At 59.4% G+C, this 115,343-nt stretch carries 96 protein-coding genes, 1 tRNA gene and 2 pseudogenes (2 of these 99 cut by a window edge); 45 read left to right on the top strand and 54 right to left on the bottom strand.

Features of this window, described 5'->3' with window-relative positions:
• A protein-coding gene (locus AB4O11_RS05955; RefSeq protein ID WP_099757364.1) for a DUF2780 domain-containing protein crosses the window boundary here: on the top strand, positions 1 to 507 show its 3' portion. The gene continues 51 nt to the left of window position 1, outside the view; only the last 507 of its 558 coding nucleotides appear in the window; its start codon lies off the left edge, out of view; it ends in the stop codon at positions 505 to 507.
• Position 508: 1 nt separating this feature from the next.
• On the opposite strand, the gene AB4O11_RS05950 is transcribed toward AB4O11_RS05955, so the two are convergent.
• Entirely contained in the window at positions 509 to 1,396 is an 888-nt protein-coding gene (locus AB4O11_RS05950; protein WP_099757363.1) for an acyltransferase, read from the bottom strand.
• A 257-nt stretch (positions 1,397 to 1,653) separates the two neighbouring features.
• On the opposite strand from AB4O11_RS05950, the gene rloA2 reads away from it, so the two are divergent.
• The 4 genes from rloA2 (at position 1,654) to creD (ending at position 5,885) form a co-directional block, all read left to right on the top strand.
• Positions 1,654 to 2,157: a retropepsin-like aspartic peptidase RloA2 gene (gene rloA2, locus AB4O11_RS05945; RefSeq protein ID WP_007909997.1), complete on the top strand. Its 504-nt coding sequence runs from the start codon at positions 1,654 to 1,656 to the stop codon at positions 2,155 to 2,157.
• Between the two features lie 73 nt (positions 2,158 to 2,230).
• Positions 2,231 to 2,911 (top strand): two-component system response regulator CreB, encoded by a 681-nt coding sequence (creB, locus tag AB4O11_RS05940; protein ID WP_414927150.1) that lies wholly within the window; start codon positions 2,231 to 2,233, stop codon positions 2,909 to 2,911.
• The gene (creC, locus tag AB4O11_RS05935; RefSeq protein WP_460130338.1) at positions 2,911 to 4,329 is read left to right on the top strand and encodes a two-component system sensor histidine kinase CreC; all 1,419 of its coding nucleotides are present in this window, start codon (positions 2,911 to 2,913) and stop codon (positions 4,327 to 4,329) included. The genes creB and creC overlap by 1 nt, the downstream gene beginning before the upstream one ends.
• Before the next feature lie 185 nt (positions 4,330 to 4,514).
• The gene (creD, locus tag AB4O11_RS05930; RefSeq protein ID WP_099757360.1) at positions 4,515 to 5,885 is read left to right on the top strand and encodes a cell envelope integrity protein CreD; all 1,371 of its coding nucleotides are present in this window, start codon (positions 4,515 to 4,517) and stop codon (positions 5,883 to 5,885) included.
• 208 nt (positions 5,886 to 6,093) lie between these two features.
• Here creD and AB4O11_RS05925 read toward each other — a convergent pair.
• The 8 genes and pseudogenes from AB4O11_RS05925 to AB4O11_RS05890 form a co-directional block, all read right to left on the bottom strand.
• Positions 6,094 to 6,724, bottom strand: a pseudogene (locus tag AB4O11_RS05925) (glutathione S-transferase).
• 176 nt (positions 6,725 to 6,900) lie between these two features.
• Complete coding sequence (locus tag AB4O11_RS05920) at positions 6,901 to 7,080, bottom strand: hypothetical protein (RefSeq protein WP_016772844.1); 180 nt, start codon at positions 7,078 to 7,080, stop codon at positions 6,901 to 6,903.
• Positions 7,077 to 8,207 carry a PepSY-associated TM helix domain-containing protein gene (locus tag AB4O11_RS05915; protein ID WP_116254363.1) on the bottom strand — a complete coding sequence of 377 codons (1,131 nt, stop codon included), beginning with the start codon at positions 8,205 to 8,207 and terminating at the stop codon, positions 7,077 to 7,079. The genes AB4O11_RS05920 and AB4O11_RS05915 overlap by 4 nt, the downstream gene beginning before the upstream one ends.
• Before the next feature lie 74 nt (positions 8,208 to 8,281).
• Complete coding sequence (locus tag AB4O11_RS05910) at positions 8,282 to 10,708, bottom strand: TonB-dependent siderophore receptor (RefSeq protein WP_257356431.1); 2,427 nt, start codon at positions 10,706 to 10,708, stop codon at positions 8,282 to 8,284.
• Between the two features lie 234 nt (positions 10,709 to 10,942).
• Positions 10,943 to 11,917 (bottom strand): FecR domain-containing protein, encoded by a 975-nt coding sequence (locus AB4O11_RS05905; RefSeq protein ID WP_460130337.1) that lies wholly within the window; start codon positions 11,915 to 11,917, stop codon positions 10,943 to 10,945.
• The gene (locus AB4O11_RS05900) at positions 11,914 to 12,390 is read right to left on the bottom strand and encodes an RNA polymerase sigma factor (protein ID WP_189661312.1); all 477 of its coding nucleotides are present in this window, start codon (positions 12,388 to 12,390) and stop codon (positions 11,914 to 11,916) included. The genes AB4O11_RS05905 and AB4O11_RS05900 overlap by 4 nt, the downstream gene beginning before the upstream one ends.
• A gap of 350 nt (positions 12,391 to 12,740) precedes the next feature.
• Positions 12,741 to 13,448, bottom strand: coding sequence for a 3'-5' exonuclease (locus tag AB4O11_RS05895; RefSeq protein WP_099757355.1), 708 nt, complete (start codon positions 13,446 to 13,448; stop codon positions 12,741 to 12,743).
• A complete protein-coding gene (locus tag AB4O11_RS05890) occupies positions 13,445 to 15,379 on the bottom strand; it encodes a DUF294 nucleotidyltransferase-like domain-containing protein (RefSeq protein WP_460130336.1) in 1,935 nt (644 codons plus the stop codon). Before AB4O11_RS05890 ends, AB4O11_RS05895 begins: the two co-directional genes overlap by 4 nt.
• 259 nt (positions 15,380 to 15,638) lie before the next feature.
• Between AB4O11_RS05890 and AB4O11_RS05885 the strand changes: the two genes are divergently transcribed.
• Positions 15,639 to 16,085 carry a response regulator gene (locus AB4O11_RS05885; RefSeq protein ID WP_093429933.1) on the top strand — a complete coding sequence of 149 codons (447 nt, stop codon included), beginning with the start codon at positions 15,639 to 15,641 and terminating at the stop codon, positions 16,083 to 16,085.
• Between the two features lie 333 nt (positions 16,086 to 16,418).
• Here AB4O11_RS05885 and AB4O11_RS05880 read toward each other — a convergent pair whose 3' ends face one another.
• Positions 16,419 to 18,596, bottom strand: a complete 2,178-nt coding sequence (locus AB4O11_RS05880; protein WP_460130335.1) for a malate synthase G — start codon at positions 18,594 to 18,596, stop codon at positions 16,419 to 16,421.
• Positions 18,597 to 19,100: 504 nt separating this feature from the next.
• Between AB4O11_RS05880 and AB4O11_RS05875 the strand changes: the two genes are divergently transcribed.
• The gene (locus AB4O11_RS05875) at positions 19,101 to 19,619 is read left to right on the top strand and encodes a glycine cleavage system transcriptional repressor (protein ID WP_093429935.1); all 519 of its coding nucleotides are present in this window, start codon (positions 19,101 to 19,103) and stop codon (positions 19,617 to 19,619) included.
• Between the two features lie 223 nt (positions 19,620 to 19,842).
• Here the strand turns inward: AB4O11_RS05875 and rarD are convergent, their stop codons facing one another.
• The 5 genes from rarD to AB4O11_RS05850 all read right to left on the bottom strand — a co-directional run bounded on the left by rarD (position 19,843) and on the right by AB4O11_RS05850 (position 25,738).
• Complete coding sequence (gene rarD / locus AB4O11_RS05870; protein WP_460130334.1) at positions 19,843 to 20,730, bottom strand: EamA family transporter RarD; 888 nt, start codon at positions 20,728 to 20,730, stop codon at positions 19,843 to 19,845.
• Between the two features lie 205 nt (positions 20,731 to 20,935).
• Positions 20,936 to 21,910 (bottom strand): serine/threonine protein kinase, encoded by a 975-nt coding sequence (locus tag AB4O11_RS05865; protein WP_460130333.1) that lies wholly within the window; start codon positions 21,908 to 21,910, stop codon positions 20,936 to 20,938.
• 169 nt (positions 21,911 to 22,079) lie between these two features.
• Positions 22,080 to 23,981, bottom strand: coding sequence for a PhoX family protein (locus AB4O11_RS05860; protein ID WP_460130332.1), 1,902 nt, complete (start codon positions 23,979 to 23,981; stop codon positions 22,080 to 22,082).
• A 70-nt stretch (positions 23,982 to 24,051) separates the two neighbouring features.
• Complete coding sequence (locus AB4O11_RS05855) at positions 24,052 to 24,816, bottom strand: TOBE domain-containing protein (RefSeq protein ID WP_099757351.1); 765 nt, start codon at positions 24,814 to 24,816, stop codon at positions 24,052 to 24,054.
• Between the two features lie 187 nt (positions 24,817 to 25,003).
• Positions 25,004 to 25,738, bottom strand: a complete 735-nt coding sequence (locus AB4O11_RS05850; protein ID WP_460130331.1) for a double zinc ribbon domain-containing protein — start codon at positions 25,736 to 25,738, stop codon at positions 25,004 to 25,006.
• 91 nt (positions 25,739 to 25,829) lie between these two features.
• Here AB4O11_RS05850 and bioB point away from each other — a divergent pair, with 91 nt between their 5' ends.
• From bioB to AB4O11_RS05795, 11 genes are all read left to right on the top strand, one after another.
• On the top strand, positions 25,830 to 26,885 hold the full coding sequence (bioB, locus tag AB4O11_RS05845; RefSeq protein WP_007910031.1) for a biotin synthase BioB: 1,056 nt from the start codon (positions 25,830 to 25,832) through the stop codon (positions 26,883 to 26,885).
• Between the two features lie 160 nt (positions 26,886 to 27,045).
• Positions 27,046 to 28,224, top strand: a complete 1,179-nt coding sequence (gene bioF, locus AB4O11_RS05840) for an 8-amino-7-oxononanoate synthase (protein WP_460130330.1) — start codon at positions 27,046 to 27,048, stop codon at positions 28,222 to 28,224.
• Positions 28,217 to 28,948 (top strand): alpha/beta fold hydrolase, encoded by a 732-nt coding sequence (locus tag AB4O11_RS05835; RefSeq protein WP_460089116.1) that lies wholly within the window; start codon positions 28,217 to 28,219, stop codon positions 28,946 to 28,948. The genes bioF and AB4O11_RS05835 overlap by 8 nt, the downstream gene beginning before the upstream one ends.
• On the top strand, positions 28,941 to 29,750 hold the full coding sequence (gene bioC / locus AB4O11_RS05830) for a malonyl-ACP O-methyltransferase BioC (RefSeq protein WP_460130329.1): 810 nt from the start codon (positions 28,941 to 28,943) through the stop codon (positions 29,748 to 29,750). Before AB4O11_RS05835 ends, bioC begins: the two co-directional genes overlap by 8 nt.
• Positions 29,747 to 30,427 (top strand): dethiobiotin synthase, encoded by a 681-nt coding sequence (bioD, locus tag AB4O11_RS05825; RefSeq protein ID WP_095050294.1) that lies wholly within the window; start codon positions 29,747 to 29,749, stop codon positions 30,425 to 30,427. The genes bioC and bioD overlap by 4 nt, the downstream gene beginning before the upstream one ends.
• Positions 30,428 to 30,534: 107 nt before the next feature.
• On the top strand, positions 30,535 to 30,831 hold the full coding sequence (locus AB4O11_RS05820) for a pyrroloquinoline quinone biosynthesis protein PqqE (protein WP_093429944.1): 297 nt from the start codon (positions 30,535 to 30,537) through the stop codon (positions 30,829 to 30,831).
• Positions 30,832 to 31,105: 274 nt separating this feature from the next.
• The gene (locus AB4O11_RS05815; protein WP_175555483.1) at positions 31,106 to 32,911 is read left to right on the top strand and encodes a phenylacyl-CoA dehydrogenase; all 1,806 of its coding nucleotides are present in this window, start codon (positions 31,106 to 31,108) and stop codon (positions 32,909 to 32,911) included.
• A gap of 273 nt (positions 32,912 to 33,184) precedes the next feature.
• Positions 33,185 to 35,287 carry a cytochrome-c peroxidase gene (locus tag AB4O11_RS05810; RefSeq protein WP_460130327.1) on the top strand — a complete coding sequence of 701 codons (2,103 nt, stop codon included), beginning with the start codon at positions 33,185 to 33,187 and terminating at the stop codon, positions 35,285 to 35,287.
• Between the two features lie 198 nt (positions 35,288 to 35,485).
• On the top strand, positions 35,486 to 36,775 hold the full coding sequence (locus AB4O11_RS05805) for a GGDEF domain-containing protein (protein ID WP_093429947.1): 1,290 nt from the start codon (positions 35,486 to 35,488) through the stop codon (positions 36,773 to 36,775).
• A gap of 90 nt (positions 36,776 to 36,865) precedes the next feature.
• The gene (locus AB4O11_RS05800; protein WP_460130326.1) at positions 36,866 to 38,662 is read left to right on the top strand and encodes an acyl-CoA dehydrogenase C-terminal domain-containing protein; all 1,797 of its coding nucleotides are present in this window, start codon (positions 36,866 to 36,868) and stop codon (positions 38,660 to 38,662) included.
• A 213-nt stretch (positions 38,663 to 38,875) separates the two neighbouring features.
• Positions 38,876 to 40,654 carry an acyl-CoA dehydrogenase C-terminal domain-containing protein gene (locus AB4O11_RS05795; protein ID WP_099757344.1) on the top strand — a complete coding sequence of 593 codons (1,779 nt, stop codon included), beginning with the start codon at positions 38,876 to 38,878 and terminating at the stop codon, positions 40,652 to 40,654.
• A gap of 227 nt (positions 40,655 to 40,881) precedes the next feature.
• Here AB4O11_RS05795 and AB4O11_RS05790 read toward each other — a convergent pair whose 3' ends face one another.
• The gene (locus AB4O11_RS05790) at positions 40,882 to 41,796 is read right to left on the bottom strand and encodes a LysR family transcriptional regulator (protein ID WP_093429950.1); all 915 of its coding nucleotides are present in this window, start codon (positions 41,794 to 41,796) and stop codon (positions 40,882 to 40,884) included.
• A 169-nt stretch (positions 41,797 to 41,965) separates the two neighbouring features.
• Between AB4O11_RS05790 and AB4O11_RS05785 the strand changes: the two genes are divergently transcribed.
• Complete coding sequence (locus AB4O11_RS05785; RefSeq protein ID WP_460130325.1) at positions 41,966 to 43,249, top strand: aspartate aminotransferase family protein; 1,284 nt, start codon at positions 41,966 to 41,968, stop codon at positions 43,247 to 43,249.
• A 194-nt stretch (positions 43,250 to 43,443) separates the two neighbouring features.
• Complete coding sequence (locus AB4O11_RS05780; RefSeq protein ID WP_003228885.1) at positions 43,444 to 43,602, top strand: YqaE/Pmp3 family membrane protein; 159 nt, start codon at positions 43,444 to 43,446, stop codon at positions 43,600 to 43,602.
• Positions 43,603 to 43,735: 133 nt separating this feature from the next.
• Here AB4O11_RS05780 and AB4O11_RS05775 read toward each other — a convergent pair whose 3' ends face one another.
• The 15 genes from AB4O11_RS05775 to rpsU all read right to left on the bottom strand — a co-directional run bounded on the left by AB4O11_RS05775 (position 43,736) and on the right by rpsU (position 63,835).
• Positions 43,736 to 45,547 (bottom strand): S9 family peptidase, encoded by a 1,812-nt coding sequence (locus tag AB4O11_RS05775; protein WP_460130324.1) that lies wholly within the window; start codon positions 45,545 to 45,547, stop codon positions 43,736 to 43,738.
• On the bottom strand, positions 45,513 to 46,652 hold the full coding sequence (gene pqqE, locus AB4O11_RS05770) for a pyrroloquinoline quinone biosynthesis protein PqqE (RefSeq protein ID WP_016983158.1): 1,140 nt from the start codon (positions 46,650 to 46,652) through the stop codon (positions 45,513 to 45,515). The genes AB4O11_RS05775 and pqqE overlap by 35 nt, the downstream gene beginning before the upstream one ends.
• Positions 46,645 to 46,920, bottom strand: coding sequence for a pyrroloquinoline quinone biosynthesis peptide chaperone PqqD (pqqD, locus tag AB4O11_RS05765; protein ID WP_460130323.1), 276 nt, complete (start codon positions 46,918 to 46,920; stop codon positions 46,645 to 46,647). Before pqqD ends, pqqE begins: the two co-directional genes overlap by 8 nt.
• Positions 46,917 to 47,669 (bottom strand): pyrroloquinoline-quinone synthase PqqC, encoded by a 753-nt coding sequence (gene pqqC, locus AB4O11_RS05760; protein WP_093429953.1) that lies wholly within the window; start codon positions 47,667 to 47,669, stop codon positions 46,917 to 46,919. Before pqqC ends, pqqD begins: the two co-directional genes overlap by 4 nt.
• A gap of 136 nt (positions 47,670 to 47,805) precedes the next feature.
• A complete protein-coding gene (gene pqqB, locus AB4O11_RS05755) occupies positions 47,806 to 48,717 on the bottom strand; it encodes a pyrroloquinoline quinone biosynthesis protein PqqB (protein ID WP_108225161.1) in 912 nt (303 codons plus the stop codon).
• Between the two features lie 81 nt (positions 48,718 to 48,798).
• On the bottom strand, positions 48,799 to 48,873 hold the full coding sequence (gene pqqA / locus AB4O11_RS05750) for a pyrroloquinoline quinone precursor peptide PqqA (RefSeq protein WP_003422658.1): 75 nt from the start codon (positions 48,871 to 48,873) through the stop codon (positions 48,799 to 48,801).
• A gap of 156 nt (positions 48,874 to 49,029) precedes the next feature.
• A complete protein-coding gene (gene pqqF / locus AB4O11_RS05745) occupies positions 49,030 to 51,444 on the bottom strand; it encodes a pyrroloquinoline quinone biosynthesis protein PqqF (RefSeq protein WP_460130322.1) in 2,415 nt (804 codons plus the stop codon).
• A gap of 38 nt (positions 51,445 to 51,482) precedes the next feature.
• Positions 51,483 to 52,277: a carbon-nitrogen hydrolase family protein gene (locus AB4O11_RS05740; RefSeq protein ID WP_093429956.1), complete on the bottom strand. Its 795-nt coding sequence runs from the start codon at positions 52,275 to 52,277 to the stop codon at positions 51,483 to 51,485.
• A 12-nt stretch (positions 52,278 to 52,289) separates the two neighbouring features.
• Positions 52,290 to 53,972: a flavin monoamine oxidase family protein gene (locus AB4O11_RS05735; protein WP_093429957.1), complete on the bottom strand. Its 1,683-nt coding sequence runs from the start codon at positions 53,970 to 53,972 to the stop codon at positions 52,290 to 52,292.
• A gap of 222 nt (positions 53,973 to 54,194) precedes the next feature.
• Positions 54,195 to 54,656 (bottom strand): Lrp/AsnC family transcriptional regulator, encoded by a 462-nt coding sequence (locus AB4O11_RS05730; protein ID WP_460130321.1) that lies wholly within the window; start codon positions 54,654 to 54,656, stop codon positions 54,195 to 54,197.
• Between the two features lie 636 nt (positions 54,657 to 55,292).
• Positions 55,293 to 55,369, bottom strand: a tRNA-Ile gene (locus tag AB4O11_RS05725).
• A 15-nt stretch (positions 55,370 to 55,384) separates the two neighbouring features.
• Positions 55,385 to 59,131: a bifunctional diguanylate cyclase/phosphodiesterase gene (locus AB4O11_RS05720; RefSeq protein ID WP_093441996.1), complete on the bottom strand. Its 3,747-nt coding sequence runs from the start codon at positions 59,129 to 59,131 to the stop codon at positions 55,385 to 55,387.
• A 126-nt stretch (positions 59,132 to 59,257) separates the two neighbouring features.
• On the bottom strand, positions 59,258 to 61,102 hold the full coding sequence (gene rpoD / locus AB4O11_RS05715) for an RNA polymerase sigma factor RpoD (RefSeq protein ID WP_093441990.1): 1,845 nt from the start codon (positions 61,100 to 61,102) through the stop codon (positions 59,258 to 59,260).
• Between the two features lie 67 nt (positions 61,103 to 61,169).
• The gene (dnaG, locus tag AB4O11_RS05710) at positions 61,170 to 63,134 is read right to left on the bottom strand and encodes a DNA primase (RefSeq protein WP_093441982.1); all 1,965 of its coding nucleotides are present in this window, start codon (positions 63,132 to 63,134) and stop codon (positions 61,170 to 61,172) included.
• A gap of 485 nt (positions 63,135 to 63,619) precedes the next feature.
• On the bottom strand, positions 63,620 to 63,835 hold the full coding sequence (gene rpsU, locus AB4O11_RS05705) for a 30S ribosomal protein S21 (protein ID WP_002551877.1): 216 nt from the start codon (positions 63,833 to 63,835) through the stop codon (positions 63,620 to 63,622).
• Positions 63,836 to 64,034: 199 nt separating this feature from the next.
• Here rpsU and tsaD point away from each other — a divergent pair, with 199 nt between their 5' ends.
• Positions 64,035 to 65,060 (top strand): tRNA (adenosine(37)-N6)-threonylcarbamoyltransferase complex transferase subunit TsaD, encoded by a 1,026-nt coding sequence (gene tsaD / locus AB4O11_RS05700; protein WP_093441977.1) that lies wholly within the window; start codon positions 64,035 to 64,037, stop codon positions 65,058 to 65,060.
• Positions 65,061 to 65,083: 23 nt separating this feature from the next.
• Here tsaD and plsY read toward each other — a convergent pair whose 3' ends face one another.
• On the bottom strand, positions 65,084 to 65,653 hold the full coding sequence (plsY, locus tag AB4O11_RS05695; protein ID WP_093441972.1) for a glycerol-3-phosphate 1-O-acyltransferase PlsY: 570 nt from the start codon (positions 65,651 to 65,653) through the stop codon (positions 65,084 to 65,086).
• A gap of 74 nt (positions 65,654 to 65,727) precedes the next feature.
• On the opposite strand from plsY, the gene folB reads away from it, so the two are divergent.
• Both folB and folK read left to right on the top strand, forming a co-directional pair.
• Positions 65,728 to 66,084, top strand: a complete 357-nt coding sequence (folB, locus tag AB4O11_RS05690) for a dihydroneopterin aldolase (protein ID WP_064390789.1) — start codon at positions 65,728 to 65,730, stop codon at positions 66,082 to 66,084.
• Complete coding sequence (folK, locus tag AB4O11_RS05685) at positions 66,075 to 66,590, top strand: 2-amino-4-hydroxy-6-hydroxymethyldihydropteridine diphosphokinase (RefSeq protein ID WP_460089089.1); 516 nt, start codon at positions 66,075 to 66,077, stop codon at positions 66,588 to 66,590. Before folB ends, folK begins: the two co-directional genes overlap by 10 nt.
• 91 nt (positions 66,591 to 66,681) lie before the next feature.
• On the opposite strand, the gene AB4O11_RS05680 is transcribed toward folK, so the two are convergent.
• The 11 genes from AB4O11_RS05680 to AB4O11_RS05630 form a co-directional block, all read right to left on the bottom strand.
• Positions 66,682 to 67,905 carry a multifunctional CCA addition/repair protein gene (locus AB4O11_RS05680; protein ID WP_460130320.1) on the bottom strand — a complete coding sequence of 408 codons (1,224 nt, stop codon included), beginning with the start codon at positions 67,903 to 67,905 and terminating at the stop codon, positions 66,682 to 66,684.
• A 63-nt stretch (positions 67,906 to 67,968) separates the two neighbouring features.
• Positions 67,969 to 69,531, bottom strand: coding sequence for a SpoVR family protein (locus tag AB4O11_RS05675; RefSeq protein WP_093441957.1), 1,563 nt, complete (start codon positions 69,529 to 69,531; stop codon positions 67,969 to 67,971).
• The gene (locus AB4O11_RS05670; RefSeq protein ID WP_007910114.1) at positions 69,528 to 70,799 is read right to left on the bottom strand and encodes a YeaH/YhbH family protein; all 1,272 of its coding nucleotides are present in this window, start codon (positions 70,797 to 70,799) and stop codon (positions 69,528 to 69,530) included. Before AB4O11_RS05670 ends, AB4O11_RS05675 begins: the two co-directional genes overlap by 4 nt.
• A 121-nt stretch (positions 70,800 to 70,920) precedes the next feature.
• Positions 70,921 to 72,843, bottom strand: a complete 1,923-nt coding sequence (locus tag AB4O11_RS05665) for a PrkA family serine protein kinase (protein ID WP_007910115.1) — start codon at positions 72,841 to 72,843, stop codon at positions 70,921 to 70,923.
• Positions 72,844 to 73,140: 297 nt separating this feature from the next.
• Positions 73,141 to 73,470 carry a thiosulfate sulfurtransferase GlpE gene (gene glpE / locus AB4O11_RS05660; RefSeq protein ID WP_108592089.1) on the bottom strand — a complete coding sequence of 110 codons (330 nt, stop codon included), beginning with the start codon at positions 73,468 to 73,470 and terminating at the stop codon, positions 73,141 to 73,143.
• A gap of 33 nt (positions 73,471 to 73,503) precedes the next feature.
• Positions 73,504 to 74,385 (bottom strand): symmetrical bis(5'-nucleosyl)-tetraphosphatase, encoded by an 882-nt coding sequence (locus AB4O11_RS05655; protein ID WP_460130318.1) that lies wholly within the window; start codon positions 74,383 to 74,385, stop codon positions 73,504 to 73,506.
• The gene (gene apaG / locus AB4O11_RS05650; protein WP_095050313.1) at positions 74,385 to 74,765 is read right to left on the bottom strand and encodes a Co2+/Mg2+ efflux protein ApaG; all 381 of its coding nucleotides are present in this window, start codon (positions 74,763 to 74,765) and stop codon (positions 74,385 to 74,387) included. The genes AB4O11_RS05655 and apaG overlap by 1 nt, the downstream gene beginning before the upstream one ends.
• Positions 74,766 to 74,878: 113 nt before the next feature.
• On the bottom strand, positions 74,879 to 75,697 hold the full coding sequence (rsmA, locus tag AB4O11_RS05645; protein WP_093441939.1) for a 16S rRNA (adenine(1518)-N(6)/adenine(1519)-N(6))-dimethyltransferase RsmA: 819 nt from the start codon (positions 75,695 to 75,697) through the stop codon (positions 74,879 to 74,881).
• Positions 75,694 to 76,683, bottom strand: a complete 990-nt coding sequence (pdxA, locus tag AB4O11_RS05640; RefSeq protein ID WP_460130317.1) for a 4-hydroxythreonine-4-phosphate dehydrogenase PdxA — start codon at positions 76,681 to 76,683, stop codon at positions 75,694 to 75,696. The genes rsmA and pdxA overlap by 4 nt, the downstream gene beginning before the upstream one ends.
• Complete coding sequence (surA, locus tag AB4O11_RS05635; RefSeq protein ID WP_147307367.1) at positions 76,680 to 77,996, bottom strand: peptidylprolyl isomerase SurA; 1,317 nt, start codon at positions 77,994 to 77,996, stop codon at positions 76,680 to 76,682. The genes pdxA and surA overlap by 4 nt, the downstream gene beginning before the upstream one ends.
• Positions 77,977 to 80,793 carry an LPS-assembly protein LptD gene (locus tag AB4O11_RS05630; RefSeq protein ID WP_093441930.1) on the bottom strand — a complete coding sequence of 939 codons (2,817 nt, stop codon included), beginning with the start codon at positions 80,791 to 80,793 and terminating at the stop codon, positions 77,977 to 77,979. Before AB4O11_RS05630 ends, surA begins: the two co-directional genes overlap by 20 nt.
• Before the next feature lie 130 nt (positions 80,794 to 80,923).
• Between AB4O11_RS05630 and AB4O11_RS05625 the strand changes: the two genes are divergently transcribed.
• From AB4O11_RS05625 to AB4O11_RS05615, 3 genes are read left to right on the top strand one after another with little or no spacing between them, the layout of a single operon-like run.
• Positions 80,924 to 81,943 (top strand): aminoglycoside phosphotransferase family protein, encoded by a 1,020-nt coding sequence (locus AB4O11_RS05625; RefSeq protein ID WP_460089087.1) that lies wholly within the window; start codon positions 80,924 to 80,926, stop codon positions 81,941 to 81,943.
• A complete protein-coding gene (gene murU, locus AB4O11_RS05620) occupies positions 81,940 to 82,611 on the top strand; it encodes an N-acetylmuramate alpha-1-phosphate uridylyltransferase MurU (protein ID WP_186619870.1) in 672 nt (223 codons plus the stop codon). The genes AB4O11_RS05625 and murU overlap by 4 nt, the downstream gene beginning before the upstream one ends.
• A gap of 1 nt (position 82,612) precedes the next feature.
• Complete coding sequence (locus AB4O11_RS05615) at positions 82,613 to 83,380, top strand: TerB family tellurite resistance protein (RefSeq protein ID WP_460130316.1); 768 nt, start codon at positions 82,613 to 82,615, stop codon at positions 83,378 to 83,380.
• A 126-nt stretch (positions 83,381 to 83,506) separates the two neighbouring features.
• On the opposite strand, the gene AB4O11_RS05610 is transcribed toward AB4O11_RS05615, so the two are convergent.
• Positions 83,507 to 84,490 (bottom strand): alpha/beta hydrolase family protein, encoded by a 984-nt coding sequence (locus AB4O11_RS05610; RefSeq protein WP_460130315.1) that lies wholly within the window; start codon positions 84,488 to 84,490, stop codon positions 83,507 to 83,509.
• 73 nt (positions 84,491 to 84,563) lie between these two features.
• Between AB4O11_RS05610 and AB4O11_RS05605 the strand changes: the two are divergent.
• The 10 genes and pseudogenes from AB4O11_RS05605 to trpE all read left to right on the top strand — a co-directional run bounded on the left by AB4O11_RS05605 (position 84,564) and on the right by trpE (position 97,312).
• Positions 84,564 to 86,959, top strand: a pseudogene (locus AB4O11_RS05605) (PAS domain-containing sensor histidine kinase).
• An 85-nt stretch (positions 86,960 to 87,044) separates the two neighbouring features.
• Positions 87,045 to 87,674 carry a response regulator gene (locus tag AB4O11_RS05600; protein WP_093441901.1) on the top strand — a complete coding sequence of 210 codons (630 nt, stop codon included), beginning with the start codon at positions 87,045 to 87,047 and terminating at the stop codon, positions 87,672 to 87,674.
• A 347-nt stretch (positions 87,675 to 88,021) separates the two neighbouring features.
• Positions 88,022 to 89,146 (top strand): ABC transporter ATP-binding protein, encoded by a 1,125-nt coding sequence (locus AB4O11_RS05595; RefSeq protein WP_194935294.1) that lies wholly within the window; start codon positions 88,022 to 88,024, stop codon positions 89,144 to 89,146.
• A gap of 48 nt (positions 89,147 to 89,194) precedes the next feature.
• Entirely contained in the window at positions 89,195 to 90,238 is a 1,044-nt protein-coding gene (locus tag AB4O11_RS05590) for an ABC transporter substrate-binding protein (RefSeq protein WP_016983607.1), read from the top strand.
• A 181-nt stretch (positions 90,239 to 90,419) separates the two neighbouring features.
• The gene (locus AB4O11_RS05585; protein WP_093441896.1) at positions 90,420 to 91,667 is read left to right on the top strand and encodes an ABC transporter permease; all 1,248 of its coding nucleotides are present in this window, start codon (positions 90,420 to 90,422) and stop codon (positions 91,665 to 91,667) included.
• Between the two features lie 12 nt (positions 91,668 to 91,679).
• Positions 91,680 to 92,504, top strand: coding sequence for an ABC transporter permease (locus AB4O11_RS05580; protein ID WP_460130313.1), 825 nt, complete (start codon positions 91,680 to 91,682; stop codon positions 92,502 to 92,504).
• A 502-nt stretch (positions 92,505 to 93,006) separates the two neighbouring features.
• Positions 93,007 to 94,155 (top strand): iron-containing alcohol dehydrogenase, encoded by a 1,149-nt coding sequence (locus AB4O11_RS05575; protein WP_093441891.1) that lies wholly within the window; start codon positions 93,007 to 93,009, stop codon positions 94,153 to 94,155.
• Between the two features lie 114 nt (positions 94,156 to 94,269).
• Complete coding sequence (gene rpe / locus AB4O11_RS05570) at positions 94,270 to 94,944, top strand: ribulose-phosphate 3-epimerase (RefSeq protein WP_007918813.1); 675 nt, start codon at positions 94,270 to 94,272, stop codon at positions 94,942 to 94,944.
• Positions 94,941 to 95,759 (top strand): phosphoglycolate phosphatase, encoded by an 819-nt coding sequence (locus AB4O11_RS05565; protein ID WP_034155098.1) that lies wholly within the window; start codon positions 94,941 to 94,943, stop codon positions 95,757 to 95,759. Before rpe ends, AB4O11_RS05565 begins: the two co-directional genes overlap by 4 nt.
• Before the next feature lie 71 nt (positions 95,760 to 95,830).
• Entirely contained in the window at positions 95,831 to 97,312 is a 1,482-nt protein-coding gene (trpE, locus tag AB4O11_RS05560; protein WP_223027412.1) for an anthranilate synthase component I, read from the top strand.
• 173 nt (positions 97,313 to 97,485) lie between these two features.
• Here trpE and estP read toward each other — a convergent pair whose 3' ends face one another.
• A complete protein-coding gene (estP, locus tag AB4O11_RS05555) occupies positions 97,486 to 99,393 on the bottom strand; it encodes an esterase EstP (RefSeq protein ID WP_460089082.1) in 1,908 nt (635 codons plus the stop codon).
• Positions 99,394 to 99,801: 408 nt separating this feature from the next.
• On the opposite strand from estP, the gene AB4O11_RS05550 reads away from it, so the two are divergent.
• From AB4O11_RS05550 to AB4O11_RS05535, 4 genes are all read left to right on the top strand, one after another.
• Entirely contained in the window at positions 99,802 to 100,395 is a 594-nt protein-coding gene (locus tag AB4O11_RS05550; protein WP_186619856.1) for an aminodeoxychorismate/anthranilate synthase component II, read from the top strand.
• Between the two features lie 9 nt (positions 100,396 to 100,404).
• Positions 100,405 to 101,454 (top strand): anthranilate phosphoribosyltransferase, encoded by a 1,050-nt coding sequence (trpD, locus tag AB4O11_RS05545; RefSeq protein ID WP_095050325.1) that lies wholly within the window; start codon positions 100,405 to 100,407, stop codon positions 101,452 to 101,454.
• Positions 101,451 to 102,287 carry an indole-3-glycerol phosphate synthase TrpC gene (gene trpC, locus AB4O11_RS05540; protein WP_093441870.1) on the top strand — a complete coding sequence of 279 codons (837 nt, stop codon included), beginning with the start codon at positions 101,451 to 101,453 and terminating at the stop codon, positions 102,285 to 102,287. Before trpD ends, trpC begins: the two co-directional genes overlap by 4 nt.
• A 135-nt stretch (positions 102,288 to 102,422) precedes the next feature.
• Entirely contained in the window at positions 102,423 to 103,124 is a 702-nt protein-coding gene (locus tag AB4O11_RS05535; protein WP_257356362.1) for a lipoate--protein ligase family protein, read from the top strand.
• 9 nt (positions 103,125 to 103,133) lie between these two features.
• On the opposite strand, the gene crp is transcribed toward AB4O11_RS05535, so the two are convergent.
• The gene (crp, locus tag AB4O11_RS05530; RefSeq protein WP_093441863.1) at positions 103,134 to 103,778 is read right to left on the bottom strand and encodes a cAMP-activated global transcriptional regulator CRP; all 645 of its coding nucleotides are present in this window, start codon (positions 103,776 to 103,778) and stop codon (positions 103,134 to 103,136) included.
• Positions 103,779 to 104,016: 238 nt separating this feature from the next.
• Here crp and AB4O11_RS05525 point away from each other — a divergent pair, with 238 nt between their 5' ends.
• Together AB4O11_RS05525 and speD are read left to right on the top strand one after the other, a co-directional pair.
• Positions 104,017 to 104,439 carry an OsmC family protein gene (locus tag AB4O11_RS05525; protein WP_016772921.1) on the top strand — a complete coding sequence of 141 codons (423 nt, stop codon included), beginning with the start codon at positions 104,017 to 104,019 and terminating at the stop codon, positions 104,437 to 104,439.
• 237 nt (positions 104,440 to 104,676) lie between these two features.
• A complete protein-coding gene (gene speD, locus AB4O11_RS05520) occupies positions 104,677 to 105,471 on the top strand; it encodes an adenosylmethionine decarboxylase (RefSeq protein WP_194935305.1) in 795 nt (264 codons plus the stop codon).
• A 111-nt stretch (positions 105,472 to 105,582) separates the two neighbouring features.
• Here speD and coq7 read toward each other — a convergent pair whose 3' ends face one another.
• The 6 genes from coq7 to hemJ form a co-directional block, all read right to left on the bottom strand.
• Positions 105,583 to 106,230, bottom strand: a complete 648-nt coding sequence (gene coq7 / locus AB4O11_RS05515) for a 2-polyprenyl-3-methyl-6-methoxy-1,4-benzoquinone monooxygenase (RefSeq protein ID WP_008077993.1) — start codon at positions 106,228 to 106,230, stop codon at positions 105,583 to 105,585.
• Between the two features lie 196 nt (positions 106,231 to 106,426).
• Positions 106,427 to 106,765 (bottom strand): histidine triad nucleotide-binding protein, encoded by a 339-nt coding sequence (locus AB4O11_RS05510; protein WP_003228789.1) that lies wholly within the window; start codon positions 106,763 to 106,765, stop codon positions 106,427 to 106,429.
• 57 nt (positions 106,766 to 106,822) lie between these two features.
• A complete protein-coding gene (locus tag AB4O11_RS05505; protein WP_093441854.1) occupies positions 106,823 to 107,611 on the bottom strand; it encodes an SDR family NAD(P)-dependent oxidoreductase in 789 nt (262 codons plus the stop codon).
• 61 nt (positions 107,612 to 107,672) lie between these two features.
• Positions 107,673 to 108,623, bottom strand: a complete 951-nt coding sequence (locus tag AB4O11_RS05500) for a DUF805 domain-containing protein (protein WP_460130309.1) — start codon at positions 108,621 to 108,623, stop codon at positions 107,673 to 107,675.
• A gap of 75 nt (positions 108,624 to 108,698) precedes the next feature.
• Complete coding sequence (locus AB4O11_RS05495; protein WP_099757314.1) at positions 108,699 to 109,670, bottom strand: NAD(P)H-dependent flavin oxidoreductase; 972 nt, start codon at positions 109,668 to 109,670, stop codon at positions 108,699 to 108,701.
• Positions 109,671 to 109,703: 33 nt separating this feature from the next.
• Positions 109,704 to 110,132 (bottom strand): protoporphyrinogen oxidase HemJ, encoded by a 429-nt coding sequence (hemJ, locus tag AB4O11_RS05490; RefSeq protein WP_034155111.1) that lies wholly within the window; start codon positions 110,130 to 110,132, stop codon positions 109,704 to 109,706.
• 133 nt (positions 110,133 to 110,265) lie between these two features.
• Here hemJ and argC point away from each other — a divergent pair, with 133 nt between their 5' ends.
• Positions 110,266 to 111,300 carry an N-acetyl-gamma-glutamyl-phosphate reductase gene (gene argC, locus AB4O11_RS05485; protein ID WP_034155112.1) on the top strand — a complete coding sequence of 345 codons (1,035 nt, stop codon included), beginning with the start codon at positions 110,266 to 110,268 and terminating at the stop codon, positions 111,298 to 111,300.
• Between the two features lie 168 nt (positions 111,301 to 111,468).
• The gene (gene erpA / locus AB4O11_RS05480) at positions 111,469 to 111,819 is read left to right on the top strand and encodes an iron-sulfur cluster insertion protein ErpA (RefSeq protein WP_008077999.1); all 351 of its coding nucleotides are present in this window, start codon (positions 111,469 to 111,471) and stop codon (positions 111,817 to 111,819) included.
• Between the two features lie 71 nt (positions 111,820 to 111,890).
• Here erpA and AB4O11_RS05475 read toward each other — a convergent pair whose 3' ends face one another.
• Together AB4O11_RS05475 and AB4O11_RS05470 are read right to left on the bottom strand one after the other, a co-directional pair.
• Positions 111,891 to 112,982, bottom strand: a complete 1,092-nt coding sequence (locus AB4O11_RS05475; protein WP_093441839.1) for an anhydro-N-acetylmuramic acid kinase — start codon at positions 112,980 to 112,982, stop codon at positions 111,891 to 111,893.
• Between the two features lie 3 nt (positions 112,983 to 112,985).
• Positions 112,986 to 114,404, bottom strand: a complete 1,419-nt coding sequence (locus tag AB4O11_RS05470; protein ID WP_093441835.1) for a peptidoglycan DD-metalloendopeptidase family protein — start codon at positions 114,402 to 114,404, stop codon at positions 112,986 to 112,988.
• Positions 114,405 to 114,616: 212 nt separating this feature from the next.
• On the opposite strand from AB4O11_RS05470, the gene tyrS reads away from it, so the two are divergent.
• On the top strand, positions 114,617 to 115,343 hold the 5' portion of the coding sequence (gene tyrS, locus AB4O11_RS05465) for a tyrosine--tRNA ligase (RefSeq protein ID WP_093441830.1). Its footprint extends 473 nt past the window's final position; the window shows 727 of its 1,200 coding nt (coding positions 1–727); it begins with the start codon at positions 114,617 to 114,619; its stop codon lies beyond the right edge, outside the window.

Here is a 115,343-nt window from a genome sequence, read left to right as displayed (position 1 = left end):
AGCCCGGTGTTCGCCGGTTTCAGTCTGGACGACGTGACCAAGGCGGCTTCGAGCATGCAGGGCGGCAATGCTGCCACCGCCGCGGCGCCGACCTCGGAAACCGCCGGTCTGCTGCAAGCCGTCACCGGTCTGGGGGTTACCCCTCAACAAGCCGTCGGCGGCACCAGCGCCATGCTTGGCCTGGCCAAGAACCAGTTGAGCAGCACTGATTATTCACAGTTGGCCAAAGAAGTACCGGGCATCGACAAGCTGTCGGGCGGTGGCGGTAACCTGGCGGCGCTGAGCGGCTTGTTGGGCTCGTCGGGCAAGTCAGCCGGGCTCGAAAACGCGCTGGGCAACGTCAAGGACACCAATGACCTGAACAATGCCTTCGGCGCGCTGGGCATGGACAGTGGCATGGTCGGCCAGTTTGCCCCGGTGCTGCTCAAGTACTTGGGTGATCAGGGCGTCGGCGGCCCGCTGCTGCAAAGCCTCGGCAGCATCTGGGGCGCCGGCACCGGTAGCTGATTCAGCCGCGTTCGCCGCGCAGTTCGGCGATGCGCTGATCCTTCTCGTTCCAGAGCTGGTTGACCCAGCTCTGGACCGTTTGACGAAACGCCGGATTATTCTCGTAATCACCCTGCCACAGCGCCGGGTCGAGTTCGCGGGTCTTGATATCGATGATCACGCGCGGCACGTTGCCGCTGATCAAATCCCAGAAACCCGGGATGTTCGCCTGTGGATAAACCACGGTGACGTCGAGAATCGCATCCAGTTGTTCACCCATCGCCGCCAACACAAATGCCACGCCGCCAGCCTTGGGCTTGAGCAAGTGCTTGAACGGTGATTGCTGCTGTGCGCTTTTCGCGGCGGTGTAGCGGGTGCCTTCCAGATAATTCACCACGGTCACTGGCTGACGCTTGAACAGCTCGCAGGCCTGTTTGGTGATTTCCAGATCCTTGCCGGCCAGCTCCGGATGTTTTGCCAGAAATGCCTTGGTGTAGCGTTTCATGAAGGGGTAATCCAGCGCCCACCACGCCAGTCCGAGAAACGGCACCCAGATCAGTTCTTTCTTGAGGAAGAATTTGAAGAACGGCGTGCGGCGGTTGAGGGTCTGGATCAGCGCCGGAATGTCGACCCACGACTGGTGGTTACTGACCACCAGATACGAAGTGTCACTGCGCAAGTCTTCGCCACCGCGAATGTCCCACTGAGTGGGGATGCACAGGCGGAAAATCAGCTTGTCGATCTCGGCCCAGGTCTCAGCGATCCACATCACCGCCCACGAGGCGTAATCGCGCCAGCGGCCTGGTGCGATCAGTTTGAGCAGAGCAAATACCAGCAACGGCCCGATCAGGATCAGGGTGTTGAGCAACAGCAGCAGGGTGACGAAACAGCCGGTGAGCAGGCGGCGCATAAGCAACTCTTTGCAAACGGATGGGCGCGCCATGATAAGCAGCTTCGCGCGGCAGGCCAAATCGGTGGTGACGAATGTTTCACTTTAGTCGCGTTAACCTGATCGTTCCCACGCTCTGCGTGGTAACGCCGCCCGGGACGCTCCGCGTCCCTGTGACGCAGAGCGTCACTGGATGCATGCCCACGCAGAGCGTGGGAACGATCAAGCGCGCAACGGTCTAAAATCCCGTTGCCCAACCTCTCAAGGAAGCCCCTTACGTGAAATCCCTCCTTGCACTGTTTGCCCTCGTCGCCCTGCCGGTCATGGCCGCCGAGCCGACCCTGTACGGGCGCTATGAATACATCGCGCTGCCGGAAATCGGCGGTGAAGTGCTCAAGGCCAAGATGGACACTGGCGCGCTGACCGCTTCGCTGTCGGCCAAGGACATCGAAACCTTTACCCGCGATGGCGATGAATGGGTGCGTTTCCGCCTCGGCACCAAGGACGCCAGCAACAAGGTCTACGAACACAAGGTCGCGCGCATCAGCAAGATCAAGAGCCGCTCGGATGAAGAGGATGAGGGCGAAAGCACCGAAGTCGCCAAACGTCCGGTGGTCGATCTGGAGCTGTGCCTGGGCAACGTCAAGCGTACCGTCGAGGTCAACCTGACCGATCGCAGCAACTTCAATTATCCGCTGCTGATCGGTGCCAAGGCCTTGCGCGAGTTCGGCGCGGCGGTTAACCCGGCGCGGCGCTTCACGGCGGATAAACCGGACTGCTGAGCCAAGTGGTCTCATTGACGTAACGTCAGGCTTGGGGCACCGTTCGCGCACCTAACCCACGGGCTCGGACGCCATGCCTCATATCCTGATTGTCGAAGACGAAGCGGCGATTGCCGATACGCTGATTTTTGCCCTGCAAGGCGAGGGGTTCGGCACCACGTGGCTGAGCCTCGGCGCGGCGGCGCTGGAGCATCAGCGGCAGACGCCTGCCGATCTGATCATCCTCGACATCGGCCTGCCGGACATCAGCGGCTTCGAGACCTGCAAACAGCTACGTCGCTTCAGCGACGTGCCGGTGCTGTTCCTCAGCGCCCGCGATGCCGAGATTGATCGCGTGGTCGGGCTGGAGATCGGCGCCGACGACTACGTGGTCAAGCCGTTCAGCCCGCGTGAAGTCGCGGCGCGAGTGAAGGCCATCCTTAAACGCATGGCGCCGCGTCCAGTGATTGAAGCCTCTTCGGCGCTGTTTCGCATCGATCCCGAGCGCGTACAAATCAGCTATCGCGGCCAGACGTTAAGCCTGACCCGCCACGAATTCCGCCTGTTGCAATGCCTGCTCGAACAACCCGAACGGGTATTCAGCCGTGAGCAATTGCTCGATGCGCTGGGCGTCGCTGCCGACGCCGGCTACGAGCGCAGCATCGACAGTCATATCAAAAGCGTGCGCGCCAAACTGCGTCTGGTGCGCGCCGACGCCGAGCCGATCCAGACCCATCGCGGCCTCGGTTACAGCTACAGCCCGGGGCACAGCTGATGTCGCTGGGGCTGCGGATCTTTCTGGTGTATGTGCTGTTTGTCGGCCTGACCGGTTATTTCGTGCTCAACACGGTGATGGAAGAAATCCGCCCCGGCGTGCGCCAGTCCACCGAAGAAACCCTGGTCGATACCGCCAACCTGATGGCAGAAATCCTCCGTGATGATTTCAAGGCCGGCACCCTTAGCGAGAACCGCTGGCCCGAGTTGCTGCGTGCCTATGGCGAGCGCCAGCCGCAAGCGACCATCTGGGGCTTGCCGAAAAATCAGGTCAACCACCGTATCTACGTCACCGACGCGAAAGGCATCGTCGTGCTCGATTCCAGTGGTGTCGCGGTCGGTCAGGATTACTCGCGCTGGAACGATGTCTACCTGACCCTGCGTGGCGAGTACGGTGCGCGTTCGAGCCGCAGTGATCCGGATGACGCCAGCTCGTCGGTGATGCACGTCGGCGCGCCAATTCGCGATAACGGCAAGATCATCGGCGTAGTCACCGTGGCCAAGCCCAACAGCTCATTGCAGCCCTATGTTGATCGCACCGAGCGGCGCTTGCTGTTTTACGGCGCCGGGTTGATCGGCCTCGGTCTGCTGTTTGGTGCTTTGTTGTCGTGGTGGCTGAGCCGTGCGCTGCACCGTCTGACCGGTTATGCCCAGGCGGTGAGCGAAGGCCGGCGGGTGGAAGTGCCGCATTACCGTGGCGGTGAACTGGAACAACTGGCTACCGCCGTGGAACAGATGCGCACGCAACTGGAAGGCAAGGCCTACGTCGAGCGTTATGTGCACACGCTGACCCATGAACTGAAAAGTCCGCTGGCGGCGATTCGCGGTGCGGCGGAGTTGCTGCAAGGCGACATGGCGCCGGTTCAGCGTTTGCGGTTTGTCGGCAACATCGACAGCGAAAGTGCGCGGATGCAGCAGTTGATCGAACGGTTGCTCAATCTGGCGCAGGTGGAACAACGTCAGGGCCTTGAAGAGCGGGTCGCCGTGCCGTTGGCCGTGTTGGTCGATGAGTTGCTGCAAGGGCAGGCAGCGCGAATTGAAGGCAAACAGTTGCGCATCGAACAGACGATTGCCGCGGATCTGCTGTTGATTGGCGAGCCGTTTCTGTTGGGTCAGGCGCTGGGCAACTTGCTGGAGAATGCGCTGGATTTCACCCCGGTTGAGGGGCTGCTGCGGTTCAGTGCCGAGCGGGTTGGCGAGCAAATCGAATGTCGATTGTTCAATGAGACGGCGCCGATTCCCGATTACGCTTTGCCGCGGTTGACCGAGCGTTTTTACTCATTGCCGCGCCCGGACAGTGGGCGCAAAAGCACGGGGTTGGGGCTTAACTTCGTTGAAGAAGTGATCAAGTTGCATGGTGGGGCGATGCAGATTCGCAATGTCGAGAGCGGTGTTGAGGTGACATTGCGCTTGCCTTGATACCGAGTCGTTGCCTTCGCGAGCAGGCTCGCTCCCACAGGGGATTTGTGAACGACACAGAACCAATGTGGGAGCGAGCCTGCTCGCGAAGGGGCCAGTGAAGTCTCCACACAATCTCCACATTCCCCCCACAAAACCCCCACACCCACTCAGCAGACTCTGCCCATCCAAACAGGGAGAGTCCCATGAACAAGAATCTGACGATAAAGCTCGGCGCCATCGCTCTGCTGATCCTGCTGTTATTGATCCCGCTGCTGATGATCGACGGCGTCATCGACGAGCGCCAACAGCTGCGTGACGGTGTGCTCGAAGACATTGCCCGCAGCTCCAGCTACAGCCAGCAACTGAGCGGCCCGGTGATGGTGGTGCCGTATCGCAAAGTGATTCACAACTGGAAAACCAACGATAAAACCAACCAGCGTTACGACGAACCGAGCGAAGAACGCGGTCGTTTGTACTTCCTGCCGGAGCGTTTCGAACTCGACGGCCAGGTGCAAACCGAACTGCGTGCACGAGGCATTTATGAAGCGCGGTTGTTCCACGCCGATAACCGTATCAACGGCCATTTCTCATTGCCGGCGCAATTGGGCATCAAGGAAGACTTCAGCGACTACCAGTTCGATGCACCTTTTCTCGCGGTCGGTATCAGCGATATTCGCGGTATCGAAAATGCGCTGAAACTCGAGCTCGATGGACAGCGCCTCAATTTCGTTCCAGGTACGCAAGTCGGTTGGCTCGGTGAAGGTGTGCGGGTCACGCTGCCGTTGCTCGACACCAGTAAAACCACGGAACTGAGCTTCGGCTTCGACCTGCGTCTGCAAGGCACCGGTTCATTGCAGGTGCTGCCGGTGGGCAAGAGCAGCAGCGTCAGCCTCACCGCCAACTGGCCGCATCCAAGCTTTGTCGGCAACTTCCTGCCGGGCAAACGTGAAATCAATGATCAAGGTTTCAGCGCCGATTGGCAGACCACGTTTTTCTCCACCAACCTGCAAGACGCCATGAGCCGTTGCGTGAGCAGCAATGATTGCGAGGCGTTCAACGGTCGCAGCTTCGGTGTGAGCTTTATCGATCCGGTGGATCAATATCTGAAGAGTGACCGGGCGATCAAATATGCGCTGCTGTTCATTGTCCTGACGTTCGCTGGTTTCTTCCTGTTCGAAGTGCTCAAGAGTCTGGCCGTGCACCCGGTGCAATACGCGTTGGTCGGTGTGGCGCTGGCGTTCTTTTATCTGTTGTTGCTGTCGTTGTCGGAACACATCGGCTTCGCCCTGGCGTATCTGTTGTCGGCCAGTGCTTGTGTGGTGTTGATCGGGTTTTATGTCTGCCATGTGCTACGCAGTGTGCGTCACGGTTTGAGCTTTTCGGCGGGGCTGGCGGCGTTGTATGGCCTGCTCTATGGCTTGCTGAGTGCCGAGGATTACGCGTTGTTGATGGGCTCGTTGTTGCTGTTCGGTCTGCTCGGTGTGTTCATGGTGCTAACGCGCAAACTGGATTGGTACGGGATTGGGCAGAAGCCGGGCAAGCCGTTGGAGTTTGATGTGGGGGCGATGCAATGAGCCGGGTGGGATTACGTGAAGATCAGCGAGAGGCGGAGGTTTTGGTGACGCTGATTTTTGCAGCGCTACCATCGGAACCGAGGTGGTTCATTCGCGAGCAAGCTCGCTCCCACATTGGATTTATGTCGTTGCATCCATGGCATGAACAACACAATACAACTGTGGGAGCGAGCCTGCTCGCGAAGAGGCCGGAACAAGCGCCGCCGATTTAAGGCTTGGGCATCGTGGCGATCATGGAAGGTCGCTGACTCACTTCAAAGAACCAGTTGGCCAATTGCGGGTTGGCATCACGCCAGCCCAGGTCCGGGAAGCGCAGGTCGAGGTAACCCAGCGCACACGCCACGCTGATCGCTGCCACATCGAAATGGCTGGTCAGCTCGGCAATCGCGTCGCGCTCCAACACAGCGAGGGCGCGGCGGATCTTGTCACGCTGAGCCTCGAGCCATTCGTCCCAATGCTTTTCCGGCGCGCGCAGGACCATTTCATAACGCACCATCACCGACGCATCCATGATCCCGTCGGCCATCGAGGCCAGGGTCAGACGCCGCCAGCGGGCCGCGCCTTCGCGCGGGATCAGCGGATTGCCGACGTGTTGTTGATCGAGGTATTCGAGGATCACACGGCTGTCATGGATGACGTTGCCATCGGCCAGTGCGCAGGGCGGGGATCTTGCCCAGCGGGTTGTCGACATTGAGCTCAGCGCTCGGGCTGACCGGGCTGAGCACGCAATCTTGCAAAGAGACGCGATCCTGCTGGCCGGTTTCGTGCAGCAACACCATCACTTTGCGCACGAACGGGGAGAGCGTGTTGTGGTACAGGGTCATGCTGGGGGCGGACATTGGCAGGGTCTCGATCAGAACGATGAGGGAGCAGCATAGCCTGTCAGTGCACGAGCTCAAGCCTTGCGCCGAACCAAATGTAGGAGTGAGCCTGCTCGCGATAGCGTAATAACATTCAATAACTATGTTGACTGACTCGCAGCCATCGCGAGCAGGCTCACTCCTACAAAGGTTTTTCAGCTTCGCGGCAGAAAACCTCGTATCGCCAGAAACGCCGGCACACCCAGCCCAACCCAGCTCAACGCATCCCAAATCCCATCCCCAAGCAGCGCCGCAAACAACCCCGCCGCACTGAGCAACGCAATCACGATCGGCGTGCTGAACACCTTCCAGAAACTCGACTGACGCGGCTTCATGCGGAGGCCTCCGCCGTTTCCAGCACAGGCCTGGCCGCTCTGCGCCGCACCACCCACAAATACACGCCACTGCCGAGCACAATGATCGTCAGCACATCCAGAGTGGCCCAGAGGATTTTCATCGGCATGCCGCCATAGTCACCAAAGTGCAGCGGCTGCGACATGCCCATGGCGTCCATGTACCACGGCCGTTCGGCCACGGCGGTGACCTGCAGCGTGGTCGCATCGATCAGCACCGGCGTCAGCAGATGCGAGGTCAGGTGCGTACCGCCCTTCATGAACACCGAGTAATGGTGTTCGCTGGAAAAGCGTGTGCCGGGGAAGGCAATGAAGTCCGGCTGCATGTCCGGCGCGACTTCGCCAGCGATATCGAGCAAACGTGTGGCCGGTGCCAGATGTGTCAGTGGCGGGGCATCGCGATAAGGTGCGATCAAGGTGTTCAGTGCATCGTTGCGCCAGGCCGCGATCAACAAGTCGGCGCACGCGCTGATCACGCCGGTCACGCCCACCACCAGCGCCCAGGTCAGGGTGACGACACCGATCAGGTTGTGCAGGTCGAGCCAGCGCAGGCGGGTGGATTTGTCCTGACGCACGGTGCCGAACTTCAAGCGGCGCATGAACGGCAGGTACAACACTGTCCCGGATACGATGGCCACGACAAACAGCAGCCCCATGAACGCCAGCAGCAACTTGCCCGGCAGCCCGGCGAACATGTCGACATGCAGGCGCAGGATGAACAGCATCAAGCCGCCATTGGCCGAAGGCGTTTCCAGCGCTTCCCCGGTGCGCGCATCGAGCATGAACGTGTGCGAGGAATTCGGTTCGGTGCCAGCGGTTTTCGCCATGATCGTCAGCACGGCGTTCGGCTCATCGTCATCGAAGCCGAAGTACTGCACGACGTCATCGGGGCGATGCTGTTCGGCGGCCACGACCAGTTGCGCCAGATTCAATCGAGGCGTGTCGGCCGGCATCTCGCGCACTTCGGGTGCGTCGCCGAGCAGGTGCTCGATCTCGTGATGAAAGATCAACGGCAAACCGGTCAGTGCCAGCATCAGCAAAAACACGGTGCAGACCAAGCTGGTCCAGGTGTGGATGAACGACCAGCGGCGAATTGTTTTACTTTTCATTTCATGACCTTCAAAAACACCAAAGCCGTCCACGGAGGACGGCCTGGTCACAGGGCCTGTTTCAGCTCAGACGCTTACCACTTGTAAGTGGCGCTGGCGACGACACTGCGCGTGTCGCCGTAGTAGCAGTAGAAGCTGTCGCAGGTGGAAATGTATTCCTTGTCGAACAGGTTGGTCGCGTTGAGTGCCAGCGACGCGCCTTTGAGGCTGTTGTCCAAGCGGCCGAGGTCGTAATGCACCGAAGCGTCGAACACGGTGTAGGCGTCCGCCTTGCCCAGCCAGGAATTGGCCTTGTCGCCGTAGGTGTTGCCGGTGTAACGCACGCCACCGCCAATGCCGAAGCCGTCGAGCACGCCGGCGTGCCAGGTGTAGTCAGTCCACAGCGACGCTTGCTGGTTCGGCATCAGTTGCAGGCGATTGCCCTTGTCGACGCCATTTTGTACTTCCGATTTGGCCAGGGTGTAGGCAGCGATGACTTTCAGGTTGTCGGTGACGTCGGAAACCGCTTCCAGCTCCAGGCCTTTGACTTTCACTTCGCCGGTCTGGCTGGTGATCGACACGTTGTTGACGAAGGTGTTGACCGAAACGTTCTTCTGAGTGAGGTCGTATACGGCAGCGGTCAGCAGGGTTTTGCTGCCCGGTGGCTGGTACTTGATGCCCAGTTCCCACTGCTTGCCTTCGGTCGGTTTGAGCGAACCGGTCGAGGTGGCGTCGGCGCCCGTGGTCGGCTGGAAGGATTCGGCGTACGACAGGTACGGCACGAAACCGTTGTCGAAGACGTAGCTGAGCGCAGCGTTGCCGCTGAACGCTTTGTCGCGCTGGGTGTTGGTGGCATCGCCCTTGTTGATGAACTGGGTGCTGGTGTGCACCCAGTCTTCACGGCCACCGAGGGTCAGGCGCCACTGGTCGAGGGCCATCTGATCCTGGATGTACAGGCCGGTCTGGTAGGTCTTCTGGTCGTAATCGTAAAACGCGGTGGAGCGCGCTGGACGCACGATCGGCTGACCATAGATCGGCGTGATCACGTTGGTGGTCAGGCCGTCACCGAAGATCGAGGTGTAGTTGGTGTTGCTGCGCTGATGGTCCAGACCCAACAACAGAGTGTGGCGGATATCGCCAGTGGCGAAGTCGGCCTGGAAGTTGTTGTCCACGGCGAACTGGCTGATGTCTTCTTCGACGCTGGTGCTGGTGCGCCCGACGTTGCCTTGATCATCCACTTCGGTGAACGGGTAGGAACCCGGCGTCAGCGACTGGAACGACAGGTCCGACTTGGTGTAGCGCAGGTTCTGCTTGAACTGCCAGACATCGTTCAGACGATGTTCGAAGGCATAGCCCAGCGCGTAGTAGGTGCGATCGTAATATTCCCAGTCCGGATCACCCAGATTCTTGTGGTGGGAAATATCACCGAACGGCGATTTGATCTTGGTGCCCTGCACCGGCAGGAACTGGCTGGTGATGCCGGTATCGTCGCGGGTGAACTGGCTCAGCAGGGTGAGCTTGGTGTCGTCGTCGATGTTCCAGGTCAGACTCGGCGCGATGTTGTAGCGCTTGTTGTCGACGTGATCGACCTGCGTGCCGCTGTCGCGCACCACACCGCTGAGGCCATAGAGAAACTGGCCAGCGTCGTCAATTTTGCCGGTGCTGGCGAAGTTGATCTGACGGTGGTTGTCGCTGCCGTATTGTAACTGGATTTCGCTGCTGGCTTCAGCACTTGGGCGACGGCTGACCATATCCAGCAGGCCGCCCGGTGGCGTCTGGCCGTAAACCGAGGAGGCCGGGCCGCGCAGCAGGGCGAGGCGGTCGAGGTTCCAGGTTTCCTGTTTCGGGTTGGCGTACACGCCTTTTGGCAGCGGCAGGCCGTCGAGGAACTGGGTCGGTTCGAAACCGCGCACACGCAACCAGTCGGCACGGGTGTCGCTGCCGTAGCTGCTGGCGGTGATACCCGGCATGTAGCGTACGGCGTCATCGAGGCTGTGCACGCTGCGGTCGTCCATTTGCTGGCGAGTCGCGACGGAGATCGAACGCGGCGCTTCGACCAGCGCGGTGTCGGTCTTGCTGCCAGCGGCGGTGCGGGTGGCGGTGTAGCCGTCGACCGGGCCCCAGGCGCTTTCGAAGTTTTCCACACCGATGACGGAAGTTTCCGGCAGGGCCAACGTCCCTTCAGGCACCGCCACAAGGGTGTAGGTGCCGGTGCTGCTTTGTTCCAGTTGCAGACCGGTGCCATGCAGGGCCGCGCGCAAGGCACCGGCCGCGTCGTACTGGCCGTTGACCGGCGCCGAGGTCTTGCCCGCCGCCAGCGACGGATTCAGCGACAGCGCAATGCCGCCCTGGCTGGCGATCTGGTTCAGGGTGGTCGACAGTGGCGCCGCCGGCAGGTTGTAGGCGCGCACGCTGGACGCTTGTTCAGCGGCGAGCAACGGACTGCTGATCAGCGGCGCGCTGAGCGCGATGGCGACGGCCAGCAGACCGGGGCGCAACAAGGTGTCTAGCGAACGGGACATACGGCGGCTCCTGAATGGAAATATTTCTCAATTGCCTGTGTGCCGGATGAAAAGCAGAAAGTGATAGGGCAGGATGAAAATAATTTCGATTAACTGGAAACAGCCACATTTCTGCGGGCTTGATCGTTCCCACGCTCCGCGTGGGAATGCCTCAATGGACGCTCTGCGTCCGCTTCGGCAGGGACGCAGAGCGTCCCGAGCTGCATTCCCACGCAGAGCGTGGGAACGATCAGGTCAAGGGGAGGAGGGCTCGGCCTTAGCGACTGTGACCCAATACGGCGTATGCCGCTCGATCTGCACCGGCAGGGTCGGCAGCAATGCGCTCAGGGCCTTATCGGTGTCATGCAGCGGGAAGCTACCGGTAATCCGCAGGTCAGCCACGTCCGACGCCACGCCCAGATACCCGCGACGATAACGCCCGAGTTCGTGCACCAGATCGCCCAACCGCGCGTTATCGACCACCAGCATGCCGCGCGTCCAGGCATCGGCGCCGGGATTGAGCGCGACAATCGAGCCCAGCCCGTCACCGCGCAGCAGCACTTGCTGGCCTTCATGGAGAATTTGCTCTTCAGGGTTGGATTGCGGGCGCGCCGCGACCGCCGATTGCAACACACTCAGGCGCGTGCCTTGGTCTTCACGCTTGACCAGGAACCGCGTACCCAGCGCGCGCATGCTGCCTTCGCGGGTTTCGACGATAAAAGGGCGCGCATCGCCATGCCCGGTTTCGACAAGAATTTCGCCTTCCTGCAAGACGATCAACCGGCGCTTGTCATCGAACCGCACGTCCACCGCACTGTGGGTGTTCAGATTCAACACAGTGCCGTCCGCTAGACGCACAGTGCGCTGCTCACCGGTCGCGGTGCGTTGATCGGCGAGCCAGTAATCCAGTGGCAGAAAGCGTTCGCTGGCGAACAGCCCCACACCGACCAGCAGCACAACGCTGGCCAGCCCACTGCCCAGTCTGCGCACCCGGCGGCGAATGCCTTCGCGTGACTGCAGCAAGGCACTGCGGGCCGGACCTTTGGCCACGCTGAAGCGCTGATCGAGCATGCCCAGTTGCCGCCACGCGCGGGCGTGTTCTTCATGGGCCGCATGCCATTTGGCGAATTCCTCGCGCTCCAGCGGGCTGCTCGAATCGAGGGTCAGTTGCCGTGCAATCGCCGCGTCCAGCACATGCGCCGGCACCGGTCTGGAACTGGCCGGGCTCACGTCGGCTCTCCGTACAGCGCGATGTAGCACTGACGAATCCCCTGGGCCAGATACTGGCGCACGCGCGGCACCGAGACGCCGAGCTTGTCGGCGATCTCGGCATGGCTGAGGCCATCGAGGCGGTTATAAAGGAAAGCGGCGCGGGCCTTGGTCGACAGTTTGCCGAGCAAGCGGTCGATGGCTTTGAGGTCTTCGAGGATCATTTGCTGTTCTTCCACCGACGGTTGTTCGCCTTCGGGGATCAGCATCAGTTCGGTGAGGTAGGCCTGTTCCAGCGCCGCGCGGCGGAAGTAGTCGAACAGCAAGCCTTTGGCGATCGCCACCAGAAAGGCGCGCGGCTCGCGCGGTGTCAGCATGTCGTCGCGACCGAGCAGGCGGACGAAGGTGTCCTGACTGAGGTCTTCGGCACGTTGCGGGCAGGCCACATTGCGCCGCAGCCACGCCAGCAGCCAACCGCGATGGTCACGATACATCGCACCGACGAGCTCACTGTTAGGGCTTGGGACTGACGACACCGGACATCACCGATTGGGAAATATTAACTAACGCGAATTGTTCGCGATTGTGGCAGAGGTGGGAATGGTTAGCAATTGGCCACTGGTCAGGTGGGCGTTAAAGGCTGGCCCTCACCCTAGCCCTCTCCCGGAGGGAGAGGGGACCGATTGGGGGATATTGTCGCAATACACCGACGTGAAAGATTTCTGCTGAATCCATAATCGACTCGGTTTCTCAGGTCGATGGAAAACCCGAGACACCTCGGTAGGCTCCCCTCTCCCTCGGGGAGAGGGCTGGGCGGGCGGCGTTCCGATGAGGGGCTTCTGATTTAAAACGAAGGCGTCTGCTGCCGCCGCTTCCACTGACTCAACCGCTGCTGCAAATTCAACGGACTATGAATCTGCTGACCCCGCGCCCGGCTGAACAGAATCAACGCCAACTCTGCAGTGGCCAGCGCATCGGCACTCGCGTTATGCCGCTCGAACACCTCAAGCTTGAACCAGTCGATCCACTCATCCAGCCCGGCCTCACGAATGTTCGCTTGCGGGCACACTAGCGGTGCAATGTCGGCGACATCCAGGAACACCTGCTGCAACTTGTGCCCCAGATGTTCCTTCAGCGCACGCCCGAGCATGTGCTGATCAAACGGCGCATGAAACGCCAGCACCGGGCTGTCGCCGATAAATTCCAGGAGTTCCAGCAACGCCTCGACCGGCTCACTGCCCGCCGCAATCGCATTCGGCCCCAACCCGTGAATCAACACGCTGGGACTGAGCTTCAGCTCGCGACATTGCAGCGTGCGTTCGAACTGCTGACTGAAATCGATCGCGCCGTCCTCGATCACCACCGCGCCAATCGACAACACACGGTCCTTGTTCAGATTCAGCCCGGTGGTCTCCAGATCCAGCACCACCCAGCGTTGTTCGCGCAGTGTGCATTCGCTCAGCTCGGTAATCGTCGGCAGCTGCGCCAGACGCTGCTGAAAATCCACCGGCACCACCGCACTCGCCGGGCGCAGCCACGAGAACAGGCTCATAGCTGATACCGCAACATCAGGCTACTTTGCAGACGCTGAGCCTGGCGCAGGGATTCACGCAGGATGCGCCGGTCGAGGTGATTGAGGCTGTCCGGGTCGACGCGGTTGGAATAGGGCAGGTTCTCCCGCGTCTGCAATTGATGCTGCTGCATGCGCGTCTGCTGTATGAAGTGATAGGCCTCTTCATACGCCGCGCCATCCAGTCGCTCGATGACTTCTTTCTCGACCAACTGACGGAAGCGCTCGAGGGTATTGTTGGCGTCGATACCGTTGGCCAGCGCGAGCAAGCGTGCGCCATCCACGAACGGCGTCAGCCCCTGCACCTTGAGGTCCAGCGTTGCTTTCTCGCCATTCTTGCGTGCCAGCACAAACTCACGGAAACGGCCCACCGGTGGACGATTGCGCAGGGCGTTCTCGGCCATCATGCGCTGGAACAAACGGTTGTCGCCGACCTGATCGAGAATGCCGCGGCGCAATTGTTCGCAGCCTTTTTCATCGCCCCAGACCACGCGCAGATCGAAGTAAATACTCGAACCGAGCAGATTCTCCGGCGTTGCCTCACGAATAAACGCCGCGAAGCGCCGCGCCCATTCTGCCCGCGACAGACACAGCTCGGGATTGCCGGCCATGATGTTGCCCTTGCACAGAGTGAAACCGCACTGCGCCAGACTCTGGTTGATCTGCTGCGCAATCGGCAGCAGCTTGCCGCGAATCTCTGCTGCATGCGCAGCATCGCGGGCGTCGAACAGAATGCCGTTGTCCTGATCGGTGTGCAGCGTCTGCTCGCGACGGCCTTCGCTGCCGAAGCACAACCAACTGAATGGCACGCCGGGGTCGCCTTTTTCCGCGAGGGTCAGCTCGATCACCCGGCACACGGTGTGATCGTTTAGCAAGGTGATGATGTGGGTGATCTGCGTCGACGACGCGCCATGAGCGAGCATGCGTTCGACCAGTTGGCCGATCTCGCCGCGCAGGCTCACCAGTTGTTCGACGCGCTGGGCGCTGCGAATCGTCCGGGCCAGGTGCACCAGGTCGACCCGTTGCAGGGAAAACAGATCACGTTCTGAGACCACGCCACACAAACGCTGATCCTTGACCAGACAGACGTGGGCGATATGCCGTTCGGTCATGGCAATCGCCGCATCGAACGCACTGTGATCCGGCGAAAGATAAAAGGGCGAAGGCGTCATGTGGCGCTCGATGGCCTCGCTGAAATCACCGACGCCCGCAGCCACGACATGACGCAGATCGCGCAGGGTGAAAATCCCCAGCGGGGCTTTGTGTTCATCTACCGCCACGATGCTGCCGACCTGTTGCTCATGCATCAGCTTCACCGCTTCACGCAATGGCGTGTCGGGGCTGCAGGTCACCGGGTGACGCATCGCCAGTTCGCCCAGTCGGGTGTTCAGCGAATACTGGGTGCCAAGGGTTTCCACGGCTTTCTGCTGCACTTGCTGATTGACTTGATCGAGCAGACTGCTTACCCCGCGCAAGGCGAAATCGCGAAAGGCGTTGGAGAGGGCGAACAGCTTGATGAACGCCAGTTTGTTCAGTTGCAGGCAGAAGGTGTCTTCGCCGGCCAAGTGTTCGGTGCGGGTTGCGCGTTCGCCGAGCAGCGCGGCCAGCGGAAAGCATTCGCCGGTGGTGATTTCAAACGTGGTCTCGGTGCCGGGCTTGGTGATGTGCTGACGTTCGCCGACCACCCGACCTTGCTTGACGATATAGAAGTGTTCAACCGGGCCGTCGGCAGGTTTGATGATGCTCTCGCCCTGGCCGTAGAAACGCAGCTGGCATTGTTCCACCAGATAAGCCAGGTGGGCGTGTTCCATCTGATTGAAGGGCGGGAAGCGCTGGAGGAATTGCAGGGTGCCCTGAATGTTCTGCAATACCGCGGTTTTCCCTGCCTGGGTGAAGGCGTCCGCTTTACTCATAACCATTACCGCAGTCTTTTTCGAATTGTTGTTGTCGGATCGTTCTGACCATGGTCGACCCCTGCGGGCGGGGTGCCCATTGGACGTAAGTCTAGGTTTGAGCTGCCGTTGGGCACATTTGGGAAGTGCCCTACAAAAACAGTCGGAAATTCGCCCGCCAGCCTCTTGGAAAAAAATCCGACGAAGTGCACATTGAAGCTCTGCTTAGCGATGTCTGACGACTGTGCCAGGTGATTGATTTGAAAACGTAGAGAACGCCATGTCCGACCACGATATTTTGAGCGACGCCGAGCGTGAAGCGCTCAGCGCTGTAATGCTCGAACCCGATTTGCCACCGCAGCGTGTACTGATCGTCGATGACGACAAGGACGCCCGGGAGCTGTTGTCGGAGATTCTCGCGTTGGATGGCATTCGGTGCATGACCGCAGCCAGTGGTGAGACGGCGCTGAAGATGCTCGAAGAAAAACCGTCGATCGGGCTGGTGATTACCGATCTGCGCATGGGCCATGTCGGTGGCCTTGAGCTGATTCGCCAGGTGCGCGAATCGGTGCGGGCGGCGCTGCCGATCATCATCGTGTCCGGCGATGCGGATGTGAAAGATGCGATTGCGGCGATGCATTTGAGCGTGGTGGATTTTTTGCTCAAGCCGATTGATACGGGTAAGTTGCTCGGTCTGGTCAAACACGAGTTGGGTATTGATCCTTAAAAGCCCCTCACCCTAGCCCTCTCCCAGGGGGAGAGGGGACTGACCGCGGTGAATGTTCGAGGTACACCGACCTGAAATTCCTCAGTCGAACTCAGGTTTTGAATAGCACCAATATCGGCTCCCTTTCCCCCTCTACCCTTGGCAATTCCTGAGCCGAGCTCAGATTTTGAAAAGCACATAGATCGGCCCCCTTTCCCCCTCTACCCCTTGGGGGAGAGGGCTGGGGTGAGGGGGATGGATCTCAAGCCCACCACAAAAATCCAATCCACAGCACAAACAAAAAAGCCCTGATCTTTCGATCAGGGCTTTTTCATGTCCGGCATTCAGAGCAAGTTACAGGCCGTTGGCCTTCTTGAACTCGCGACGACGACGGTGCAGCACCGGCTCGGTGTAGCCGTTCGGCTGTTTGGTGCCTTCGATCACCAGTTCGACCGCCGCCTGGAAGGCGATGTTGCTGTCGAAGTTCGGTGCCAGCGGACGGTACAGCGGGTCGTTGGCGTTCTGACGATCCACCACCGGCGCCATGCGCTTGAGGCTTTCCATCACTTGCGCTTCGGTGACGACACCGTGGCGCAGCCAGTTGGCGATGTGCTGGCTGGAGATACGCAGCGTGGCACGGTCTTCCATCAGGCCGACGTCATTGATGTCCGGCACTTTCGAGCAGCCCACACCCTGGTCGATCCAGCGCACCACATAACCAAGAATGCCCTGGGCATTGTTGTCCAGTTCGTTCTTGATCTGCTCCGGAGTCCAGTTCGGATTGACCGCCAGCGGAATGGTCAGGATGTCGTCCACCGAGGCGCGAGTACGTTTGGCCAGTTCGGCCTGACGGGCGAACACGTCGACCTTGTGGTAGTGCAGCGCGTGCAGCGCAGCAGCAGTCGGCGACGGCACCCAAGCGGTGTTGGCACCGGCCAACGGGTGCGCGATTTTCTGCTCAAGCATCGCGGCCATCAGGTCGGGCATCGCCCACATGCCTTTACCGATTTGCGCGCGACCTTGCAGGCCGGTGCTCAGACCGATATCGACGTTCCAGTTTTCGTAGGCGCCGATCCATTTCTCAGCCTTCATGTCAGCCTTGCGCACAACCGGGCCGGCTTCCATGGAGGTGTGGATTTCGTCGCCGGTACGGTCGAGGAAACCAGTGTTGATGAACACCACGCGCTCGCTGGCGGCCTTGATGCAGGCCTTGAGGTTGACCGTGGTGCGGCGCTCCTCGTCCATGATCCCGACTTTCAGGGTGTTGCGCGTAAGGCCCAACACGTCTTCGATGCGGCCGAACAGCTCGTTGGTGAACGCTGCTTCTTTCGGGCCGTGCATCTTCGGTTTAACGATGTAGACCGAGCCGGTGCGGGTGTTACGACGCGAGGTATTACCGTTGAGGTTGTGCATCGCCGCCAGGCAAGTGACCAGACCGTCAAGGATGCCTTCCGGCACTTCGTTGCCTTGACTGTCGAGGATCGCGTCGATGGTCATCAAGTGGCCAACGTTGCGCACGAACAACAGCGAACGACCGTGCAACGTCACTTCACCGCCATTTGGCGCGGTGTAGGTGCGATCCGGGTTCATGGTGCGGGTGAAGGTCTGGCCGCCCTTGGAAACGGATTCCGACAGATCGCCCTTCATCAGGCCGAGCCAGTTGCGGTAGATCACCACTTTGTCGTCGGCATCGACGGCAGCCACGGAGTCTTCGCAGTCCATGATGGTGGTCAGAGCCGCTTCCATCAGGATGTCTTTGACGCCGGCCGGGTCGGTCTGGCCAACCGGGGTGCTGGCGTCGACCTGGATTTCGAAGTGCAGACCGTTGTGTTTCAGCAGAATGGCGATTGGCGCGTTGGCGTCGCCCTGGAAACCGATCAGTTGTGCATCGTCGCGCAGGCCGGTGTTGCTGCCGCCCTTGAGGGTGACCAGCAGTTTGCCGTCAGCGATTTTGTAGGCGGTCGAATCGACGTGGGAGCCAGCAGCCAATGGTGCGGCTTCGTCGAGGAAGGCACGGGCGAAGGCGATGACTTTGTCGCCCCGCACCTTGTTGTAGCCTTTGCCTTTTTCCGCGCCACCGTCTTCGCTGATCGCGTCGGTGCCGTAGAGGGCGTCATACAGCGAACCCCAGCGGGCGTTCGAGGCATTGAGAGCGAAGCGGGCGTTCATCACCGGCACCACGAGTTGCGGGCCGGCGGTACGGGCGATTTCATCATCGACATTTTGCGTCGTTGCCTGGAAATCAGCCGCTTCTGGCAGCAGATAACCGATTTCTTGCAGGAAGGCTTTATAGGCCACGGCGTCGTGCGCCTGACCGTTGCGTTCCTGGTGCCAGGCATCAATGCGAGCCTGGAAGTCATCGCGTTTGGCGAGTAGGGCTTTGTTCTTCGGCGCCAGGTCATGAATGACCTTGTCGGCACCTTCCCAGAATTTTTCGGCGGTGAGGCCGGTACCGGGAATGGCTTCGTTGTTCACGAAGTCGAACAGGACTTTGGCGACCTGCAGGCCACCGACTTGAACGTGTTCAGTCATTGCTTGCCTCACTCTGCTCAGCTATTTCGCTTTTCAGCTCTTCAATTTGACAATGAAGCCTCTGGCCATTTAAACCACAAACCTGCCGACCAGTACATGCCATTGCTGGCGGCTGGGCTGGGACCAATCAACGGCTTGGGGCCTTGCTGACGGGGCTTTCAGGGTTGCGAACAGGCTTTGGGCAGACATCGATCCAGCGTTATGTAGTGCGCGCTGCGGCATACTACATGATGAGTTGCGCTTGTGAAAATCAGACTAATTACGTCGTTCTGCGACCTCATGTCGCATTGCGGTCACATCGCGGAACGGGATGTTCTCAAAAAACAGATGGATTGTTCCAGCTAAATATAAAAAGTTGTACACATAAATAGTAATTGGCTGCTATGGCACCGGTTTTTGTGGGAGCGAGCTTGCTCGCGAAAGCGTCGGTCGCCTCAACGCAAAATCGACCCTTGCCTATACTTCCCCCTTCTATAACAAAAGTCATGACAAGAGGGCTGCGCCATGGACCATCTCGTACTCACCGTATTCGCCCCGGACAAGCCCGGGCAGGTCGAGCGCATCGCCCAATGCATTGCCGAACACGGCGGTAACTGGCTGGAAAGCCGCATGTCGCGGATGGCCGGGCAGTTCGCCGGGATTCTTCGGGTGGGGGTGCCGGCAGAGGCTTACGACGAATTAGTCGATGCCTTACAAGCATTGTCGACGCACGGCATTCGCGTGCTGATCGCCGAGAGCGGTATCGAACAATCCTGTACCTGGAAACCGATCGCCATGGAACTGGTGGGCAATGACCGGCCCGGCATTGTTCGCGACATCACCCGGCTGTTGAGCGAGCAGGGCGTCAACCTTGAGCGGCTGGTGACTGAAGTGCGTCCGGCACCGATGAGCAGCGAACCGCTGTTCCACGCCGAAGCGATTCTCGCGGTACCGCTAACCCTGTCGCTGGATGTATTGCAGTCGCGGCTGGAAACCCTGGCCGATGATCTGATGGTCGAACTGGTGTTACGCACAGACAGTTAAGCGCTGACCGGGTTATCCAGTTTTAACGTGCACCTGCCTGTGGATAACCTGTAGAGACCGGGCGCAGCGCCAAGCCGGCCGGGGCTTGCGCGGAACTGATCAAAAAACCGCCAACATTCAGTGACTTGCACACAAACGGCGGGGATCACGTTGTGGATAACCTTGGGAAGAAACGATGCAGGCCACGAGAACCATGGCCTGTGAGGGTTTGTACGTTTTTTGATCAGTTGCGCCGGCGTAAACTGATCACCGCGTCGACGCTGTAAACGGCCAGGCCGGCCCAGATGAAGATAAACGCCACCAGTGTGCTGGACGATAGATGCTCACCGAACAGCAGCACGGCTTGCAGCAGCACCAAAGTCGGCGCCAGGTATTGCAGGAAGCCGATGGTGGTGTAGGGCAAGTGACGCGTGGCAGCGTTGAAACACACCAGCGGCACCAGTGTCACCGGGCCGGCCGCTACCAGCCACCAGGCTTGCGAGGTGGTCCAGAACTCCGGTTGGGCGCTGGTCGCGGTCTGATTGAACAGCAGCCAGGCAATCGCGATCGGTACCAGCATCCAGGTTTCCACCACCAGTCCCGGCAACGCCTTGACCGGCGCCTGTTTGCGGATCAGACCGTAGAAGCCGAACGTCAACGCCAGCACCAGCGATACCCACGGCAGACTGCCGACCTGCCATACCTGCTGCGCCACACCAACCGCCGCCAGGCCGACCGCGAGCCACTGCATCCGCCGCAAGCGTTCACCGAGAATCAACATCCCCAGCAGCACGTTTACCAATGGGTTGATGTAGTAGCCGAGGCTCGCTTCGAGCATGCGCCCGTTATTCACCGACCACACGTAGGTCAGCCAGTTGGCCGCGATCAACGTGCCGCTCAGGGCCAGAATCGCCAGGCGTTTAGGGTTGTCGAGCAGTTCGCGCAACCAGCCCGGGTGTTTCCACACCATCAGCAACAACGCACCAAACAGCGCCGACCACAACACTCGATGGATGATGATTTCAACGGCCGGCACTTCGGCGATGGCTTTGAAGTAGATCGGGAACAGGCCCCAGATGATGTAGGCGCTCAGGCCCAGAATGTACCCGCGACGCGGGTTGGCGGCTTGCATGCAGAATCCTTGCTTAGGCAGCTAACAAAGGAGGGATTGTAAGGAGATTTGTCTACGAATGCCGTAGCGCAATGGTCGGGAAATTGTGAACACCGGACAATTGTGGGAGTGAGCCTGCTCGCGAAGGCGTCGTTTCAGTCGACATCACTGTTGAATGTCAGTCCGTATTCGCGAGCAGGCTCGCTCCCACAAGGATATTGGTGGATCAGAAGAGTTTCAGTGGCTCTTCATTCAGCGCGGACAGTTGCTCACGCAACGCCAGCACCTGATCACCCCAATAACGCTCGGTGCCAAACCACGGAAAGCTGTGCGGGAACGCCGGGTCATCCCAGCGCCGCGCCAGCCAGGCGCTGTAGTGCATCAGGCGCAAGGCGCGCAGCGGTTCGATCAGCGCCAGTTCGCGCGGATCGAAGTCGTGAAACTCGTTATAGCCGTCCATCAATTCCGACAGTTGTCCGAGGCATTCCTGACGATCACCGGCGAGCATCATCCAGATGTCCTGCACCGCCGGGCCCATGCGGCAGTCGTCGAGGTCGACGATGTGGAACATCTCGTCGCGGCACATCATGTTGCCGGGGTGGCAGTCGCCGTGCATGCGGATGTTCTGGTGCGGCGTGTTGGCGTAGGCATCTTCCACGCGTTTGAGCAGGTCGCGGGCGACAGACTCGTAGGCTGGCAGCAGGCTTTTCGGAATGAAGTTGCCTTCGAGCAAGGTGCTCAGCGAAGCGTGGCCGAAGTTCTGCACGGCGAGGGCTTCACGGTGCTCGAACGGCTTGGTCGCGCCGACCGCGTGGATGCGCCCGAGCAACTGGCCGAGGCGATACAACTGATCAAGGTTGCCCGGCTCCGGCGCACGACCGCCGCGACGCGGGAACAGAGTGAAGCGAAAACCGGCATGTTCGTGCAGGGTTTCGCCGTTGTGGATCAGCGGCGCCACCACGGGGATTTCGACGTCGGCCAGTTCGAAGGTGAACTTGTGTTCTTCGAGAATGGCTTCGTTGGTCCAGCGCTGCGGGCGATAGAACTTGGCGATCAGCGGCTCGGAGTCTTCGATGCCGACCTGATAGACGCGGTTTTCGTAGCTGTTGAGCGCCAGAATGCGCGCATCACTGAGAAAGCCGATGCTTTCAACGGCATCGAGCACGAGGTCGGGGGTAAGGGTTTCAAACGGGTGGGCCATGCTGACTCCTGCGCGCAGCAGGCTGCCGCGTCCGGCCCAGCATGGTAGCGCAGATGGCAGCGGGGAGGTGGTTAGTGTCTTCGCTGAAGCCATCGCGAGCAGGCTCACTCCTACAGGGGAACGAACGCATTCCAAATGTAGGAGTGAGCCTGCTCGCGATGAGGGCCTGTCAGGCGCCGACGATTCCACCATCCTCGCGAGTGATCGCCATCACCGAAGACCGCGGCTTGCCATTCGGCAGATGCTCGGGGAAGGTCGAACCGCCGTTCTCCCCCGGATGCTGAATCCCGACAAACAACGTCTTCTGATCCGGCGAGAAGCTGATTCCCGTCACCTCACAACCAATCGGCCCGACCATGAATCGGCGAATCTCACCGGTCTTCGGATCGGCGCAAAGCATCTGGTTATTGCCCATCCCGGCAAAGTCGCCGGTGTTGCTCGAATCACCGTCGGTGAGAATCCACAAGCGTCCGGCCTTGTCGAAACCCAGGCCATCCGGGCTGTTGAACATGTTCTGCGGGGTGATGTTCTTCGAGCCACCCTTCGGCGTCCCGGCATGCACGCCCGGATTACCGGCGACTACAAACAGGTCCCAGGCAAACGTCTTCGAGGCGTGATCGTCACGGTCGGTGCGCCAGCGCAGAATCTGCCCGTAGACGTTTTTCTCGCGCGGGTTCGGCCCGCCCACCGGCTGCCCGTCTTCGCCGCGCTTGGCGTTGTTGGTCAGGGTGCAATAGACCTGACCGTCCTTCGGACTGACGACGATCCACTCCGGACGGTCCATGCGCGTCGCGCCAACCACGCTGGCGGCGAGGCGCGCGTGGATCAGCACTTCGGCCTGATCGGCGAAACCGCTGCTGGCGTCGATGCCGTTTTTGCCGTGGGTCAGCTCGATCCACTGGCCCTGGCCTTTCGGGTGGTCGGGGTTGCTGTCGCCATTATCGAACTTGGCCACGTACAGGGTGCCGTGATCGAGGATGTCGCGGTTGGCCTTGGCGTTGCGATGGTTGATGCGGTCGCGGCTGACGAATTTATAGATGAACTCGCCACGCTCGTCGTCGCCCATGTACACCACGGCGCGACCGTCGTCGGTCTCGGCCAGTGCGGCGTTTTCATGCTTGAAGCGGCCCAGTGCGGTGCGTTTGACCGGGGTCGATTGCGGATCGAACGGATCGATCTCGACCACCCAGCCGTGTCGGTTGAGTTCGTTGGGGTTCTTGGCCATGTCGAAGCGCGGGTCGTACGGGTGCCAGTTGATCTCGCGGCTGGCGACCGAGACACCGTAACGCTTCTGCGCCGGGTCGAACTGTTGCTGGGCATTGCTGCTGCCGAAACAGTCGGTGAAGTTTTCTTCGCAGGTCAGGTAAGTACCCCACGGCGTTTTGCCGTTGGCGCAGTTCTGGAAGGTGCCGAGGACTTTCTTGCCGTGTTTGTCGGCCGCCGTTTTCATCAAGTCGTGACCGGCAGCCGGGCCGCTGATGCGCAGCGGTGAGTTGCCGTGAATGCGGCGGTTGTAGCGCGAACCCTGAACGAACTGCCATTGACCGTTCTTGCGTTGCACTTCAATCACCGAGACGCCTTCGCAGGCCAGCGCCTTGCGCACGTCTTCGGCCGATTGCGGCATGCCGCCGTGCGGATAGAGGTAGCGGTAGTTGGTGTATTCGTTGTTGATCGCCATCAGCGCGCGATTGCGGTCGTCGGGGAAGGCGAACAGGCTCATGCCGTCGTTGTTGTCGCCGAATTGCACTTCCTGTGCGGCAGCGGTGCCGTTGCCACTCGGGTCGAAGGCCGGGCCGTTCTTTTGCAGGGGCTGGCCCCAACTGATCAGCACCGAAGACTTGTAGCCTTTGGGCAGTCTGATGACGTCGGTGGTTGCCGCCGGAATACTCTCGAAACCGAGCAGACGGCTGTTGCCGGCACTGACGCCAGTGGCCAGCGCGCTGCGGCTCAACAGGCTGCCGCCGAGGAACATCGCCGCGCCGCACAGCGCGCCGGCGCCGATGAAACCGCGACGGCTGAGGCCGACCATTTTTTCCAGGTCAGTGGATTGGTTTTCTTCTAATAGGCTCACATCAGGCTCCCTGCTTGGTTTTGGCAGCCACCTTAATGAGCGTCGATGACGCTTTCGTTGCAGCGCCTGATTACAGCGGCGTGCCGAGCAGCACGTTGGACGGCGAAAACTGCACCTGCACTGGTTGTGCGATGCCCAACCCGCGAGTGCGCAGGTCCAACGGTTCCGCCAGGGCACAGAGGATATGGCCGTTGGGCAGGGCAATGCGCACTTCGCTCGGGCCATCCTCGGCGTCGAGGATCGCTTCGATGGTGCCGTTGAGAAGATTGTGACCAAACGTTGCAGGCTGCTCATTGCTGAGCAATTCCAGCCAGCCGGCCTTGATCAGGGCCACCACTTCGGTGCCGGCTTGCAGCTCCAGGTGCACGGTGCTGTCGTGGGTGATCTGCGCGTCGAGGCACAGGCCTTCGGCCAGTTCGAGGCGGATCAGGTCATTGCGGCCCTGCGCTTCGATCGCCACGACCTTGCCGTGCAACTGATTGCGCGCGCTGGTTCTGAGCATCAAACGACCGAGCAGATCCAGATCACTGGCGTCTTCCGCTGCCTCCAGCACCTGGGCCTGCAAGGCCTGCAGTTTTTGGTACAGGCGCAAAACGCGCTCGCCTTCGCTGGAGAGTTTCGCACCGCCGCCACCCTTACCACCGACGGCGCGCTCGACCAGCGGTTTCTGCGCGAGGTTGTTCAGCTCATCGATGGCGTCCCATGCCGCTTTGTAGCTCAGGCCAGCACTTTTCGCCGCGCGGGTGATCGAGCCCTGTTCGGCGATATGTTGCAGCAGGGCGATGCGCTGCGGACGGCGGACGATGTGCTGGGAGAGCAGGGAAGGCATGGACATGAATGGGTGCTTTTTTGCTGTGGCGGTGGAGGAGGAAGTTGGCCGCTCGCAACGCGAGAGTCAAGCTTGACGCAGAACCCTGTGGGAGCGAGCTTGCTCGCGAAAGCGGCTTGTCAGTCAACATTGATTTTGAATGTGCTGGCCCCTTCGCGAGCAAGCTCGCTCCCACATGAACATTGCGTTGGCTTCAGTTTCCGGGTTTTGGCGTGCGGGCCAGGCAATAGACATCAACCCGCGCAGCGCCTGCGTTCATCAGCAACCGGGCGAGAGCCTGTGCGGTCGCGCCAGTGGTCAATACGTCGTCAACCAGCGCGAGATGTCGGTCTTTTATGCGCGCATCCGGCATGAGGCTGAAGGCATTGCGCAGATTATGTTTACGCGCCTTGGCGTCGAGATCCTGCTGGGCACCGGTATCCTTGATTCGCCGCAGAACCCGTTCTTCGCACGGCAGATCCAGTGACTGACTCAACCACCGCGCCAGCATCGCAGCCTGGTTGAACCCGCGTTGACGCAGACGTTTGTTCGCCAGCGGCACCGGCAACAACACATCAGGCCTCGGCAACCCCTCATCGAAGCGATGTTGCAGGTATTGCCCGAGAACGTCGGCGAGCAGGTGACCAAACGGCCATTTTGCGTTGTGTTTAAAACGCGTAATCAAACTGTCGACCGGGAAGCCGTAGCGCCACGGCACCACCACCTGTTCGAACGCCGGCGGCTCTAGCAGGCACTCGCCACAGGTCAGGCCGGCGGCGAAGAGTGGCAAGGCGCAGGTCTGGCAGTGGTCGCCGAGCCAGGGCAAATCCGTTTCGCAGGCCACGCAGATTGGCATTTCTGCTTCTGCCGGCTCATCGCAAAGTAAGCAGGTCTGTGCATTATTTAAACAGATGTAAACCTGTCCTTCGTATCGTGGTTGACAGCGCATGACTCTTCCTTAAATATGCCGAACATCCGTGTCGCGCCTGTGGGTATTCCGTTCCCGCAGCCGCCAGCCAAGCATAACCAAGGAACTACCCATGAGCGCGAGCACCACCGCCACCCTGCGTCACGACTGGTCTCTGGCCGAAGTCAAAGCACTCTTCGTACAGCCATTCAACGACTTGCTGTTCCAGGCGCAAACGGTGCACCGCGCACATTTCAACGCCAACCGCGTTCAGGTGTCGACACTGCTGTCGATCAAGACCGGCGCCTGCCCGGAAGACTGCAAGTACTGCCCGCAGTCCGGTCACTACAACACCGGCCTGGAAAAAGAAAAGCTGATGGAAGTGCAGAAGGTCCTCGAAGAGGCTGCACGCGCCAAGGCTATCGGTTCGACACGTTTCTGCATGGGCGCGGCGTGGAAACATCCGTCGGCGAAAGACATGCCGTACGTGCTGAAAATGGTCGAAGGCGTGAAGGCCATGGGCCTGGAAACCTGCATGACTCTTGGCCGTCTCGACCAGGATCAGACCGAAGCACTGGCCAAGGCCGGGCTCGATTACTACAACCACAACCTCGACACGTCGCCGGAGTTCTACGGCAGCATCATCACCACCCGTACTTACAGCGAACGTCTGCAAACGCTGGCCTATGTGCGTGAATCGGGGATGAAGATCTGCTCCGGCGGCATTCTCGGCATGGGCGAGTCGCTGGATGACCGCGCCAATCTGCTGATCCAGTTGGCCAACCTGCCGGAGCATCCGGAATCGGTGCCGATCAACATGTTGGTGAAGGTTGCCGGCACCCCGCTGGAAAACGCCGAAGACGTCGATCCGTTCGACTTCATCCGCATGCTCGCCGTGGCCCGCATCCTCATGCCGCAATCCCACGTGCGCCTGTCCGCCGGCCGCGAAGCGATGAACGAGCAGATGCAGGCCCTGGCCTTCTTCGCCGGCGCCAACTCGATTTTCTACGGCGACAAACTGCTGACCACCGCCAACCCGCAGGCGGACAAGGACATGCAGTTGTTCGCGCGTCTGGGCATTCAGCCGGAAGCTCGTGAAGAACATTCCGATGAGGTTCACCAGGCGGCAATCGAACAGGCGCTGGTGGAGCAGAAGAGCAGCGAGCAGTTCTACAACGCCGCGGTTTAAAGCTGCGCGGATTCCTCTGAAGGAATGCAAAACCCCTTGTGGGAGCGAGCCTGCTCGCGAAAGCGGTGCCTCAGTCGACATTGGTGTTGGATGTGAAGGCCTATTCGCGAGCAGGCTCGCTCCCACAAGGGATCTGTGTCACTTGAAAGTCGAGGCCTGCATGTCTTTCGATCTCGCCGCACGCCTTGCTGCCCGTCGTGCCGAAAATCTCTATCGCCAGCGACCGCTGCTTGAGTCCCCGCAGGGGCCTGAAGTGGTGGTCGACGGCAAACCGTTGCTCGCGTTCTGCAACAACGATTACCTGGGCTTGGCCAATCATCCGCAAGTGATCGAAGCCTGGCGCGCCGGTGCTGAACGCTGGGGCGTCGGTGGCGGTGCCTCGCATCTGGTGATTGGCCACAGCGGCCCGCACCACGCTCTGGAAGAAGCGCTGGCCGATCTCACCGGTCGACCGCGTGCGCTGCTGTTCACCACCGGCTACATGGCCAACCTTGGCGCCGTTACGGCGCTGGTCGGGCAGGGCGATACGGTGCTGGAAGATCGCCTCAATCACGCTTCGCTGCTGGACGCGGGTCTGTTGTCCGGCGCGCGTTTCAATCGTTATCTGCACAACGACGCGGTGAGCCTGGCCAAGCGTCTTGAGAAAGCCAGCGGCAATACGCTGGTGGTCACTGACGGTGTGTTCAGCATGGACGGCGACCTCGCTGACCTGCCGGCATTGGCTCGTGAAGCCAAGGCCAAAGGCGCGTGGCTGATGGTCGATGACGCTCACGGTTTTGGGCCGCTCGGTGCGAACGGTGGCGGCATCGTCGAGCATTTCGGTTTGAGTCAGGAGGACGTGCCGGTACTGGTCGGCACCCTCGGTAAAGCCTTCGGCACCGCTGGCGCCTTCGTCGCGGGCAGCGAAGAGCTGATCGAAAGCCTGATCCAGTTCGCCCGTCCGTACATCTACACCACCAGCCAGCCACCAGCGCTGGCCTGCGCGACCCTGAAAAGTCTGGAGCTGCTGCGCACTGAACACTGGCGCCGTGAGCATCTGCAGACTTTGATCCGCCAGTTCCGCCAGGGCGCCGAGCAGATCGGTCTGGAGCTGATGGACAGCTTCACGCCGATCCAGCCGATCATGATTGGCGATGCCGGGCGCGCGGTACGTCTTTCGCTGATGTTGCGCGAGCGTGGGCTGATGGTCACCGCCATCCGCCCTCCGACCGTGCCCGCCGGCAGCGCGCGGTTGCGCGTGACCCTGACCGCCGCCCACAGCGAAGCGCAGGTGCAGCTATTGTTAGAGGGACTGGCCGATTGCTTTGCCCAACTGTCGTCGGAGCCAAGCCATGCGTAATCGCCTGATTCTGTTGCCCGGCTGGGGCCTCGGTGTGTCGCCGATGGAGCCTCTGGCCGCCGCTTTGCAAGGGCTCGACGAGCATCTGAAAGTGGAAATCGAGCCGCTGCCGGAGCTGGATTCCAGTGACCTGCAAGACTGGCTCGATGAACTCGATGAACGCATTCCACAAGACGTCTGGCTCGGTGGCTGGTCGCTGGGCGGCATGCTCGCGACCGAACTGGCGGCGCGCCGTGGCGAGCGTTGCTGCGGATTGCTGACGCTGGCGAGCAATCCTTCCTTCGTTGCCCATGAACAGTGGCCGACCGCGATGCCGGGCGAGACCTTCGATGCATTTCTCGCCGGTTGCCAGGCCGATCCCCGGCTGACCCTCAAACGCTTTTCGCTGCTCTGTGCTCAAGGTGCACAAGATGCGCGCGGCTTGTCGCGGTTGATGCTCGGCGGCGCACCGCACACGGCGCCGTCGGCGTTGATGGCGGGCCTGGAATTGCTCGCGCAACTGGACACCCGCGAAGCACTGCAAGCATTTCGCGGCCCGCAATTTCATCTGTTCGCCGGACAGGACGCTCTCGTTCCGGCGGAAGCGGCGGGGGCGTTGTTCGTCCTGTTGCCGGATATCGAAATCGGTCTGATCGAACAGGCCAGCCATGCCTTTCTTCTGGAAGACCCCCACGGACTGGCGGGCGCTATCCAGGCTTTTCTACATGAGTGCGGTGATGACTGATTTGTCTCTTGTGCTGCCCGGCGGCTTGCCTGACAAACGTCAGGTCGCGGCCTCTTTTTCCCGCGCTGCGGCCAGTTACGACAGCGTCGCCGAGTTGCAACGTGATGTTGGTACACAATTGCTTCAACGCTTGCCGGCGGATTTTTCACCGTCGCGCTGGCTGGATCTGGGCTGTGGCACCGGTTATTTCACCCGGGCACTGGCCGCGCATTTTGCCGAGGGCCATGGTCTGGCGCTGGACATTGCCGAGGGCATGCTCGATCACGCGCGGCCGTTGGGCGGCGCTGATTACTTCATTGCTGGCGATGCGGAGCGTCTGCCGTTGCAGGACTCGACTTGCGACTTGATTTTTTCCAGCCTGGCGGTGCAATGGTGCGCGGATTTCGATGCGGTGCTCAGCGAAGCCTTTCGCGTACTGAAACCGGGTGGGATTTTTGCGTTTGCTAGTCTTTGTGTAGGGACGTTGTTCGAGTTGCGCGACAGCTGGCGGCAGGTCGACGGGATGGTGCACGTCAACCGCTTCCGCGAGTTCACCCGTTATGAGCAACTGTGTACGGCCAGTGGCTTGCGTACGTTGAGCCTGGATAATCAGCCTCACGTGCTGCATTACCCCGATGTGCGCAGCCTGACCCATGAATTGAAGGCCTTGGGTGCGCACAATCTGAATCCCGGACGGCCCGGTGGTTTGACCGGGCGGGCGCGAATTCTCGGGCTGGTGGAAGCTTACGAGCAGTTCCGTGAAACGTCGGGATTGCCGGCGACTTATCAGGTGGTCTACGCCGTGTTGGAGAAACCCGTATGAGCGCAGCCTATTTCATCACTGGAACGGACACTGACGTCGGCAAGACCACCGTGGCTGCCGGGTTGCTGCATGCGGCGCGATCAGCAGGCTTGAGTACCGCGGCGGGCAAACCGGTGGCCTCAGGGTGCGAAGTCACGCCGAAGGGGCTGCGCAATTCCGATGCATTGGCGCTGTTGGCCGAATGTTCGCTGCCGCTGACTTATCAACAGGTCAATCCCGTGGCGTTCGAGCCTGCGATCGCTCCACACCTGGCAGCGCGTGAGGCCGGAGTAGCGTTGACCGTGCAATCGTTGCTGGCGCCGATGCGCGAGATTCTGGCGATGAACGCCGATTTCACCTTGATCGAGGGCGCGGGTGGCTGGCGGGTGCCGTTGGCGGATCAGGACAATCTGTCAGATCTGGCGATTGCGTTGAAGCTGCCGGTGATTCTGGTGGTGGGTGTGCGGCTGGGGTGCATCAGTCATGCCTTGCTGACGGCCGAGGCGATTGCCCGTGATGGGCTGCAATTGGCCGGGTGGGTGGCGAATATCATCGATCCGAAGACTTCGCGGCTTGAGGAGAACCTCGCCACATTGGCCGAGCGAATTCCGGCGCCATGCCTTGGGCGCGTGCCGAAACTCAAGAGCTTGAGTGCCGAAGCGGTAGCGGATCATTTGCAACTGGATCTGCTCGACTAAGCTTTTCTCTATGGGCAGGCACTGTGCCATTAGTGTTTTTGACGGGTGTTTTTCTGGCGCCTCTGGTTCAATGGCGCCATTGATCCTTCCCAAGGATGAGAACTGTTATGGAAATCTCCGGTAACACAGCTTTTTATGCAGGTCTGAGCTCGATTCAGAGCGGGCAGAACCGCGTTGATCAGGCCGCCAGCCAGATTGCCAACAACACCATTGAGCGTTCGGTCACCAGCCAGTCTTCGGAAGCGCAGGTCGATCGTCTGCGTGGCGTTGATCGCAGCCAGCAAATGGACCTGGGCAGCGACATGGTGCAAATGGCCCAAGGCAAGTTTCAAGTGGAGCTGGGCGTAAAAGTCGCCAAAGCTTCCGACGAAATGCTCGGTACGATCATCGACACCTTTGCCTGATTTTTCGCCATCTACACCCTGAACGCCGCGCTTTGTCGCGGCGTTTTTCGTTGTAAGTCCTTCTCCCTCAACTAATCTTTTTTCAGCACCCGTGACTCGATCGAGCGCATGGCGGTTTGCTGTGTCCGGCGTTTGAAAGATGCGATGACGAACGGCAAAAGATCGACGCTTGACAAGATTTCGGCGTAAACGTATGTTTCAAACAACTGTTTGACCGTCACAACAAATCAACACGGTCGTTCATTCCCGGTTACATCAGCAGAGGTTTATCGCTATGCCTGACTACAAGGCCCCCTTGCGTGATATTCGCTTCGTTCGTGACGAACTGCTCGGCTACGAAGCGCACTATCAGAGCCTTCCGGCTTGCGCAGACGCAACTCCAGACATGGTTGACGCCATTCTCGAAGAAGGCGCCAAGTTTTGTGAGCAGGTACTGGCGCCGCTGAACCGCGTGGGCGACCTCGAAGGTTGCACCTGGAGCGAGTCCGGCGTGAAAACCCCGACCGGCTTCAAAGAGGCTTACAAGCAATTCGTCGAAGGCGGCTGGCCAAGCCTGGCGCACGACGTTGAGCACGGCGGCCAAGGCTTGCCGGAGTCGCTGGGTCTGGCAGTGAGCGAGATGGTTGGCGAAGCCAACTGGTCGTGGGGCATGTACCCAGGCCTGTCGCACGGTGCGATGAACACCATCTCCGAGCACGGCACCCCTGAGCAGCAAGAAGCCTATCTGACCAAACTGGTTTCCGGCGAATGGACCGGCACCATGTGCCTGACCGAACCACACTGCGGCACCGACCTGGGCATGCTGCGCACCAAGGCCGAACCTCAGGCTGATGGCTCCTATAAAGTCTCCGGCACCAAGATCTTCATCTCGGCCGGTGAACACGACATGGCCGACAACATCGTCCACATCGTACTGGCCCGCCTGCCGGATGCACCGGCCGGCACCAAAGGCATCTCGCTGTTCATCGTTCCAAAGTTCATGCCCAATGCTGATGGCACCGTCGGTGCACGCAACGCAGTGAGTTGCGGTTCGCTGGAACACAAGATGGGCATCCACGGCAATGCCACTTGCGTGATGAACTTCGACGGCGCCACCGGTTACCTGATCGGCCCGGCGAACAAAGGCCTGAACTGCATGTTCACCTTTATGAACACCGCACGTCTGGGTACCGCGCTGCAAGGTCTGGCCCACGCCGAAATCGGTTTCCAGGGCGGTCTGAAATACGCTCGCGACCGTCTGCAAATGCGCTCCCTGACTGGCCCGAAAGCGCCGGACAAAGCCGCTGACCCGATCATCGTGCACCCTGACGTACGCCGCATGCTGTTGACCATGAAGGCTTTCGCCGAAGGCAACCGTGCGATGGTGTACTTCACCGCCAAACAGGTCGACATCGTCAAATACGGCGTCGATGAAGAAGAGAAAAAGAAAGCCGACGCATTGCTGGCCTTCATGACCCCGATCGCCAAGGCGTTCATGACCGAAGTCGGTTTTGAGTCCGCCAACCACGGCGTACAGATCTACGGCGGCCACGGCTTCATCGCCGAGTGGGGCATGGAGCAGAACGTTCGCGACAGCCGCATTTCGATGCTGTACGAAGGCACCACCGGTATCCAGGCACTCGACCTGCTGGGCCGTAAAGTGCTGATGACGCAAGGCGAGGCTTTGAAGGGCTTCACCAAGATCGTCCACAAGTTCTGCCAGAACAACGAAGGCAACGAAGCCGTTGCAGAGTTCGTCGCACCGCTGGCCGCGATCAACAAGGAATGGGGCGAGCTGACCATGAAGGTCGGTATGGCTGCCATGAAAGATCGCGAAGAAGTCGGCGCGGCCTCCGTGGATTACCTGATGTACTCCGGTTATGCCTGCCTGGCTTACTTCTGGGCCGACATGGCGCGTGTAGCAGCCGAGAAGCTGGCAGAAGGCAGTGGCGACGCGGCGTTCTACACCGCCAAGCTGCAAACCGCGCGCTTCTACTTCCAGCGCATCCTGCCACGCACCCGTACCCACGTGGCCACCATGCTGTCGGGCGCCAACAACCTGATGGACATGAAAGAAGAAGACTTCGCACTGGGCTACTAAGCCTTAACGTGGTCTTTTGAAAAACCGCTGCTCCTTAGGGGGCGGCGGTTTTTTTTTGCGCTGGATTTACCCCCAACACTGGGGACGTTTCCCCAGCAGAAACGGTGAGCTGACAGCGCGCAGCCCCAGCGTTTATTGATTCAAAATGTTTCTCGGAAGGGGTGGCCAATTAATTGCACTGCGCAGATTAACCGGCGCTCACGAGAAATCCTGTCCTGTTTCACGACGCCTCTCGCCCGGCGAACTCATAACAACAACGTCAGGGTGAAGCATATGAACATCTGTCGACTTGTCGGGTTAACCCTCACGCTAAGTGCCTGCGGCGCCATGGCGGCTGATCCTTTGGAAGTGGATCCGCCGGTGCCGCAAGTGCCGAGCCTGCAATCACTGCGAGGCATGGTTCCGCCCGATCCTTCAGGAACCGAGGGTGGCCGTAAAGTCGACCTGATGACCGACTACGTGCTCAACCGGTCCGCCGCAATCCTGCTGGGCAAAGCGCTGTTCTGGGACATGGAAGTCGGCAGCGACAGCGCCACGGCGTGTGCGTCCTGCCATTACCACGCCGGCGTCGATCACCGCATCACCAACCAGCTCAACCCCGGCCAGGCGCACACCAATGCCAACGTCGCTTCGATCTTCAACAAACCCTTTGTAGCGTCGGATATTCCCGGCGATGTGGCGTCCTACGCGACGCTGTCCGGCGGCAAGGGCGGGCCGAACTACACACTGAAGAAAAACGACTTCCCGACCCATGTGCTGAGTAATCCACTGGAGCGCAACTCGCCGATTGTTTACTCGACGGACGACGTGATCGGCTCCCAAGGCGTGTTCGACGCCAATTTCGTCAAACCCAACCAGCCACGTTTCGACAAATGCACTCAGCAGCCTGATGGCATCTTCCAGGTCGGCGGCATCAACGTGCGCCGCAGCACCGGGCGCAACGCGCCGTCGGTGATCAACGCAGCGTTCAATGTGCGCAACTTTTGGGACGGAAGGGCGAATAACGTGTTTAACGGCTTCTCGCCGTTTGGCAATCGCGACCCTGATGCGGCGATTTACGTGACCAGCGAGCGCAGCACCGTGGCAAGCAAAGTCCGGCTGGCGCTCAACGATGCTTCTGCGGCGTCGCAAGCAGTAGGTCCGCCCGGGAGCGGGGTGGAAATGTCCTGCGGTGGCCGCACTTTCGCCGACATCGGCCGGCGCATGCTTGATCAGTTGATGCTCAAGCAACAGCGGATTTCTTCCAACGACTCCGTGCTCGCTTCGGTATCCGGCGCGCGGCGTCCGACTTATCGCGAATTGATCAAAAATGCCTTCCAGCCACGCCTGTGGAACGCCACACAAAATGTGCTGGTGGGCGGTGCACCGTATACACAGATGGAAGCCAACTTCCCGCTGTTCTTCGGGTTGGCGATTCAGATGTACGAATCCACCCTGATCTCTGACCAGGCGCCGATTGATGCCTATCTGCAAGGCGATTCAGCCGCGATGAACGCGCAGCAGGTTCAGGGCATGAATCTGTTCCTCGGCAAGGGCAAATGCGTCAATTGCCACGGCGGCGCGGAGCTGACCAACGCGGCCAGCCGCCTGCTGATGCACCCGCGTGAACGCATCGAACGCATGGTCATGGCCGATAACCTGATCACCCTTTACGACAACGGCTTCTACAACACCGGTGTACGTCCGACCTCTGAAGACCTCGCGCTCGGTGGCTCGGATGCCCGGGGTAACCCATGGTCGTTCAGCCGCCAGTACAACAAGCTGTTGCAAGGCGGCAGCATCCCCGATCCGCTGGACGTCGATGTCTGCACCTTCGAGGCGCCGCTGAGCGCAGCGATTCCGTGCGACGCCACGCTCAAGCCCAACGTCAACTTCCGTGATTCGGTCGACGGCGCCTTCAAGACGCCGACCTTGCGCAACATCGCGCTGACCGGGCCGTACTTCCACAACGGCAGCCGCGCCACGCTTAAACAGGTGATGGAGTTCTACAACCGTGGCGGCGACCGTCGTGGCGAAGACGCCAACAACACCAGCGGTTTCGAGCATCCTTCGGCGAATCAGCACAACACCTCAAATCTCGATCCGGACATGACCAATCTCAACCTGACGCCGGATGAGATCGACGCTCTGGTGAAATTCATGGAAGTCGGCCTGACCGATCCGCGCGTGGCCTGGGAGCGGGCGCCGTTCGATCATCCGTCGCTGGTCATCCCGCAGGGCCATATCGGTGATGAAAACGCCGTGACGCAACGTCCGGCCAGTCCGAAAGTCACCACCCGCCAGGCAGCGGACGCTTCACTCAATCTCAAGCCCTACGGCGCCGAGGGGCGCAGCACGGCGGAGGGGCCATTACTGCCGTTCTACAACGATCTGTGAGGGATATTTTCAAGCCTGGCCATCAGTGATGGTGGCCAGCATGGCAAATCGGGCAAAAAACTTGGCAAATCGCTCAGATAGTCAGGTTTTCTGCCGTTAAAGAGACTGCGTGTGATCTGGATCACATTGTGTGTGCTTAACTGCACGCATTGCAGGCACAATGCCATCTCTTTGCTATGACGGGTCGGAGCTTTACCCTTGCCGCGTTCTTCCGCTGTACGTTTCAGTCATTTCCTGCCATCACTGCTGTTGTTACTAGCGGGGTTGGCGGCTGCGTACGTCAAAGACCTCAGCGTGTTCTTCACTTCGCTGTTCAACGTGTTGCCGACGTTGGTGCTGTTGCTGGGCGGCGCGTATTGCGCGGTTTATCGCCGTCAGCGCGAGCTGTTTCTGATGCTCACGGTGTACATCGCCTACTTTCTGCTCGACACCCAGACCGACTATTACCGCGACAACGGCAAGGTCCGCGAAGACGCTGCGGTGGTCTTCCACCTCGTCTGCCTGCTGTTGCCGTTGTTGTTCGGCTTGTTCGCCGCATGGCAGGAACGTACACATCTGTTCCAGGACATGGTCGCGCGTTTCGCCGTGTTACTGGCCTTTGGCAGCGTGGCATTGGGGCTTGAGCAAAGTTATCCCCAGGCATTGCTGATGTGGCTCTCGGAAATTCGCTGGCCGGCGCTGCACGGCGCGTGGATGAGTCTGATCCAGCTCTCGTATCCAGTGTTCATCTCGGCGTTCCTGCTATTGGCCTGGCAATACTGGCGCAATCCACGTCCGCTGCATGCGGCGCAATTGGTTGGCCTGCTCGGCGTGTTCTGGATGCTGCCGAAAACCTTCATCCTGCCGTTCACCCTGAACATCATGTGCAGCCAGGTGATGTTGATGATTGCCGCTGCGGTTGCGCACGAGGCTTATCAGATGGCCTTCCGCGACGAACTCACCGGTCTGCCGGGCCGCCGCGCGCTCAACGAACGCATGCAGCGCTTGGGTCGCAACTATGTATTGGCGATGAGCGACGTCGATCACTTCAAGAAATTCAACGACACCCACGGTCACGATGTCGGTGACCAGGTACTGCGTCTGGTCGCCAGCAAGCTGTCGAAAATCAGCGGTGGCGGTAGGGCGTATCGCTATGGCGGTGAGGAATTCGCCCTGGTGTTCGCAGGCAAAACCCTTGAGGAATGCATGCCGCACCTTGAGGTGATCCGCGAGTCGATTGCGTCCTACAACATTCAACTACGCAATCAGGAAAACCGCCCGCAGGATGATCAGCAAGGTCGTCAGCGCCGCGCCGGCTCTGGTGCTTCCAGCGTTTCGGTGACGGTCAGCATCGGCGTTGCCGAACGAGTGGAGCAGCGCAACCCGGAACAAGTGCTGAAGTCCGCCGACGAGGCGCTCTATGCCGCAAAAGGCGCGGGGCGTAACTGCGTGATGGCATACGGACAAAACCGCCGTGGCGCGGTGCGCATGGACACGGCCGCAGGTTGAGTGATGACGGCGCATTCAGCGTCTGCACAGTGATTGTGGGGTGTGGTGGCCAGCAGTAGGTTGGAGCAATCTGCTGACGGAGAAGCCACCATGCCTGAGTACAAAGCCCCCCTGCGCGACATGCGCTTTCTGATCGATCACGTCTTCGACTTCCACAGCAATTACGCCGCCCTTGGCGCGCACGACGCCAGCCCGGACATGATCAACGCGATCCTCGAAGAGGGCGCGAAGTTCTGTGAGAACGTTCTGGCGCCGCTCAATCGCAGCGGTGATGAAGAGGGCTGCCATTTTGACAACGGCGTGGTGACAACGCCTGCAGGCTTCAAGCAAGCCTTCGCACAATACGTGGAAGGCGGCTGGCACGGTCTGGCGGCGGATCCGGCTTACGGCGGCCAAGGCCTGCCGAGCTCGCTTGGGCTGGTGATCAGCGAGATGGTCGGCTCCAGCAACACTTCCTGGGGCATGTACCCGGGCCTGACCCACGGCGCGATGTCGGCGATCCATGCCCACGGCAGCGCCGAGCAGAAAGACACCTACCTGAACAAACTCACCGCCGGGCAATGGACCGGCACCATGTGCCTGACCGAAGCCCATTGCGGCACCGATCTGGGCATCATCAAGACCCGCGCCGTGCCTCAGGCTGATGGTAGTTACGCGGTCACCGGCAGCAAGATTTTCATCTCTGCCGGCGAGCACGACATGAGCGACAACATCATCCATCTGGTGTTGGCCAAATTGCCCGACGCTCCAGCCGGGACCAAAGGGATTTCGCTGTTTATCGTGCCGAAATTCTTGCCGGATACGGCGGGTGAAGCGGGCGAGCGCAACGGTGTTTCCTGTGGTTCGATCGAACACAAGATGGGCATCAAGGCTTCGGCCACTTGTGTGCTGAACTTCGATAGCGCCAAGGGCTATCTGATCGGTGAGCCGAACAAGGGCCTGAACTGCATGTTCACCATGATGAACCACGCGCGGCTAGGCACCGGCATGCAGGGTTTGTGTCTGGGCGAAGCAAGCTTCCAGGGCGCGATCAAATACGCTAACGACCGCTTGCAGATGCGCGCGCTGACCGGCGCCAAAGCCCCGGATAAACCTGCCGACCCGATCATTGTCCACCCGGACGTGCGGCGCATGCTGCTGACCATGAAAGCCTTTAACGAAGGCAATCGGGCGCTGACCTACTTCACCGCGCAGTTGCTCGATGTCGCGCATCTGGGCAGCGATGCCGAGGCGCGTCAGGAGGCCGAAGACTTGTTGGCGTTTCTCACGCCAATCTGCAAGGCCTTCATGACCGACACTGGCCTGGAGGTGACCAACCACGGCATGCAGGTGTTCGGCGGCCACGGTTTCATTCGCGAATGGGGCATGGAGCAGTTGGTTCGCGACTGTCGGATTGCGCCGATCTACGAAGGCACCAATGGCATTCAGGCCTTGGATCTGCTTGGGCGCAAGGTGCTGGGCAGTCAGGGCAAGTTGTTGCGTGGCTTCACCAAAATCGTCCACAAGTTCTGCGCGGCCAACGTCGAACACCCGCAACTGGGCGGTTTCGTTGCGCAGCTCAATGAGCTGAACCAGCAGTGGGGCGACCTGACGATGAAGGTCGGCATGGCGGCGATGAAGAACCCGGATGAAGTGGGCGCGGCGTCGGTGGATTACCTGATGTACAGCGGTTACATCATCCTTGGCTATCTGTGGTTGCGCATGGGTCTGGTGGCGCAGGCGCAACTGGAGGCGGGCGAGGGCGAGAGGGATTACCTGCGCGGGAAATTGGCGACGTGCGAGTTTTACTTCAAGCGCTTGTTGCCGCGTACGGCGGCGCATCGTGCGGCGATCGAGGCGGGCAGTGATTGCTTGATGAAGTTGCCGGCTGAAATGTTTGCGCTTTAAGGCAGATCAAAAGATCGCAGCCTGCGGCAGCTCCTACATGGGATCGAGTTTTATCTGTAGGAGCTGCCGCAGGCTGCAATCATTTTTTGTGGTGACTAAAAATAACAAATCGGTCACCAGTTGACCCTATGTGTCGCAAAAGTTGTTGAGGTACACTCGGGCTCAGAAAACATCATTCCACGAATCACCTGTTTAGATCTTGCGAGGTTTGCCATGGCTGACTACAAAGCGCCGCTGCGCGATATGCGCTTCGTCCTCAATGAAGTGTTCGAAGTCGCCAAACTCTGGGCCGAACTGCCGGCTCTGGCCGAGACCGTCGACGCCGAAACCGTTGAAGCCATTCTCGAAGAGGCCGGCAAAGTCACCAGCAAAAGCATCGCACCTCTGAGCCGCGCTGCCGACGAAGAAGGCTGTCACTGGAAGGACGGTGCCGTCACCACGCCGGCCGGTTTCCCACAGGCTTATCAGACGTATGCTGAAGGCGGCTGGGTTGGCGTCGGTGGCGATCCGCAATACGGCGGCATGGGCATGCCCAAAGCCGTGTCGGCGCAAGTCGAAGAAATGGTCAACTCCGCCAGCCTGTCGTTCGGTCTGTACCCGATGCTGACCGCCGGCGCCTGCCTGTCGATCAACGCTCACGCCAGCGAAGAGCTGAAAGCCGCGTACCTGCCGAACATGTACGCTGGCGTCTGGGCCGGCTCGATGTGCCTGACCGAGCCGCACGCCGGCACCGACCTGGGGATTATTCGTACCAAGGCCGAGCCTCAGGCCGACGGGTCGTACAAAGTCAGCGGCACCAAGATCTTCATCACCGGTGGCGAACACGACCTCACCGAAAACATCATTCACTTGGTGCTGGCCAAGCTGCCGGACGCCCCGGCCGGTCCTAAGGGCATCTCGCTGTTCCTCGTGCCGAAGTTCATGGTCAACGCCGACGGCAGCCTCGGCGCGCGCAACCCGGCGAACTGCGGTTCGATCGAACACAAAATGGGCATCCAGGCGTCCGCGACCTGTGTGATGAACTTCGATGAAGCCGTGGGCTATCTGGTCGGTGAGCCGAACAAAGGCCTGGCCGCGATGTTCACCATGATGAACTACGAGCGTTTGGGCGTCGGCATCCAGGGTCTGGCCACCGGCGAGCGCTCCTATCAGAACGCCGTCGAATACGCCCGCGACCGTCTGCAAAGCCGTTCGCCAACCGGCGCGCAGAACAAAGACAAAGTCGCTGACCCGATCATCGTCCACCCGGACGTGCGGCGCATGTTGCTGACCATGAAAGCCTCGAACGAGGGCGGCCGTGCGTTCTCCACCTACGTAGCGATGCAGCTCGACACCGCCAAGTTCAGCGAAGACGCCACCACCCGCAAACGTGCGGAGGATCTGGTCGCGTTGCTGACGCCGGTGGCCAAGGCATTCCTCACCGACCTGGGTCTGGAAACCACCGTGCACGGCCAGCAGATTTTCGGCGGCCACGGCTACATCCGCGAGTGGGGTCAGGAGCAACTGGTACGTGACGTGCGCATCACCCAGATCTATGAAGGCACCAACGGCATTCAGGCGCTGGACCTGGTCGGGCGCAAGATCGTCGGCAGCGGTGGCGCTTTCTACAAGCTGTTCGCTGACGAGATCCGCCATTTCACCGCGACGGCCAGCGCCGATCTGGGTGAATTCACCAAGCCGCTGAACGATGCCGTCGACACTCTCGACGAGCTGACCTCGTGGCTGCTGGACCGGGCGAAAACCAATCCGAACGAAATCGGCGCGGCTTCGGTCGAATATTTGCAAGCATTCGGATACACAGCGTACGCCTACATGTGGGCACTGATGGCCAAAGCTTCGCTGGGCAAAGAAGCGCAAGACGATTTCTATGCCAGCAAACTGGGCACCGCGCGCTTCTACTTCGCCCGTTTGCTGCCGCGTATCCACTCGTTGAGTGCGTCGGTGAAGGCCGGTAGCGAGTCGCTATTCCTGCTGGATGCGGCGCAATTCTGACGCGATGACGTCATGTAAGCATTCTCTTACATGACGTGCTGCTGTTCTCCCATATGCGTAGATTGGATCCACGGCTAATCTACATTTCATGGACGTCGCGCAGGAAGCGCAAAGCAACAACACGGACACGTAGGATTCTGCCAGGGTGGCGGAGTGAAATGGATGTCAGGGAAACAGTCTGCAAAGCCCCGCTTCGGCGGGGTTTTCTTTTGCCTGAAGAAAAGTGCTCAGACCAGAGGATCTCTCTCTGGCCGCACTTCACGCTCCATCACTTCCTCCAGCAATGTCTGCAATAGCGCCAAAGGTGCCTGCTGGCGCTGCACATCGCGACAGACCAACCCAACTTTCAGCGGCACGCGCGGTTCGCTCAGCGGTTTCCAGAGCAGATCCTGATCGTCGTACTCCTTTTGCGAACGCCCCGGCAGCACCGTCGCCAGTTTGGTGTGCGGCAGACTGTCGAGTATCCCCACCATATTGTTCAGTTCGGCCTGCACCTGCGGGCGTCGTCCGAGGTTGGTCAGTTGCGCCTGCCAGATCTGGCGGATCTGAAACTCTTCGCCCAGCAGCAACATCGGCAGTTCAGCCGCCTGGCGCATCGAAACTTTCTTGAATTCACGCAGCGGATGATCCGCCGGGATGACCAGCGTCAGCTCATCTTCGTAGAGCATCACGCCGTGCAGGCCGGGTTGGCGCGGCGGCAGGTAACTGATGCCGATGTCCAAAGAGCCGTTGAGCAGCCGCCGCTCGATCTCAAGTCCGGTCAATTCATAGATCTGCACCACCAGATGTGGCTGTGCCTTGCGCACCCGCTCAAGCATTTGCGGAACGAGACTGGTGTGAACCGTTTGCAGCACGCCGATTGCCAGCGTGCGCAAGGCCTGGCCCTTGAAGTTGCCCAATGCCTCACGCGCCCGCTGCAATCCGTCGAGCAGCGGCAAGGCGTGGTTGTACAACGTGTGCGCGGCGAGGGTTGGCAGCAGACGCTTGCTGCTGCGCTCGAACAGGGTAACGTCGAGGTTCTGTTCGAGCTGGCGGATCTGCTGCGACAGTGCCGGTTGCGAGATCGACAGGCGTTCGGCGGCGCGACCGACATGGCCTTCTTCGTAGACCGCGACGAAATAACGCAGTTGTTTGAAATCCATAAGTAATGCTTATCGAAAATGCTGGTAAATCGAAATGGCCCGCAGGCCTCAGTGAGCCTAGTCTAACCGCATTCACAAGGCTTACAGGGCCAGAAAGCGCGATGAATAGCGTTCGCTTCGACAGTGTTTGCATAGGCAGTTCAAAACACCTTAAACGCGGTGTTTTTCAATGAATCTGTTCAGTTTGCGGCGCCAGACGCCGAGTCTTGATGACCTCGCCTTTGAGGCTGATCCTTCTGATATCAACGAAAATCTGAGCACCGAACGCCTGATGCCCAGCGTCGAACGGCCGCAACAGGTGTTCGTTCGTGGTCAGGGTTCCTGGTTGTGGGACAGCAACGATCGTGCGTACCTCGACTTTTCCCAGGCCGGTGGCGCCAACAGTCTTGGTCACAGTCCTTCGGCATTGGTCAAAGCCATCAGCAGTCAGGCGCAGGCACTGATCAATCCCGGCTTCAATCTGCACAATCGCGGCATGCTCAGCCTCGCTGAACGGCTGTGCGCCAGCACCTCCAGCGATCAGGCCTATCTGCTCAACAGCGGCAGCGAAGCCTGTGAAGCGGCGATCAAACTGGCGCGCAAATGGGGCCAACTGCATCGTGGCGGCGCTTCGCGAATTATTGTGGCGAAGCAAGGCTGTCATGGCCGCAGTCTGGCGACGATTTCTGCCTCCGACAGCTGCAACCTGCACAACCGTTTCGCGCCGTTGCTGCCGGGTTTCGATCTGGTGCCGTTCAACGACTTGCCGGCCCTGCACGCGGCGGTCGATGCGCAAACCGTGGCGATCATGCTTGAACCGATCCAGAGCGATGCGGGGGTGGTGCCGGCGACCGGGCATTATCTAAAAGGTGTTGAACGTCTGTGCCGAGAGCTGGGCATTCTGCTGATTCTCGATGAAGTGCAAACCGGCATCGGTCGCTGTGGCACCTTGCTTGCCGAACAGTCCTATGGCGTACGCGCCGATATCGTCGTGCTCGGCAAAGGCCTTGGCGGCGGTGTGCCCTTGGCGGCGCTGCTGGCGCGAGGCAAGGCGTGTTGTTTCGACGCGGGTGAACTGGGCGGCACGCATCACGGCAATGCGCTGATGACAGCGGCTGGTCTCGTGGTGCTCGACAGCGTGTACGACCGCAGCTTCCTGCAGCAGGTCAACGATAATGGCCAGCATCTGCGCGAAGGCCTGGCCCGATTGGCGCACCGCTACGACCACGGCAAATTGCGCGGCCAAGGCCTGTTCTATGGTCTGACCCTGTCGGACGATTCCGCCGATGCTGTGGTCCATGCAGCCCTGCACGAAGGCCTGCTGCTCAACGCCCCGCAAGCCAACTGTTTGCGCTTCACCCCGGCCCTTACCGTCAGCAAAACCAACATCGACGAAATGCTCCTGCGCCTGGGCCGCGCGTTCTCGCGAGTGCGCACCGCGCAACTGCAATGCCGTAAAGGGATTGCCGTCTGAGCTGAACTTTCCTACCCGATTTCCAGAACCGTCTCGCGGTATAACGCACGCCCCACGCCTGATTCTTTTGGCGTGGGGCGTTTTTTTGTGAGGTGATGGCGATCAAATGGCAGTTGCACTGAACCCTGACGAACGGCGCAGGTCGATTAGCTTGTATGGCTCATGTGAGCCAACCCCCATTCAGGAGCTGACCCATGGACTTCATTCGCATCATCATCGCCATTCTGTTGCCGCCACTGGGTGTGTTTCTGCAGGTCGGGTTTGGCGGGGCGTTCTGGTTGAACATTCTGCTGACGTTGTGCGGGTATATTCCGGGGATCGTGCATGCGGTGTACATCATCGCCAAGCGTTGAGTACTGCTGCGCCTGATAGATAGCTTTCGCGAGCAGGCTCGCTCCCACAGGGGATTTGTGAACAACACAGATCCAATGTCGGAGCGAGCCTGCTCGCGAATGGGGCAATTCGGTTTTGAACGGGGCGCGGTGATCAGTCCGCCAATCCCATCACCCGCCGATAGAACTTCCACTCCTGCTCCAGCGCATGCGCTTGATTGGCCGCGCGGCGGAAGCCGTGGCGTTCGTCGGGGTAGTAATGCGCTTCGACGGGGATGTCGTTCTGCTCCAGCGCCGTGACCATGTCGCGGGTCTGTTGTGGCACGACCACGGCGTCCAGTTCACCCTGAAAGAAAATCACCGGTACGCGGATGTTGTTTGCGTGCAACAACGGCGTGCGGGCAGCGTAGCGTTCGGCGTCTTGCTCGGGATCGCCAATCAGCCAGTCCAGATAATCACCTTCAAATTTGTGCGTAGCTCGAGCTAATGCAACCGGATCGCTGACGCCGTACAAACTCGCTCCAGCGCGGAAGACTTGCTTGAACGCCAGCGCACATAACGTGGTGTAGCCACCTGCGCTGCCGCCACGAATGAATGCGCGATCACCGTCGATCAAACCCTGGCCGGCGAGATGACTCACCACCGCACAAGCATCCTCGACATCCACCTCACCCCAGCTCAGATGCAAGGCCTGCCGATATTCGCGGCCATACCCGCTGCTGCCGCGATAGTTGAGATCGGCCACGGCGAAGCCGCGTTGCGTCCAGTACTGAATGCGCGGGTCGAGCATCGGGTAGCAGGCCGATGTCGGGCCGCCGTGGATGAACACCACCAGCGGCGGGTTTGTCTCGCCGCTCATGGCCGGATAAAAGAAACCATGTGCTTCGCCCGAACCGCTTGGGTAGCACAGGGTTTGCGGACGGCTGATGCGCTCAGCAGGCAAGGGCGCTACGCCACCCACCAGCACGTTCACTTCTCGCGTGGTTCGATCAACGGCGATGACCGCCGAAGGACTGATCGGTGAGGCGGCGATGCAGTAGATAAATCGCTCATCCACAGCGAGATGACGGAAGCGGCTGTAGTCACCAGTGAAATCTTCGTCACCGAGCGTCAGGCGACCAAAACCACCTTCGCTCCAGCTCGCCAAAAACGCATTCTCAACAGGCAACCAAGTGCAGCCGCCCAGTTGCCACGGTGCCGGCGCGTGATCGGCTTGCGCAGATGGTAATCGCTCCAAACCGTCGGAAGTCTCAGCCCACGGCTGCCAGAATCCACCACGATCGGTCAGGCAATAAAGGCGATTGTCGGCATCGAATCGCGGTTGCTGAATTGACTCTTCAACCTCGGTGCCGGCAATGCATTGCGGCGAACCAAATGCACCGTCAGTCGAACGCTCAGCCACCATCAACCGGGTCGACGTCCACGGCTGATGCGGGCGACTCCACTCGATCCAGGCCAAACGCTGGCCATCCACACTAAGGATTGGCGCCGCATAAAAATCCGCGCCTTCAGCCAATAAATGCCGGGTTCCGTCAGCCAGATCAATGACGACGAGCCGATGCTGATCTTGCTGTTCTTCGACCGCCAGCACCTGGCCGAAAGCAAAATGCAGATCGCCATAACGGCACTCGCCCGACGTCAATGCTTCAGGCTCGCCATCGAGGTTTTGGCGATACAACTGCTGATCCGTCTCAGCAACGAATACCACCCCATCGGGTGTCAGACAAAACGCACCGCCGCCATATTCGTACACCCGACTGCGCACGCTAAAACCATTCGGCGTCAGACATTTCGCCACACCATCGCGCCAATGCCAGATCCGGCAGGCGGCATCCTCAGGACGATATTCATTCCAGAACAGCCCGTTGGCACCGAGCTGCAGTTCGGCAAAGTCCATCCCGGCAGCGACGGCTTGCGAGGCGCTGAAAGGCTCAGCCTTTAGCGATGAGGCGCGAGTTTCGTTCATTGCGGAAGGCCAATTGTTCGATGGTTTGAGTGGCGGTCTCGGCTTCTTCGCGGGCCTTGAGGATCACGCCGTGATGTTCGGATTTGCTGCACACCGGGTCGGCATTGCTCGCATCACCGGTGAGCATGAACGCCTGACAGCGGCAGCCGCCGAAGTCTTTTTCTTTCTCGTCGCACGAACGGCACGGCTCGGGCATCCAGTCGTAACCACGGAAGCGGTTGAAGCCGAACGAGTCGTACCAGATGTGCTGCATGCTGTGATCGCGCACATTGGGAAATTGCACCGGCAGCTGTCGGGCGCCATGACAAGGCAGGGCGGTGCCGTCCGGTGTGACTGTCAGAAAAATACTGCCCCAGCCGTTCATGCAGGCTTTCGGGCGTTCTTCGTAGTAATCCGGGGTGACGAAAATCAGCTTGCACGGATGCCCTTCGGCTTCCAGTTTTGCGCGGTATTCGTTAGTGATGCGCTCGGCACGGACCAGTTGCTCTTTGGTCGGCAACAGGCCGACACGATTGAGCTGTGCCCAACCGTAAAACTGGCAGGTGGCGAGTTCGACAAAATCCGCTTCGAGCGCAATGCACAGCTCGATGATGCGGTCGATCTTGTCGATGTTGTGCCGGTGGGTGACGAAGTTCAGCACCATCGGATAGCCGTGGGCCTTCACTGCGCGGGCCATTTCCAGCTTTTGCGCGAAGGCCTTTTTCGAGCCGGCGAGCAGGTTGTTCACTTGCTCGTCGCTGGCCTGGAAACTGATCTGGATGTGATCCAGGCCAGCCTTTTTGAAGTCGCTGATTTTCTGCTCGGTCAGGCCGATGCCGGAGGTGATCAGGTTGGTGTAGAAACCCAACTGCCGCGCTTCATGAATCAGCTCGGCGAGATCCTGACGCACCAGCGGCTCGCCGCCGGAAAAGCCCAGTTGCGCCGCGCCCATCTCCCGCGCTTCGCGGAACACCTTGATCCACTGTTCGGTGCTCAGCTCTTTGCCCTGCTCGGCGAAATCCAGCGGATTGGAGCAGTACGGGCATTGCAGCGGGCAGCGGTAGGTCAGCTCGGCGAGCAGCCACAGCGGCAGGCCGACTTCAGGCTTGGGCGGCAGATCAGGCAAGTTCGATCCAGTGCTGCGCACGGGCAACCTCCATGAATTGCTCGATGTCGTCACCGAGCTCAGGCACGCCCGGGAACTCCTCATCGAGTTTGGCAATAATCGCCGCAACGTCGCGTTCGCCGTCGATCAAGCCGCCGATCAGCGCGGCGCTGTCGTTGAGTTTGATCATGCCTTCGGGGTAGAGCAGCACGTGACCTTTCTGCGCCGGCTCGTACTGGAAGCGGTAGCCGGGACGCCAGGTCGGGACTTTGCTGCGGTCGAAACTCATAAGGTGATTCCTTTATGCCAAACGCGTTGTTCGGTGACGCTGTGATACGGCGGGCGGTTCAGTTCGTAGGCCATGCTCATGGCATCGAGCATGCTCCAAAGAATGTCGAGTTTGAACTGGAGAATTTCCAGCATGCGTTCCTGGCCTTCGCGGGTCTTGTAGTGCTCGAGCGTGATCGCCAGACCGTGCTCGACATCACGCCGGGCCTGACCGAGGCGGGTGCGGAAGTATTCGTAACCGGCCGGATCGATCCACGGGTAATGCTGTGGCCAGCTGTCGAGGCGCGACTGATGGATCTGCGGCGCGAACAGTTCAGTCAGCGAGCTGCTGGCGGCTTCCTGCCAACTGGCCCTGCGGGCGAAGTTGACGTAGGCATCGACGGCGAAACGTACGCCGGGCAGTACCAGTTCCTGGGAGCGCAATTGATCCGGATCGAGGCCGACCGCTTGACCGAGTCGCAGCCAGGCTTCGATGCCGCCGTCTTCGCCTGGGGCGCCGTCATGGTCGAGCAGACGTTGAATCCACTCGCGGCGGATTTCCCTATCGGGGCAGTTGGCGAGGATCGCCGCGTCCTTCAGGGGGATGTTCACCTGATAGTAGAAGCGGTTGGCGACCCAGCCCTGAATCTGTTCGCGGGTGGCGCGGCCTTGGTACATCGCCACGTGGTAGGGGTGGTGGATGTGGTAGTAGGCGCCTTTGGCGCGCAGGGCCGCTTCGAATTCGGCGGGGGACAGCGGGGTGTCGGTCATTGCGGTTCTCCGGGGAACAACCGTTGGAATCCTGGGTGTTTATTCGGACGCTTTCGCGAGCAAGCTCGCTCCCACAGGGTTTGTGAACGCCACAGATCCAATGTGGGAGCGAGCTTGCTCGCGAAGAGGCCGGTGGCTACAGCACAATACTCATGCCATCGAACGCCACTTCAACATTACGCCGGGCCAACTCAGCACGCTCCGGCGAATCTTCGTCGAGAATCGGGTTGGTGTTGTTGATGTGGATAAGCACTTTGCGCTGCTCAGGCAACTGCTCCAGCACTTCCAGCATGCCGCCAGGCCCGTTCTGTGCCAGATGGCCCATCTCACGACCGGTGCGGGTGCCAACGCCACGGCGCTGCATTTCATCGTCATCCCACATCGTGCCGTCCACCAGCAGGCAATCGCTGCCGGCCATGATCTCCAGCAACGGCGCATCGACTTTGCCCAGACCCGGCGCGTAGAACAATTTGCCGCCGGTGTTCAGGTCTTCAACGATCAAACCGATGTTGTCCCCCGGGTGCGGATCAAAGCGATGCGGTGAGTACGGCGGCGCCGCGCTGCGCAGGGGCAGCGGGGTGAAACGCAGGTTCGGGCATGCGGCCACGGTGAAGCTCTGGTCGAGTTCGATGCGGTTCCAGTCCAGCCCACCGTTCCAGTGGGTGAGCATCTTGAACAGCGGAAAACCAGTGCTCAGATCTTCATGAACCATGTCCGTGCACCAGACCTGATGCGGGCAGCCTTCGCGCAGGCTGAGCAGGCCGGTGGTGTGGTCGATCTGGCTGTCCATCAGAATGATCGCGCTGATGCCGGTGTCACGCAGGGCGCGGCCCGGTTGCATCGGGGCGAAGCTTTGCAGCTGTGCGCGGATGTCCGGCGAGGCGTTGCACAGTACCCAGTTCACGCCGTCATCGGAAATCGCGATGGACGATTGGGTGCGGGCCTTGGCATTCAGGCTGCCGTCGCGAAAGCCTGCGCAATTGACGCAGTTGCAGTTCCACTGCGGAAAACCGCCACCGGCGGCCGAACCCAGAATCTGGACGAACATGAACGCTCCATCATTTCTACGCGGAAAATAAAACGCCCCGGCGAGCCGAGGCGTTGCACTGCAATTCTACGTAAGCAGAACTCAGCGGCTGGCGAAGTACATGGTGACTTCGAAGCCGATACGCAGGTCGGTGTAAGCCGGTTTTGTCCAGGACATTGGGTGTCTCCTCAGGTTGGGTGGGATAGCGCTGTCCATAGGTATAGTCCACGGCAGCGCAAAGATGTTCCAAATAGTTAGGCGGCTATGTTACTCAAAATTTCACCGGGTTTGCCCGTGAATATTCGAGAAAGCTCCTTGCAGCCTCGGTAATGATCAATTTGTCGTTTGCCATGGGTTACCGGGTGCGGGGTTGCTGGCGAGACAGAGCCAGCCGCCTTCGGCGTTGATCAAGCGCTGCGCTGCGTTAAACAACGCCTGGCGATCGAGTTGGCCAATGGCGGCGAGCAATTGCCCAAGATAATCCGACGAGTGGCCTGCGAGTCTGGCCTGCCAGAGCAACTCGGCAGCATCTTTGCTGGATAGATTGGCGTCGTCGAATTGATCCGCGAGGTTTTGCCGCCGCTGGTTGAGGCTGACCTCATCAAGTTGTTCGATCAGCGCGGGCATTCCTTTGAGGAACTGTTGAATGTGTTCGAGCAACTCCGCAGGTCTGGCGCTCGGAGATTGCACGCCGAACAGCAGGGCGGTTTGGCCATTCATCTGGCGAAGCGCACTGAACACCGCGTAGCCCAATTGCAATTCGACGCGCAGGCGCTGGTAGAACGGCGTCTGGCACACCTGCGCCAACAGTCGCCACGCGGCGTCCTCGACGATGTCGCGGCTGGCGGCGGGGCAGAACAACAGCACGGCGTGTTCGCTGGAGGCGGTATCGACATGGCGCCAGTGTTTTTGCGCGGTGATTGCCGCCGGCGCTGCCAGATGGTTGTCCGGGATGCCGGGAACCCGGCTCAGGGCCAGGCCCATGGCGGACTGGGTCTGTTGGCTCAGTCCCAACGCGAGGCCGTCCCAATGCGAAGTTGTCCACAGCTGTTGGGCGTCGTCGCCGGTTTCAGCTGATTCCAGCGCCTGTTCCGGCAGCGCTTTCAGCAACTCGCGAATGGGGATCAGCGGCGTTTCCGCCTCACTACGCAACGAATCGGCGTCAACTTGCGTCAGACATTTCAGCGCATGCTCCAGGACGCTGGGCATTGGCTCCTGCAGGCCATTGAGCTTGAGCAACCATTGATGCCCTGTGGTGCTGAAAGACAACTCGACTCCAGCCTCGCGCGCGTCTTGCTGAGTTTGCCGGAGACTGCGTTGCAATCTCGAGTGCAGATCAGGGCTGGCGGCAGACTCAACCTGCCAACGCAGATAAATCGCGCCTTCATCGCCGCTGTCCGGCAAGACCTGGCTGAACTGCATCGGCGAGCGTTCGCGACGGCCGCGCGAGCGATCCTGAGCAAATGTACGAAGGCCACGGTGGGCGCTGATCTGGCCGCGAATCAGGCCCGCATTGGCGAGCGGTTCGCTGGCGCGCAGAAATGGATTGGCAGCAGGTAATCGCCAGTGGGCGCTGAAGTTATCCACAACACCGATTTCACGGAGCAGGTGTTTGAGGGCGCTGATGCCGCTGTCGGACAGCCCACTCTCTTGTCGCTCGCTGTCGACTCGTGCCAGTTGCAGCGCACCGCTGACTTGTTGCTGGCGCTGAACCAGGGCCATGTATTCCGCCCGCAGCGGCGTCCAATCCTGTTGCGCGAAGAAGCTCAGCCAATCCTTTGCGCGTTCGCTAATGACGTTCATCGATTCGGCTGGTGCGATGAATGCCAGATGCAGCAAGGCTTGCCCGGCAAAGCAGTACAGTGGTGCGGCTTTCAGATCATCCGCCAGATTCTGCTCCTGCAGATGCGCCAGCAACCCACCGGGCTTGGCACTGTTCAGCCAGTGGCAGAGGAATGCCATTGCCTCGGCGGAAGACTCCGGCAAATCATCGAACGCAAACAGCAGATTGGCGCGTCGCTCAGCGGCCTGTTGATAACTTTTCACCGCCAGTTGCAGGGGCGCAGCCTGCACAATTTTATCCCCAGCCGGTAAAGCCGCTGCGAACTGCTCGGCCAGTGCGCGCAGCTCTTCAAGGCTCTGCGGCCCCACCAGGCTCAAGCTCATTTGTCCGGTGCGATAGAACTGCTGGTGGAAATCCTTCAACGCTTGTTGAAACGCTGGCAATTCGACTTTCAGGCTGTCCCGATTCCCCGCATGAAATCCGCGCAACGGATGCTCTGCCGGTAAACCCTCATACAACGCAAACTGCTGCTGAGCCGCAGGATCTTGCGACCAGGCGACAAATTCCGCCTGCAACACTTCTCGTTCCCGCAGCTGATCGTCCAGATTCATACGCGGCTTGGCGAGCATGTCTGACAGACGCTCCAACCCCTCGCTGAACGAGCGCGTCGGCAGCTCGAAGAAAAAGTCAGTGGTGCGTTCGCCAGTGCTGGCATTCACTTGGCCACCGTGGCGCTGCACATAGGCCATCAACCCTTCGTCCGCCGGAAAACGCTCAGTGCCGAGAAACAGCAAATGCTCGAGGAAATGCGCCAGCCCGGGCCACGCCAATGGCGCGTCATGACTACCGGCAGCCACCCGCAGGGCAGCGGCACTGCGCTTGAGGCCTGGCACATGACGCAGGGTCACGCGCAAGCCGTTGGCCAGGGTTTCGGTGTGGGGGCGGGGGTGAGTCGGCGCAGGCATGGGCACTTCCAGAACAGTGAAGTGCCCATGCTAGCGGATTAGCGCTTGTTCAGCGCGCCGTAAAGCTCCGGGCGGCGGTCGCTGAGGTAGCGATTGGCCGCGCGGGAATCGACCATCAACTGCCGATCCAGTTCGCCGACGATCAACGCTTCGTCCAGACCGGCCTGAGCAATACGGCTGCCGTCAGGCGCGGCGATGCTGCTTTGCCCGCAATAATGGATATCGCCTTCATGGCCGCAGTAGTTGGCGTAGGCCACGTAGCATTGGTTTTCGAAGGCGCGGGCGCGTACGGAGACATCGGCGATAAAATCGAACGGAATCATGTTCGCCGTCGGCACCAGAATCAGCTCGGCGCCGTCGAGGGCCAGGCGTCGGGCGTTTTCCGGGAATTCCAGGTCGTAGCAGATCAGGAAACCGAGTTTCCAGCCGTTCAGTTCAACCACCGGAAAATCGCCTTCACCGGGGCTGAACATCGAGCGATCAAGGTCACCGAACAGGTGCGTCTTGCGGTAATTGCACAGGCGCTCACCGTTGGCGTCTATCAACTGCACGGCGTTGTAGATCTGCCCGTCCGCCGTGCGCTCGGGGTAACCGTAGAGAATCGCCAAACCGGCCGACTTGGCAATGCGGCCGATCTGTTGCGCCCATTCCCCGTTGTAGACCTCGGCCAGGGTGCCGACCGCTTCGGCGCCAATGTTGTAGCCGGTCATGAACATCTCCGGCAGCACCAGCAGATCGGCGCCTTTGGCCTCCATCGCCACTTGATGCAGGCGTTGCAGGTTGGCGGCGGGGTCCAGGGGCAGCGGTGGACATTGGTAAAGGGCTACACGCATCAGGGATTCCTCTTACTCGGGCAGGGCGATAGGGCCGATGTCTTTGAACACATCACCCGGGCCCGGGTTCGCTTTATGTGTCGAACCGCCGAAATGCTTCATGATCCCCCACACCGCGTTGAGCGATGTCTGCACTGCGCCTTCAACCCACGCCGGTGTCCACGACACATCGTCGCCAGCGATGAAAATCCCGCGCTGCTCGGCGGGCATCTCGTCCTGCATGAAGTGCGCGTACATGCGCTGGTTGTAGCGATAGTGGCCGGGCAGGGCGCCCTTGAACGCACCGAGAAAGTACGGATCGGCTTCCCACGACACGGTGATCGGATCGCCGATGATGCGCGCGGCGATGTCGACTTTCGGGTAGATCTTTTTCAGCGCGTTCAACGCCAGCTCAACGCGTTTTTCCACTGGGTGCGGAAGCATCTTCAAGGCGTCGCTCATCCACGAGTACGACAGGCAGATCACCCCCGGTTTGTCGTCGCCGTTGTCGAACAGATAAGTGCCACGGGTCAGGCGATCGGTGAGGGTCATGCTCATCAGGTCGCGGCCGGTTTCCGGGTCTTTGTCTTTCCAGAATGGCCGGTCGACCATCACGAAAGTCTTCGACGATTGCATATAACGGGTGCGGTCGAGGGCCATCCACATCTTCTGCGAGAACAGGGTTTCGTCGCATTCGATCTGGGTGGTCAGCAGCCAGCTCTGGCAAGTGGTCAGCACAGCGGTGTATTCGCGAGTGTCGCCATTATTGTCGGTGACCGCGAAACGGCCATCGGGCGCGTGAGCGATTTTCTTCACCCCCGAGCGTGGCGCACCACGGTGCAGGGATTTCAGGCTGGTGCCTTCCGGCCAGTGCACGCAACGCTCCGGCACATGCCGCCAGATGCCTTGTGGGACTTGCTCGACGCCACCGACCACCAGGTGCTGGTGATCGTCGCAGTTGGTCATCACCACGCGGAAGATTTCCAGCATCGAGTTGGGGAAGTCGGAATCCCAGCCGCCGGTGCCGAAACCGACCTGCCCGAACACTTCGCGGTGATGGAACGACAGTTTGGCGAAGGCTTCGGAGGTGGCGACGAAGTCGTAGAACGTGCGGTCGTCCCACAACGGCACCAGGGTATTCCAAAGTTCTTTCAGGCGCGGCACATCGCGATCGCGGATGGCTTGCTGGATATCGGCAAACTGCGAGCCGGCTTCCAGTGCGTCCGCCCAGGCGTCAGCCACTTCCTGAAACAGTGCAGGAAGATCCGCCAGTTTTTGTGCGTAATGGGTTTTGCCTTCCAGGTCGATCACGGTACTGCCGGAGGCCGGCGTCAGCGGGTTCGGGAAAGGTTTGGTTTCCAGGCCGAGCTTGTCGACGTAGTGATAGAACGCGGTGGAGGACACCGGAAAACGCATGCCACCCAGTTCCGCGACGATGCCGTCAGTGCCGTTGAACGCTTGCGAGCGCAGACGCCCGCCGAGCTTCGAAGCCTCGTAGACCACCGGTTTCAGGCCGAGCTTCATCAGCTCGTAAGCCGCTACCAGGCCGGCGATGCCAGCGCCGACGATCGCCACTTCAGCGCCATGATGATGTTCAGGAATAGTGCCGAGACCGGCCGGGTGCTCGATCCAGTCGTCGAACGCGAACGGAAAGTCCGGGCCGAAAATGGTGACTGGTTTCTTACCGTCTGCAGGATGGCGATTGTTCTTGTTCATGGCTGACCTTGCTGGCGACCCGACGCAGGATGCGCGTCTGAGTATAGGAAAAGATGCCTGCCATTCTAGGGAGCGTAGAACACGTTAATAAGACGCAAATTGTCGTCGTTTTGCCAGTTAGCAGATCAATATGACGATCAAAGACTGCATATGGACCAAAGTTTAGGAGGGGCCTGCTCGCGAAGAGGCCCTGAAATCCAGCCGAGAAGCCCGATCAAGACCTTAAACCGGCTGCCCCCGATCAATCTTGCTGCTCAAGATGATCGAAGTCGTGGTCTTCTCGACCCCATCTACACTCCCGATCTGATCCAGCAACTGGTCCAGCTGCTCCGGCGAATCGGTGCGCAACCACGCCACATAATCAAACTCGCCACTCACCGCACACAACTGCTGCACCTGCGCCATCGCACTCAACCGACGCACCACCTCTTTGCCGGAACGCGGCTGCACCTTGATCCCCACGTAAGCCTGCAAACCGCCATCGACCACCCGCTGACCCAGACGCACGCCGTAACCGGTGATCACTTTGGCCTTCTCCAGACGTGCCAATCGTGAGGTCACGGTGGTGCGCGCAATGCCCAACTGCCGGGCAAGCATGGCAACGCTTTCGCGGGCGTTGATTTGCAGGGACGCGATCAGTTGACGGTCGATCTCATCGAGCGCGGGTGGGCGGGTGTCGGGCAAGGGTGCGGCTCCATGGGTGTGGGGGCGGTGAGTACGCATGTTACAGACACTGTCAGCAACACGCTTGCAGGCGATGTTTGAATTGTTCACCCAAGAATCGATGCCATCGTTGCGCTGAAACAATACATCGGATATTTGATTTGACTTGGTTGGCCTATTTATCAAGAATGCCGGCAAGAGCGCGAAATCCGCTGCCTTGCAGGGCATTAGTGGACGTAGGTACCTCAGCGATGCTGCAACATCGGTGTAAGGTGAGACATCTTCATCCCATTTCCTGAGGATGCAAATATCAGGATTCAAATATTAAGGGCAGCCAGATGGCTGCCCTTTTCTTTGTCTTCAGAGATCGGGTAAGGCGAGGTCGATCCAGGTTTGCTGGTCGGCTGCTTCCTTTATCAGTGGCGCAGCATTCACGAGCATGAAATCGATCCTGGACGGGCGGAGGCGTCCGGAGATTACTCGTCTGGAGAAACGGTCAACAACGCGCGGAGAGGGGAGAAAACCTAGTTTGGGAACATTCCTACAGATCTTGCGGTTGTATTCCTAACAATGCCCTTCGTACATTGCGCTCGCCAAGACGTCGAACCCTAATCCATCGCCCAAGAAAAAGCCGCGCATTTAGCGCGGCTTTCAATTTGGTGGGCCCACACGGACTTGAACCGTGGACCAAAGGATTATGAGTCCTCTGCTCTAACCAACTGAGCTATAGGCCCTCAGTAGGTCGCGGATTATAGCGACGGTTTCTCGGCTGTGCTATCCGAAAAATCCGATACGGTTACACGAAGAAACGTTGCTGCGAATTCTTCCGGCGGCAGCGGCAGGCTGACGATGTAGCCCTGGATCTGTTCACAGCCTTCGGCGGCGAGAAATTGTTGTTGTGCCTGGGTTTCCACACCTTCGGCGATAACCGTGAATTGCATGCTCCGGCCCAGTGCGATGATCGCCCTGACGATGGCTGCATCGTGGGGGTCATCGGGCAGTCCGCGGACAAACGACTGGTCGATTTTGAGGATGTCCAGCGGCAGCCGTTTGAGGTAGCTGAGCGAAGAATATCCGGTGCCGAAGTCATCAATCGCCAATTGAACGCCGAGGTGTTTGAGTTGGTGTAACACCGCCAACGCCTCTTCAGCCTGACTCATGATGAAATTCTCGGTAATTTCCAGTTGCAGTAAATCCGGCTGCAGGCGGTTGTCGTTGAGTAGCTGTTCGATGCGTCCGAGCAGATTTGGCTGACGAAGTTGCGCACCGGCGAGGTTCACCGACAGTGGGCCGAGGCTGTCGTAGACCTGACTCCATTCGAACATTTGCCGGCACGCCGTCTCGAGCACCCAGTCACCAATCTGCAGGATCATGCCGTTCTCTTCGGCCAGCGGAATGAAGTGCTCTGGCGGCACGTCGCCGAAGGTCGGGTGACGCCAGCGGATCAGCGCCTCGGCACCGACCAGGCGATGATCGTCGAGGCTGATTTTCGGTTGGTAGTAGAGGAACAGTTCATCACGTTCAATGGCCCGACGCAGTTCATGCTCCAGCGCAATGCGCTCGCTGGCCTGGGCGGTGAGGTCGCGGGTGTAGCTCTCGACGCGGTTGCGGCCCTTGGCCTTGGAGCGGTACATCGCCGCGTCGGCGTTTTTCACCAGTGTGGCGACGTCGCAACCGTCTCGAGGATAGAGGCTGGTGCCGATGCTGGCACTGATGAAGAATTCATGTTCACCGGCCTGGAATGGCGCACCGAAGCAGTTGAGCAGTTTGGTTGCGATGTTATCGGCGTCGCTGGCCTGTTGCAGGCCGGGTAACAGAATGATGAATTCGTCACCGCCCAGACGCGCCACGGTATCGATGTCTCGCAATTGCTCCTTCAGGCGCACGGCGATGCCCTTGAGCAGCAGATCGCCGACCGGGTGGCCGAGGCTGTCATTGATGTGTTTGAAGCGGTCGAGATCGAGAAACAGCACGGCGCCCTGACTGCCGTTTTCCTGCTGGCTGTTCAGTGCCATCAGCAAGCGGTTTTCGAACAGCGTGCGGTTCGGCAGGCCGGTAAGCGGGTCGTGGTGCGCCTGATAGTCGAGTTTGGCTTGTGCATGTTTGAGGCTGGAGATGTCGGCAAACACCGCGACAAAGTGGGTAATAAACCTGTCTCGATTGCGCACGGCGCTGATGGTCAGCCAGCTCGGGTACAGCTCGCCGTTCTTGCGTCGGTTGGAGATCTCGCCTTGCCAGTGACCTTCGTCGGTCAACTGGTGCCACATTGCCGCGTAGAACGCGCTGTCATGCAGGCCGGAGGCGAGCAGGCGCGGCGTATGCCCGAGCGCTTCGCTTTCGCTGTAACCAGTGATTTCGGTGAAAGCGCGATTGACCGCACTGATGTGTTGTTGGGTGTCGGTGATCAATACGCCTTCAGCGGTACTTTCGAACACGGTGGCGGCCTGTTGCAGTTTTTCCTGCATCAGATGCCGCTCGGTAATGTCGCGGGCGATGGTCAGCATGCAGTCATCTTCGCCAATCGGCAGTGGACGGCTGGATACTTCACAGAGGCGGATCTGCCCGTCACTGCGGCGGATATGGCAGGTGAAGTCACGGACGAAGCCGTCGCGATGCAACAGATCGAGCATCTGTTTGCGTTCGTTGAGGTTGACCCAGATTCCCAGATCCAGTGCCGAGCGATCCACCGACATGGCGCTATTGAAACCGGTGATACGGCTGAATCCTTCGTTGACCTCCAGCAGCAGGCCGTCGCTCTGGCGTGACAGCAGCAAACCGTCCGGCGAAGCATGGAAGGCTTTGGCAAATTTCTCTTCGGAGGTTTGCAGTTGCTGTTGGGTTTCCTTGAGTTGGGTAATGTCTCGTACTACGACGACAAGCGCGGGTGTAGTGTCCAGATCAAACGGCTCGGCGGAAATCAGGCCGGTAAAGAGTTGGCCATTGTTGCGGCGAAACGGCATCTCCAGATTACGAATGCTGCCTGCCTGCAGGCGCTGCAGCAATCCGGGACCGACGCCGGGAATCCCCCAGATATTCAGCTCGGTCGCCGTTTGGCCCAGCACTTCTTCGGCTTTCAGTCCGATCTGTTCTTCAAACGCTTCGTTGACCTCCAGCAGACAGCCATCGGACAGTCGTGCAATCACCAGAATGTCCGGGCATTGCTGAAACACCGAGGCGAACTTTTGCTCCGAGAGTCGCAGCGCCTCTTCGGTGCGCTTGATTTCGCTGATGTCGATCATCAGGCCGCGCATCACCGGCTCATGGCCATGCTCGATCAGGCTGACGATGTCGCGCACCCACAGGCAGCGGCCATCAGCGGTTATCACCCGATAGTCGACGATGTGATCGCGACCCTGGCGAAGCGCTTCTTTGCAGTAACTTTGTGTACGGGTCAGATCGGCCGGGTGAATGATGTTGTGCCAGAAACCGGGAATCAACCAATGGGATTGTGGATAGCCAAGCAGGTCTTCGGCGTGGGGCGACACATAGCTGTAGGTGAAGTCGCTCATCCGTGCTTCCCAAGCGATGGCCGACAGGCTCTCGACCAGGCCACGATAGTGGTATTCGCTGCTGCGCAGTTCCTGTTCGAGGTCGATACGTCGGGCGATTTCCGAACTCAGGCGACGGTTGATGCGGATCACCACGGCGAGAATCGTCACCAACAGCAACAGACCCGGTAAACCGTAGATCAGCAGGTCTGACCAGAATGTCCGATGATCAAGGACGTTGCCGACCCAATGCTCCTGAATACTACTGATTTCATCAGGACTCATGTCAGCGAGGACTTTGTCGAGAATTCCCACCAGTACCTTGTTGGCGCGGGGGACGGCCATCGCCAGTTGGTAGCGATAAGGGGTTTCGCCGCTGACGTACAGACCGTCGAGCTTGAGCTGGCGCAGGCTCCAGACGCTGGACGCGAGGTCACCGACGACGGCGTCCACTTCGTCGGTCGCCAACGCCTGCAATGCCGAACTGACATTGGGCATGGCCACCAGGTTCAGATCGGGGTGGTGGGTGCGCAGCAGTTCGTGGGGCGCGTAGTTTTCCACCACGGCGATCTTCAAGCCGTACAAGTCGTCGAGCTTGCGCGGTTGCGCGCCGCCGATGTGGGCGAGAATGACGATCGGAAAATCAAGATACGGGCGGGTGAACGACAGGTAGGTCTGACGCTCGGGGGTGGACATGATGCCGGGCAGGAGGTCGATCTTGCCCGATTTGACCTGTTCGAGCACCACCGTCCAGCTCACCGGTTCGATGGGCGTCAATTTAATTGCCAGGCGTTGGCGAATCACGTCGATATAGTCCGCCGCCAGGCCCTGATAGCGGTTCTGGTCGTCGCGAAATTCAAAGGGCGGCCACGACGCATCGACACCCAGGCGCAAGTCCGGGTGAGCCGCCAGCCAGCTACGTTCTTCATCGGTCAGAGTCAGCGCGTCAGCCGTTGCGGTCCAGATCATCAGTGACAGCAAAAAAAGCACGGACGCCAATCTGGGCATAACGCTCTCGTTATGGCTCGGGGATGATTGTTTCGAGTGTAGACGGGGTATGCGGGGGAGGGGTGTTGCGAGGGATTTAATCTGCCATATAAACAAAACCCCCGGCCTGGGCCGGGGGTTCTGGTATCACTCGTCGAGGAAGGAGCGCAGATGCTCGCTTCGCGTCGGGTGGCGTAGCTTGCGCAGCGCCTTGGCTTCGATCTGACGGATCCGCTCACGCGTTACGTCAAACTGTTTGCCCACTTCTTCGAGTGTGTGGTCGGTGTTCATGTCGATACCGAAACGCATGCGCAGTACTTTGGCTTCACGGGCAGTGAGGCCGGACAGCACTTCGCGAGTCGCTTCTTTCAGGCTCTCGACAGTGGCGACATCGATTGGCGACTGCATGGTCGAGTCTTCGATGAAGTCACCCAGATGGGAGTCTTCGTCATCACCGATCGGGGTTTCCATGGAGATCGGCTCTTTAGCGATCTTCAATACCTTACGGATCTTGTCCTCAGGCATTTCCATGCGTTCGCCCAGCTCTTCCGGGGTCGGTTCGCGACCCATTTCCTGCAACATCTGCCGGGAAATGCGGTTGAGCTTGTTGATCGTCTCGATCATGTGCACCGGAATACGGATGGTGCGGGCCTGGTCGGCGATCGAGCGAGTGATCGCCTGACGGATCCACCAGGTGGCATAAGTCGAGAACTTGTAACCACGACGGTATTCGAACTTGTCTACCGCTTTCATCAGACCGATGTTGCCTTCCTGGATCAGATCGAGGAATTGCAGGCCACGGTTGGTGTACTTCTTGGCGATCGAGATCACCAGACGCAGGTTGGCTTCAACCATCTCTTTCTTCGCGCGGCGGGCCTTGGCCTCACCGATCGACATGCGACGGTTGATGTCCTTGATTTCTGCGATGGTCAGACCGGTTTCGGTTTCCAGCGCGATCAGTTTCTGCTGGCAACGAATGATGTCCGGTTGCACGCGACCAATGGCTTCGGCGTATTTGCTTTTGCCTTTGGCCAGGGCGTCGGACCAGCTTTCGTCGACTTCGTTGCTCGGGAACTGACGCAGGAAATCGGCGCGTGGCATACGTGCATCACGTACGCACAGTTGCATGATCGCGCGCTCTTGCTGACGCAGACGATCCAGGGCACTGCGGACACGCTCGACCAGGCCTTCGAATTGCTTCGGCACCAGTTTGATCGGCATGAACAGTTCGGCCAGTGCGAGCAACTCGGCAATCGCTGCCTTGTTGTTGCGACCGTGCTTTTTCAGGGCCTTGCGGGTGATTTCCATCTGGTCAGCCACGGCGCCGAAACGCTGGGCAGCGATGACCGGATCCGGACCGCTTTCGGCTTCTTCTTCGTCATCGGAAGATTCGGCTTCATCGTCGTCGGTGTCGTCGTCGGCTTTCGCCACTTTAGCTTCGACAGGCGGCGGCACTTCGGCAGGCGGCGCAATGCCGTCGTCCGGGTCGATATAACCGCTCAGAACGTCGGACAGGCGACCACCTTCGGTGGTGACGCGGGTGTACTCGGAGAGAATGTGGTCAACCGTGCCAGGGAAGTGCGCGATTGCGCTCATCACTTCACGGATGCCCTCTTCGATACGCTTGGCGATTTCGATTTCGCCTTCACGAGTCAGAAGCTCGACCGTACCCATTTCACGCATGTACATGCGCACAGGGTCAGTGGTGCGACCGATATCGGTCTCCACCGCTGCCAACGCAGCGGCTGCTTCTTCCGCAGCGGCCTCGTCGGTATCGGCGTCGGCCAACATAAGGGCGTCCGCATCCGGAGCACTCTCGTGTACGGGGATCCCCATGTCGTTAATCATGCGGATGATGTCTTCCACCTGCTCAGGATCTGAAATATCCTCGGGCAGGTGGTCGTTGACCTCGGCGTAAGTCAGATACTTCTGCTCACGACCCAGTTTGATCAACTCAATAATACGAGACTGCTGTTGCGCTTTTCCGGACATAACACCCTATCCACTGAAGGTCTTGGCGGGCAAAAAACAAGCCGAGGATTATACCTGAGCTATGACCTCACGCGCCAGTTGAGGTCGGGTTTGATGCGGAAACATTGCGACTTAGTAGGTCGCGCAGTTGGTTTTTCTCTTCAACGCTCAGTTCGCTTTGACGCGCTTTCCTGAGCAACTGTTCCAGATTTCGCTCGCGTTGGCGGGCTGACAAGCTAGTAATGGTGTCGAAAAACTGTTGTTCAAGGTTATCGCCGTCAATCAGCCACTCCTTTTCTGCCAAAGCCTTGAGCAAGCGTCCCTGTTCAGTGCCGTGCCATCGCGCGATCAACTGAAATGAGTTTAGCTTGGGATTCTTCTGTACAGCTTCGAGCAGGGCCACAAGTAACTGGGCGTTGGTCTGATTCTCGTCCGCAATGTGCCCGGCATCTTCGACGCGCTTGGCCAATTGTGGGTGATGAAGCAGTGTGCGCAGGGCGGTCAGGGTTGGCGACTCGACGCCAATCGGTGTGCGCGGGCGCTGCTGATCGCGATCACCGCCACGTTTGCCGTTCTTGTCCCAGGGTTTTTTGTCCCACTTCTTGCCGCCAGCGCCGGGCTTTTTCGGCGTCCACTCCTGCTGCGGCACATACATATCCTGTGCCTGCGGCTGATGGTAGTCGCTGTAGTCCGGCATCGCATCGTAATCGATGCCCGGATCGTAGGCGGGCGGCGCTTCCTGTGGCGCGCTTTGTGCCAGCTGACTGACGGTTTCGCTGCTCAGGCCGGTGATTTCGGTCAGGCGCTGACGCATCAGAATACGCAGGTTGGCGCCCGGCACTTTGTCGATCAGCGGTGCGGCGAGGGTGGCCATGTGGGCCTTGCCTTCGAGCGAGCGCGGATCGGCTTCTTCGGTCAATTGCTGGAAGAAATAATCCGCCAGTGGCTGAGCGTGCTGATTGATCCGGGCCTTGAAGGCGTCAGTGCCTTCGGCGCGCACCAGGGTATCCGGGTCTTCGCCTTCGGGCAGAAACAAAAAGCGCGCCCGGCGGCCGTCTTGCAGGCTTGAAAGCGTTGCTTCCAGGGCGCGCCACGCGGCGTTGCGGCCGGCCTGGTCGCCGTCGAAACAGAACAACACGTTCGGTACGACGCGGAACAGGCGCTTCAAATGTTCTTCGCTGGTCGCGGTGCCCAGCGTCGCGACGGCATTCTTCAGCCCCTGCTGTGCGAGGGCGATGACGTCCATGTAACCTTCGACGACGATGATTTCGTCGAGGTTGCGGTTGTTCTTGCGTGCTTCATAGAGGCCATAGAGTTCCTGGCCTTTATGGAATACCGGGGTTTCCGGTGAGTTCAGGTATTTCGGCTTGTCGTCGCCGAGTACGCGGCCGCCGAAAGCGATGATCCGCCCGCGGGTGTCGCGGATCGGGAACATTACGCGATCGCGGAAGCGGTCATAGCGTTTGCCGGTTTCGGCGTTCTCGATCAGCAGGCCTGCGTCGATCATGGCCTTCTGCTGCAATGTATCGCTGCTCAAGTGCTTGAACAGATTGTCCCAGCCCGGCGGCGCGAAACCGAGGCCGAAATCCCGGGCGATCTCGCCAGTCAGGCCGCGTCCCTTGAGGTAATCCACTGCAGCTTTGCGTGCCGGATGGCTCTTGAGCGCCTGCCGGTAAAAGTCGGCGGCGGCGGTGAGCAGTGGATACAGCGGCGAATCGGTCGGCTGCCGTGGCTTGCGCTCGCGGCCGCTTTCTTCGCGGGGGATTTCCATACCGGCGGCTTTGGCCAGATCTTCGACAGCCTGGGGGAAATCCAGGTTGTCGTGATCCATGAGAAAGCCGAGGGCATTGCCGCCGGCGCCACAGCCGAAACAGTAATAGAACTGCTTGTCGGGGCTGACGCTGAAAGACGGCGTTTTCTCTTTGTGAAACGGGCAACAGGCGGTGTAGTTCTTGCCGGCCTTCTTCAATTGCACGCGCGAACTGACCACATCGACGATGTCGGTGCGGTTCAGCAGGTCGTCAATGAAGCTCTGGGGAATCAGCCCGGCCATGGCGTTCTCGTCGTCTGCGCTGTAATAAGTCCGATGCGAAAGGCTGCCGGACGCGGGTCATTGTTTGAAGCACGCAAAATGTGCGGCTCGACCGGTGTCGTCTGCGTAATCGCTGTCGGGAAGTGTATCTGCCGAAAATCCACTGACGTTAGTACTCATCAGTCGTCGACTATTTGAAAGTGTTGCGCTGAATCCGCTGACGGCCGGTTCAGGGCCTCGGATCGCTCAATAAAGCGGGCACGCATGCAGGTGCCTTGGGCTGATCGTCGTAAGAGGAATCAGTGGGTGTGCTCGTCAGTAGCCTTGAAAGGCTCGTCAGAAAAGACGTGCACCGCTGGCAAAAGAGCCAGGTCTGACGCGTGAAGCAGATTTGTCTCGGTCGCGTGTGCGGCTTCGACGGTGAAGCATCAAGCGTTTTACGCAAATGCCATTAGCCCGGCTGAGAGCCGGGCTTAGGCAAGAAGCTTGCTACGAACGTCTGTGTATTAGTACAGACGAACGGCGCGGCGCTGTTCGCGCTGAACTTTCTTGGCGTGACGCTTAACAGCGGCTGCTGCTTTGCGCTTACGCTCAGAAGTTGGCTTCTCGTAAAATTCGCGGCTACGAACTTCAGCCAGTACACCGGCTTTTTCGCAGGAGCGCTTGAAACGACGCAGAGCTACGTCGAAGGGTTCGTTCTCTTTAACTTTGACGGCTGGCATCCAGAGCTACCTTCATTCATTACCGGGGTCAACATCCTCGCGGCAAAAGAGCACTTGAAGACGTCGGTTTTTAAGGGTTGCGGATGTTAACCCCTCATCGCTCGGAATGCAAAGCCTCTGATCGAAAACCGCTGGTCGGGGCATCACGCGGCGACTATTATGCGCGCCTTCGAATTCAGCCTAAACAAGGCGCAAACCCATGCTAGTACTGGGATTAGAAACCTCCTGCGACGAAACCGGCGTCGCATTATATGACAGCGAACGCGGCCTGCTGGCCGACGCACTGTTCAGCCAGATCGACCTGCACCGCGCTTATGGCGGTGTGGTGCCGGAGCTGGCCTCGCGTGACCACGTCAAACGCATGCTGCCCTTGATCCGTCAGGTGTTGGCCGAGGCTGACTGCGTACCGACCGAGATCGATGCAATCGCCTATACCGCGGGTCCTGGCCTGGTTGGCGCATTGCTGGTCGGCGCTTCCTGCGCTCAGGCACTGGCGTTTGCCTGGGGCATTCCGGCGCTCGGCGTGCACCACATGGAAGGCCACTTGCTGGCGCCGATGCTGGAGCCGAAACCGCCCGAATTCCCGTTCGTCGCTTTGTTGGTCTCCGGTGGTCATACGCAGCTGGTTCAGGTCGATGGCATTGGCCAATACAGTTTGCTCGGCGAGACGCTGGATGATGCCGCCGGTGAGGCATTCGACAAAACCGCGAAGATGATGGGTCTCAATTATCCGGGTGGGCCGGAAATCGCCAAGCTGGCCGAGAAGGGCGTCGCAGGACGTTTTACCTTCCCGCGTCCGATGTGTGATCGCCCGGGTCTGCAATTCAGCTTCAGTGGTCTGAAAACCTCTGCGCTCAACGCCTGGCAGCAGTGCGTCAACGCCGGGGACGACAGCGAGCAAGCCCGTTGCGACATCGCGCTGGCGTTCCAGCAGGCCGTGGTGGAGACTTTGACCATCAAGTGCAAGCGTGCCCTGAAGCAGGCCGGCATGAAGCGTCTGGTGATTGCGGGCGGCGTCAGCGCCAATAAGGCGTTGCGTGTTTCGCTGGAAAAGATGCTCGGCGACATGAAGGGCGATGTGTTTTATGCACGCCCGGAGTTCTGTACCGACAATGGCGCGATGATCGCCTTTGCCGGTTGCCAGCGTTTGCAGGCCGGTCAGCAGGAAAGTCTGGCGATCAGCGTGCAGGCGCGCTGGCCGATGGAGCAATTGTCGGCGTTGTGATGAGTGGCGCTCATGGCCGGTATTTAAAAATGCCGTTCGCGCCCGGCAAACAGGTCGCGTAGATTGCCGCGGTGGCGCCAGACGATCAGCAGTGTCAGCGCGCTCATCGGCAGCAGCGCTTCCGGTTCCTGCCAGGCCAGCAAAGGCAGGGTCAAGGGGGTTGCGATCAGTGCTGCGAGCGAGCTGGTGCGGGTCAGGTAAAACGTCAGTAACCAGGCGCATACTGCCAGCAGCGCGGCGGGCGGATACAGGCCCAGCAGCATGCCGGCAGCGGTGGCGACACCTTTGCCGCCACGAAAGCGAAAGTACAGCGGGAACAGGTGACCGATCACGGCGCACACGCCGATCCACGCCTGATCCTGCAGCGAAAGGCCGGCAGTCGAAGCGATCAGCACCGGCACCAGGCCTTTGCACAGATCACCCAGCAGGGTCAGGATCGCCAGTTTGCGACCGGCCAGGCGCAGCATGTTGGTGGCACCGGCATTACCCGAGCCACTCATTCGCGGATCCGGGTTTCCGGTCAGGCGGCTGAGCAAAATGGCGAAGGACAGCGAGCCGAGCAGGTAGGCGAGAGTCGCCAGTAACCAAAACATGCTAACTATTCCGGGCGAGGACGCCCTGATTCTAACGGCGCATTGCGCCCTTGTCGTGCAGCGGAGAGAAGTGCTTGGACAGAGTGTTTATCGAAGGCCTGGAAGTCGACACCGTGATTGGTGCCTACGACTGGGAGCGCGGCATCCGCCAGTGCCTGCGCCTTGATCTGAGCTTCGCCTGGGACAATCGCCCGGCCGCCGCCGGTGATGACCTGACCCTGGCGCTCGACTACGCCAGCGTGTCCACGCGAATTCAGGCGTTTGCCGAGCAAGCGCAGTTTCAACTGGTCGAGACCTTCGCCGAACGTCTGGTTGAAGTGCTGATGAGCGAATTCAAGATCACTTGGGTACGCCTGAAGCTGACCAAACCCGGCGCCGTTCCGGCTGCCAAGGGCGGCGTGGGTGTGGAGATCGAGCGCGGATGTCGCTGACTCAGGTCTACCTCGGGCTCGGTAGCAATATCGAGCGCGAAACTCATTTGCGCGCTGGACTCGACGCTTTGGCGACGTTTCTGGTGGATGTCCGCTGTTCGGCGGTGTTCGAAAGCGCGCCTGTGGGCATCAAGAGCGGGCCGTTCTTCAATTTCGTGGTGTCGGCGTATACCGACCTGCCGTTGATGGAACTGGATCGCCGCTTGAAATTCATTGAGGCGGATAACGGTCGCTACGCACCGGATCGCAAGGGCTTGCCGTTGGATATCGACGTGCTGTTGTATGGTGATCTGGCGGGGAATTTCGACGGACTGGTTCTGCCGCGCGCGGAGATTCTGAAAAATGCTTTTGTGCTGTGGCCGCTGTCGCTGATTGCGCCGGATCGCGTGCATCCGGGGGTGGGAAAGAGCTTCGCGACTTTGTGGGCTGAAGCGCAGATTGATCAGGTGCTGGCGCCGGTGCCGTTCGAATGGCGGGGTGAGCAGTTAACCCCGCCGAATCTTTAAAAGCAAAAGATCGCAGCCTGCGGCAGCTCCTACACGGGAATATGCGTTTCTCTGTAGGAGCTGCCGCAGGCTGCGATCTTCTGATCTTGCTTCAGGCGTTCTCTTTGTAAGCCTTCAACGCCTTCAGTCGCTCACGTTTCAGCGCTTCACCCAGTTCCGGGCCCTTGAATCCCTTCTCCAGTAACGGCTGCACCGCAACCTCTCGCGCAGCCTTCGCCGCACCGCGCAAATAATCCGCCTGTGGATAACTTCTCTGCTCCAGCCCTTTACGGCCTCGGGCGTCCATTTCGCATGCCGCGATAAACTCTTCAAACCGCTGCGGTCGGCGATACACATCAAAGCTCTGCAACAGCTCAAGCAGCGTCGAGGCCTTCAACTCCAGCGCCCGGTGGCTGTGGGTGTGGTACTTGCCGACCAACAAGGCCAACTCCTGACAATCCTTTGGTGCCTTAAAGCGTTCGTTGACCGCTTTGATCAGCTTCAATCCCGTGTGCTCATGGGCGATGTGTCGCGGCCACTCTTCCTCTGGGGTCAGACCTTTGCCGAGATCGTGCAGCAGGCAAGCCCAGCGTACCGTCAGCGGTTGTTTGTGCAGCGCTGATTGCTCCAGGACGCTGAGGGTGTGCAGGCCGGTATCGATTTCCGGGTGATGCGCTTCCGGTTGTGGCACACCGAAAAGCGCGTCGACTTCTGGCATCAGTACTTTCAGTGCGCCGCAGTCGCGCAGCACCTGAATGAACACTTGCGGCTGATCTTCCATCAGTGCCCGGGAGATTTCTTTCCAGCTACGTTCAGCGGTCAACGCCTCCAGCTCACCGGACTCGCTGAGCTGACGCATCAATTCCAGCGTCTCCGGTGCGACAGTAAAACCCAGCCCGGCATAGCGCGCTGCGAAGCGGGCAACGCGCAATACACGGAGGGGATCTTCGGCGAACGCCGGAGAAACGTGGCGCAGAATCCGTGCTTCAAGATCGCGCTGGCCATGGTAGGGATCGGTCAGATTTTGCTCATTGTCCTCGGCCATGGCGTTGATGGTCAGGTCGCGACGAATCAGGTCTTCTTCAAGCGTCACTTCGGGGCTGGCGTGAAAAGTGAAACCGCCATAACCGAGCCCGCTCTTGCGTTCGGTGCGGGCGAGGGCGTACTCCTCGCCGCTTTTGGGATGAAGAAACACGGGGAAATCCGCGCCAACCGGGCGATAACCCTGGGCGAGCATTTCTTCCGTGCTGGCACCGACCACGACCCAATCGATGTCGGTGACTGGTTTGCCCAGCAAGCGATCACGTACGGCACCGCCAACCTTGAAAATCTGCATAAAAAACCTCCGTTAGCCCGACAGAATAACCCTTGCGTCAGACTTTCGGAGGCCGAAACCGGATCAAAGATGAATGACGGCAAGGTCAAGTCGACCGTAATCCCCTTCGCTGTGTTCACTGCGTGGCGGTACGTGGTGGGTTTTCATGATCTGGTCGCCTTGCAGGGTTTCCAGATGGATATCGAAGCCCCACAAGCGATGCAGGTGTTTAAGCACCTCGTCGGTGGAATCACCCAGTGGTTTGCGGTCATGCTGCTGGTGGCGCAAGGTCAGTGAGCGGTCGCCGCGCCGATCGATGCTGTAAATCTGCACGTTCGGTTCACGATTGCCGAGGTTGTATTGCGCGGCCAGTGTTTCGCGGATGATCCGGTAGCCGGGTTCGTCATGAATCGCAGGCACCAACAAGTCGTCCTTCTGATCGTCATCCATGATGCTGAACAGTTTCAGGTCACGGATCACTTTCGGCGATAGATACTGCAGGATGAAACTCTCATCCTTGAAGCTGCTCATGGCGAATTTGATGGTCGACAGCCAGTCGCTCCCGGCAATTTCCGGGAACCAGTGACGATCCTCTTCGGTAGGTTCTTCACACATGCGCCGGATGTCGCGATACATGGCGAAACCCAGCGCGTAGGGGTTGATGCCGTTGTAGTAAGGGCTATCGAAACCTGGCTGAAACACCACGCTGGTGTGCGAGGTGAGGAATTCCATCATGAAGCCGTCGGTAACCAGCCCTTCGTCATACAGGTCGTTCATCAGCGTGTAGTGCCAGAATGTTGCCCAGCCCTCGTTCATCACTTGGGTCTGGCGTTGCGGGTAGAAGTACTGGGCGATCTTGCGCACGATCCGCACGATCTCGCGCTGCCACGGTTCCAGTAACGGCGCGTGTTTTTCGATGAAGTACAGGATGTTTTCCTGCGGCTCGGCCGGGAAGCGTGCGTTGTCCTTGTCGCTGTATTTATCCGCGCCTTTGGGAATGGTGCGCCACAAATCGTTGATCTGCTTTTGCATGTGCTCTTCACGATCCTTCTGCCGACGCCGTTCTTCTTCGGCGGAAATCGGGTAAGGACGTTTGTAGCGGTCGACGCCGTAGTTCATCAACGCATGGCAGGAGTCGAGCAGGTCTTCTACTGCATCGATGCCGTGACGCTCCTCGCACTGCATGATGTACTGCTTGGCAAACACCAGGTAATCGATGATCGAGCTGGCGTCGGTCCAGGTGCGGAACAGGTAATTGCCCTTGAAGAAACTGTTATGCCCGTAACAGGCATGCGCCACTACCAGCGCTTGCATGCAGATGGTGTTTTCCTCCATCAGATAGGCAATGCACGGGTCAGAGTTGATCACGATTTCGTAGGCGAGGCCCATCTGCCCACGGCTGTACGACTTTTCCGTGCTGAGGAAGTGTTTGCCGTAGGACCAGTGGTGGTAGCCCAGTGGCATGCCCACCGAGGCATACGCATCCATCATCTGCTCGGCGGTGATCACTTCAATCTGGTTGGGGTAGGTATCCAGCGCATAGCGGGCCGCGATCCGGGCTATTTCGCGGTCATAGGTCTGGATCAGCTCGAACGTCCATTCGGAGCCGGTGGAAATGGGTTGGCGCTTCTGCTCTTTGGCGGTCATGTCACTAACCTGCGCTGGAAGAGTTCACGGAAGACCGGATAGATATCCCCGGCCGAGACCAGTTGCTGTTGGGCAAAAGTGTCAGAGAAGGCTTCGGCGATGCGTTCGTACTCGTACCACAAGGCCTGATGTTCGCGCGGGGTGATCTCCACGTAAGTGTAGTACTGCACAAACGGCATGATCTGGTTGATCAGGATGTCGCGGCAGATTGGCGAGTCATCATTCCAGTTGTCGCCGTCGGAAGCCTGCGCCGCGTAGATATTCCACTCGTTGCTCGGGTAACGCTCGGCCATGATCTCCTGCATCAGTTTCAGGGCACTGGAAACGATGGTGCCGCCGGTTTCCCGTGAATAGAAAAACTCCTCTTCGTCGACTTCCCGGGCGCTGGTGTGGTGGCGGATGAACACGACATCGATCTTGTCGTAGTTCCGTTTCAGGAACAGGTACAACAGGATGAAAAAGCGTTTGGCGATGTCCTTGGTCGCCTGGGTCATGGAGCCGGAGACGTCCATCAGGCAGAACATCACCGCTTTTGAACTGGGGTTGGGCTGCTTGATCAGCAGGTTGTACTTCAAGTCGAATGTATCGAGGAACGGCACGCGGTGAATGCGCGCGCTGAGTTTTTCGATTTCCGCCTCGAGTTCCTGAATATCGCCGAAGTTGTCCGGCTCTTCGCGTCTCAGACGCTCAAGTTCTTCTTTGACTTCACGCAGTTTCGCTCGACTGCTACCGGAAAGGGCAATGCGCCGTGCGTGGGCCGAGCGCAGGGTGCGGATGATATTGATGCGCGACGGGTTGCCTTCGTTGCTGATCCCGGCGCGTACGGTTTTGAAGGTGTCGGTGCCGCTCAGGTTGCGTTTGACCAGGTTCGGCAGTTCGAGGTCTTCGAACATGAATTCGAGGAATTCTTCCTGAGTGATCTGGAAGACGAATTCGTCCATGCCCTCGCCGGAGTTTCCGGCCTTGCCCGGACCGCGTCCGCCGCCACCTCCCGGCGGGCGGGCGATGTGTTCGCCGGCGGTGAACTCCTTGTTGCCCGGATGCACCACGGTCTGCTTGCCGCCGCGGCCATGGTGAAGCACCGGTTCGTCGATGTCGCGACCGGGAATACTGATCTGTTCGCCGTGCTCCATATCGGTAATGGAACGGCGGCTGACCGCCTCTTCGACAGCCTTCTTGATGTGGTCACGGTAACGCCGCAGGAAGCGCTGACGGTTCACCGTGCTCTTGTTCTTGCCATTGAGACGTCGGTCGATCACATAACTCATAGGAAGCCCTCCGGGCAGCTTCAAGTTGTGAGCTTCAAGCTGCAAGTAAAAGCAGGTTCCCGGGCATCAGTGGGTTACGCGCTTTGTTCTTGCAGCTCGTAGCTAGAAGCTTGCAGCTGCTTCACTGCGACTTCCGTACCCGTAGGTACCATTCGGAAAGAAGCCGTACCTGTTTGTCGGTGTAGCCGCGTTCGACCATTCGAGTGACGAAGTCGTTGTGCTTTTGCTGATCCTCCTTGCTGGCCTTGGCGTTGAAGCTGATGACTGGCAGCAGATCTTCGGTGTTGGAGAACATTTTCTTCTCGATGACCACCCGCAGTTTCTCGTAGCTGAGCCAGGTCGGGTTCTTGCCGTTGTTGTTGGCGCGTGCGCGTAGTACGAAGTTGACGATCTCGTTGCGGAAATCCTTCGGATTGCTGATGCCGGCCGGTTTTTCGATTTTCTCCAGTTCTTCGTTCAGCGCGACGCGGTTGAGAATCTCGCCGGTTTCCGGATCGCGGTATTCCTGATCCTGAATCCAGAAGTCCGCGTACAGCACGTAGCGGTCGAAGATGTTCTGGCCGTACTCGCTGTAAGACTCGAGGTACGCGGTCTGGATCTCCTTGCCGATGAATTCGATATAACGCGGCGCCAGATATTCCTTCAGGTAGCGCAGGTAGCGCTCGCGGGTTTCAGCCTGGAATTGTTCCTGTTCGATCTGCTGTTCCAGCACATAGAGCAGATGCACCGGGTTGGCAGCGATTTCATGCGGATCGAAGTTGAAGACCTTGGACAGGATCTTGAAGGCAAACCGGGTCGACAGACCGTTCATGCCTTCGTCGACGCCTGCCGAGTCGCGGTATTCCTGGATCGACTTGGCTTTCGGATCGGTGTCTTTGAGGTTTTCGCCGTCGTAGACGCGCATCTTCGAATAGATGTTGGAGTTTTCCGGCTCCTTGAGGCGCGACAGCACAGTGAACTGCGCGAGCATCTTCAGGGTGTCAGGCGCGCAATGCGCTTTGGCCAGGGAGCTGTTGAACAGCAGTTTGTCGTAGATCTTCACTTCGTCACTGACGCGCAGGCAGTACGGCACTTTGACGATATAGATCCGGTCGATGAACGCTTCGTTGTTCTTGTTGTTGCGGAAGGTGTGCCATTCCGATTCGTTGGAGTGAGCGAGCAGGATCCCGGTGAACGGAATCGCGCCGAGGCCTTCGGTACTGTTGTAGTTGCCTTCCTGCGTCGCGGTCAGTAATGGGTGCAGCACCTTGATCGGTGCCTTGAACATTTCGACGAATTCCATCAGGCCCTGGTTGGCACGGCACAGCGCACCGGAGTAGCTGTAGGCGTCGGCGTCGTTCTGTGGGTATTCCTCGAGTTTGCGGATGTCGACTTTACCGACCAGTGCGGAGATGTCCTGGTTGTTTTCGTCCCCCGGTTCGGTCTTGGCTACGGCGATCTGGTTGAGGATCGACGGGTACAGTTTGACCACGCGGAACTGGCTGATGTCGCCGCCGAATTCGGCCAAGCGCTTGGTCGCCCAAGGCGACATGATGGTGTTCAGGTAGCGCCGTGGAATGCCGAAGTCTTCCTCGAGGATCGCGCCATCTTCGGTGGCGTTGAACAGACCCAGAGGCGATTCGAATACTGGCGAGCCCTTGATGGCGTAGAAGGGCACTTTTTCAATCAGCTGTTTCAGCTTTTCGGCCAGGGACGATTTACCGCCACCGACGGGACCGAGCAGATAAAGGATCTGTTTCTTCTCTTCCAGGCCTTGGGCGGCATGGCGGAAATACGAAACGATCTGGTCGATGCATTCTTCCATCCCGTGGAAGTCTTCAAAGGCCGGATAGCGACGGATCACCTTGTTGGAGAAGATGCGTGACAGCCTCGAATTGGTCGAGGTGTCGAGCAGTTCCGGTTCACCGATGGCCAGTAATAGACGCTCGGCGGCAGAAACGTAGGCGCTCCGGTCTTTTTTGCACAGCTCCAGGTACTCTTGCAGCGAGAGTTCTTCCTGGCGTGTGGACTCGAAGCGTTGTTGGAAGTGGCTAAAGATACTCATGACGTCACCTCGCTCGATACGTGGAGCCGACGCCGGATCACTCAGTCGATGCTGGCAAACAACCGTTTAGGCAGCTGTTTGTTTACCCCCCAGAACACTTTCACGATCGACAATCGTGAAAGTCACTCCCGATGACCCGTGCGCCGGTGTACCGGCTCTCCCCTGTTTTGGATGGCCTGGGCTTAAGGATAGTTGGGAATTCGGGAGGTAAAGGCGAGATACGTAATTAGTTGTGGCAAGACCGTTCGTCTGCCAGCGCGGGCCCACGGCAGCCGGGGCCTGCGCGTGACAAAAAAATTATTCGGCGGTGCCTTGCGCAGTTTCCGCAGGATAAGTCGTACGCCACAGCTCGAAGCCGCCGTCCATGCTGTAGACGTCGGAGAAGCCTTGGCTGATCAGGTAGGCCGCAGCACCCTGGCTGGAGTTGCCGTGATAGCAGACGACGACGGTCGGCGCATCAAGGTCAGCGCCTTGAATGAAAGCGTGCAGGGAATGGTTGTCCAGATGCTTCGAGCCGCGGATGTGCAGGGCGGCGAAAGTCGCCGGGTCGCGCACGTCGACGACGACAGCACCTTGTTCACGCAGGGCCTGGGCCTGTTCCGGGGGGATTCGTTTGAATTCGCTCATGGCGGGTTCCTGTTGCTCGGCTGAAAGCGCAGTCTAACGCGGTGCGCTGACTGGCGAAGTTTCGGGGATAAGTGGTGCGACAGTTGGCGCGAGTCCGCCGTGTTCGTCGCATTTGCACGACAGCCGTTCGCCGCTGTCGATATTCATCAGGGTCAGGCTGCCGCCCCAGACACAACCGGTGTCGAGCGCCGAGATACCTGGCTCATGGATATTGCCTTCGAGTGCCGCCCAGTGGCCGAAGATGATGCGCAGGCCTTTGGTCTTGCGATCCTTGTGCTGAAACCACGGTTTATATCCGGCGGGTGCTGTGTCGAGGCCTTCCTTGCTCTTGAGGTCGAGTTTGCCTTCGGCGGTGCAGAAGCGCATGCGGGTGAAGTAGTTGGTGATGACGCGCAAGCGAGTCACGCCTTTGAGATTGTTGTCCCATTTCGCTGGATCGTTGCCGTACATGCCGTCGAGGTAGGCGAGCAGCATGTTGTCGTCTCGCAGGGCCGTTTCGACTTCGGCGGCGCACTTCAGTGCGCGGCTCAGCGACCATTGTGGTGGTATGCCGGCATGCACCATGGCGATATCGCGTGTCTCGTCGTAATGCATCAGTTTCTGCTGGCGAACCCACTCCAGCAGTTCGACGCTGTCTGGCGCATCGAGAATCTCGCGCAGGGTGTCGGATTTCTTCAAACGCTCGATATTCTTTGCGGCAGCAAGCAGGTGCAGGTCGTGGTTGCCGAGCACGCAGATCAGCGATTCACGCATGCCATACAGAAAACGCAGGGTTTCCAGTGATTGTGGGCCACGGTTGACCAGGTCACCGACCAGCCACAGTCGATCAAGCTTTGGGTCGAACGCCACTTGCTTGAGCAGGCATTTCAGCGGTTCAAGGCAGCCCTGCAGGTCGCCGACGGCATACGTCGCCATCAGTGCAAAGACCCGGGCACGGCGAGGCGGAACGGCTTGATGATGGCGTCGAAATGTTTACCGTCGTCGGCGACCATTTGGTAAGTGCCTTGCATGGTGCCGACCTTGGTGGTCATCACTGTGCCGCTGCTGTAGGTGTGGCTTTTGCCGGCATCGATCAACGGTTGCTGGCCGACCACGCCAGCGCCGCGTACTTCCTCTACATGACCATCACCGTCGGTGATCACCCAGTGCCGCGAAAGTAGCTTGGCAGGGATTGCGCCATTGTTCTGCACAGTGATGGTGTAGGCGAAGGCGAAGCGGTCGTGCTCGGGTTGCGATTGGTCTGCCAGATAGCGGGTGACGACGCTGACATCGACCTGGTAACGGGAATCGGACATGCAAGAGGCCTTAAACGAAGCGGAACGCGGGGCGTAGCTGATGGGGATTCAGTCTAGGCAAGTATCGGGCAGTAAACCAGAGTGGCGTCCTGCCCGATAGCGTTCATCGTTTATCAGTCGGCGGCGGGGGAGGCCGGGACTTGTACCGCGAGCTGGTCGGCCAGACGTACGAATGCGGCCAGATCCAGTTGCTCCGGACGCAAGCTGCCATCGACGCCGGCGGCTTCAATCTCGGCATTGCTGAGCAGTTGCTTGAGAGTATTGCGCAAGGTCTTGCGGCGTTGGTTGAACGCTTCGCGCACCACGCGCTCCAGCAGCTTGTGATCCTTGGCCGGGTGCGGCAGTACGGCGTGCGGCACCAAGCGGACGATGGCCGAGTCGACCTTCGGCGGCGGGTTGAACGCGCCCGGGCCAACGTTGAACAGGTGTTCCACACGGCAATGGTACTGAACCATGATCGACAGGCGACCCCAGTCACCACCGCCAGGGCCTGCGGCCAGACGCTCGACCACTTCTTTTTGCAGCATGAAGTGCATGTCGCGAATGATGCCGGCATTGTTCAGCAGGTGAAAAATCAGCGGCGTGGAGATGTTGTACGGCAGGTTGCCAACCACACGCAGGCTGTTTGGCGCGGCGTTGAGCGTGTTGAAGTCGAACTTCAGTGCATCGCCCTGATGCAGGTTGAAGTTGTCCTTGCCGGCAAACTGCTGGTTGAGGATCGGGATCAGATCCTTGTCCAGTTCCACCACGTCGAGTTGTGCGCCGGAGGACAGCAGGCCGGCGGTCAGTGCGCCCTGGCCCGGTCCGATTTCCAGCAGGCGGTCTTCAGACTTGGCGCTGATGGAGCGCAGGATGCGGTCGATAACGCCGGCATCGTGCAGGAAGTTCTGGCCAAAGCGTTTGCGCGCCTTGTGTTGGTATTGCTCGGTCATAAACGGGTCTCGGCCATCTGGTAGGCGGTTTCCAGGGCGACTTGCAGGCTGCCGGTGTCGATCTTGCCGCTGCCGGCCAGATCGAGGGCGGTGCCGTGATCGACCGACGTGCGGATGATCGGCAGACCCAGGGTCACGTTGACGGCAGCGCCGAAGCCTTTGTACTTAAGCACAGGCAAACCCTGGTCGTGGTACATCGCCAGCACTGCGTCGCAGTGCTCCAGATATTTGGGGGTAAACAGAGTGTCGGCAGGCAGCGGGCCACGAAGGTCCATGCCCTCGCCGCGCAGGCGCTCTAATGTCGGTTCAATGATGTCGATTTCTTCATGGCCCAGGTGGCCGCCTTCACCGGCGTGCGGGTTGAGTCCGCAGACCAGGATGCGTGGCTGGGCGATGCCGAATTTGTGTTGCAGGTCGCTGTGCAGAATCCGCGTCACGCGCTCCAGCCGTTCTGGTGTGATTGCGTCGGCAATCTCGCGCAGGGGCAGGTGAGTGGTGACCAGTGCCACGCGCAAACCACGCGTGGCGAGCATCATCACCACTTGGGCGGTATGAGTCAGGTCGGCGAGGAATTCTGTGTGCCCGGAAAAGGCGATGCCGGACTCGTTGATCATGCCTTTGTGCACAGGCGCGGTGATCATTCCGGCGAAATCACCGTTCAGGCAGCCATTGCCGGCGCGGGTCAAGGTCTCGAGGACGAATGCAGCGTTGGCTTTGTCCAGTTGCCCGGCAACCACGGGGGCGCTGAGCGGCGTATCCCAGACATACAGGCTGCCTGCGGGCGCCGGAGCGTCCGGCCAGTGATCAGGCGCAACATCCAGCAAAGTGACGGCCAGCCCCAGCTGCGCGGCCCGCTCAAGGAGCAAGTCGCGGCTGGTGATGGCAATCAGGGGATGTGGCTGGGCTTGCGAGGCGAGCAGCAGGCACAGGTCGGGACCGATGCCGGCTGGTTCGCCGGGTGTCAGCGCGAAACGCTTGGGTTTCACTGCGCTGCCTGGTCTGCACCAGGGAGTTTGATCTCTACGTACGCTTCGTCACGGATCTGACGCAGCCAGGTTTGCAGCTCTTCGTCGTATTTGCGGTTACGCAGTACGGTCATGGCTTGCTGCTCGCGGGCCTGTTCAGTGCTGTCAGTGGCGCGACGGCCAAGGACTTCCAGAACGTGCCAGCCATATTGAGTCTGGAATGGCTTGGACAGCTGACCTTGTGGGGTCTTGGCCATCACTTCGCGGAATTCCGGTACCAGTGCGTTCGGGTCGATCCAGTTCAGGTCGCCGCCGTTGAGCGCCGAACCCGGGTCTTCGGAATAGCTTTTCGCCAGAGTGGCAAAATCTTCACCGGCCAGAATGCGCTCGTACAAGGATTGAACCAGTGCCTTGGTCTTCGCTTCATCGCGAATCGGGCTCGGCTTAACCAGAATGTGACGTACATGCACTTCATCGCGCATCTGCGCTTCGCCACCACGTTTTGCCAGCAGCTTGAGGATGATGAAACCACCCGGCGTGCGTGCAGGTTGCGTGATGTCGCCAACAGCCATGCTGCTCAACTCGCGGTCGAACGGCGGAGGCAGTTGCGCTGCTTTACGCCAGCCCATGTCGCCGCCTTCCAGTGCGTTGTCGCTGCCGGACTTGGCAACGGCCATCTGGCCGAAGTCAGCGCCTTGCTTGAGTTGCTGGTAAACCTCCATGGCCTGACGGGCAGCGTTCTGAATCGCTTCAGAGTTGGCGCTTTCCGGCGTCGGGATCAGGATGTTGGCCAGGTGCAGCTCTTCGGACAGTTGCATCTTGCCCAGGTCGGAGGCGAGGAAGTTCTTCACTTCCTGCTCGGAGACCTGAATGCGTTCTGCCACGCGGCGTTGACGTACGCGGCTGATGACCATTTCGCGTTTGATCTGGTCACGGGCGTCGTCGTAGGACAGGCCGTCGCGAGCCAGAGCAGCACGGAACTGCTCAACCGACATGTTATTGCGCTGGGCAATGGTGCCGACCGCCTGGTTCAGTTCTTCATCGGTGATGCGGATGCCGGAGCGTTCGCCGATCTGCAGTTGCAGGTTTTCGACGATCAGGCGCTCAAGCACCTGTTGATCCAGTACGCCAGGAGGCGGCAGGCCGCCACCACGCTTGGCGATGGTCTGCTGCACTTCGTGGACGCGCTGGTCCAGTTGGCTCTGCATGACCACATCGTTGTCGACGATCGCTACCACTTTGTCGATGGATTGAACTGCGGCGTTCGCCGCAGTACCCAGGAACAGCGCGCCCAGCATCAGCGGGCGCAGACAATCAGAAAGCTTGGTCTTCACGTTCACGATAACCTTGAATGCCTTTGTCGAGGAAGCTCTCTACCTTGGCGCCAGTGAGGCCGCCGAGTCCCTTCAGAACAATTTGGAGGAAGACGCCATGGTCGCCTTTTTCGTTTTGCGGAGCTTCCTGGCTGAACTCGTCATAGGAAACCCAGTAACGGTTGATCAGGCGCAGTTTCCAGCAGCAGTTGTCGTACTCGAAACCACCGAAGGCTTCCAGGGTACGGTTACGGTTGTAGTCATACTGCCAGCGGCTGATCGCGTTCCACTGTGGAACGATCGGCCAGATGACCGAGAAGTCATGCTGCTGGATCTTGTAGTAGTCCTTCACGTAGCCAGGCTGGCCAGGGGTGCCGTAGTCACCACCGCCCACCGACCATTTACCGGTGTTCTGGTCGTAACGAACCTGGTCATTGCGATAGCGATAGCCGGCGTTGATAACCTTGTTCGGGTTGTCTTCAGGCTGGTAGTGGAACATCGCGCTGCCGGAACGTGGGCTGCGGCTGTCCGGATCCCAGTTGTAGTCGGCCGTGGTGCGCCAGTCGCGGTTCCAGCGGTATTCGTATTCCAGTGCATATGGCGAAACGTTGGACTTCGCATCGTCACGGGTTTTGGCGTCGATACCTGGCAGTTGAACTTCGCGATCCTTGAAGTACAGAGCCTGGCCGACACTGATGCGTTGACGTTCGAAACCGTCGTCTTCGATCCAGCGGCTGGTCACGCCCAGCGACAGCTTGTTCTCGTCGCCGACACGGTCGGAGCCGGAGAAACGGTTGTCGCGGAATAGCGAGGCGTAGTTGAAGGTGTATTCGCTGGTGTCGAATACTGGAATATCTTCCTGATTCTCCTCAGGTACATAGAGGTAGAACAGTCGCGGTTCCAGTGTCTGACGGTAGTTCTTGCCGAAGAAAGACGTATTGCGGTCGAAGTACAGACCGCTGTCGATGCTGGCAATTGGTACGCCACGGTTCTGGTTACTGCCGAACTTGCCGCCTACGTAATCAGTACCTGCCGCAGCTGCGGCATTTTGCTGATCAACGATTTGGGATTTGCCGGTACCGTCCAGATCCAATTGATACTGGGTGTACTGGTACTTGAGCGACGGCTTCAGGAAGCCATAAGTCCAGTTCATTGGCAGACTGACACCAGGCTTCAGGTTCAGGCGGTCGCCGTTAGCGCGTGCAAGGCCTTGAACGTTGTTGTCCAGTCTAGACTCAGTCGTAATACCGTCTTCCTGAGTGAAAGTGCCGGTTTTCAGATCACGATCAAACCGGACAAGCTCGGTCTCGTAGTCGAAGTTCAGACCTTCCGGGTGATACGGCAGCTGACCATTGAAGGTGATCTGCGGCAGACGGCCATACGGCGTGATGTTGGAAACGGTTGCCAACTGGTACTGCTGCGCATTCAGGCGGGCGGTGTAGCTGTCGCCACGGTAAGTGATCGCGCCCTGCTGGTTCACGTAGTCACTGCTTTTCACGCCAATCTGATCAGTCTGCAGATCCTGGAAATAATACGGATCGCTGATCTTGGTGTAGTCGACTTCGGTGAGCACACGAGAGTCGAGACCGCCCTTGTGCTGCCAGTTGTACATGTAGCGGGTTTTTTCGTAGTCGGTCTGCTTGCTGCGCTCGGTATCGTCATCGTTCAGATACGCAGCACCAAACTGACCTTCACTCGACTTGGTCAGGTAACGGAATTCGCCTTCCACCAACATGCCACGCTTGCTCATGTAACGCGGATACAACGTGGCGTCATAGTTCGGCGCCAGGTTGAAGTAGTACGGGGTGACCAGCATGAAGCCGGTATCGCTGCCGCTGCCAATGGTCGGCGGCAGGAAGCCCGACTGGCGACGGTCGTCGATCGGGAAGTAGATGTACGGCGTGTACAGAATCGGAATGTCTTTAACGCGCAACGTCACGTTGGTCGCGGTACCGAAACCGGTGGCCGGGTTCAAGGTGATGTTGTTGCCCTTGAGCTGCCAGGCGTTGCTGTTCGGTTCGCACGTGGTGTACGTGCCGTCCTTCAAGCGGATGATCGCGTTTTCGGCACGCTTGGCGTACAGCGCGTTACCGCGGATACGCGATTTGTGCATCACGTATTCGGCGTTGTCGACCTTGGCTTCACCGGTGTCGAGCTGCACATCGGCGTGGTCGCCGACGATCAGCGCGCCGTTGTCGCGGATACGTACATCGCCATTGAGTTCGGCGCGGCTCTCGGCCTGATACAGGCTGGCCTCGTCGGATTCGACCTGCATGCTGCCCTGACGCAGGACAACATCACCGGCCAGCGTACCGACTTGATCATCGGTGTTATAGCGCGAGGCTTTTGCGCCGATAAAGGTCGGAGCATCGCTTTTGTTCGTCTTGTCATTCATGCCAGGACGAATCGGTTCGATGTAGGCACCAGAGCAGTAAGGCCCGGTCTCGGCCAATTGAGCGGCGGTGAGCTTCTCGCGCGGAACCCAGTCGAGGTGACTGAAGTCTTCGCTACGGGATTTCAAACCGCGGCCCTTGGCTTCGGTGACCAGCGCCGTTTTAGGCGCTGTGTCGGCAGCCGAACCGTTCTCGGTCGCCGCTTCGCCCGTAGCACTGACGGCACTGCCGTCATGCACTGGACGCGGCGGCAACGCAGCAGCGGTTGATTTGGGCGCACAGGCCCAACCACCCGAAGCCGAGACGGAGCAGTCATACTGCTCGGCGGCAACAACGAATTGACTGGCCAGAGGTTGCATAGCCAGCAGACTGCCGGTTACCAACAACGGAAATTTTTTACGAAACGCGGGGGATTTCAATGCCATCTTATTAGTCCGGGCTTCCTGCGTGCCATCTGCCCGCGGTGTGGGCCGCACGCCTCTCGATGGTCTGAAAAAGATGCTGGATAATAAAGCATGACCCGCTTGACGGCTAGCGCCGTCGGAGACCCTTGCAATGCCTGACCAAGATGTACGCTTGCAACACCTGAAAGTTTGGCTCGATGAGCAGTTGGCAATCCTGTTTGCAGATCAGGGCTGGGGCACCGTGCCCCCGGCCACGTTGACTGCGGCCAGCAGCGACGCGAGTTTCCGCCGTTACTTCCGCTGGGAAGGCGAGGGGCGCAGCTTCGTCGTGATGGACGCACCGCCGCCCCAGGAAAACTGCAAACCGTTCGTGGATATCGCTTTTTTGCTGGCGAAATCCGGAATAAATGTGCCGAAAATTTATGCCGAGGACCTCGAGCGCGGATTTCTTTTGCTCAATGACCTGGGCAACCAGACCTATCTCGACGTGATCGATGGCGAAAATGCCGACGCATTGTTCGCCGATGCCCTGCAAGCGTTGCTGGCTTTTCAGCAGTTGCCGATGGTTGCACCGTTGCCGAGCTACGACGTTGCCTTGCTGCGCCGTGAGCTGGAACTGTTCCCCGAGTGGTATGTGACGCGTGAACTCGGTGTCGAATTTGATTCGACTCAGCAACAGCAGTGGCAGCAGGTTAGTGATCTGCTGATCGACAGCGCACTCGCTCAACCCAAAGTGCTGGTACACCGCGACTACATGCCACGCAACCTGATGCTCAGCGAACCGAATCCCGGCGTGCTGGATTTCCAGGATGCGGTTTATGGCCCGGTGACCTACGACGTGACCTGCCTGTTCAAGGACGCCTTCCTCAGCTGGCCCGAAGAGCGCGTGCGCGGCTGGCTGGAAAATTACTGGCAGCAAGCTTCGGCGCTGAACATTCCAGTGCAGCCGGACTTCGAAGACTTCCTGCGCGCCAGCGATCTGATGGGCGTGCAGCGCCATTTGAAAGTTATCGGCATCTTCGCGCGCATCTGCCACCGTGACGGCAAGCCGCGTTATCTGGCCGACGTGCCACGTTTCTTCTCCTATATAGAAGCGGTGATTGCGCGACGTCCTGAATTGGCCGAACTGCAAGCGCTGTTCACCAGCCTGCGGGGTGGAGCAACAGCATGAAGGCAATGATTCTGGCGGCAGGCAAAGGCGAGCGCATGCGTCCGCTGACCCTGACCACGCCGAAACCACTGGTGCGTGCCGGCGGTGTTCCCCTGATCGAATATCACCTGCGCGCCCTCGCGGCCGCAGGATTCAACGAGATCGTGATCAACCACGCCTGGCTCGGTCAGCAGATCGAGGATTATCTGGGTGACGGTTCGCGATTTGGTGTGAGCATTCAGTACTCGCCCGAAGGCGAGCCACTGGAAACCGGCGGCGGGATTTTCCGGGCGCTGCCGATGCTTGGCGATGATGCGTTCCTGGTGGTCAACGGTGATATCTGGACCGATTATGACTTCAGCGTCCTGCACCAGCCGATCAACGGACTCGCGCATCTGGTCCTTGCGGACAACCCGACGCATCACCCGAACGGTGATTTCACGTTAGCCGACGGCCAGGTGATCGATGGCCAGCCTGATGCTGCAACCCTGACCTACAGCGGCATCGCTGTGCTGCATCCGCAACTGTTCGATGGCTGCGCCGACGGCGCGTTCAAGCTGGCACCGCTGCTGCGCAAAGCCATGGCGGCTGGCGAAGTGAGTGGCGAGCGCCTGAAAGGGCACTGGGTCGATGTCGGTACGCATGAGCGTCTGGCTGAAGCTGAAACATTGATAGAAGCGAGTCGCTGACATGTTGTGGCCAGGGACTCTGATTGGAGCCGGAGCGGGATTTGCAATCGCCAGCATTCCGGGGGCCATGCTTGGGGCATTGTTGGGGCAGGCGCTGGATCGGCGTCTGCACTTGCAGAGCTGGGGACACTTGCTGGAAAAACTCGGCAGTCGGCCGATGCTGCGCAACGACGAACTGTTGTTTGTGTTGCTCGGGCGTCTGGCCAAGAGTGATGGTCGGGTTACCGACGGGCATATCCAGCAGGCGCGCAACGAGATGCGTGCGCTGGAGATGAGTGAGCCGGCAACGCGCCGCGCCATCGCGGCATTCAACCGTGGCAAGTCTGAAAATGACAATCTGCGCGGTTATCTGCGGCGCTTGAGCGCGCAGCCCCATGCGGCCGAGGGTGTCTTGCGTGCGTGCTGGCGGATGGTCTGGGCCGATGGTCGTGCTGGCGTCAGCGAGCGTGAATTGTTGGCGCAGTGGGGCAAATGGCTGGGCTGGACAACGCATCAGGTGCAGGCGCTGGCCAGTGATTACGAACCGGGCAAGCGTCCGATCGTCAGTGCTGCAGTGAGCTATCAGGAGGCGATGCGTTTATTGGGCGTGTCGGCCTCCAGTGAACCGGCGCAGATCAAACGGGCCTATCGGCGCCTGCTCAGTCGTCATCATCCGGACAAGATTGCCGGAACGGGGGCGACGCCAGCGCAGGTGCGTGAAGCGACTGATAGAACCCGGGAGCTGCACAATGCTTATACGTTGATTCGTGAGCGGCGGGATTTTCGCTAGTCGTTAGAGCTGTGTTGGCGGTGATGGCCCCTTCGCGAGCAAGCTCGCTCCCACATTGGATCTGTGTACACAATCCATTGTGGGAGCGAGCTTGCTCGCGAATGCGGGCGACTCGGTCTTATTCGGTCAGTCCATGTTCTGCGGATTCAACCAGCCACGCACCCGGCGGAACAACTGTTCCTGCTCAGCCTTGTTGTCTGGCAAGGCTCTGAGCGCCACTTGGCTGAACGCCGAAGTCTTCAAACGCTTGCTCGCCTGCATGCGCTCCAGCGCGGCGTTGCGATCCAGCGGCTTGTCCATGTAGAAAATATCTGCGGTCGGCAGCTTCAGCGTTGGCGTCAGCTCGGCCAGTGGCGGTTTGGCCTTGGCTGGCATCTGCGCATCGACCATGACGAACTTCTCTACCTGCGCGGTTTGTTTCTCGCCCAGGTATCGCGCGGCCCAATAGGCGCCAGTGCCGTGTCCGAGCACGACAATGCTGCGTGCGCTCTGCTGTTCGGCGTAGGCAATCGCGGCGTCGATGCGCGCGAAGATGCGTTCGGCGTCAGCCTTGGATTGTTCTTCAGTGGTTTCGGCGACCACTTGATCCGCCACTTCGGCTTCACCGCCAGCGGCTTGTTCAATTGGCTGCGCGGTAGTGGAGTCCTTGCTACCCGACTCCGGTGCTTTCGGCGCAACCGGCGCTTCAACCACGCGCGGTGCGATGGCGTCGCTTTGCAGGTCGGGCAGGGTGATACTCAGGCTGCTCCATTTTGCATCCGGCAGTTTGCGCCGCAATGGGCCGATTGCCTGCGGCCAGTCAGCGGTTTCGCCGGCGCCAGGGATGATGATCACCACGCCTTTGGGCTCGGCGGTGTTGGCCGGTTTCCACAGGGCGAGGAAGCTGTCGCTGCCGGCCTGCAATTGTTGCTGTTCTTGCGCCGGGACTTTACGTTCCAGTGCGGCGGCCTCTTCCTGACTACGCTCTAGCAGTGGCTGGCGTTCGGCCGGTTTTTCTTCTGCCGGTTTTTCCGCCGCAGGAGTGGGGTCGGCGGCGTTGACGGAAAACGCACAGGGCAGGATCAGCGACAGGCACAATGCTGGCATTGCCAGGCGGTAAACAGAGGGCATCGGTTATTCCAGGCCAGAAAGTATCCCGGCAGCCTAATGGGTTGGTCAGAATTTGTCAGTGTATGAGACTTCAATGAAGCGATTTTGCTGCCTGTGGGTTATCGGCTGTTTGTGGTTTCCCTTGATGGGCTGGGCGGCGCCTGCGCCCCGGCCCACGTTGCGCAATTGTCGGCGGGCCAGCAGCAATGGCTGGCGCAGCACAATGAACTGCGCGTCGGTCTGGTCCTGCAAGCACCGTATGCGCAATACGACCGGCGTTTGCAGCGGCTGTCCGGGGCCAATGTCGAACTGATGAAGTTGTTGGCCAAGACGCTCAATGTCGAACTGAGCTGGCGTAACTTTCAGGATCTCGCACAACTGGAAACCGCCGTGCGCGAGGGCGAGATCGATATCGCTCCGGGCCTGAGTCAAACCCCGAGTGCGTTGCGTCTGTGGCAGTTCTCCGATCCCTACATGCGCGTGCCGCAACTGGTGGTCAGTGATCAGAAGGCCAGTGGCGTGATCGATCTGGAGAAACTCGACAGCCAGGTCCGCGTCGCCGTGCGCATGCCCGGCAGCACCGCGGACTATCTGCGCAGCAACTATCCACACCTGAACCTGCAAGGCGTGCCGCTAGAGCGTCAAGCCTTGCAGTTGTTGTTGACGCAGCAGGCTGCCTACGCCGTGGTCGACGAGGCACAACTCGGGCGGTTGTCGGTAGAGCCGGAGTTCGCCGAACTGGTGGTGGTCGGCGATATCGGCCTGCCGCAACTGCTGCGAGTCGGCTCGCGCCGCGATTGGCCGGAGCTGGCCGGTATTGTGCAAAGTGCTTTGCGCGCGATCCCGGCCAAAGATCTGGAGCAACTGCACAACCAATGGCTGCAACCGAAATACCCGCGACTGTCGGAGTCGCCCGGCTTCTGGCAGAACCTCAGTCTGCTGTTTGCGGTGATGCTGCTCAGTTGTGTCGCGATCGTGTTCTGGCAGCGCCGCCAACAGCACAGCCTGGAGCAGCGATTGCTGGCCGCCCGGGAAGACATCGCCTTGCGCGCGGCCAGCGAAGAAGCGCTGCGGTTGACGCAGTTCTCCATCGATCAAAGCACCGTCGGCATCCTCTGGGTCAACTGGGACAGCCATGTGCGCTACGCCAATCGTTCGGCGGAAAACATGCTCGGTTACCCCTCAGGCGGGTTGATCGAGCGTCCCCTGATCGACTTCGAGCCGGGACTGCACATGGATCGCTGGCTCAATCTGTGGAAGCGCGCGCGTGCCAGCGAAGAAGGGCCGCTGAGTTTCGAAACCAGTTGCGTGCGCGCCGACGGCAGTGTTTTGCCCGCGGACGTGTCGCTGAGTTTCCTGCGCTTTCGCGACAGCGAATACCTGGTGGTTTACCTCACCGATGTCACCGAGCGCCGCCGGGCACTGGCGGCGTTGCAGGAAAGCGAGGCGCGTCTGCAAGGCATTGCGGCGAATGTGCCGGGGCTGGTGTTCCGTCTGGAGCGGGCGCCGGTGACCGGGCAGATCGACTTTGCCTATATCAGCGAGGGCAGCGAAAGTCTGGTCGGCTATGCCCCGGCCGCCATTGCCCATCGCGACATGGGCCTGCGCAGCCTGGTGCATCCCGACGATAAGGCGAGTTATCACTGCACTCAGGATCAGGCGCTGGACACCGACAGTGACTGGTCATGGCAAGGCCGGATCCTCACGCGTCAGGGCGAGCAGCGCTGGGCCGAGATCAAAGCGATCACCCGGCAACTGGAGGACGGCGCGTATGTCTGGGACGGCATCGTCTGGGACATCAGCGAGAGCAAGCGTATCGAGCTGGAACTGGCGGCCTCCCGCGAGCAATTGCGTGAACTGTCGGCGCACCTTGAAAGCGTGCGTGAAGAAGAGAAGGCGCGAATTGCCCGCGAGGTTCACGATGAATTGGGGCAGATGTTGACGGTGCTGAAACTGGAAACATCGATGTGCGAACTGGCCTACGCGCAACTCGATCCCGGTCTGAACGAACGGTTGAACAGCATGAAGCGCCTGATCGCCCAGTTATTTCAATTGGTGCGTGATGTGGCGACGGCGCTGCGACCACCGATTCTCGATGCCGGGATTGCGTCGGCAATCGAGTGGCAGGCGCGGCGGTTCGAGGCGCGTACGCAGATTCCATGCCTGGTGCAGGTGCCGGACAATCTGCCGGCGCTCAGTGATGCCAAGGCGATTGGCCTGTTCCGGATCCTGCAGGAGGCGCTGACCAATGTGATGCGCCATGCCCAGGCGCATACTGTGGAACTGACGCTGGCGCTGGAAGGCGACGAATTGTGTCTGACGGTCGCCGATGATGGCGTAGGATTCGTCGCCGCTGCAGGTCGGCCGACTTCGTTTGGTCTGGTGGGCATGCGCGAACGGGTGCTGATCATGGGCGGGCGATTGACGCTGGAGAGTGAGCCGGGGGAGGGCACCAGTCTGGTGGTGCGGGTGCCGGTGAGTGAGGTTTGAAGATTTGTGGTGTTTGGGCTGACGCTATCGCGAGCAGGCTCGCTCCCACAGGGATTGGTGTGTACCTGAAATCTGGAGAAAAGATTTGATCCGTGTACTGGTAGCCGAAGACCACACCATTGTCCGCGAAGGCATCAAGCAATTGATTGGCCTGGCCAAGGATCTGCAAGTGGTGGGCGAGGCGAGCAATGGTGAGCAACTGCTCGAAACCCTGCGCAATGTGCCGTGCGAAGTGGTGCTGCTCGACATCTCCATGCCCGGGGTCAATGGCCTCGAAGCGATCCCGCGCATCCGTGCTCTGAACAATCCGCCAGCGATTCTGGTGCTGTCGATGCATGACGAAGCGCAGATGGCTGCTCGGGCGCTGAAGGTTGGCGCCGCCGGGTATGCGACCAAGGACAGTGATCCGGCGTTGTTGCTCACCGCCATTCGCAAGGTCGCGGCCGGTGGGCGTTACATTGATCCGGATCTGGCGGATCGCATGGTCTTCGAAGTCGGCCTGACCGATGCGCGGCCGCTGCATTCTTTGTTGTCCGAACGCGAGTTCTCGGTGTTCGAACGCTTGGCCCAAGGCGCCAACGTCAATGACATCGCCCAGCAACTGGCGCTGAGCAGCAAAACCATCAGCACCCACAAGGCGCGTTTGATGCAGAAACTCAACATCACCTCGCTGGCCGAACTGGTCAAGTACGCGATGGAACACAAACTCCTCTGATCAGCACTGTTCCCCTGTGGGAGCGAGCCTGCTCGCGAATGCGGTGTATCAGTCACAGAATGAGTTGAATGACCCACCGCTTTCGCGAGCAAGCTCGCTCCCACAGGGTTCTTTGTTCAGCTCTCGATGTGCGCATATCCATTAACGACAGGCGCTTTTGCTTGTTCTTGCAGCTTGCAGCTCAACCCTCGCCATTGCCTTATCCATTAGCGCCATCCTTGTAGGGCAATCCCTACCCCCAACCTTCCATCCGGCTGAGGCGATTCTCTCCTGCGCCCCGATTTGCGTGCCTGTCAGCAACCACTAGGCTTAATCCACAAGCAGTCATCAACAACAAAGGTGTGGGTATGAGCCAGGTCGAAACAAACGCAGGGGCCAGTGATGTGCTGGTCAGCTTTCGTGGAGTGCAGAAGAGCTACGACGGCGAGAACCTGATCGTCAAAGACCTCAACCTGGACATCCGCAAAGGCGAATTTCTCACCCTGCTAGGGCCATCCGGTTCCGGCAAGACCACTAGCCTGATGATGCTCGCTGGCTTCGAAACACCGACCGCCGGCGAAATTCTGCTGGCCGGGCGCTCGATCAACAACGTGCCGCCGCACAAGCGCGACATCGGCATGGTGTTCCAGAACTACGCGCTGTTCCCGCACATGACCGTGGCGGAAAACCTCGCGTTTCCACTGACCGTCCGTGGCCTGAACAAAAGCGATGTCAGTGACCGCGTGAAAAAAGTCCTCAGCATGGTTCAGCTCGACGCGTTCGCCTCGCGTTATCCGGCGCAACTGTCCGGCGGTCAGCAACAGCGTGTGGCGTTGGCCCGTGCGCTGGTGTTCGAACCGCAACTGGTGCTGATGGACGAGCCTCTTGGCGCCCTCGACAAGCAACTGCGTGAACACATGCAGATGGAAATCAAACACCTGCACCAGCGCCTCGGTGTGACCGTGGTCTATGTGACCCACGATCAGGGTGAAGCGCTGACCATGTCCGACCGCGTGGCGGTATTCCATCAAGGCGAAATCCAGCAGATCGCCCCGCCCCGCACCCTTTACGAAGAGCCAAAAAACACTTTCGTCGCCAACTTCATCGGCGAGAACAACCGCCTCAACGGCCGCCTGCTCAGCCAGACCGGTGAGCGCTGCGTGGTCGAGTTGGGCCGTGGCGAAAAGGTCGAGGCGCTGGCGGTCAACGTCGGCCAGACCGGCGAACCGGTGACCCTGTCGATCCGTCCGGAGCGCGTCAGCCTCAACGGTTCGAGCGATCAATGCGTTAACCGCTTCTCAGGGAGGGTGGCGGAATTCATCTATCTGGGCGACCACGTCCGGGTGCGCCTGGAAGTCTGCGGCAAGACCGACTTCTTCGTGAAACAACCGATTGCCGAGCTCGATCCTGCGCTCGCCGTCGGTGACGTGGTACCGCTTGGCTGGCAGGTCGAGCACGTACGCGCGCTTGATCCGCTTTTAGAGGCGAACTGATCGCCCCGGCAATACCAACACCAACCCTGCACGTGGAGAGAACAATAAATGTTGAGATCCCTGAAGTTCACCGCCCTGACCCTGGGCCTGATGGGTGCGGCCAGCGCGATGGCCGCCGGCCCGGATTTGACCGTGGTGTCGTTTGGCGGGGCGAACAAGGCGGCGCAAGTCAAAGCCTTCTATGCACCGTGGGAAGCGGCGGGCAACGGCAAGATCGTCGCCGGCGAATACAACGGCGAAATGGCCAAGGTCAAAGCCATGGTCGACACCAAGAGCGTGTCGTGGGATCTGGTGGAAGTTGAATCGCCAGAGCTGTCCCGTGGCTGCGACGAAGACATGTTCGAACAACTCGACCCGGCACTGTTCGGCAAGACTGAAGACTACGTCAAAGGCGCGATTCAGCCGTGCGGCGTGGGCTTCTTCGTGTGGTCGACCGTACTGGCTTACAACGCCGACAAGCTGAAAACCGCGCCGACCAGCTGGGCCGATTTCTGGGACACCAAGAAATTCCCGGGCAAGCGTGGCCTGCGCAAAGGCGCCAAGTACACCCTCGAATTCGCGCTGATGGCCGACGGTGTGGCGCCGAAAGACGTCTACAAAGAGCTGGCGAGCAAGGGTGGCCAGGATCGTGCGTTCAAGAAGCTTGATGAGCTGAAGCCAAACATTCAGTGGTGGGAAGCCGGCGCGCAACCGCCGCAATACCTCGCTTCCGGTGACGTAGTGATGAGCTCGGCCTACAACGGTCGCATCGCTGCCGTGCAGAAGGAATCCAACCTGAAAGTGGTGTGGAACGGCGGCATCTACGACTTCGACGCCTGGGCCATCCCGAAAGGTCTGGACGCCAAGCGCGCCGAAGCGGCGAAGAAATTCATCGCTTACTCGGTACAGCCGCAGCAGCAGAAAACCTACTCGGAAAACATCGCCTACGGCCCGGCCAATACCCAAGCCGTACCGCTGCTGGCCAAGGATGTTCTGAAAGACATGCCGACCACCCCGGAAAACATCGCCAACCAGGTGCAGATCGACGTCAGCTTCTGGGCTGACAACGGCGAGCAACTGGAGCAGCGCTTCAACTCCTGGGCTGCGAAATAACCGAGGGCTCGCTCTCCTGTGGGAGCGAGCTTGCTCGCGAAAGCGCCAGTACATTGAACATTGATGTCGACTGATGCGCCGCCTTCGCGAGCAAGCTCGCTCCCACATTTGGATCTGTGTGCATCAATCGATCGAGGTGGTTCACCACCTCTGTAACGATCAAAGATTTGCGGAGTACGTCATGGCCATCGCCGTTCCCCTGAACGAGGGCACCAGCCCCACCTTGAAGCAGAAGCTCAAGCGCGCCGAGCGGGTCAACCGCTGGAAGGCTCAAGCGCTGATTGCGCCGCTGGTGCTGTTTCTGTTGCTGGTGTTTCTGGTGCCGATCGTGGCGCTGCTCTACAAAAGCGTCGGCAACCCCGAAGTGGTCGGCGGCATGCCGCGCACCGTGGCGGCCATCGCCAGTTGGGACGGCCGTGGCCTGCCCGCTGAACCGGTCTACAAGGCTGCCGGCGAAGACCTCGCCGAAGCGCGCAAAAACCAGACGCTGGGCGATCTGTCCAAGCGCTTGAACATGGAGTTGGCCGGCTATCGCAGCCTGTTGACCAAAACCGCCCGGGCGCTGCCGTTTGCCAGCGAGCCGGCCTCTTATAAAGAAGCCCTCGAAGGTCTCGACGAACGTTGGGGCGACCCGGCCTACTGGCAAGCGGTCAAACGCAACACCAGCAGCATTACGCCTTACTACTTGCTGGCTGCGGTCGATCACCGTATCGACGACCTCGGCGAAATCGCCCCGGCCACCCCGGATCAGGCGATCTACCTCGACATCTTCGCCCGCACCTTCTGGATGGGCCTGGTCATCACCGTGATCTGCCTGCTGCTGGCTTATCCGCTGGCGTACCTGCTGGCCAATCTGCCGTCGCGGCAAAGCAACCTACTGATGATCCTCGTGCTGCTGCCGTTCTGGACATCGATCCTGGTGCGCGTCGCCGCGTGGATCGTACTGCTGCAATCGGGCGGTCTGATCAACAGTGGGCTGATGGCCATGGGCATCATCGATAAACCGCTGGAACTGGTGTTCAACCGCACCGGCGTGTACATCTCGATGGTGCACATTCTGCTGCCGTTCATGATCCTGCCGATCTACAGCGTTATGAAAGGCATCTCGCCGACCTACATGCGCGCGGCGATTTCCCTCGGCTGCCACCCGTTCGCCAGTTTCTGGCGGGTGTACTTCCCGCAGACCTACGCCGGTGTTGGCGCCGGTTGCCTGTTGGTGTTCATCCTCGCTATCGGCTACTACATCACCCCGGCGCTGCTCGGCAGCCCGAACGATCAAATGGTCAGCTACTTCGTCGCTTTCTACACCAACACCAGCATCAACTGGGGCATGGCCACCGCGCTGGGCGGGCTGTTGCTGCTGGCGACCGTGGTGCTTTATCTGATTTACAGCTGGCTGGTCGGCGCCAGTCGCCTGCGCCTGAGCTAAGGGGAATTCGAAATGCTGAGTCCTTACATGTCGCCCATTGAACGGGTGTGGTTCTACAGCCTGCGGATCCTCTGCGGCCTGATTCTGTTGTTCCTGATTCTGCCGGTGCTGGTGATTATTCCGCTGTCATTCAACTCGGGGAGTTTTCTGGTCTATCCGCTGCAGGGTTTCTCGCTGCAGTGGTACTACGACTTCTTCGCCTCGGCGGAATGGATGCGGGCACTGAAGAACAGCATCATTGTTGCCCCAGCGGCGACGGTGCTGGCGATGATATTCGGTACGCTGGCGGCGATTGGTCTGACTCGCGGTGACTTCCCCGGCAAAGCGCTGGTGATGGCGCTGGTGATTTCGCCGATGGTGGTGCCGGTGGTGATCATCGGCGTGGCGAGTTATCTGTTCTTCGCGCCGTTGGGTTTGGGCAACAGCTTTTTCTCGCTGATTGTGGTGCATGCGGTGTTGGGTGTGCCGTTTGTGATCATCACCGTGTCGGCGACATTGCAGGGGTTTAACCACAACCTGGTGCGGGCGGCGGCGAGTCTCGGTGCATCGCCACTGACGGCGTTCCGCCGGGTGACCTTGCCGCTGATTGCACCGGGGGTGATTTCCGGGGCGTTGTTTGCGTTTGCGACTTCGTTTGATGAGGTGGTGGTGACGTTGTTTCTTGCCGGGCCTGAGCAGGCGACGTTGCCACGGCAGATGTTCAGCGGGATTCGCGAGAACCTGAGTCCGACGATTGCCGCTGCTGCCACGTTGCTGATCGCCTTCTCCGTCATTTTGCTGCTGACCCTGGAATGGCTGCGCGGGCGTAGCGAAAAACTGCGTACGGCTCAGGTTTAAGGGCCAGATCAAAAGCTTACCCCCTCACCCCAGCCCTCTCCCCCAGGGGGGCGAGGGGGAAAGGGAGCAGATCGTTGTGCTTTTCAAAACCCGAGAACGACTCGGTATCTCAAGTCGGTGTATCTCCTCCATGCACCTCGGTCAGTCAGTCTTTTTACCTTCGGGGGGAAAGGGAGCAGATCGTTGTGCTTTTCAAAACCCGAGAACGACTCGGTATCTCAAGTCGGTGTATCTCCTCCATGCACCTCGGTTAGTCTTTTTACCTTCGGGGGGAAGGGGAGCAGATCGTTGTGCTTTTCAAAACTCGAGTTCGACTCGGTATCGCACGTCGGTGTACCTCTCCCATCCACCTCGGTCAGTCCCCTCTCCCTCCGGGAGAGGGCTAGGGTGAGGGGCTCTTGATCTTCTAACCGATCAACCATTCACCACCTGAATAGCAGACAACCCCAAATCCCCAGCTAATCTTGTGCCCAGCTCCCACATCTATAAGAGGCTGCGCACGATGAGTCTGTCCCAGTTCAAAATCGCTCACAAACTGATCACCGGCGCCGCCGCCATCGAACAACTGGCCGCTGAGCTCACGCGCCTGGACATCGACAATCCACTGATCGTCACCGACGCCGCGCTGGTCAAATCCGGCACCGTCGAGCTGGCGCTGGTGCAACTCGGTGGGCGCGACTACGAGATTTTCGACCGCGTGCTGCCCGATCCGGAAATCGCCATCGTCGAAGACTGCATGCGCGTTTACCGCGAGGGCGGGCATGACGGCTTGATCGGCCTCGGTGGCGGCAGTGCCATCGACATCGCCAAAAGCGTCGCCGCCTACGCCGGTTACCACGGCGCGCTGGAAGATCTGTTCGGCGTCGATCAGGTGCCACGCAAAGGCCCACCGCTGATTGCCATCCCGACCACCGCCGGCACCGGTTCCGAAGTCACCAATGTTGCGATTCTCTCGGACAAAGTCGCGCAGTTGAAGAAAGGCATCGTCAGCGACTTTCTGTTACCGGACGTGGCGCTGGTCAGCCCGCAAATGACCCTGACCTGCCCACGCAGTGTCACCGCCGCCAGTGGTGTCGACGCGTTGGTGCACGCCATCGAATCCTATCTGTCGGTGAATGCCTCGCCGATCACCGATTCGCTGGCCATCGGCGCCATCAAGCTGATCGCCAAAGCGTTGCCCAAGGCCTATGCCAACGGCGCCAACCTGCAGGCTCGCGAAGACATGGCCACCGCCAGCCTGATGGCCGGCATGGCGTTCGGCAATGCCGGGGTTGGCGCGGTGCATGCGCTGGCGTATCCACTGGGCGGGCGTTTCAATATCGCCCATGGCGTGAGCAATGCCTTGCTGCTGCCGTATGTCATGACCTGGAACAAGATGGCCTGCGTCGAACGCATGCAGGATATTGCCGAAGCCATGGGGGTGAAGACTGCTCATCTGAGTGCAGCCGAGGCGGCGGACAAAGCCGTGCAGGCGATGACCGATCTGTGCGCGGCCGTGGAAATCCCGGCCGGGCTGCGTAGTTTCGGCGTGCCGGAAGAGGCGATCCCGGCGATGGCCGTGGAAGCCGCGGGCATTGAGCGGCTGATGCGCAATAACCCGCGCAAACTCAGTGCTGTCGATATCGAGAAGATCTACCGCGCGGCGTATTGAGTCAGCGCTGGTCATCCGTCATGGCATAACCCAATCATCGCGGTCACGGTGCGCGCTTGGAAACTTGAGGTATACAATGCGCGCCATCGTGATTTAGCTCAGAAAAGGTGCGTCATGCAGCCCTTCGTAATTGCTCCGTCGATTCTCTCCGCCGACTTCGCCCGCCTCGGCGAGGAAGTAGACAACGTTCTCGCCGCTGGCGCCGACTTCGTCCACTTCGACGTCATGGACAACCACTACGTGCCAAACCTGACCATCGGTCCGATGGTCTGCGCGGCATTGCGCAAGTACGGCGTTACCGCGCCGATCGACGCGCACCTGATGGTCAGCCCGGTGGATCGCATTGTCGGCGACTTCATCGAAGCTGGCGCCACCTACATCACCTTCCACCCGGAAGCCACGCTGCACGTCGATCGCTCGCTGCAGCTGATCCGTGAAGGTGGCTGCAAATCCGGTCTGGTGTTCAACCCGGCGACCCCGCTGGACGTGCTCAAGTATGTGATCGACAAGGTCGACATGGTCTTGCTGATGAGCGTCAACCCGGGCTTCGGCGGGCAGAAGTTCATTCCTGGCACCCTCGATAAACTGCGCGAAGCGCGGGCGATCATCGATGCCTCGGGCCGTGACATCCGCCTGGAAATCGATGGCGGCGTCAACGTCAACAACATCCGCGAAATCGCCGCTGCTGGCGCTGACACCTTTGTTGCCGGCTCGGCAATCTTCAATGCGCCGAACTATCAGGAAGTCATCGACAAGATGCGTTCCGAACTGGCGCTGGCTCGCCCATGAGCGGGTTTGAGCAGCTGTTCCCGGGGAAACTGCCACGGCTGGTGATGTTCGATCTGGATGGCACACTGATCGACTCGGTTCCGGACCTGGCAGCCGCCGTGGACACCATGCTGCTCTCTCTCGGCCGGCAACCGGCGGGCATCGATTCGGTGCGCGAGTGGGTGGGCAACGGCGCGCCAGTACTGGTGCGCCGTGCGTTGGCCGGTGGTATCGATCATTCGGCGGTGGATGACGTCGAAGCCGAGCACGCGCTGGAAGTATTCATGGACGCCTACGGCGCCAGCCATGAGCTGACCGTGGTCTATCCCGGCGTGCGCGACACTCTCAAGTGGCTGCACAAGCAAGGCGTGGCCATGGCGCTGATTACCAACAAACCGGAGCGCTTCGTCGCGCCGCTGCTGGATCAGATGAAGATCGGTCGCTACTTCAAGTGGATCATCGGTGGCGATACCCTGCCGCAGAAAAAGCCTGATCCGGCCGCGCTGTTTTTCGTGATGAAAATGGCCAACATCCCGGCCTCGCAATCGTTGTTCGTCGGCGACTCGCGCAGCGACGTGCTGGCGGCGAAAGCGGCGGGGGTCAAATGCGTGGCGCTGAGTTATGGCTACAACCACGGCAGGCCGATCGCCGAGGAATCCCCGGCGCTGGTGATCGACGATCTGCGCAAGCTAATTCCCGGTTGCCTCGGTTCGGCCGCTGAGATAACGTTGCCCGACGCTGCTCAATCCCATTCTGGAAACGCCATCGTGGTGGTCACTCGCAAACTCTGGATGAAAGTCATCAAGGCCCTGGCCCGCTGGCGTTGGCGCGCCTGACTTGTTCCTGGCCGGCCTGCCGGCGCGTTTGCATACCTGACTGATTTGCCCCTCACACCACGAGGCACCTTATGATCCGCGAAGAATTCCTGCGCTTGGCCGCTGACGGCTACAACCGCATTCCGTTGGCCTGCGAAACCCTGGCCGACTTCGACACCCCGCTGTCGATCTACCTGAAACTGGCCGACCAGCCCAACTCCTACCTGCTCGAATCGGTACAGGGCGGCGAGAAATGGGGCCGTTACTCGATCATCGGTCTGCCGTGCCGCACTGTGTTGCGGGTTCATGACCATCACGTCAGCATCACCGTTGATGGCGTCGAGACCGAAAGCCACGACGTTGAAGATCCGCTGGCCTTCGTCGAAACCTTCAAGGCGCGTTACAACGTGCCGACCATCGCCGGTCTGCCGCGTTTCAACGGTGGTCTGGTCGGTTACTTCGGTTATGACTGCGTGCGTTATGTCGAGAAGCGCTTGGGCAAGTGCCCGAACCCGGATCCGCTGGGCGTACCGGATATTCTGCTGATGGTTTCCGACGCCGTCGTGGTGTTCGACAACCTCGCCGGCAAGATGCACGCGATCGTGCTGGCCGACCCTGCGCAGGCGGATGCCTTCGAACAAGGTCAGGCACAGTTGCAGGCGTTGCTGGAAAAACTCCGTCAGCCGATCACCCCGCGCCGCGGCCTGGATTTCAGCAAGCAGCAGTCGGCTGATCCGGTGTTCCGTTCGAGTTTCACCCAGAACGACTACGAAAAAGCCGTCGATACCATCAAGGAATACATCCTTGCCGGTGACTGCATGCAGGTTGTGCCGTCGCAGCGCATGTCGATCGACTTCAAGGCTGCGCCGATCGATCTGTACCGCGCTTTGCGTTGCTTCAACCCGACGCCGTACATGTACTTTTTCAACTTCGGCGACTTCCACGTCGTTGGCAGTTCGCCGGAAGTGCTGGTGCGGGTCGAAGACAACCTGATCACCGTGCGCCCGATTGCCGGCACGCGCCCACGTGGCGCCACGGAAGAAGCGGATGTGGCGCTGGAAGAGGACTTGCTGTCAGACGACAAGGAGATCGCCGAGCACTTGATGCTGATCGATCTGGGTCGTAACGACACTGGCCGGGTTTCGGAAATCGGCTCGGTGAAGCTCACCGAGAAGATGGTCATCGAGCGCTATTCCAACGTGATGCACATCGTCTCCAACGTCACCGGCCAGTTGAAAGCCGGGCTGACGGCAATGGACGCGCTGCGAGCGATTCTGCCGGCGGGCACCTTGTCGGGCGCGCCGAAGATTCGCGCGATGGAAATCATCGACGAACTGGAGCCGGTCAAGCGTGGCGTCTACGGTGGGGCGGTGGGTTACTTCGCCTGGAACGGCAACATGGACACCGCGATTGCGATTCGTACGGCGGTGATCAAGAACGGCGAACTGCACGTGCAGGCCGGTGGCGGTATCGTCGCCGACTCGGTGCCGGCACTGGAATGGGAAGAAACCCTGAACAAACGCCGCGCGATGTTCCGCGCCGTGGCCCTGGCCGAGCAAACCCCGGAAGCCTGAACTCACGCAAAACCCCCTGTAGGAGTGAGCCTGCTCGCGATAGCGGATTAACATTCAACGGATATGTTGTCTGAACCACCGTAATCGCGAGCAGGCTCACTCCTACATTTTGATCTGTGTTCAGCCATAAAAAAGCGGCGCCTGTGAAGGCGCCGCTTTTTTATGCGTGGGATTTAGAAGTCGAGCACAACCCCGACATTAACGCCCTGCTGGGTAAAGTCATCATCCTTGCGCAGCGAGTAGCCGCCGCGCAGCGCCAGATCCGCCGTGAGTTTGTGGCTGACGCCCAGGCTCAAACGGTTCAAATGACTCTGCGGCGTGTAGCCCTCAAGTTTGAAGTCGTTGGCCGGCAAGGTATTGAGCGCGATGTTGACCTTCTGCACGTCGTCTTCGTACTCACGCTCGTGAGCGTACTCGCCGAATATCTGGGTTTGCGGGGTGATGTTGTACTTGCCCTGCAAGCCCAACCCCAGGCGTTTCGAGTCACGAGTCTGATCATCGAAAGTCAGCGCCGTGGCGCGGTTGCTTTTCTCTGAGTAGCCGTCGACATCGACGCTGGCGTAGTCGGCGCTGACGAATGGCGACAGGTGCCACTCGCTGCCCGGCTGGGCAATGTCGTAACCGACGCGGGCGCTGAAGGCCCAGAGGCTGCCGTCGGTGTCGCCTTTTTCAGCACCTTCGCTGACGCCCAGATCAAACTTGCGCTTGAGGTTGTCGTAGTCGAGTTTGCCGCCGGTCAACGCTGCGTCAGCCCACCAGCGATTTTGCTGATATTGGGCAAATGCCGTGGCCATGTAGCTGTTGAGTTTGTAGTCGGAATCGTTATGCCCAGCCTCCAGATTCTGCCGGTAGAAACCGCCTGCCACACCGACGCGCCAAGCTTCATTCAAGCGGTAGCTGCCGCCGACGTTGAGGTTGTAACCGCTGCCATCGGCGCTGGCGCCGCTGCTTTGGCTGTCGACATCAAGATGTTGGCCGCCTGCCGAAACAATGGCGCGCCATTGTCCTACCGCTTGCCAGTTCTCCCAGTCCGCCTGCCATTGATTGCGCAGCTCATCCTGATGCGCACGCACGGTGGCGTGGGCCATTTCCGGTAGCAGCGTCAGCTCCCACGGCGCGGCGAGCAGGGAATAGGCGTAATCGGAGATCAGCTTTTGCCCGGCCTCGGTCGGGTGCACGCCGTCGTTGTAGATCAGCTTGCTCGGATCGGGTGTCGCGCTGTTGATGCCGTAACGGGCGTTTTCGGTGCAGCTATTGCCACTGAAGCAGGTCGCAGTGAGGTTCTGATCGGTTGCGAGGCCAAAACGTCCTGGATCGGCAAACACTTCCGACAACAGGACCGGAATGTTCAGCGGAATGATTTCAGCGTTGATGCCTTGCAGGCGAGTGACCAACTGGCTGTTGAACTGCGTGGCGAGCTGGCTGCTGAAGGCTTGCAGCGGTGTACCGTTGATGGCCGGGGTCAGGCCAACGTCAGGCAACAGCCAGACCATCACGTACTTGGCGCCGGCGGTTTGCAGGGTCTGCACGCTGTCGGCCAGTCGATCGGCGGCGGCGTTGGCTTGCGGCAGGCTGAGAATGCGACCTTGCAGGAAGTCGTTACCGCCGCCGGAAATGTAATACAGCGCCTTCGGGTCGGCGCGGAAGCCGTTCGATGGCAGGTAACCGGCGCGGGTGCGTTCGCCGGTTGCGGATTGCGTGGTGATCGAGTCGAGGATCTGGTCGGTGCGATAACCGCCGACCGCCCAGTTGTTACCGTCCGGCTGGCCGTTTTCGGCGCGCACGGCAGAGCTGGAGGAGGCTGTCTGGTCTGGCGAAAAGCCAAGGCGTCCGCCGAGCAACTGCGTGGAATTCAATGAATACAGTTCACCGCTGCCATCCTGATACACCGGCCCGGTCCGGTTGGTGTAACGCTCGGTGGAGCCGGCCGGTCCGCCAGTGTCGGTGAAGGTTCCGGCGTCATTCAGACTGTCGCCGAAAACTATGAAATTCGAATAGGGATTGGGTGCAGCATTGGCCTGAGCACAAGCCAGTGCAAGCAGGCAGCCAGCCAGCGGTACAAACAACGTCTGTTTGATCATGAGCAAGTCCGTTTATTTATTATTGTGGGTGAACGAAACGACAGTACCAAAAACTCCCGGCGTTTTGCCATCGGTCGCGAATCCTCCCCCGGTTTTATCTGCCGCAGCCCCGGCCATATTGCACGCTCCGCCCAGCTAAGTTACTGTGCCGGAACGTATGAACGAGACCTTCCCCGTGTTGATCACCAGCAAACTTCTGGATCAAGTCATCAAGGCACACGCCCGCTGGCGTTGGCGCGCCTGAATCTTTTCTGCCGGCCCCGCCGGATCTGTATCGCTTTGCCTTCCTTGCCTGTTTGAAATGCCGCTGTGCCGACGCATCTTTCTGCGTCCGACATCGTGCAGCGCCCTGCGGGCAAGTGATCTGAAGGCTGTTTTCAAATCAGAATTCAAGAGGTTCGACACGCCATGTTGCTGATGATCGACAACTACGACTCCTTTACTTACAACGTTGTGCAATACCTCGGCGAGCTGGGTGCCGAAGTCAAAGTCGTGCGCAACGACGAGCTGACCATCGCCGAAATCGAAGCACTCAAGCCTGAGCGCATCGTGGTTTCCCCCGGTCCTTGCACGCCGACTGAAGCCGGCATCTCCATCGAAGCCATCAAGCACTTTGCCGGCAAGCTGCCGATCCTCGGCGTCTGCCTCGGCCACCAGTCCATCGGTCAGGCCTTTGGCGGCGACGTAGTGCGTGCGCGGCAGGTGATGCACGGTAAGACTAGTCCGGTATTCCACGAGGACAAGGGCGTTTTCGCTGGCCTGAACCATCCGCTGACCGTCACCCGTTACCACTCGCTGATCGTCAAGCATGCGACGTTGCCCGATTGCCTGGAGCTGACCGCATGGACGCAACACGATGACGGCAGCGTCGACGAAATCATGGGCCTGCGTCACAAGACCCTGAACATTGAGGGCGTACAGTTTCACCCCGAGTCGATCCTGACCGAGCAGGGCCATGAGCTGTTTGCCAACTTCCTCAAACAAACCGGCGGCACGCGCTAAGGACTTCCCATGAATATCAAGACAGCCCTGAGCCGTATCGTCGATCACCTCGACCTCAGCACCGATGAAATGCGCGACGTGATGCGCGAAATCATGACTGGCCAATGCACCGACGCGCAGATCGGCGCGTTCATGATGGCCATGCGCATGAAGAGCGAGAGCATCGACGAAATCGTCGGCGCCGTGTCGGTGATGCGTGAGCTGGCCGATCAGGTAGAACTGAAGACCCTCGACGGCGTGGTCGATGTGGTCGGCACCGGCGGTGACGGCGCGAACATCTTCAACGTATCCACCGCCTCTTCGTTTGTCGTAGCGGCAGCCGGTTGCACCGTGGCCAAGCACGGCAACCGCGCGGTATCGGGCAAGAGCGGCAGCGCCGACTTGCTGGAAGCCGCCGGCATCTATCTGAACCTGACGCCGGTGCAAGTCGCGCGTTGCATCGACAACGTCGGCATCGGTTTCATGTTTGCCCAGACCCACCACAAAGCCATGAAGTACGCCGCCGGCCCGCGCCGCGATCTCGGCCTGCGTACGCTGTTCAACATGCTCGGCCCGCTTACGAATCCGGCCGGTGTGAAACATCAGGTGGTGGGCGTGTTCACTCAGGCATTGTGCCGGCCATTGGCCGAAGTCTTGCAGCGCCTGGGCAGCAAGCATGTACTGGTGGTGCATTCGAAGGACGGCCTGGACGAGTTCAGTCTTGCCGCGCCGACTTTTGTTGCCGAGTTGAAGAACAACGAAATCACCGAGTATTGGGTCGAGCCGGAAGATCTCGGCATGAAGAGCCAGAGCCTGCACGGTCTGTCGGTCGAAGGCCCGGAGGCGTCGCTGGCGCTGATCCGTGATGCTCTCGGCAAGCGCAAGACCGAAAACGGCCAGAAAGCCGCCGAAATGATTGTGCTCAATGCCGGTGCGGCGCTGTATGCCGCTGACGTGGCGAGTAGTTTGAAACAGGGTGTGGAGCTTGCGCACGACGCCCTGCACACCGGCCTCGCTCGAGAAAAACTCGAGGAGCTGGGTGCCTTTACCGCGGTATTCAAAGTGGAGAATGAGGGATGAGTGTACCGACGGTTCTGGAAAACATTCTGGCCCGCAAGGTTCAGGAAGTCGCCGAGCGTAGCGCCCGTGTGAGCCTGAGTGAGCTGGAAAGTCTGGCCAAGGCGGCCGATGCACCCCGTGGTTTTGCCCAAGCGTTGCTGGCGCAAGCCAAGAAGAAGCAGCCTGCAGTCATTGCCGAAATCAAAAAGGCCTCGCCGAGCAAAGGTGTGATCCGCGAGAACTTCATTCCGGCCGACATCGCCAAAAGCTACGAGAAGGGCGGGGCGACCTGTCTGTCCGTGCTGACCGACATCGATTACTTCCAGGGCGCCGATGCTTATCTGCAACAGGCCCGAGCCGCGTGCAAACTGCCGGTGATTCGCAAGGACTTCATGATCGATCCTTACCAGATCGTCGAAGCCCGCGCGCTGGGTGCTGACTGTGTGCTGCTGATCGTCTCCGCACTGGATGACGTGAAAATGGCCGAGCTGGCCGCTGTCGCCAAAGGCGTCGGTCTCGATGTGTTGGTCGAAGTGCACGACGGCGATGAGCTGGAACGTGCATTGAAAACCCTCGACACGCCGCTGGTCGGGGTCAACAACCGTAACCTGCACACCTTCGACGTCAGCCTGGAAACCACCCTCGACCTGCTGCCGCGCATTCCGCGCGATCGTCTGGTCATCACTGAGAGCGGTATTCTCAATCGTGCCGATGTCGAGTTGATGGAAATCAGCGAAGTGTATTCGTTCCTGGTGGGTGAAGCGTTCATGCGCGCCGAGAATCCTGGCACTGAATTGCAGCGTCTGTTCTTCCCGGAGCGCGGGACTTCCATCAGCGGTTCGACCCTCGACTGATTCGCTCTAGACTGAGTCGAGACCATCGCGAGCAGGCTCACTCCCACAGGGGAAATGCATTCCAATGTGGGAGCGAGCTTGCTCGCGAAGGGGCCATCGAAACCGCAAAAGATTTCCATGTTGCCGGAGCCTGTTATGTCGCTGCCAACCTCCCTGACCATCGAAACCGGCCTGCAAGCCGAACAAGACTTGCTGGCCTCGGTCTGCGCCGGTGATGCAGAATTCGGCCTTCTATTCTGGCAACCCAGCGATCGTGCGTTGGTCATGCCTCGCCGCCTCAATCGCCTCGCCACGTTCGACCACGCCTGCGAAGTCTCAGCCGCCGCTGGCTGGCCCGTCCTGCTACGCGAAACCGGTGGCGAACCCGTCCCGCAATCAGCGGCGACGATCAACATCGCCCTGGTCTATGCGCCACCACGCAGCGAAGGCGACCTGAACCGCATCGAAACCGGCTACCACCGTCTCTGCGATCCGATCTGTCAGTTGCTGGAGGAGTTGGGCGGCACGTCATCACTTGGCGAAATCGACGGTGCATTCTGCGACGGCCGTTTCAACGTCAACCTCGACGGTCGCAAAATGGTCGGCACGGCCCAACGCTGGCGCCAGAGTCAGGGCGGGCAACGTCCGGTGGGCCTGGTGCACGGTGCGATGCTGATGGATAACGAGCGCGACTCGATGGTCGCGGCGGTCAATCGCTTCAATGAAGCGTGCGGCCTGGAGCAGCGGGTGCGGGCGGAGAGCCACATTGGCCTGCATGAAAAGTTCAACGCGCCCGGGGCTTTGGCGCGTCTCGATGAACTGTTTCGTTTGATGCTGGCGCAGATCTACAACGCCTGACTATCGGGCTTAGCGCGTACCGAAGACCACCATGGTCTTGCCTTTCACATCGACCAGGTTGCGCTCCTCAAGATCCTTGAGCACGCGACCGACCATCTCCCGCGAACAACCGACAATCCGGCCGATTTCCTGACGGGTCACCTTGATCTGCATGCCATCCGGGTGTGTCATTGCGTCCGGCTGCTTGCACAACTCCAGCAGGCAACGCGCCACTCGGCCGGTTACATCGAAGAACGCCAGATCGCCGACCTTGCGCGTGGTGTTGCGCAGACGTTGTGCGATTTGTCCGCTGAGTACGTAAAGAATGTCCGGATCCTGCTGCGACAATTCGCGGAACTTGGCGTAGCTGATTTCCGCTGTTTCGCATTCGACCTTGGCCCGCACCCAGGCGCTGCGTTGCTGTTCCTGTCCCGCTTGCTCGAACAGGCCCAGTTCGCCAAAGAAATCCCCGGCGTTGAGGTAAGCGATGATCATCTCCCGACCGTCGTCATCCTCGATCAGGATCGTCACAGAACCCTTGATGATGAAGTACAGCGTGTCCGAGCGATCGCCCGCACAGATGATGTTGCTCTTGGCCGCATGGCGACGGCGCTGGCAATGCATCAACAGCTTGTCGAGATTCTTGATTTTGGATGTGGGGGTAATAGCAACCATGGTTGTATCCCGAAAAGACTGCACGGTGATGTTTGATTTTTTATGAGGCGCTGAAGGCGGTCGCTACACGGGCTGGCATGGGCGCCAGCGAATTGGCGCCAGCTTAACAGACACTTCGTCGCAAATTCGAGAAATTACCTACAGCGCTGAGGCATCGTGTCCTAGGAACGTTGCTCGCTGTCCGGGCAAAGCCCTGTGCTAAGCTGGCGACCCTTTTTTTTACAGTGGAGTCTGGGCGATGAAGGCACGCATCCAATGGGCTGGCGAAGCCATGTTCCTCGGCGAATCCGGTAGCGGTCATGTCGTGGTGATGGACGGTCCGCCGGACGCCGGTGGTCGTAATCTGGGTGTTCGTCCGATGGAAATGCTTCTGCTGGGTGTCGGCGGTTGCAGCAACTTCGACGTGGTCAGCATCCTGAAGAAATCCCGTCAGGCCGTTGAAAGCTGCGAGGCCTTTCTCGACGCCGAGCGCGCGACCGAAGATCCGAAGGTGTTCACCAAGATCCACATGCATTTCGTGGTCAAGGGCCGTGGCTTGAAAGAAGCTCAGGTCAAGCGCGCCATTGAACTGTCCGCCGAGAAATACTGCTCCGCTTCGATCATGCTTGGCGCGGCAGGCGTGGCGATCACCCACGACTACGAAATCGTCGAACTCGGTTGAACCGACATTCAACTATCATAAACGCAGTGCAGACTCTGACGATCACTCGTTGACGTCTGCATATTGCGCCACTTTTTTCAGGGCAGTGATCGGTCAGCCGACGGATCAGCCGCTTGAACAGATAACCAAAATCGCCATAGCGAAGAGGTGTTAACCGTCCTACGCAGGTGCGTCGTTCGCACTTGACGGGCATGCTTGATCACGCGGCCGGGCCGCATACATAGAGAGTTTTTAACGGTGAAAAGCAAACTCAAGCTCCACGGGTTCAATAACCTGACAAAGACCTTGAGCTTCAACATCTATGACATCTGCTACGCGGAAACCCCGCAAGACCAGCAGGCTTACGTCGAGTACATCAATCAAGAGTACAACGCGAAACGCCTGACGCAGATTCTCACAGAAGTTGTCGAGATCATTGGTGCCAACATCCTGAACATTGCCAGTCAGGACTATGAACCCCAGGGCGCCAGCGTCACGATTCTGATTTCTGAAGAGCCGGTAACCCCGACTGAAAGCCAGATCGAAGAGTCGCCGGGTCCGTTGCCCGAAATTATCCTGGCCCACCTCGACAAGAGTCACATTACGGTGCACACCTACCCGGAAATCCATCCGGATGACGGTATTGCAACTTTCCGTGTGGACATCGATGTGTCGACTTGTGGTGTCATTTCACCGCTCAAAGCGCTCAATTTCCTCATTCACCAGTTCGATTCGGACATCGTGACTGTGGATTACCGTGTGCGCGGCTTCACCCGTGACGTTGAAGGCAACAAGCACTTCATCGACCACGAGATCAATTCGATCCAGAACTACCTCTCCGAAGACACCCGCGACGCGTACCAGATGACTGACGTGAACGTGTACCAGGAAAACCTGTTCCACACCAAAATGCTGCTGAAGAACTTCGAACTGGACAACTACCTGTTCGGCGACGCCACCAGCAATCTGTCCTCCGAGCAGCGCGTTCAGGTGACCGACCGTGTGAAACACGAAATGCTCGAAATCTTCTACGCACGCAACATGCCGACCTAAGATTCCCGGGTACAAAAAAGGCGACTGTTTCAGGACAGTCGCCTTTTTTATTGCTGGAACAAAGCACCCTGTGGGGGCGAGCCTGCTCGCGATTCAGCACCTACACAGATCTCAGATTCGATAAGTGCTCTTGGTCATCACCTTGGCCAGAATACTCATCCCGAACTTCACCGGCGCCGGAAACCGAAAACCCCCAGCCTCCAGCGCACTTTCCGCATGATGTTCTTCATCTATGCGCATCTGCTCCAGAATTGCCCGGGACTTTTCGTCCTCGGCCGGCAATTGCTCCAGGTGTTCATTCAAGTGCTTGCACACCTGATGCTCGGTCGCCGCGACGAATCCAAGGCTGACCTTGTCGCTGATCAACCCGGCCACTGCGCCGATCCCGAACGACATCCCGTAAAACAGTGGATTCAAAACGCTGGTATGGCTGCCCAACTGATGAATACGCTGTTCGCACCAGACCAGATGATCAATCTCTTCTTCGGCGGCGTGCTCCATGGCCTCGCGCACCTGAGGCAGCTTGGCGGTCAACGCCTGCCCCTGATACAGCGCTTGGGCGCAGACTTCACCGGTATGGTTGATACGCATCAGGCCGGCGACGTGGCGGGTGTCTTCGTCGCTCATCTGCGTGTCCGGCTGCAAAATCGCCGGCGACGGACGGTACGGCTGGCCACTGAAGGGCAGCAGAGTACGCATTGCAGCATCGGCTTGCAGCAGAAGACGGTCAATCGGCGAGTAGTGACGTTGGGTAGTCATGCTGACCTCCGGGAAGAATCTCGGCGGCCAGTTTAACCGAATCGGCCGGGGAAGGTTTGCGTTGGGTCATTTGCTGCGCGGTCATGCTTTTTTGTGGGAGTGAGCTTGCTCGCGAAAGCGGAGTGTCAGGCAATGGAGGTTTTGAATCTGCCGACGCCTTCGCGAGCAAGCTCGCTCCCACAGTTTTTGTCGTGAATCAGCCCGGTGGCCAGTTCATCTGACGCTGACCGAGTACGTGCATATGAATGTGATAGACGGTCTGCCCACCTTTTTCATTGCAGTTCATCACCACGCGGAAACCTTCTTCGCAACCCAGTTCCAGTGCCAGACGCTGCGCAGTGAACAGGATGTGCCCGGCCAGTGCCTTGTCATCTTCGGTCAGGTCATTGAGGGTGCGCACCGGTTTTTTCGGGATCACCAGGAAATGCACCGGTGCCTGAGGGGCGATGTCATGGAAGGCCAGAACCTGGTCGTCTTCGTAAATGATCTTGGCCGGGATTTCCCGGTTGATGATCTTGGTGAACAGAGTATCCACTGCTGTTTTCTCCGCTGTTTGGGCTGAATCGAGTGTACCGCGTTGAATCCGGTTTCTTCAGCGCGGGCAGTAAGCTTTATTGACCATACCGACGATGGTGCGATTGAGCCAGCGCGAGCCCAGTCGCGGCAAGAACGCGAACCAGCGGTTGCGTCGTCCGGGAATGATGATTGCGCGGTTCTTGTCGAGGGCGCGTACGGTGTACAGCGCAACTTCCTCTGGGCTCATCATTAACTTGCTGTCTTTGAGTTTGTCGCTGTTCAGCTGCGCCGTGCGGAAAAATGCCGTGCGTGTCGGGCCGGGGCAGAGTACCGAGACCTTCACCGCACTTTGTTTCAGTTCAACCCGCAAGGCTTCGGAGAAGTGCAGCACATACGCCTTGCTGGCGTAGTAAGTGCTCATCCATGGGCCGGGATTGAAGGCGGCCACCGAGGCGACGTTGAGAATCTGCCCGCCGCCCTGCAGCGCCATGCTGTTGCCGATGGCGTGGCAGAGACGGGTGAGGGCGAGGATGTTCACTTCGATCAGATCCTGCTCGGTCATCCAGTCCTGTGCGAGAAACGGGCCGCAGGTGCCGATGCCGGCGCAATTGACCAGCAAGTCGATCTGTCGGTCACCTTCTTCCAGTTCCAGCAGGAAGCCGGACAGACGCAATGGCTCGCCCAGATCGCAGGCGCGGAACAGTACCTCGACGCCAAAACGCTGGGTCAATTCGATCGCAATGCTTTCGAGCTGATCACGCTGTCGGGCCACCAGAATCAGGCTGCGGCCACGCCGGGCCAGAGCTTCGGCCATGGCCAGGCCGATGCCGCTGGAGGCGCCGGTGATCAGTGCGTAACGGGTCATGCAATTCTCCATCGCAACAGCTCCGCGCCGGCGACGCGGGTGTCACGGCGGGGAGCGCTGTTCATTCTTTCGCAGAGTCTACAGGGGCCTGCGCCGCTTCGGCTGCCTCGTCGGCGGAATCCGCAGGCGTTTCGACCTCTACTTCGACTTCGTCAGTGGTCACCGAGCCACTTTCGTAGCTGCTTTCCAGATTGCTTTCATATTCCTGCTGGATGGCTGAGATGCCGCCGAGCATTCCACCGACAAAAATCAGTGCGAAGAACACGATCCACAGGGAGCACAGCACTTTCACGGCGGTGCTGTTTGGCGGCGGGGGAGGGCCGTAGCGATTGGCGCCGGTGTTGCCCGGTACGACCATGATCACCAGCGGGAAGAAGCTGCCCACGAACGGTACCGGGTTCAGCAGCCAGAGCCAGCCGGACCAGCCAATGTCGTGCAGACGCTGGACGCTGAACAGAATGCTGACAATCAGGAAGGCGATAAACAGGAAGAACGCGAAAATTCCGCCGATGATCAGGCCGGTGGTGGAGTCGCCGCTGACCAGACCCAGAGCCAGCAGGGCGAACACGCCGACAATGGGCAGGGTCACCAGACTCAGGACCATCGTCCATGCCAGAAAACGCAGGCGGCCGATTCGCCCTTCGACGCTGAACGGCTTGAGCGTGGCGAACGCCGGAAGATTTTCCCCCACATTGGCGCGAGGCGGTGCATACGGGGAGTCCGGTTCTGCCACCACAGTGGAGTGTTCCTGGACGTCCGATAGATTCAGTTCGATTGCCGTCTCTGCTTCAATGCGTGCATCAATCCCGGTTTTGCTCAGAGCTTGTAGATAAGCCTGTGCATCGTTGTGGGACAGGTCGCGTTTGAGTGCTACGGCGCGGCCATTGAACAGGCGTTCGATGGCGGCCACTTCACTTTTGAAAAGATCAGCCAGATTGAGCTTGGCGGTAGTGATATCGACACCGGGCTGCAAAGCACCGTCGAATACGATCTTGTAACGGGGTTCGCTCATGGCCGAGGCATCCTTGTCGCGAATGGTTTGAAAGGTCGTCAGTGTAAGGCCAGTCTTGAGTCGACTGGCCCGGTTTTATTCGCGCGGCCAGCGTTTTGGCAATTGTGCTGCGTGTTCCTGGGCTTTCCGGTATTCAGCGTCCAGCCGTGCGATCAATTGATCTACGCTCGGCAGGTCATCGATCTGTCCGACGCCTTGTCCGGCCGACCACACAGTCTTCCAGGCTTTGGCTTCATCATTGATTGGCTTGAGCTTGTCACCGAAATTCACTTCGCCTTTGCCTTGCAGAGCGGCCATGTCGAACCCGGCCGCTTCCAGGCTCTGCCGCATAAAGCTCGCCGGCACTCCCGAGACCGCTGGAGTATGGATGATGTCGGACGCCTTGGCTGTCAGCAGCATCTCCTTGTAGGCGTCGGGCGCATGACTTTCCGTGGTGCCGATAAATCGCGTACCGAAGTAGGCCAGATCCGCGCCGAGCAGCTGTGCGGCGAGAATCTCATGCCCGTGGTTAAGACATCCTGCAAGCAGAAGGGTTTTATCGAAGAACTGACGGATCTCGGCAATCAGCGCAAACGGACTCCAGGTCCCGGCATGCCCCCCGGCGCCGGCCGCCACGGCGATCAAACCGTCGACACCCGCCTCGGCCGCTTTCTCGGCATGTCGGCGAGTGGTGACGTCATGGAAGACCAGGCCGCCATAACTGTGTACCGCGTCGACCAACTCCTTCACCGCGCCGAGGCTGGTGATGACGATCGGTACTTTGTGTTCGACGCAGATGTTCAGGTCTGCCTGCAAGCGCGGGTTGCTGTTGTGCACGATCAGGTTCACCGCGTACGGCGCCGGGTTGTCCAGTGTCGCCAGGCCCGCTTCGATCTGTTCCAGCCAGGCTTTGAATCCGCTGCTTTCGCGTTGGTTCAGCGCAGGAAAACTGCCGACCACGCCATTACGGCAGCAGGCGAGCACCAGCTCAGGGTTGGAAATCAGAAACATCGGCGCCGCCACTACAGGCAGACGCAGACGTTGTTCGAGCAAAGCGGGCAGCGACATTATGAACACCCCAAGGATCTGTACTTGTTGAAGTTAGAACGGCTTGACCACGACCAGAATTACGATAGCCAGCAATATCAGAACCGGCACTTCATTGAACCAGCGATAAAAGACATGGCTGCGGGTGTTTTCGCCACGGGCAAAACGTTTTACCTGCGCGCCGCACATGTGGTGGTAGCCGATCAGCAAGACGACCAGGGTCAGTTTGGCGTGAATCCAGCCGCCCATGCTGAAGATGCTCGGGTTGAGGTAAATCAGCCAGCCGCCGAAGATCAGCGTCGCAATCATCGCCGGACCCATGATGCCGCGATACAGCTTGCGCTCCATGACACTGAAGCGCTCTTTGCTGATCGTGTCTTCGCTTTGCGCGTGATACACGAACAGACGCGGCAAGTAGAACAGCCCGGCAAACCAGCAAACGATGCTGACAATGTGAAAAGCTTTGATCCATAGATAGAGCATTTTTAGTTATTCCAGGTTCACGGTAAGCCGAATAGTAGAGGCTTGAGCGTCCGCACGTCACCTTGACGGTTGTCGCAGGGCCGCGCGGCCCCTATTATCGACGGCTTTCCAGTGGGTTCTTTGAGGGCAGGTTATGGTCAAGGTCGGTATCGTCGGCGGCACGGGTTACACCGGTGTCGAACTGCTGCGTCTGTTGGCGCAGCATCCGCAGGCAGAAGTGGTAGTGATCACTTCCCGATCCGAGGCCGGTCTGGCCGTGGCTGACATGTACCCGAACCTGCGCGGACACTACGACGGCCTGGCCTTCAGCGTCCCAGACATCAAGACCCTCGGCGCTTGCGACGTAGTGTTCTTCGCTACACCGCACGGTGTGGCTCACGCATTGGCCGGTGAATTGCTCGCGGCGGGCACCAAGGTGATCGACCTGTCGGCCGACTTCCGTCTACAAGACGCTGAAGAGTGGGCCAAGTGGTACGGTCAGCCGCACGGCGCACCGGAGTTGCTGGATGAAGCGGTTTACGGTCTGCCGGAAGTCAATCGCGAGCAAATCAAGAAGGCTCGCCTGATCGCGGTACCGGGTTGCTACCCAACCGCTACGCAGCTGGGTTTCCTGCCATTGCTCGAGGCTGGTCTGGCGGATACTTCGCGCTTGATCGCCGACTGCAAATCCGGCGTCAGCGGTGCCGGTCGCGGTGCGGCTGTCGGCTCGCTGTACTCCGAAACGTCAGAAAGCATGAAGGCCTATGCGGTGAAAGGTCACCGTCACCTGCCGGAAATTCGCCAGGGCCTGCGTCGCGCAGCGGGCAAGGATGTCGGTCTGACCTTCGTTCCGCACCTGACTCCGATGATCCGTGGCATTCACTCGACGCTCTACGCGACCGTGGTTGATCGCTCAGTGGATCTGCAGGCGCTGTTTGAAAAGCGCTATGCCAACGAACCGTTCGTCGATGTAATGCCGGCCGGCAGCCATCCGGAAACCCGTAGCGTGCGCGGTGCCAACGTGTGCCGTATCGCCGTTCATCGTCCGCAGGATGGCGATCTGGTGGTGGTGCTGTCGGTGATCGACAACCTGGTCAAAGGTGCGTCGGGTCAAGCGGTGCAGAACATGAACATCCTGTTCGGGCTGGACGAGCGTTTCGGTCTGTCCCACGCCGGTATGCTGCCGTAACACTTTAAGCAGCACAGCGAAAAGGCCCGTTCAGCGGGCCTTTTTGCATTCTGAACAGCTCGTCGGGTTTATTGATATACCGTAACAATAGTTGACCGATTTTCTCGGACAAGCGGATAATGCGCGTCATCACGCATTATGGCGGCGTAACGCCGGGAGATAGTCAGCATGAGCGTCGAATCCTTCACCCCCACGGCTTTGCAATTCACCCACGGTGCCGCGCACAAGGTGAAGAGCCTGGTCGATGAAGAGGGGAATGATCGCTTGAAGCTGCGCGTATTCGTTACGGGCGGCGGTTGTTCAGGGTTTCAATACGGTTTCACCTTCGATGAAGATGTGGCCGAGGACGACACCATCGTCGAGCGCGAAGGCGTGAGTCTGGTGGTGGATCCGATGAGCTTCCAGTATCTGGCCGGTGCTGAAGTGGACTACCAGGAAGGTCTGGAAGGTTCGCGTTTCGTGATCAAGAACCCGAACGCCACCACGACGTGTGGTTGCGGGTCTTCGTTCTCGATCTGATCGCTCCTCGCTCCAGATAACAAAACGCCGCAGAGCCTCACGGTTCTGCGGCGTTTTGCTGTGCTTAATCTTTAAGCAGGGTAGATAGCGCCAAGTATCCGCAGCCCGCGTGCGCCGGTGACGCTTGGGCGGTTGGCGGCGATGCCTTCTAGGCAGCAATGGGCCAGCCAGGCGAAGGCCATGGCTTCGACCCAGTCCGGGTCAACGCCGTGAGTGGCAGTGCTGGCGACTTTGGTGGTCGGCAGCAGCTCGGCCAGACGCTTCATCAGCGTGGCGTTGTGCGCGCCGCCGCCGCAGACCAACAGTTCCTGAGTATCGGTTTGAGCGTTTTGCAAAGATTCAATGATCGTCAACGCGGTCAGCTCAAGCAGCGTCGCTTGCACGTTCTCGGCAGCAAAGGTTGGCAGGTGCGAGAGATGTTGTTCCAGCCAGGGCAGGTTGAACACTTCTCGGCCGGTACTTTTCGGCCCCTTGGTGACGAAGAACGGATCGCTGAGGAGTGCGTTTAGCAGTGTCGGCTCGACTGAACCTGTTTTAGCCCAGTCGCCATTGCGATCATAGTTTTCGCCGCGCTGCTGGTGAATCCAGGCGTCCATCAGCACATTCCCGGGGCCGCAGTCGAAACCGGCTACAGGTTTGGTCGGCTCAATCAGACTCAGATTGCTGAAGCCGCCGACATTCAAGACGGCCTGGTTACCGGTACGCTCTTCAAATAACGCTTCATGAAATGCAGGTACCAGCGGAGCGCCTTGGCCTCCGGCCGCCACATCGCGACTGCGGAAATCGCTGACTACGGTGATACCGGTCAGTTCGGTCAGCAGAGCGGGGTTGCCGATCTGCACGGTGAAACCGCGTGCAGGCTCATGGCGAATGGTCTGGCCGTGGCTGCCTATCGCCCGAATGTCTTGCGGTTTGAGTCGCTGCTGATCGAGGAGGGTATGAATGCCCTGCGCCGCGAGTGTCACCCAGTTCTGCTGGGCAATCGCCGAGCGGGCGATTTCGTCAGGACCGCTGGCGCACAAGCCAAGCAGCTCGGCGCGCAGGGATTCAGGCATGGGGATGTAGTGGGTGGCGACCAGTTTGATCGCCGAAGTCTGTTCGATCAGGGCAATGTCCAGACCGTCGAGGCTGGTTCCGGACATCACGCCGATATACAGGGCCATGACTTAGCGCTTGCTCGAAGCCAGCATGGTGGCTTTCTCTTGATCCATGCGCGCCATCAGCGGCTGGCTCTGTGCAAGGAAGCGAGCGCGTTCGGCTTTGGCAATTGGATCAGCCATTGGCAGCTTCTGTCCCAGCGGATCGACGTGAACGCCGTTGACCTGGAACTCATAGTGCAAGTGCGGGCCGGTCGAGAGGCCGGTGGTGCCGATGTAGCCGATGACTTGGCCTTGCTTAACGGAGCCGCCAGTCTTCACGCCTTTGGCGAAGCCTTGCATGTGGCCGTACAGCGTGCGGTAGGTGTTGCCATGCTGGATGATCACCGTGTTGCCGTAGCCACCACGACGTCCGGCCAGCAACACTTTACCGTCACCGGCAGCCTTGATTGGCGTGCCGCGCGGCGCAGCGTAATCAACACCTTTGTGGGCGCGAATCTTGTTGAGAATCGGGTGCTTGCGGCCCATTGAGAACTTCGAACTGATGCGGGCGAAATCCACCGGAGTACGGATGAACGCCTTGCGCATGCTGTTGCCGTCAGCGGTGTAGTAGCTGCTGTTGCCTTGCTTGTTGGTGTAACGCACGGCGGTGTAGGTCTTGCCGCGGTTAGTAAAGCGAGCGGACAGGATAGGTCCGGTGCCGACGGCTTTGCCGTTGACCACTTTCTGCTCGTAGATCACATCGAATTCGTCACCCTGGCGGATGTCTTGAGCGAAATCGACGTCGTAGCCAAAGACGCTGGCCATATCCATGGTCAGACTATGGGAGAGACCGGCACGGGCTGCTGATTGTGAGAGCGAGCTATTGATTACGCCATGGACGTAAGCAGTTCGAACGGTTGGTTTTGCGGTAACCCGGTTGAAGGCATAACCCTTGTCATTCTTGGTCAGGGTAATGGTTTCGACGTCACTGACCTTGCTGTGCAAACTGGTCAGTTGGCCGTCAGGGGTCAATTCGAATTCGAGCTTCTGGCCATGCTTGAGTTGGCTGAACTGTTTGGCTTGTTTGTCGCTGGCCAGGACTTCGTGAACGGAGGCGGCAGGCAGGCCGACCTTTTCGAACAGGGTCGACAGGGTATCGCCCTTGGCAACAATGACCTCGCGATGGCCAGGCGCTTTTGGCTTTTCAGCGGCTGGCGCAGGTGCAGCCTCTGCGGTTTGCGGGGTGTTTTCGCTACTGTTTTCGATTTGAGCAAATGGCGAAGCTACGGGCTCATTTGTGGCTTGAGCTGCGTCAGCGGCGTCTTGATCTTGTGTCAGTTGTTCAGCAGGACTTTCCAGTTCAAGGCTCAGGGTCGTCTTTTTGGCTTCAACATCACTGGAAGGGAATACCAGGAGTGCCAGGCTGAGAAGGGCGGCGATTCCACTTGCGGCGAGCAGGTGGGTCTTCGGGTAAAGCGGAGGCGCTTTAGACGGTTCTGTGGTCATAAGTAATTTTGACTTTGAAAAAAGATGAATTGGAAAAGATGAATGACATGATGAAGATGAAATAACTGTATAAAATATAACCAAATCATCTCTGAAGCAAGTCTGCAGACGCCGCGTTTGTGGATTGGTGTCCGTGCGCCGGGCAAAACTTGTAATTGGTGCACGATCTTGTATGGTTGGTTCCCTTTGAATCTGAGCCTTGCGGGTCTGTTATGAAGTCGGTTGAAGAGCAGCTAGCGCTGATTAAACGTGGTGCGGAAGAACTATTGGTCGAGTCCGAGCTGATCGAGAAGCTCAAGCGCGGCCAACCGCTGCGTATCAAGGCTGGTTTCGATCCGACCGCTCCTGATCTGCATTTGGGTCACACGGTGCTTATTAATAAGCTGCGCCAGTTCCAGGAGCTGGGGCATCAGGTTATCTTCCTTATAGGTGACTTCACCGGAATGATCGGTGATCCGAGCGGCAAGAGTGCTACGCGTCCTCCGTTGACTCGCGAGCAGGTTCTGGAAAACGCCGAGACTTACAAGACGCAGGTGTTCAAGATTCTTGATCCGGCGAAAACCGAAGTTGCGTTCAACTCCACCTGGATGGACCAGATGGGGCCGGCGGACTTCATCCGCCTGACCTCTCAGTACACCGTGGCGCGTATGCTTGAGCGTGACGACTTCGATAAGCGCTACACCACCAATCAGCCAATCGCTATTCACGAGTTCCTCTATCCGCTGGTGCAGGGATACGATTCGGTTGCGCTTCGGGCGGATGTCGAGCTGGGTGGTACCGATCAGAAGTTCAACTTGCTGATGGGGCGTGAGTTGCAGCGTGGTTATGGTCAAGAGGCTCAATGCATTTTGACCATGCCGCTGCTCGAAGGTCTGGATGGCGTGAAGAAGATGTCCAAATCCTTGGGCAACTACGTCGGTATCCAGGAAGCGCCGGGCG

It is taken from the genome of Pseudomonas sp. H1_D05, from assembly GCF_054682705.1.
This window is presented reverse-complemented; position numbering and strand designations above follow the sequence as displayed.

Bases quoted from the DNA above. Each gene is read 5' to 3' on its own strand.
- AB4O11_RS05575 (WP_093441891.1), top strand. From the start codon at position 93,007: ATGAGTCTGTCCCAGTTCAAAATCGCTCACAAACTGATCACCGGCGCC.
- rarD (WP_460130334.1), bottom strand. From the start codon at position 20,730: ATGCAAGCCGCCAACCCGCGTCGCGGGTACATTCTGGGCCTGAGCGCC.
- AB4O11_RS05900 (WP_189661312.1), bottom strand. From the start codon at position 12,390: ATGTATCGTGACCATCGCGGTTGGCTGCTGGCGTGGCTGCGGCGCAAT.
- AB4O11_RS05835 (WP_460089116.1), top strand. From the start codon at position 28,217: ATGCGTAATCGCCTGATTCTGTTGCCCGGCTGGGGCCTCGGTGTGTCG.
- AB4O11_RS05850 (WP_460130331.1), bottom strand. From the start codon at position 25,738: ATGCGCTGTCAACCACGATACGAAGGACAGGTTTACATCTGTTTAAAT.
- AB4O11_RS05500 (WP_460130309.1), bottom strand. From the start codon at position 108,623: ATGAGCGAACCCCGTTACAAGATCGTATTCGACGGTGCTTTGCAGCCC.
- AB4O11_RS05535 (WP_257356362.1), top strand. From the start codon at position 102,423: ATGTCGCTGCCAACCTCCCTGACCATCGAAACCGGCCTGCAAGCCGAA.
- AB4O11_RS05525 (WP_016772921.1), top strand. From the start codon at position 104,017: ATGAAGGCACGCATCCAATGGGCTGGCGAAGCCATGTTCCTCGGCGAA.
- bioD (WP_095050294.1), top strand. From the start codon at position 29,747: ATGAGCGCAGCCTATTTCATCACTGGAACGGACACTGACGTCGGCAAG.
- plsY (WP_093441972.1), bottom strand. From the start codon at position 65,653: ATGTTTTGGTTACTGGCGACTCTCGCCTACCTGCTCGGCTCGCTGTCC.
- AB4O11_RS05585 (WP_093441896.1), top strand. From the start codon at position 90,420: ATGGCCATCGCCGTTCCCCTGAACGAGGGCACCAGCCCCACCTTGAAG.
- pqqF (WP_460130322.1), bottom strand. From the start codon at position 51,444: ATGCCTGCGCCGACTCACCCCCGCCCCCACACCGAAACCCTGGCCAAC.
- pqqD (WP_460130323.1), bottom strand. From the start codon at position 46,920: ATGAGTTTCGACCGCAGCAAAGTCCCGACCTGGCGTCCCGGCTACCGC.
- AB4O11_RS05670 (WP_007910114.1), bottom strand. From the start codon at position 70,799: ATGAGTTATGTGATCGACCGACGTCTCAATGGCAAGAACAAGAGCACG.
- AB4O11_RS05550 (WP_186619856.1), top strand. From the start codon at position 99,802: ATGTTGCTGATGATCGACAACTACGACTCCTTTACTTACAACGTTGTG.
- AB4O11_RS05590 (WP_016983607.1), top strand. From the start codon at position 89,195: ATGTTGAGATCCCTGAAGTTCACCGCCCTGACCCTGGGCCTGATGGGT.
- estP (WP_460089082.1), bottom strand. From the start codon at position 99,393: ATGATCAAACAGACGTTGTTTGTACCGCTGGCTGGCTGCCTGCTTGCA.
- dnaG (WP_093441982.1), bottom strand. From the start codon at position 63,134: ATGGCCGGGCTGATTCCCCAGAGCTTCATTGACGACCTGCTGAACCGC.
- AB4O11_RS05720 (WP_093441996.1), bottom strand. From the start codon at position 59,131: ATGCCCAGATTGGCGTCCGTGCTTTTTTTGCTGTCACTGATGATCTGG.
- AB4O11_RS05675 (WP_093441957.1), bottom strand. From the start codon at position 69,531: ATGACCGCCAAAGAGCAGAAGCGCCAACCCATTTCCACCGGCTCCGAA.
- AB4O11_RS05505 (WP_093441854.1), bottom strand. From the start codon at position 107,611: ATGACCCGTTACGCACTGATCACCGGCGCCTCCAGCGGCATCGGCCTG.
- creC (WP_460130338.1), top strand. From the start codon at position 2,911: ATGTCGCTGGGGCTGCGGATCTTTCTGGTGTATGTGCTGTTTGTCGGC.
- AB4O11_RS05865 (WP_460130333.1), bottom strand. From the start codon at position 21,910: ATGGCCCACCCGTTTGAAACCCTTACCCCCGACCTCGTGCTCGATGCC.
- AB4O11_RS05815 (WP_175555483.1), top strand. From the start codon at position 31,106: ATGCCTGACTACAAGGCCCCCTTGCGTGATATTCGCTTCGTTCGTGAC.
- bioB (WP_007910031.1), top strand. From the start codon at position 25,830: ATGAGCGCGAGCACCACCGCCACCCTGCGTCACGACTGGTCTCTGGCC.
- AB4O11_RS05580 (WP_460130313.1), top strand. From the start codon at position 91,680: ATGCTGAGTCCTTACATGTCGCCCATTGAACGGGTGTGGTTCTACAGC.
- glpE (WP_108592089.1), bottom strand. From the start codon at position 73,470: ATGAGCGAATTCAAACGAATCCCCCCGGAACAGGCCCAGGCCCTGCGT.
- AB4O11_RS05775 (WP_460130324.1), bottom strand. From the start codon at position 45,547: ATGAACGAAACTCGCGCCTCATCGCTAAAGGCTGAGCCTTTCAGCGCC.
- creD (WP_099757360.1), top strand. From the start codon at position 4,515: ATGAACAAGAATCTGACGATAAAGCTCGGCGCCATCGCTCTGCTGATC.
- pqqC (WP_093429953.1), bottom strand. From the start codon at position 47,669: ATGACCGACACCCCGCTGTCCCCCGCCGAATTCGAAGCGGCCCTGCGC.
- AB4O11_RS05625 (WP_460089087.1), top strand. From the start codon at position 80,924: ATGCCTGACCAAGATGTACGCTTGCAACACCTGAAAGTTTGGCTCGAT.
- AB4O11_RS05950 (WP_099757363.1), bottom strand. From the start codon at position 1,396: ATGCGCCGCCTGCTCACCGGCTGTTTCGTCACCCTGCTGCTGTTGCTC.
- AB4O11_RS05475 (WP_093441839.1), bottom strand. From the start codon at position 112,982: ATGGCCCTGTATATCGGCGTGATGTCCGGAACCAGCCTCGACGGTCTG.
- AB4O11_RS05910 (WP_257356431.1), bottom strand. From the start codon at position 10,708: ATGTCCCGTTCGCTAGACACCTTGTTGCGCCCCGGTCTGCTGGCCGTC.
- AB4O11_RS05800 (WP_460130326.1), top strand. From the start codon at position 36,866: ATGCCTGAGTACAAAGCCCCCCTGCGCGACATGCGCTTTCTGATCGAT.
- rpe (WP_007918813.1), top strand. From the start codon at position 94,270: ATGCAGCCCTTCGTAATTGCTCCGTCGATTCTCTCCGCCGACTTCGCC.
- AB4O11_RS05470 (WP_093441835.1), bottom strand. From the start codon at position 114,404: ATGACCACAGAACCGTCTAAAGCGCCTCCGCTTTACCCGAAGACCCAC.
- bioC (WP_460130329.1), top strand. From the start codon at position 28,941: ATGACTGATTTGTCTCTTGTGCTGCCCGGCGGCTTGCCTGACAAACGT.
- AB4O11_RS05495 (WP_099757314.1), bottom strand. From the start codon at position 109,670: ATGTCGCTGCCCGCTTTGCTCGAACAACGTCTGCGTCTGCCTGTAGTG.
- crp (WP_093441863.1), bottom strand. From the start codon at position 103,778: ATGGTTGCTATTACCCCCACATCCAAAATCAAGAATCTCGACAAGCTG.
- AB4O11_RS05890 (WP_460130336.1), bottom strand. From the start codon at position 15,379: ATGAGTAAAGCGGACGCCTTCACCCAGGCAGGGAAAACCGCGGTATTG.
- AB4O11_RS05610 (WP_460130315.1), bottom strand. From the start codon at position 84,490: ATGCCCTCTGTTTACCGCCTGGCAATGCCAGCATTGTGCCTGTCGCTG.
- AB4O11_RS05920 (WP_016772844.1), bottom strand. From the start codon at position 7,080: ATGAAGCCGCGTCAGTCGAGTTTCTGGAAGGTGTTCAGCACGCCGATC.
- trpD (WP_095050325.1), top strand. From the start codon at position 100,405: ATGAATATCAAGACAGCCCTGAGCCGTATCGTCGATCACCTCGACCTC.
- creB (WP_414927150.1), top strand. From the start codon at position 2,231: ATGCCTCATATCCTGATTGTCGAAGACGAAGCGGCGATTGCCGATACG.
- tsaD (WP_093441977.1), top strand. From the start codon at position 64,035: ATGCTAGTACTGGGATTAGAAACCTCCTGCGACGAAACCGGCGTCGCA.
- AB4O11_RS05885 (WP_093429933.1), top strand. From the start codon at position 15,639: ATGTCCGACCACGATATTTTGAGCGACGCCGAGCGTGAAGCGCTCAGC.
- AB4O11_RS05615 (WP_460130316.1), top strand. From the start codon at position 82,613: ATGTTGTGGCCAGGGACTCTGATTGGAGCCGGAGCGGGATTTGCAATC.
- AB4O11_RS05735 (WP_093429957.1), bottom strand. From the start codon at position 53,972: ATGAACAAGAACAATCGCCATCCTGCAGACGGTAAGAAACCAGTCACC.
- AB4O11_RS05740 (WP_093429956.1), bottom strand. From the start codon at position 52,277: ATGCGTGTAGCCCTTTACCAATGTCCACCGCTGCCCCTGGACCCCGCC.
- trpE (WP_223027412.1), top strand. From the start codon at position 95,831: ATGATCCGCGAAGAATTCCTGCGCTTGGCCGCTGACGGCTACAACCGC.
- AB4O11_RS05780 (WP_003228885.1), top strand. From the start codon at position 43,444: ATGGACTTCATTCGCATCATCATCGCCATTCTGTTGCCGCCACTGGGT.
- bioF (WP_460130330.1), top strand. From the start codon at position 27,046: ATGTCTTTCGATCTCGCCGCACGCCTTGCTGCCCGTCGTGCCGAAAAT.
- murU (WP_186619870.1), top strand. From the start codon at position 81,940: ATGAAGGCAATGATTCTGGCGGCAGGCAAAGGCGAGCGCATGCGTCCG.
- AB4O11_RS05880 (WP_460130335.1), bottom strand. From the start codon at position 18,596: ATGACTGAACACGTTCAAGTCGGTGGCCTGCAGGTCGCCAAAGTCCTG.
- AB4O11_RS05810 (WP_460130327.1), top strand. From the start codon at position 33,185: ATGAACATCTGTCGACTTGTCGGGTTAACCCTCACGCTAAGTGCCTGC.
- AB4O11_RS05595 (WP_194935294.1), top strand. From the start codon at position 88,022: ATGAGCCAGGTCGAAACAAACGCAGGGGCCAGTGATGTGCTGGTCAGC.
- trpC (WP_093441870.1), top strand. From the start codon at position 101,451: ATGAGTGTACCGACGGTTCTGGAAAACATTCTGGCCCGCAAGGTTCAG.
- AB4O11_RS05790 (WP_093429950.1), bottom strand. From the start codon at position 41,796: ATGGATTTCAAACAACTGCGTTATTTCGTCGCGGTCTACGAAGAAGGC.
- erpA (WP_008077999.1), top strand. From the start codon at position 111,469: ATGAGCGTCGAATCCTTCACCCCCACGGCTTTGCAATTCACCCACGGT.
- AB4O11_RS05820 (WP_093429944.1), top strand. From the start codon at position 30,535: ATGGAAATCTCCGGTAACACAGCTTTTTATGCAGGTCTGAGCTCGATT.
- AB4O11_RS05655 (WP_460130318.1), bottom strand. From the start codon at position 74,385: ATGGCGACGTATGCCGTCGGCGACCTGCAGGGCTGCCTTGAACCGCTG.
- argC (WP_034155112.1), top strand. From the start codon at position 110,266: ATGGTCAAGGTCGGTATCGTCGGCGGCACGGGTTACACCGGTGTCGAA.
- rpoD (WP_093441990.1), bottom strand. From the start codon at position 61,102: ATGTCCGGAAAAGCGCAACAGCAGTCTCGTATTATTGAGTTGATCAAA.
- AB4O11_RS05680 (WP_460130320.1), bottom strand. From the start codon at position 67,905: ATGCAGATTTTCAAGGTTGGCGGTGCCGTACGTGATCGCTTGCTGGGC.
- AB4O11_RS05630 (WP_093441930.1), bottom strand. From the start codon at position 80,793: ATGGCATTGAAATCCCCCGCGTTTCGTAAAAAATTTCCGTTGTTGGTA.
- rsmA (WP_093441939.1), bottom strand. From the start codon at position 75,697: ATGACCGAGCAATACCAACACAAGGCGCGCAAACGCTTTGGCCAGAAC.
- AB4O11_RS05855 (WP_099757351.1), bottom strand. From the start codon at position 24,816: ATGTCCATGCCTTCCCTGCTCTCCCAGCACATCGTCCGCCGTCCGCAG.
- AB4O11_RS05915 (WP_116254363.1), bottom strand. From the start codon at position 8,207: ATGAAAAGTAAAACAATTCGCCGCTGGTCGTTCATCCACACCTGGACC.
- AB4O11_RS05875 (WP_093429935.1), top strand. From the start codon at position 19,101: ATGGACCATCTCGTACTCACCGTATTCGCCCCGGACAAGCCCGGGCAG.
- AB4O11_RS05795 (WP_099757344.1), top strand. From the start codon at position 38,876: ATGGCTGACTACAAAGCGCCGCTGCGCGATATGCGCTTCGTCCTCAAT.
- AB4O11_RS05565 (WP_034155098.1), top strand. From the start codon at position 94,941: ATGAGCGGGTTTGAGCAGCTGTTCCCGGGGAAACTGCCACGGCTGGTG.
- AB4O11_RS05785 (WP_460130325.1), top strand. From the start codon at position 41,966: ATGAATCTGTTCAGTTTGCGGCGCCAGACGCCGAGTCTTGATGACCTC.
- coq7 (WP_008077993.1), bottom strand. From the start codon at position 106,230: ATGACTACCCAACGTCACTACTCGCCGATTGACCGTCTTCTGCTGCAA.
- AB4O11_RS05895 (WP_099757355.1), bottom strand. From the start codon at position 13,448: ATGAGCCTGTTCTCGTGGCTGCGCCCGGCGAGTGCGGTGGTGCCGGTG.
- rpsU (WP_002551877.1), bottom strand. From the start codon at position 63,835: ATGCCAGCCGTCAAAGTTAAAGAGAACGAACCCTTCGACGTAGCTCTG.
- pqqB (WP_108225161.1), bottom strand. From the start codon at position 48,717: ATGTTCGTCCAGATTCTGGGTTCGGCCGCCGGTGGCGGTTTTCCGCAG.
- hemJ (WP_034155111.1), bottom strand. From the start codon at position 110,132: ATGCTCTATCTATGGATCAAAGCTTTTCACATTGTCAGCATCGTTTGC.
- apaG (WP_095050313.1), bottom strand. From the start codon at position 74,765: ATGTCCGATTCCCGTTACCAGGTCGATGTCAGCGTCGTCACCCGCTAT.
- AB4O11_RS05665 (WP_007910115.1), bottom strand. From the start codon at position 72,843: ATGAGTATCTTTAGCCACTTCCAACAACGCTTCGAGTCCACACGCCAG.
- folK (WP_460089089.1), top strand. From the start codon at position 66,075: ATGTCGCTGACTCAGGTCTACCTCGGGCTCGGTAGCAATATCGAGCGC.